Here is a 111,997-nt window from a genome sequence, read left to right as displayed (position 1 = left end):
CTGCACGAACTGCTCTGGTACCTGAACGAGGCACTGACCCTGCCGGCCGCCCGCCCGGTCCACGGGGACCTGCGCCGCCTGCGCGCCGAGACCGAGCGGCTCACCCGGCAGACCCCGCAGGAACTGCGGCGGCTGGACGTGGGCGCGCACCGGCAGCAGGTCAACGTGCTGCTGCTGCGCACGAGCGACCTGGTGCGGGCGGGCGTCGGCCGCGGCAAGGGCAGGAACCGGCGCGGCGCCGACCTCATGGGCGCCCGCCTGAGGGGAGCCGACCTGCGCGGCGCCTGTCTGCGCGGCGCCTACCTCATCGCCGCCGACCTCACCGGCGCCGACCTGCGCGGAGCTGACCTGATCGGCGCCGACCTGCGTGACGCCGACCTCACGGACGCCGATCTGACCGGCGCGTTCTTCCTGACCCAGCCCCAGCTCAACGCGGCCCGCGGCAGCGCCGGCACGAAGCTGCCGGAGTCAGTCACCCGCCCCGGACACTGGGCGGCGCACGGCTGAGGGCACCGGCGCGGCGGCGGCCCGGCGGTCCAGGCGCAGCCGCAGTCCCTCCGGCATCAGCGTCAGCCGTTCGGCGACCCGCAGCCGGTACCCCGGCTCGGGCAGCAGCTCGTAGCGGCGCAGCAGCAGCCCCAGTACCAGCGTCGCCTCGTGCAGGGCGAACTGGCGGCCGATGCAGGCCCGTACCCCGGTGCCGAACGGCTTGAAGGTGTGCGCGGGGCGGGCGCGTACGGCCTTCGCGTCGAAGCGGCCGGGGTCGAAGCGGCCGGCGTCGGTGCCCCAGACCTCCGGGTCACGGTGCAGCATCGCCGTCAGGACCAGCGCCCACGCGCCCTGCCGCATCGGGTGGACGCCGCCGAGCACCGTGTCCTGCCGGGCCTCCCGGGCGAAGGCGGGCGCCGTCGGCCACAGCCGCAGCGCCTCGTCGAGGACCCGGCGCACGTGACGGAGTTTGGCCACCTGGTCGTAGCCGGGCCGGGCGGTGTCGCCCCAGACGCGGTCCACCTCCGCCCTGGCGCGGGCGGCGACGTCCGGGTGCCGCGACAGGTAGTGCAGGGCGAAGGAGAGCGCTCCCGAGGTCGTCTCGTGGCCCGCGATCAGGAAAGTGATCACCTGGCGGCGGATGTTCTCCGGTGTCAGCCGTTCGCCGGTGCGCGGGTGGGCCGTCTCCAGCATCCGGTCCAGCAGGTCCCCGTCGCCGCTCGCGGTGCGGCGGGCCGCCACGACCGCGTCCACCGTGCGGTTCAGGCAGTCCATGTCCGCCTCGTTGCGGCGGCTCGCGCGGCGTAGCAGTACGGGAGCCAGCGGCGCGGGTACGACGTTGCGCCGTTGTGCGTGGGTGAGTGCGCCGACCATTGCGTCCACGAAGGGGTGCGGGCGGGAGCGCTCGAAGGAGCCGAAGTCGTGGCCGAATCCGGTGCGGGCGATCGTCTCCAGGGTCAGCTTGGTCATGTCGCCCGGCACGTCCACGGCGTGCCCGGCCGCCGCCTCCCGGTCCCAGCGGTCCGTCAGCCGCTCGGTCACGGCGAGCATCATGGGGTGGTAGCCCTCCATGGCCTCACGGCTGAAGCCCGGGGCCAGCACGTCGTGCGCGAGCTGCCAGTTGGGCTCGTGGTTGTACGCCGTGAACAGCCCGTCGCCCGCCACCGGGCGGAGGTTGGCGACGCCGAGCCCCACGTGCTTGGCGAACCGCGACTCGTCAGCCAGCTCGGCGGCCAGCCGCGCACCGCCGACGAAGACGATCTCGTTGCCGAACGCCTTGCGGCGGAAGATCGGCCCGAGCCGCTGCCCGAAGCGCAGCGAGTCCTGCACGGGGGTACGGACGTCCGCGCCGACCACGTCGCCGATCAGCGGGATCCGGAGCGGCGGACGCGGTATGCGGTGAAGCTCGGGCCAGCCCGTCTCCGCGCTGCGGAACCCTTTGGGGAGTGCGGCCCCTGCCGTCTGCGCCATCACGCCGTCTCCCTCGCGTCCGCGCCAAGTCGAGTCCGTCATCGCGCTGTTGTACTTCAGTTCAACAGCGCGGTCAGTGTGGTCCCCTTGTTGAACCGGCGTCAAGTAAGGTGCGGGCATGGCCGGGAAGCAGGGGGACCGGACGGAGCGCACCCGCCGTCGGCTCAGCACCGAGGAACGCCGGGAGCAGCTGCTGTCGGTGGGGGCGCGACTGTTCTCGGAGAGCCCGTACGACGAGGTGTGGATCGAGCAGGTCGCCGAGATCGCCGGGGTCTCGCGTGGGCTGCTCTACCACTACTTCCCGACGAAGCGGGACTTCTTCGCGGCCGTCGTGGAGCGCGAGAGCGGGCGCATGCTGCGGATGACGGCCGCGGTCCCCGGGGTCCCGCTGCGCGAACAGCTCGCGGCCGGCCTGGACACCTTCCTCGGCTATGTCGAGGAGCACGCGCACGGCTTCCGGGCCTTCCACCGCGCCGACGCGGCGGGCGACCGGGCGGTGCGGAAGGTCTACCAGCGGGCGCTCGCCGCGCAGGAGCAGCAGATCCTCGGGGCACTCGCCGCCGACCCCGACCTCGGCTGGGACCCCGAGAGCCGTCCGGAGCTGCGGATCGCGGTCCGCGGGTGGCTGGCGTTCACCACGGCGGTCTGTCTGGAGTGGCTCAGGGATGCCCGGCTCTCCCGCGCGCAGGTGCGTGATCTGTGCGCACGGGCGCTGCTGGGCGCGATCGCCGCCTGAAAGGCGCGTCCACGATGTGCGGGGCGTGGTTGGCGCCCGCCCGGAACTCCGATAGGTTAGGCAAGGCTTACCTAAGGAGGTTTGGGATGGGTGACCGTCACACCTGGGCGGCAGCGCCTTCCGCGGCCGAACGCGCCCGCTCGGTGCTCGCCGCCGCATGGTCCTGCGCGGTGACCGCGGAGGGCGGCCGGGAGGAACTCGTCGGCGCGCACACCGTCGGCGCGGACGGCCGGGTGCTCCTGCACGTGCCCGAGGACAGCACGCTGGTCACCGCGGCGATCTGCGCGCCGCGCGGGGAGCCGTCCGCCGTGCTGGAGTTCGCCGACGTGGCGCCCGTCCCGGTACGGAGCCGGATCCGCGCGAGGCTCTGGCTCGCCGGCTGGTTCGCGCCCGAGGAGGGACACCTGGCCTTCCAGCCCTCGCGTGCCGTCCTGCGGGAGGCGTCCGGAGCGGTCGTCGTCGACCTCGGCGACCTGTCCGCAGCCCGGCCCGATCCGCTCGCGACGGCGGAGGCGAAACTGCTCACCCACCTCGCGGACGCCCACCCGGACGCGGTCGAGCGGCTGACCCGGCTCGTCGGGCCCGACAGCCTGCACGGCGCCGTCCGCGTCCAGCCGCTCGCCGTCGACCGGCACGGACTGACCCTGCGCATCGAGCGGGCGCGCGGCAACGGCGACGTACGGCTGCCCTTCCACGCACCCGCCGACGACGTCGCCCAGCTCACGGAGCGCATGCACGTCCTGCTCGCCCAGGCGAGCGCGGCGGCCTGCCCCCGCTCCCTACAGCGGCAGCGCACAGACGGCGACCGGTGAGGCGAACGGCTCCCCGCTGAGCCGCAGTTCCCCGCTGCCGCGGTCCACCCGGAAGACGCTGACCGTGCCCGACTTCTGGTTCGCCGCGAACAGCAGCCGCTCGTCCGGGGAGAACGCGATCTGGCGCGGGAAGTCGCCGCCGACCGGCACGGTGTCCAGGAGCCGCAGTCGGGCACCGTCCGCCTCGACCGCGTACCGGGTCAGGCTGTTGTGGCCCCGGTTGGCGAGATACGCGTACGCCCCGTCCGAGGTGACCAGCATCTGCGCCGGATAGCTCGTCCCCGCTCCCGTCCCGGTCGGCTGGGGGTCCCCCGGCGTCAGCCGTCCGGTGGCAGGATCGTAGGCGCAGACCACGACCGTGTTGTCGACCTCGTTCGCCAGATAGGCGAAACGGCCCTCCGGGTGGAAGGTCAGATGGCGCGGACCCGCGCCCGGACGGGTGTGCGCCTGGGAGACCTCGGCCAGCGTGCCCTCAGCCACGTCCAGCCGGTACGTGTACACGGTGTCGGTGCCCAGGTCGACGGCGAGGACATGACCCCCGTCGGGGCCGGTGACGAACTGGTGGGCGTGCGGGCCCTGCTGGCCGGGTCCCGGGCCGGGGCGGGAGTGCGTGACGAGGTCGGTGCGCTCGCCGAGCGCGCCGGAGGCGTCGATCGGATGCACGGCCACGCTTCCCGAGCCGTAGTTGGCGCTGAGCAGCCAGCGCCCGCCCGGGTGCACGGACAGGTGGCAGGGCCCTGAGCCGCCGGTACCGCGCGTGCCCAGGACCTTGTTCCGCTTCGCGAGCCGCACGGCCGTCACCCCGCCTTCCGGGCGCTCGTCGACGGCGTACAGCATGCGGCCGTCCGGGTGCACGGCCAGATACGAAGGGTCGGCGACGCCGGTGATCGTCCCCGCCGCCGTGATCCGTCCCGTCGCGGCGTCGTACGTCGCGAGGCCGATGCCCCGGCCGCCGCCCTCCACCGACGTGTAGGTGCCAAGGAAGAGCGGGCGGGGGCCGGACGGGCGGGCGGGCGGAGAGACGGAGTCCGGCGCCGGCTCGGACGGCGCGGAGGGGGCCGCCGCGTCCGGAGGCGGAGGGGTCCGCGGCGAGACCGGCGCCGGAATCGCCGCCACGGCGGCGGCGGCCGTGACGGTCCCGACGAACCGGCGCCTGCTCCACCCGCCGCCGCCCGGGCTCCGCTCCGCTGCTCCACCACTGCTCATGCCTGCACCTCAGGGGTCGGTCGCCTCGGCTGTGACAGCCACCTTGACGTGGCGCGCCCGTCCCGTGCAAGAAAGGCGACACCTCTCGCGACTCTCACCACGGTCCCTCGCGCTCACCAGTCGCCGTCCCCGACCGGCTCGCCCGGCGCGCCCCCGAGCGGTTTCACCTGGTGGGGCGAGGGCTGCTGCCAGGGATCGAGGTCGTCGCCGAGCCACTCGCCGACCGGCTTCACCCCGCCGAGGGTGTCCGTGGGGGCGACGTCCGCGGCGTCCTGGTCGTAGTAGTCGAACCAGGGCAGACCCGCGCGGGTGTACGCCGCCCGGTCGACCGGCGACGGCGGCGGTGCCTCGCCGGTGATGCGACGCCACTCCGGAGGCGTCACCAGGTGCACGAACACGCGTCCGGCGGGCTCCTCGGCCCAGCTGCCACGGGGCCGGTCGTCCCGGTAGACCTCCTGACGCATCGAACCGCCCACCCCGAGCCCCATCGCCGCCGCCCGCCGGGGAGCCCCGCCCGCCGGCGCGCCGCCGGGAGCGGGCGGCGCCGCGGAGGCGAACGGCGCGGGCATCGCGCCGAAGCCCGCGGGAGACTGCGCCGCCCGGACCCGCTCGGCCCGGACGCGCTGCTCCTCGCGCCACTCGGCGAGCCGGCGCGCGTTCAGCGGGAAGGACTGCAACTGGATGCCGCCCCACACCTCCTCGCCGGTCACCTGCCCCTCGACGGTGGCGCCGAGGCCGAGGGGCACCGCCACGAACTGGCGGACCGTCCCCCTCCCGGAGTTGATGCCGTCCAGCCACGGCTGACGGGGGAGTACGACGTAGTTCTGCGGGTCCCGGCTCAGCCGGGTACTCCACGGTGTGCCCGAGATCGCGCACACCTTGCCCACCCCGACCTGCAGGGCGGCCGGCTCCTGGGAACCCCCGAAACTCAGCCACATGGCCTCGCGCAGACAGACCGGCAGCATCACCCCGCCGCGGGCCCGCCACGCCTCGGGCACCGAGTCCGCGTAGTCCTCGACCCGCCGTACCGGGAACTCGCCGAGGCCGGGCGGCAGCGCGTGCGTGCCCGTCTCGGGCAGCCGCAGCGTCCGCATGAACCGGACGCGCACTCCTCCGGGCAGCAGCAGGGTATTACCGTCGATCCGCACGGTGCCTTCGGGCATTCGGACGCTCCCCTCGTCGCGTCGGCGCCACGCTCCGGCGCGGCGCCTCGTCAGCTGGAACGCTTCGCGGGGGTGCGGCGGTTCCGCCACGGCAGGCCGAGGTGCCGCCGCCCGCGGCGCAGCCGGCGCGCGTGCTGCTGCAGGCGGGCGAGCCGCGGCCAGCGTTCCCGCTGCTCACGGGTGCAGCGGTCCAGCTCCTCCAGCAGACGCCGTGACCGGTGCTCCATGTCGAGCTCGTCCAGGATGCGGTTGACCTCCGTGAGCACGGCGCCGTGCAGGTGCCACAGCCGTGCGTCGCGCTGTACACCGTCCAGGAACAACTGGGCCAGCTTGTCGCGCGTGGCGGCCGCCGTGGCGAGTTCCGCGCTGAGGCGGGCCTCCGCGGACTCCGCGCTGCGGCTCACGTCGGTGGTCACCAGGACCGCGAAGCTGACGACGGCGTCGCCCACCTGGGACAGCAGCTCCTCCAGCGCGGCGCCCACCTGGGCATCGAACACCGGCTCGGGCTCGTGTTCCTTGGCGAGATCCGTGAAGCTGCGCGCCAGCACCCGCAGGACGACGGTGCAGATCTCCAGTGTGTCGAGGCCGGTGCGCAGCACCACCCGGTGCAGCAGACCCTCGCGGACGCGCGGATTGAGCTTCAGGCTGTCCTCCGCCTGGCGCAGCGCACCGTCCACCTCGGCGATGTCGTGGTCGAGCCGCCGTGCCTCGTGCAGTCGCGCCGCCGCTTGTGCAAACGGCGTGCGTCCCGCGGCCTCCTCGCCGAGCCGCAGCATCAACTGCCGCATCCGGCGTGCCAGGTCCTCGAGGGACTCCCCGGCGGCGTCCACCCACACCGGGGGAGCGAACAGCAGGTTGCAGGCGAGGCCCACCACCGCGCCGATCACCGTCTCCAGCACGCGGGCCCACGCGTAGTCGCCCACCTTCGTCACGCCGAGGACCAGCATGGCGCTGATCGCCACCTCGGGCACGAACTCGCTGACCCGCACGAGGTGCCCGACGGCCAGCGAGGCGATGATGAGCAGCGCCAGACTCCACCAGGTCAGACCCACCAGCACGCTGAAACCGATGGCGACAAGGACACCGGCGACGACCGAGTTCACCCGGCGCATGCTCGTCGTGATCGTGCCGTACAGGGTGACCTGCACGACCAGCAGAGCGGTCAGCGGAGCGGTGAGCGGGGCCGCCTCGGGGCTGAGCCGTACGGCGACCACGTACGCGATCGTCGCCGCCAGTGTCGATCTCAGCGCCTGCACGACCGCGGGTTCCCGGCGTCGCTTCAGGAACCGTACGACGGACGTCCTCCACTCATCACGTGCCTTGTGCATCCTTGCGCTGTTCCCCTTTCACAGGTGCAACGAACGTTTTCTTCCGTACTTATTCAGGACGGTAACTGTCCGCAAGTGTGCCCAAGTTGTTCTCGACAGGTCAGGCGGGGGAAGGGGACCGGGATGGTCGGCGCGGCGGGGATGGAGTTGCTGTCGCGGGCGCACACCTGTCTGCGTGAGGTGGTCGCGGCCGTACCGGAGCGGGCCTGGGGGCCCGGACGCCCTGCGGTGAGTGGACCGTACGCCAGGTAGTCAATCACGCGCGTCTCGATCAGCAGGCGTACGGCGCCGTCGTCACCGGACACGGGATGCCGGACTCGGACCCGCCCGACCCCGGCCGACGACCCGCGGTGACCGGTCCGCCGGGGCGGCACCCGGGTCACGGCCGGCGCGGCACCCGGGTCACGGCCGTCAGACGGACAGTTTCGCCAGGAAGGCGGACAGGTTGCCCACGGTCCGCGCGATCTGCTCCTCCAGGGTGAGCGTCTCCTCGAAACGACCCCCGTGCTCCGGCACCTTCCTGCCCCGCACGTAGAGCGAGCACGCGAGGTCGGTGCACATGTAGATCCCGACCGAGTTGCCCTCGCGCCCGGCGGCGCCCGCCTTGCGGGCCGTCATCAGGGAGACGCCGCTGCCCGGATGCGTCGTCAGGCAGAGCGAGCACATGCTGCGGTGCAGCATCCCGCGCCGGGACGAGGGGAACCGCAGCGTCACGCCGACGAGCCGGTCCCCGTACTCGGTGACGAGATAGCTGCGGTCGGGCGCTCCCGGATCCCGCCACCCGAGGAAGTCCAGGTGCTCCCAGGGCCGCTCGTCCAGGTCCCGCGGAACCGCGAGACGCTTCGCCTCGCCCTTCGAGCAGTTGACGAACGAGTTGCGGATGTCGGTCTCGGTGAGCGGTCTCACGGGGCGGCTCCTGGGGTGTTTGTACGTCTGCGGTCAAAACCTAGGGCCACTAGGTTTCGGCCTAAGCTACATAGCGGCACCGGGGAGGAGCCACCGGATTTCGGCGCGGCCGAGGAGCGCGGCGGGAGCGATGCGGCGGAGGCGTTGCGCAGCACCACCCGGCTCGCGTCCGTCAGCCACAGGCGCCGCCGTCGGACTCTCGCTGCGCGCTCCCGCCGTGGGGGACCTGCTGTGCGGTCCGGTCCCGCCGGTCGACGTCCTGCCGCGCACGGGCGGCAGGGTCCGCGCACACCTTGTCGGCCGGGGCCGGACCCGGCCACACTGGCCGCATGGACGCCGAAGGCACCGCGCCCGCGGACCCGGGGCTCTTCACCCCCGCGTCCGTGACCTGGCAGATGCACGGAGACCCCATGATGTGGATCGCCGGGATCCGCGCGCTGTATCTCCAGGCGCTCCATCCGCGCGCGGTGCGCGGGGTCATGCAGAACTCCGACTTCCGGCGCGACGCGTGGGGCAGGCTGATGCGCACGGCGGACTTCGTGGGGACGACGACGTACGGCACCACGGAGGCGGCCGAGCGGGCGGGCGCCCGGGTGCGCGGCATCCACACCAGGCTCCGGGCGACGGACCCGGACACGGGGGAGCGTTACCGCGTCGACGAACCCGGGCTGCTGCTGTGGGTGCACTGTGCCGAGATCGACTCCTATCTGCATGTCCTGCGCCGCTCGGGCTTCCGGCTGACGGACGCGCAGGCCGACCGCTACGTCGGCGAACACCGTGTCGGCGCCCGCCTGGTGGGCCTGGACCCCGCCGCCGTGCCCGGCGACCGGGCCCAGCTGGCCGCGTACTTCGAGAGGGTGCGCCCGGAGCTGGCCGCGGGAGCCGAGGCGCGGGAGGTGGACGCCTTCCTGCGCCGCCCGCCGACAAGTCCGCTGCTCGTCCCGGCTCGCGCACTGCTGTGGCGGCACGTGGCCCGGCTGGCCTACGCCTCCCTGCCGCCCTACGCCCACGAGTTGTACGGCAGACCGGCCCCGCCGGCCGCCACGGCGACCCGGCGCCTGCGTGTCACCGGCACCCTGCTGCGCGGTGTCCCCGCACGTGTGCGCTGGCAGCTGCCGCCCGGACACATTCCCCGCGCCATGGCACGGCTCGGGCCCGGCTCCCGTCCGGCACCGGGCAGGGTCGGCGGACAGGCCCCGGCCGGACCGGGCGGACGGGCCGGCCGTCGGTGCCCTGACCGCGCCGGTGAGCCACCGCGCGGTCGCCGCCGCCCTCGGTCGCTACCGCGCTGGTGAGCCGCCGCCCAAGGTCGCCGCCACCCTCGGTCGCCGCGGGCCTCGGTTGCTGCTTTCCCCCGGGGTGTCCGCGCGCCGCCGCGGCCCGCGAACGTCCGCGCCGGTCCCCGCGGCGAGGCCCGCTGCCTGGACAGACCGGGGCCGCCGACCCGTACCGCGGGGCCGCTGGTCACGGCGGGGGCGGCGCCCTTCGGCCCGCCCCCGCAACCACCGCGCCCACCGTCAAACGCCGGCCGCGCGCTGTGCGGTCCGGGGCGTCCGCCGTCCGGCGGCTCGTCCGCACGCCTCTGGTCCGCCCCGATCATCGCGTGCTACCAAGAACCATGCCTGCACACGAGGGATATGACGTCGTCGTCGTCGGCGGCGGTCACAACGGTCTGGTCGCCGCCGCCTACCTGGCCCGCGCCGGGCAGTCCGTGCTCGTCCTCGAACGCCTCGGGACCACCGGCGGCGCCGCCGTGTCGAGCCGGCCGTTCAAGGGCGTCGACGCACGCCTGTCCCGGTACTCGTACCTCGTCAGCCTGCTGCCCCGGACGATCGTGCGGGATCTCGGCCTCGACTTCCGGGTCCGCGGACGCACCGTCTCCTCGTACACGCCCGTGGAGCGCGACGGACGGCCCACCGGACTGCTCGTCGGCGGCGGCGAGCGGCGCACCCGGGAGGCCTTCGCGCGGCTGACCGGCTCCGACCGCGAGTACGCGGCCTGGCAGCGCTTCTACGGCATGACCGGCCGCGTCGCCCAGCGCGTCTTCCCCACCCTCACCGAGCCGCTGCCCACGCGCGAGGAGCTGCGCCTGCGTGTCGACGACGAGGACGCGTGGCGGATGCTGTTCGAGGAGCCCGTCGGCACCGCCATCGAGGAGTACTTCGCCGACGACCTGGTGCGGGGTGTCGTCCTCACCGACGGCCTCATCGGCACGTTCGCGGACGCCCACGATCCCTCGCTGCGGCAGAACCGGTGCTTCCTCTACCACGTGATCGGCGGCGGCACCGGCGCCTGGGACGTGCCCGTGGGCGGTATGGGCGCGCTCACGGACGCGATCGCCGCGACGGCACGCGCCGCGGGCGCCGTCCTCGCCACCGGCCGGGAGGTGGTGCGGATCGAGACGGACGGGCGGGCCGCCGAGGTCACGTACCGCGGTACGGACGGCGAGGAAGGCACCGTCGCGGCCCGGCACGTCCTGGTCAACGCGTCGCCGCGGGAACTGGCCGCGCTGGTGGGCGACACGCCGCCGGCCCCCGCCGAAGGCGCCCAGCTCAAGGTGAACATGCTGCTCAAGCGGCTGCCGCGGCTGCGCGACACCTCCGTGGACCCGCGCGAGGCGTTCGCCGGGACCTTCCACATCGCCGAGGGGTACGAGCAGCTGGCGACGGCACACGCCCAGGCCGCGGCGGGTTCGCTGCCCGCCGCGCCGCCCTCAGAGATCTACTGCCACTCGCTGACCGATCCCACGATCCTGGCCCCCGCCCTGGCCGAAGAGGGTTACCAGACCCTCACGCTGTTCGGGCTGCACACGCCCGCCGGGCTCTTCGCCCGGGACAACGACGCCGCACGTGCCGAGCTGCTGAAGTCCACGCTCGCGGAGCTGGACGCGCACCTCGCGGAACCGCTCGCGGACTGTCTGGCGACCGATGCCGAGGGCCGCCCGTGCATCGAGGCCAGGACCCCGCTCGACCTGGAGCGCGACCTGCGGCTGCCCGGCGGCAACATCTTCCACGGCGACCTGGCCTTCCCCCACGCCCAGGAAGGCACGGGCCGCTGGGGCGTGGAGACCCGGCACGCCAACGTCGTGCTGTGCGGGGCCGGGGCCGTCCGCGGCGGCGGGGTGAGCGGGGTGCCCGGGCACAACGCGGCGATGGCCGTGCTCGAGGCCGGGACGCGGTAGCCGTCGCCCCGCCGGGACCGCCGGGACCGCCGGGACCGTCGGGCTCACCTGGTTGCGGGGCCGGAAGGGCGCGGCCTCAGTCCGCGGACGGTGACCAGCCCGACGCCTCGATCCGGGCGGCGTCCGCCGGCCGCGCCTCGTCGAAGACGGTCCGGCCGCCCGCGTCGACCCGCAGCGCGTCGACGTACAGCCCGCGGCCGACGTACGAGCGGTCGGTGGTGTACCGCCAGCGCAGCGTGAGCTGTCGTTCTGCGGGCAGGTCCGCGTCGAGCCGGTGCCAGACGCGGCCCGACCAGCCGGTGACCGAGCCGGCCGGGTGCTCTCGGGGGTCCTCGCCGCGCCGCACCGTCGTGAAGGGTACCGGCGTCCAGGTCGTGCCGCTGTCCGGGGAGGCCTCGAGGAAGAGGGCGTCGGATCCGGGTTCGGTGTCCCACCACACGGCGCAGCGCAGCCGCGGGTGCGCGGTCGTGGTGTCGAGCGCGGGCAGCGTCAGCGTCGCCGACGTCGCGTTCGCCATGCCGGAGAACCAGGACGTGCGGCCGCGGGCCGGGCGGACCGGCACGGCACGCGCCAGCCGGTCGGCGGCGGCCACCCGGGGAGCCGAGCCGGACCGCCAACTGCGCACCGGATGAACCGAGTTGCCCAGCAGGACGAGGAAGGAGTCCGTCGTCGGGTCGAGGACGAGCGAGGTGCCCGTGAAGCCGGTGTGTCCCGCGGTACGGGGTGTGGCCATCGCGCCCATGTACCAGTGCTGGTAGAGCTCGAAGCCGAGGCCGTGCTCGTCGCCGGGGAAGGCGGTGTTGAAGTCGGTGAACATCAGCTCCACCGACTCCGGCTCCAGGATGCGCGCGGTGCCGTACGCGCCGCCGTTGAGCAGCGTGCGGCCGAGTACCGCGAGGTCCCATGCGCACGAGAAGACCCCGGCGTGCCCGGCGACCCCGCCCAGGGAGTACGCGTTCTCGTCGTGCACCTCGCCCCAGACCAGGCCGCGGTCGAGGCCGGACCAGGGCGGGCGCGCGTCCTCGGTGGCGGCGATCCGCGGCTTCCAGGCGGCGGGCGGGTTGTAGCGGGTGCGGTGCATGCCGAGGGGGGCGGTGATCTCGTCGCGCAGGAGCGTGTCCAGCGTGCGGCCGGTGAGCCTCTCCAGGACGAGCTGGAGCGAGATCAGGTTGAGGTCGGAGTAGAGGTACTTGGTGCCCGGCGCGTTGAGCGGTGCCTCGTCCCAGATGAGCTGGAGCCTGCCCTCGCGGGTGGGCGCCTTGTAGAGCGGGATCCAGGCACGGAAACCGGACGTGTGGGTGAGCAGTTGACGGATCGTGATGTCCTGCTTGCCCCCGCCCGCGAAGTCCGGGAGGTACGAGGCGACCTCGGCCTCGAGTGCGAGTGTGCCGCGTTCGATCTGCTGCACGGCGAGGATCGAGGTGAACAGTTTCGAGACGGAGGCGAGGTCGAAGACGGTGTCCTCGGCCATCGGGATCTGCCGGTCGGCCGGGAACTCGACCCCGGTGTCCGTCTTCTCGTCGTACGCCGAGTAGCGCACCGCCTGACCGATCGGCCGGTGCAGGGCCACCGTGCCGCCGCGGCCGGCGAGGAGCACGGCCCCCGCGTACCAGGGGTGCTTGGGGGAGGGGCCGAGGAACGCCTCGGCGTCGGTGACGAGTTGGCGCAGATGCCCCGCGAGCAGGCCCGCCCGCTCGGCGGAGCCGTGGTGCAGGGTCGGCTGCCGCCCGCTCGCACCGGCCGCGGCGGGTCCGGCGGGAAAGGGGGCGATGGCCAGGGCGCCGCCCAGGGCCATCGCACGCCGGCCGAGTTGACGACGGGTCAGCCCGCCGTGCCCGTCGCCGTCTGCGTCTTCGGTCACCGAGAAGCCTCCTGCCGCGCCGCCTGAAAGAATCTTTCCGGTCTCGCCCCGCGCGGTGAAACTTTCCTGTCGGTCGTGGGGTGTGTCAACCCTGCCGGGGGGTGTCGGAGGTACGTCCGAAAAACTGACGGAGCATCAGAAGAGGCCTTCCCCTGTCCACGCGGCTGCGGCATCCTGCGGCCATGCAGACGGAGCTGAGCAACACACTGGGAGTCGAGCACGCCATCTTCGGCTTCACGCCGTTCCCCGCCGTCGCCGCCGCGATCAGCAGAGCGGGCGGCTTCGGTGTGCTCGGCGCGGTCCGCTACACCGCCCCCGACGACCTCGAACGAGACCTCGACTGGCTCGACGCCCATGTCGACGGGAAGCCCTACGGCCTCGACGTCGTCATGCCCGCCGAGAAGGTCGAGGGCGTCACCGAGGCCGAGGTCGAGGCGATGATCCCCGAGGGGCACCGGCAGTACGTCAACGACACCCTCACCAAGTACGGAGTGCCGGAACTCGCCCGGGGGGAGGCGTCCGGCTGGCGCATCACCGGGTGGATGGAGCAGGTGGCCCGCGACCAGCTCGACGTCGCCTTCCGCCACCCGATCAAACTGCTCGCCAACGCCCTCGGCTCACCGCCCGCCGACGTCGTCGAGCGCGCCCACGACCGGGGCGTACTCGTCGCCGCCCTCGCGGGCAGCGCCCGGCACGCGCGCAAGCACGCCGAGCGGGGCATCGACATCGTCGTCGCGCAGGGCTACGAGGCGGGCGGCCACACCGGCGAGATCGCCTCGATGGTGCTCACCCCCGAAGTCGTCGACGCCGTCGACCCGTTGCCCGTCCTCGCCGCGGGCGGCATCGGCAGCGGGCAGCAGGTGGCGGCCGCGTTCGCGCTCGGCGCCCAGGGAGCCTGGCTGGGCTCCCTCTGGCTGACCACCACGGAGGCCGACCTGCACTCCCGTGCGGTGACGCGCAAGCTGCTCGCCGCCGGGTCCGGTGACACCGTCCGCTCCCGCGCCCTGACCGGCAAGCCCGCACGGCAGTTGCGAACCGAGTGGACGGACGCCTGGGACGACCCGAACGGTCCTGGCACCCTCCCCATGCCCCTCCAGGGCCTGCTGGTCGCCGAGGCGCTCTCCCGGATCCAGAAGTACGAGGTGGAACCGCTCCTCGGCACCCCCGTCGGACAGATCGTCGGGCGGATGAACAGCGAACGCAGCGTCCAGGCCGTCTTCGACGACCTCACCCGCGGCTTCGAGCAGGCCGTCGACCGCGTCAACCGCATCGCGGGAAGGAGCACCGAGTCGTGAGCGAGACCATGGACCCGCCCCCCAACGGCTTCTGGGCCCAGGCGACCGCAGACCCGCGGCGCACCGTCCTCGTCGCCCCCGACGGCGAGGAGTGGACCGCCGGACGCCTGCACGCCCGCGTCAACCAACTGGTCCACGGACTGCGCGCCGCGGGACTTGAACGCGGCGACTCCTTCGCCGTCGTCCTGCCCAACGGCGCCGAGTTCCTCACCGCGTACCTGGCCGCATCCCAGGCCGGCTTCTACCTCGTCCCCGTCAACCACCACCTCGTCGGGCCGGAGATCGCCTGGATCGTCTCCGACTCCGGCGCCAAGGTGCTCATCGCGCACGAGCGGTTCGCCGACGCCGCGCGTCACGCCGCCGACGAGGCGGCGCTGCCCGCCACCCACCGGTACGCGGTCGGAGACATCCGCGGATTCCGGCCCTACGCCCAACTCCTCGCAGGGCAACCCGAGTCGGTCCCCGAGGGCCGCACCCTCGGCTGGGTCATGAACTACACCTCGGGCACCACGGGCCGCCCCCGCGGCATCCGCCGCCCCCTGCCCGGCAAGCTGCCCGAGGAGACCTACCTCGGCGGCTTCCTCGGCATCTTCGGCATCAAGCCGTTCGACGACAACGTGCACCTGGTCTGCTCGCCGCTCTACCACACGGCGGTGCTCCAGTTCGCGGGCGCCTCGCTGCACATCGGCCACCGCCTGGTGCTGATGGACAAGTGGACACCCGAGGACATGCTCCGCCTCATCGACGCCCGCGGGTGCACGCACACCCACATGGTCCCCACGCAGTTCCACCGGCTGCTGGCCCTGCCCGAGGACGTCCGGGCGCGCTACGACGTCTCGTCGATGCGGCACGCCATCCATGGCGCGGCCCCCTGCCCCGATCACGTGAAACGGGCCATGATCGAGTGGTGGGGCCACAGCGTGGAGGAGTACTACGCGGCCAGCGAGGGAGGGGGTGCGTTCGCCACTGCCGAGGACTGGCTCAAGAAGCCCGGCACGGTCGGCAGGGCGTGGCCCATCAGCGAACTGGCGGTCTTCGACGACGACGGCAACAGGCTGCCCCCGGGTGAACTCGGCACCGTATACATGAAGATGAGCACCGGCGGGTTCTCGTACCACAAGGACGAGACCAAGACGAGGGCCAACCGCATCGGCGACTTCTTCACCGTCGGCGACCTGGGATGTCTCGACGAGGACGGCTACCTCTTCCTCCGGGACCGCAAGATCGACATGATCATCTCGGGGGGCGTCAACATCTACCCCGCCGAGATCGAGTCCGAACTGCTCGCCCATCCCGCCGTCGCGGACGCCGCCGCATTCGGGATCCCGCACGACGACTGGGGCGAGGAGGTCAAGGCCGTGGTCGAGCCCGCCCCCGGCCACGAACCGACCGAGACCCTCGCCGCCGACATCCTGGCGCACTGCGCGCGCCGGCTCGCCGGATACAAGCGTCCCAAGAGCGTCGACTTCATCGCGACGATGCCGCGCGACCCCAACGGGAAGCTGTACAAGCGGCGGCTGCGCGACCCCTACTGGGAAGGGCGCACCCGGGCGGTGTGACCCGGGACGCGGCCGTGGTCCCGTCCCCCTGCGCACAGCCGTCCCAGGCCCGGGTACGGCTCAGTGCCGCGCCGTGCCCGGCGGCGGATTGAGCCCGAACCGCTCGACGATGTCCGGCAGCCATTCCGGACGGCCGAACTCCAGGCCGTAGCTCCCGGCGAGTTGGGCGAGGGCGTCGGGCTCGGGCGGCCCGGAGGACACCAGTTCGGCCAGTTCGCGGAAGAAGTGCTCGAAGCCGGCGGGGGTGATGATCTCGATCATGCGGGCAGGCACCTGTCCGGCGTTCCACATGGTGTGCAGCTCGCCGCGCGGCTTCGTGATGTACCCGCCGGGGCCGAGGACGGCCTCGCGGTCGCCGGAACGAAAACCGATCTCGCCCTCGGTCACGATGGAGTACTCGTCCTCCCGCGTGTGCAGATGGGCCGGCACGAGCGCGCCGACGGGAAACGGGTGTTCCACGACCGACAGCGCGCCGCCGGTGTCGGCACCCCACAGTTTGAAGACCACCCCGATCGGCCCGATGTCGACCTCGGTCCCCTCCCCGGGTCGTACGACGGTGAGCGGAGGTGCTTGAGGCTCGGCCATGGCGATCACCCCTCGGTGCGCACATCTCGCATGTCGAGTCACGCGGCCGTGTTTCCCACCAGTGTCGAACGCCGGGGGCGGGGCCGCAACAACTGAGCGCACACCACCGCTCGCCGGCAGCGCTCCCGGGACGGTTCCGGCCCGCAGACGGCGCCGGATGCTTGACCCCGGTCGCGCGGCCCGACGAGGATCACGGCAGGGCACCGCGGACGAAGGAGCAGGTCATGACGGCGGGACGAAGCGCCACGGTCGACGGGGTGCTGCGGCGCAGCGCCCGCCGCACTCCCGCACGGGTCGCGGTCCACTACCGCGACCGGTCCTGGACCTACGCGGAACTCGACGAGGCCGTCTCCCGCGCCGCGAGTGTCCTGCTCGACGCCGGCCTGGAGCGCGGCGACCGGGTCGGCGCCTACGGCCACAACTCCGACGCGTATCTGATCGGCTTCCTGGCCTGCGCCCGCTCCGGACTCGTGCACGTACCGGTCAACCAGAACCTGACCGGTGACGACCTGGCGTACATCGTCGGCCAGGCCGGCTGCAGCGTCGTGCTGGCCGACCGGGACCTCGCCAAGAACCTGCCCGCCGGCACCCAAATCCTGCCCCTGCGCGACACGGACGACTCGCTGCTCGCCCGGCTCGCCACGGCCGCCCCGTACGACGGTCCCGAGCCGCGCGGCGAGGACCTGACGCAGCTGCTGTACACCTCGGGCACGACCGCGCTGCCCAAGGGCGCGATGATGACCCACCGGGCGCTGGTGCACGAGTACCTGAGCGCGATCACCGCCCTCGACCTGCAGGCCGGGGACCGGCCAGTGCACTCGCTGCCCCTCTACCACTCGGCGCAGATGCATGTGTTCCTGCTGCCGTATCTCGCGGTCGGCGCCGAGAACGTCATCCTCGACGCGCCCGACCCCGGGCAGCTCCTCGACCTGGTCGAGGCGGGCCGCGCGGACAGCCTGTTCGCGCCGCCCACGGTGTGGATCGGCCTGTCGAACCGCCCCGATTTCGCCACCCGTGATCTGAGCGGTCTGCGCAAGGCCTACTACGGCGCGTCGATCATGCCGGTGCCCGTGCTGGAGCGCCTGCGGAAGCGGTTGCCGAAGCTGGCGTTCTACAACTGCTTCGGACAGAGCGAGATCGGGCCGCTCGCCATGGTCCTGGGTCCCGGCGAGCACGTGGGAAGGATGGACTCCTGCGGACGTCCTGTGCTCTTCGTCGAGGCACGCGTCGTCGACGAGTCGGGCAAGGACGCGCCCGACGGTGAACCGGGCGAAGTCGTCTACCGCTCCCCGCAGTTGTGCGAGGGCTACTGGGACAAGCCGGAGGAGACGGCGGACGCCTTCCGGGACGGCTGGTTCCACTCGGGGGACCTCGCGGTGCGGGACGCCGCCGGGTACTTCACCGTCGTCGACCGGGTGAAGGACGTCATCAACTCCGGGGGCGTCCTGATCGCCTCGCGTCAGGTCGAGGACGCGCTGTACACGCACGAGCGGGTCGCGGAGGTGGCGGTGATCGGCCTGCCGGACGAGCGGTGGATCGAGGCCGTCACCGCGGTCGTCGTCCCGCGCGGGGAGGTCGCCGAGGACGAACTGCTCGCCCACGTCCGGGAGCGGCTCGCCCACTTCAAGGCGCCCAAGCGTGTCCTGTTCGTGGACGAGCTGCCGCGCAACGCCAGCGGCAAGATCCTCAAGCGGGAACTGCGCGACCGGTTCTCCGGCGCCTGACCTCAACTCCCGCTCTGGATGCTGCCCTTGCGCTCGTCGTCGGTCACCGGCCGGCCCGTGAACGCGTCAAGCAGGGTCACTCCCGCAGCCCGCGGCGGCACCGGCCGTGACGGTGCACAGGGCGAGCACGAGCAACAGATCGACGGTGCGCCGGGCGTTCTCACGCATGGATCCCCCAGGGGTGACGGTGCGAGCGGAGGCTGACCGGTGAAGGGCGACATCGGGAGCCTCCTCCGTGACGCACCGGTGCCCGCCGACGTTCGGACCCCGCCTCCCGCGGTCGCGTACGTTGCGGCCTCGTGACCGGCGTGAGCGGCGGCACCGGGTCACGCAGCCGACGCCCTCCTGGCGGGCACCCCCTACCTGGGACGCAGGTCGACGATCCGCTTGATCTTCCCCACCGACCGCTCCAGCGACTCCGGTTCGACGATCTCCACGGCCACCGTCACCCCGATGCCGTTCTTCACGGCGGCCGCGATCGCCCCTGCCGCCGCCTCGCGGGTCTCGGGGGAGGCGCCGGACCGGGCCTCGGCCCGCACGGTGAGGGCGTCGAGGCGGCCCTCCCGGGTCAGGCGCAGCTGGAAGTGCGGTGCGACGCCCGGCGTGCGGAGCACGATCTCCTCGATCTGCGTGGGGAAGAGGTTGACGCCGCGCAGGATGACCATGTCGTCGCTGCGGCCGGTGATCTTCTCCATCCGGCGGAACACCCGCGCCGTACCGGGCAGCAGACGCGTCAAGTCCCTTGTCCGGTAACGGATCACGGGCATCGCCTCCTTGGTGAGCGAGGTGAACACCAGCTCGCCCTCCGCGCCGTCCGGCAGCACCTCGCCCGTGACGGGGTCGACGATCTCGGGATAGAAGTGGTCCTCCCAGACGTGCAGGCCGTCCTTGGTCTCCACGCACTCCTGCGCGACCCCGGGACCGATCACCTCCGACAGGCCGTAGATGTCGACCGCGTCGATGGCGAACCGCTCCTCGATCTCGCGCCGCATCTCCTCGGTCCACGGCTCGGCGCCGAAGACGCCCACCCGGAGCGAGGTGCCCCGCGGATCCACTCCCTGCCGTTCGAACTCGTCCAGAAGTGTCAGCATGTACGAGGGGGTCACCATGATGATCCGCGGCTTCAGGTCCTGGATCAGCTGAACCTGACGTGCCGTCATCCCGCCGGACGCGGGGATCACCGTACAGCCGAGCCGCTCGGCGCCGTAGTGCGCGCCGAGGCCACCGGTGAACAGGCCGTACCCGTACGCCACATGCACGACGTCACCGGGACGGGCGCCCGCGGCCCGCAGCGAACGCGCCACCATGTCGGACCACATGGACAGGTCGTTCTCCGTGTACCCGACGACCGTGGGCCGTCCGGTCGTACCGCTCGACGCGTGGAGGCGCCGGACGCGGTCCTGCGGCACGGCGAACATCCCGTACGGGTAGTTCTCGCGCAGGTCCGCCTTCGTGGTGAACGGGAACCCGGCCAGATCGGCGAGGGAGCGGCAGTCGTCGGGACGCAGACCCGCCCGGTCGAAGGACGCACGGTAGAAGGGCACGTTCTCGTACGCGTGCCGCAGCGAGGCCCGCAGCCGCTCCGTCTGCAGGGCCCGCAGCTCCTCCGTGCCGAGCCGCTCACCCGTGTCCAGGTGGTTCGTGTCCGTGCGGACCCTGGAGTCCGTGGAATCCGCCATGGGACTTCTCCCTCGACAACCGCATCATTCCGGGCGACCGATCATTCGGTCGACCTGTTCCGGATCAGTAATCCAGGGGCCCGGGCGGGTCGTCAAGGTGTCTGCGGTGCCTGTCCCCGCGGACTCGCGCGGGCACGCGCGGGGACAGGCGGCCGGGTCAGGGGGCCGAGGCCGCGCCGGCCGCGTCGGGATGCGGCCCGTACGCCGTCATGAACCGGTCGCGGAACTTGTCCATGCCCCACCGCGGTGCGTCCTCGGCGGGCTTCAGCCCCTCCGTCCAGTTCCAGCCGCTTATCTTCTCCAGCACCTTCGGATCGTGCGCGACGACGGTGACGGGCACGTCCTTGCCCGCACCGCTGCCGGTCACCGTCGGGTTGGGCTGGTGGTCGCCGAGGAAGACGAGCACCGTGTTCTCGTCGCCGTACCGCTCCACGTACTCGATGAGGCTGTGCAGCGAGTACTCGATGGCCTTCCGGTACTCGGTGCGCACGTCGTCCGGGTTCTTCCAGACCTCCTTCGGGTCCTTGCCCTCCATCTTGATCTGCTCGAAGAGTGAACCGTCGCCGAGGTCGTCCCAGTCGACCATGCGGGCGACGGGCGCCCAGGGGTTGTGGCTGGAGGCCAGGATGATCTCCGCCATCATCGGCTCGCGGTCCTTCCGGCCGTGCTCCAGCCGCTCGAAGGCCTCCAGGGTGAACTGGTCCGGGACGGGCGTCCAGCTGAAGTACGGGCCTTCGTAGCCGAGGTGTTCGGAGTCGTAGATGTGGTCGAGACCGAAGAACTTGCCCTCCGGCCAGGCGCGGCGGACACCCGGCACGATGCCCACCGTGCGCCAGGCGCCGGTCTTCTGGAAATAGCGGGTCAGGGTCGCACGGTCGCTGGAGGTGAGGCTCCGGTAGCGCTGCTGGTTCTTGATCCACAGGCCGGACAGGAACGTGGAGTGGGCCAGCCAGCTGCCCGCGCCGGCGATCGGCGACTTCAGCCAGCCGCTGCGCGACGAGAACCCGGCCGCCTTCAGTGAGCTGCTGCCGTCCTTCAGCACGGCGTCGACCTGCTCGGCCATCGCCGGGTCCTCGATCGCCGACCGCCCGTAACTCTCGATGAACGTGAACAGGACGTCCTTGCCGCGCAGCCCGGTCAGCAGCTGGTCGGGCGGGGTGTCGGCGAACGCGTCGACGCTCGCCTGCCGGGCGAACACCCGGCCGTCCCTGATACCGGCGCGGACCTGGTGCGCGCGGTTCTCGAGCAGGTTGGCGTCGAGCTTGGCGGCGACCGGCACGTCCGTGACCTGCACGCCGAGCGTCACGCAGGTGATCCAGGCGGTGCCGAGGACGAGGGTGGTCCGGACGGCGGCCTGCCGGTGCCCGGCCAGCAGACTGCTCAGCCGCACGACCGCGAGTGCCACCAGGACGAGCAGGGCCACGACGAGGGCGACGACCGCGATCACGGCGAGCAGCGCGCCGGTCCGCCCGACCGACTCCTTCAGGAACTGTGCGGCGTCGTCGAACAGGATCCAGTCGAGAACCAGGTCGAAGGGCCGGTCGAGCACCGAGTAGAAGCCCATGTCGACGAACTTGAGGACGGTCAGCAGGCCGAGGCCCACGCCCGCGATCACGGCGACGATCCGCCTCGCCCGCGGCGGCAGCACCAGCAGCAGCCCGGCGAGGAGGATTCCCTCGGCCGGGATCCGGAGGAAGGCGCCGGCCGTGAGGCGGTCGAGGTGGTTCGGTACGAGGAGGGCGAAGAGCACGAGCGCGACGGACAGGACCGTGGTGGCCACGGTCACGGCGCGCGCGGCCCGCGGGTGGGCGAGCCGCCAGCCCCACCAGCCGGCACGGACGCGGGCGGCGGGGGGTCCCGGAGCATCACCGTCCGAGGCAGGGCCGCCCCCTTCAACCGCGGTGAGTTCCCCGGCGTCGGGGGCGGTGTCGCCCGGGGCGGGCTCGGAGGTCCGGTCGGCCGCCCTGTCCTGCGGCGGGTGTCCGGCGTCGGGGGCGTCGTTGCCGGTGCCGCGGGCGGCGGAGGGGGCGGCCGTGTCGCTCGTGGCGGGGTCCTCGGTGTCGGGGTCCCCGGTGTCGGGGTCCCCGGCGTCGGGGTCCCCGCCGTCGGGGGTGGTGTCGTCCGGGGCCGCCTCCGCGCGGTCGGGCGTGGGGGGAATTCCGCCGACCGGGGGGTCCTCGGCGTCGTCGCCCGCGGAGGGATCCCGCCCGTCGAACGCGCCCGCCCCTTCCGGGGGTTCCGCCTCCGCCCGTGCACCGCCGTCGGTGCCCTCAGCGGGCTTTTCGGGCGTGCCGGCACCCGCGGCCGTCGGCTCGGGGACGACTGTGCCGGCGTCCGGCCCGGCGGCGGCGCCGTCCGTCGCCCTCGGCCCGGCGGCAGCCGCATCCGGGCCGGGGTCCGGCTGCTGCGGCGAGCGCGTGATGTGCGACACGCGATGGTCCTTCCGTACGAAGCCCGTGATGACGCGGCGGAACCGCCCCGTGGGCAGGGACCGCCACCCTTCGTACGGTCGCCCTTCACCCGCAGTTCAACCATGCACGGTCAACCGCGCGCAAAGATTACGCAGGTTCCCCGTCGGCTGCTTCGCGCGACGTGTCTAGCGGTCCGCCCGCACCGCGACGCCGCGGGCCCACCGGTAGTCGGCCTTGCCGCTCGGCGACCGCTGGATGGTCTCCGCGATCACCAATTGCCGCGGCACCTTGTACCCCGCGAGCCGGGAGCGGCAGTGCGTCTGGATGTCCTCGAGGGACGGCGGCTCCGCGCCCCGGCGCAACTGGACCACGGCGGCCACGTGATTCCCCCACGTCGCGTCGGGCACCCCGGCGACCAGCGCGTCGTAGACGTCCGGGTGGGACTTGAGGGCCTGCTCGACCTCCTCCGGGTAGACCTTCTCGCCGCCGGTGTTGATGCACTGGGAGCCCCGGCCGAGGACGGTGACCACGCCCTCCTCGTCGACGGTCGCCATGTCACCGAGGAGCACCCACCGCTCGCCACCCTTCCGGAAGAAGGTCTCGGCGGTCTTCTCCGGGTCGTTGTAGTAGCCGAGCGGCACGTGGCCGCGCTGCGCGACGCGTCCGGGTTCACCGGCGGCTACCGGTTCGTGCGTGGCCGGATCCACCACCTGCGTACGCGAGTTGACGCGCACACGAAAGCCCTTCTCCGGGCCGGAGTCTGGTGTCGCCGTGCCGTTGAACCCGGACTCCGACGACCCGAAGTTGTTCAGCAGCAGCACGGTCGGGACGAGCGCCTGGAACTGCTCGCGGACCGTCTCCGACATGATCGCGCCGGACGAGGATACGCTGAACAGGGAGGAGCAGTCGGTGCCCTTCATGGGTCCGCCGAGCGCGTCGATCAGCGGACGCAGCATCGCGTCGCCGACCAGCGACACGCTGGTGACCCGTTCCTTCTCGATGGTGCGCAGGACCTCCTCGGGCACGAACTTGCGGTGGATCACGACCCGTTGGCCGAAGTTGAACCCGATGAACGCGGTGAGGGTGGACGTGCCGTGCATCAGCGGGGGAGTGGGGAAGAACGTGATGCCCTCGCCGCCCGCCGCGACCCGCTCGGCGAGTTCCTCCGGTGCCGAGACCGGTTCTCCCGTCGGGGCGCCGCCGCCGAGACCGGAGAAGAACAGGTCCTCCTGCCGCCACATCACCCCCTTGGGCATGCCGGTCGTGCCGCCCGTGTAGATGATGAACTGGTCGTCCGCCGAACGCGGCGGGAATCCGCGCTCCGGGAAGCCTGCGGCCTCCGCATCCGTGAAGTCCACCCCCGGGGGCGGGGCGGCGCCGGGTGCCGTCCCGCCCACCCGGACGAGATGCCGCAGCGCCGGCGTGCGGGGCAGTGCCGCGGCCACCCGGTCGGTGAACTCCGCGTCGTAGACCAGGGCCGCGAGATCCGCGTCCCGGTAGAGGTATGCCAGCTCGTCCTCCACGTAACGGTAGTTGACGTTGACCGGCACGATCCGTGCCTTGAGGCACGCCAGTACGGTCTGGACGTACTCGACCCCGTTGTAGAGGTGGAGTCCGAGGTGTTCTCCCGGGCGGACGCCGCTGTCCATGAGGTGGTGGGCGACGCGGTTCGCGGCGGCGTCCAGCTCCGCGTAGGTCAGACGGCGCTCGGCGCCTGTGCCGGGGTGGTCGATGTACACGAGCGCCTCGCGGCCCGGGACCACGTCGACGACCGACTCGAACAGGTCGGCAAGGTTGTACTCCACCGCTCCTCCTGACCCCGGGCGCGACCGGTATCCGTCGGCTCGACGGTCATCAGAGCAAAGGGGGAACCAACTGGGAAGGGCCGGAACGGAAGAAATCTGACTGACTGTCAGAAAACCCTTGTACTGGCCCGGCGCCTCCTGCAACCTGTTCTCGTTCCCGAGACGGGAGGACGGCAATGGGCGGGACGGAACACCTCACCGTGCGGCGCGAGGGCGCCACGATGGTGCTCACGCTCAACAGACCCGAGGCCAAGAACGCGCTCTCGCTGCCGATGCTGGTCGGCCTGTACGACGGCTGGCTGGAGGCCGACGAGGACGACGCGGTCCGCTCGATCGTCCTCACCGGGGCGGGCGGCGCGTTCTGTGCCGGAATGGACCTCAAGGCACTGGCGGGCAAGGGGATGGACGGGCAGCAGTACCGGGACCGGCTCACGGCTGACCCGGACCTGCACTGGAAGGCGATGCTGCGCCACCACCGCCCCCGCAAACCGGTGATCGCCGCCGTCGAGGGGCACTGCGTCGCGGGCGGCACGGAGATCCTCCAGGGAACCGACATCCGGGTGGCCGGCGAGTCGGCGACGTTCGGGCTGTTCGAGGTCAGGCGCGGCCTGTTCCCGATCGGCGGGTCCACCGTCCGTCTGCCGCGCCAGATCCCGCGCACCCACGCCCTGGAGATGCTGCTCACGGGACGCCCGTACACGGCCCCGGAGGCCGCCGGCATCGGCCTGATCGGCCATGTCGTCCCCGACGGGACCGCGCTCGCGCGGGCCCTGGAGATCGCCGAGCGGATCAACGCCTGCGGTCCGCTGGCCGTCGAGGCCGTGAAGGCGTCCGTGTACGAGTGCGGCGACCTGAGCGAGACCGACGGTCTCGCGGCCGAACTCACCCGCGGCCGTCTGGTCTTCGACACCGCCGACGCCAAGGAGGGCTCCCGGGCCTTCGCCGAGAAGCGCCCGCCCGTCTACCGGCGCGCCTGACCCCCGGCAGGGGAACGCGGCGCGCCCGACCCCCGGAAGGAGCCCTGCGGATGCCCGAAGTCCTCAAAGCCCCCCTGGTCCTCGAATTCCCCTTCACCCGCTCGCTCGGTCCCGTCCAGAGCGCGTTCCTCACCGGCCTGCGCGAGCGTGTCGTGCTCGGTGTGCGGACGGCGGACGGCCGGACCCTCGTCCCGCCCGTCGAGTACGACCCCGTGACGGCCGAGGAGATACGCGACCTCGTGGAGGTCGCCCCCACCGGCACCGTCACCACCTGGGCCTGGAACCACGCGCCACGCCGCGGCCAGCCCCTGGACACCCCGTTCGCCTGGGTGCTGGTCCGGCTCGACGGCGCGGACACCGCCCTCCTGCACGCGCTCGACGCCCCGGGCCCCGACGCCGTGCACACCGGCATGCGCGTCCGCGTCCGCTGGGCCGGGGAACGCTCCGGCGCCATCACGGACATCGCCTGCTTCGAACCGCACGACGGGACGGACGCCGCCGACGGCACCGGCGAACCGTCCGAACTCCGCGCCCACGAGGGCCGCTTCGACGACATGGTGACCGGCATCGTCGCCCCCGCCCGCCTCGACTACGTCTACTCGCCCGGCCGCGCCCAGTCCGCCTACATCAACGCCCTCTCCGGCCGGCGGACGGTCGGCGAGCGCTGCCCCTCCTGCCGCAAGGTGTACGTCCCGCCCAGGGGCGCGTGCCCCACCTGCGGAATCGCGACGTCGGAACAGGTCGAGACGGGCCCCCGCGGCACGCTCACCACGTACTGCGTCGTCAACATCAAGGCGAAGAACCTCGACATCGAAGTCCCGTACGTCTACGGGCACATCGCCCTCGACGGCGCCGACCTCGCGCTGCACGGGCGCATCGGCGGCATCCCCTACGACCAGGTGCGCATGGGGCTGCGGGTCGAACCGGTGTGGACGGAGGGCGGCCGCTACCCCGACCACTACCGGCCCACCGGCGAGCCCGACGCGGACTACGAGGCGTACAAGGAGCTGCTGTGATGCGGGAGATCGCCGTCGTCGCCTTCGGGCAGACCGTCCACCGGCGCACCAACGAGGAGCTCTCCGAGGTCGAGATGCTCATCCCGGTCCTCCACGACGTCCTCGACCGCACCGGACTGAGGACCGGCGACATCGACTTCACCTGTTCCGGCTCCTCGGACTACCTCGCGGGCCGCGCCTTCTCCTTCACCATGGCGCTCGACGGGGTGGGCGCCTGGCCGCCGATCTCCGAGTCGCACGTGGAGATGGACGCCGCGTGGGCGCTGTACGAGGCATGGACCAAGCTGCTGACCGGCGACGCCGACACCGCGCTCGTGTACGGGTTCGGGAAGTCGTCACCCGGCTCCGTACGCGACGTCCTGACCCGGCAGCTCGACCCGTACTACGTGGCACCCCTGTGGCCGGACTCGGTCGCCCTCGCCGCGCTCCAGGCGCGGGCGCTCATCGACGCGGGGGAGACCGACGAAGCCGCGCTCGCCGGTGTCGCGTCCCGCAACCGCGCGTCGGCGAGCGCCAACCCCCACGCGCAGCTCAGGGGTTCCGTGCCGCACGGCGACCACGTCGTACGCCCGCTGCGGACCGGTGACTGCCCGCCTGTCGGTGACGGAGCCGCGGCCGTGATCCTCGCCGCCGGGGAGCGGGCCCGCGAGCTCTGCGAGCGGCCCGCGTGGATCCGCGGCATCGACCACCGCATCGAGGCCCACGCACTCGGGGTGCGCGACCTCACCGACTCGCCGTCTGCGCGGCTCGCCGCGGAGCGGGCCGGAGCCTTCGACCGGCCCGTCGACACCGCCGAGTTGCACGCGCCGTTCACCTCCCAGGAGGTGGTCCTGCGCAAGGCGCTGCGGCTCGGCGAGGACGTCACGGTGAACCCGTCCGGGGGCGCACTCGCCGCCAATCCCGTCATGGCGGCCGGGCTCATCCGCATCGGCGAGGCCGCCGCCCGCGTCCACCGCGGGGAGTCCGACCGGGCGCTCGCCCACGCCACGTCCGGGCCCTGCCTCCAGCAGAACCTGGTCGCCGTCCTCGAAGGGGATCCCCGATGAGCAAGGAGCCCGTGGCCGTCGTAGGCATCGGCCAGACCAAGCACGTGGCCGCCCGGCGGGACGTGTCCCAGGCCGGCCTGGTCCGGGAGGCCGCGCGCCGGGCGCTCGACGACGCCGAGCTGACCTGGGCCGACATCGACGCCGTCGTGATCGGCAAGGCGCCCGACTTCTTCGAGGGCGTGATGATGCCCGAGCTGTACCTCGCCGACGCGCTCGGCGCCGTCGGCAAGCCGATGCTGCGGGTGCACACGGCGGGCTCCGTGGGCGGATCCACAGCGCTCGTCGCCACGAACCTGGTCGCCGGCCGGGTCCACGGCACCGTCCTGACCCTGGCCTACGAGAAGCAGTCCGAGTCGAACGCCATGTGGGGCCTGTCGCTGCCGATCCCCTTCCAGCAGCCGCTGCTGGCGGGGGCGGGCGGCTTCTTCGCCCCGCACATCCGCGCCTACATGCGGCGCACCGGCGCCCCCGACACCGTCGGCTCGCTCGTCGCCTACAAGGACCGCCGCAACGCGCTGAAGAACCCGTACGCGCACCTGCACGAGCACGACATCACCCTGGAGAAGGTCCAGGCCTCGCCCATGCTGTGGGACCCGGTCCGCTACTCGGAGACCTGCCCGTCCTCCGACGGGGCGTGCGCGATGGTCCTCACCGACCGGACCGGCGCGGCCCGTTCGCCCCGGCCGCCGGCCTGGCTGCACGGCGGTGCGATGCGCAGCGAACCGACGCTCTTCGCCGGCAAGGACTTCGTGTCCCCGCAGGCGGGAAAGGACTGCGCCGCCGACGTCTACCGGCAGGCGGGCATCGCCGACCCGCGCCGGGAGATCGACGCCGTCGAGATGTACGTCCCCTTCTCCTGGTACGAGCCGATGTGGCTGGAGAACCTCGGGTTCGCCGCCGAGGGGGAGGGCTGGAAGCTCACCGAGTCCGGCGTGACGGAACTGGACGGCGACCTGCCCGTCAACATGTCGGGCGGGGTGCTCTCCACCAATCCGATCGGCGCCTCCGGGATGATCCGCTTCGCGGAGGCGGCACTCCAGGTGCGCGGGCAGGCGGGAGAGCACCAGGTGGAGGGGGCCCGCCGGGTGCTGGGGCACGCCTACGGAGGCGGATCCCAGTTCTTCTCGATGTGGCTGGTCGGGTCCGCGCCGCCGCACTCCTGACGCCGTCCCTCCGACGTGGCCTGTCCGCCGCCGGAACCGCTCGCTAGGCTGGCGCCGGACGACGAACCGGGAGGAGCACGGACGTGGCCGAAAGCACCATCGAGCAGCACCCGCTCGCGGGCTGGGACAAGCCGGAGCTGGATCTCAGCAAGGCGGAATGGCAGTCCAGCAGCCGAGGACGGGGAGACGTCCAGATCGCCTTCGTCGAAGGCTTCATCGCGATGCGCAACAGCGGCCGCCCGCAGAGCCCTTCACTGATCTTCACGCCCGCGGAGTGGGGCGCCTTCGTCTCCGGAGCCCGTGAAGGGGAGTTCGACCTCACCTGAGCACGGGCCGCCCGCGGGGCCGACGAGCCGCCCCCTCCCCCGCCAGGGAGGGGGCCCCGGCCCGCGGAGGCGCTCCCGAGCACACCCGAGACGGCCGCGGGTCACGCGACGCGGCGGCCGCACGCGGTGACAGGCGGGGCGGCACAGGAAGCCGCCGATCCGGAGGAGCCCTCCGGGACGCCCGGTGCCGGCGCCCGCAGGGCCCGGCACCCGCCCGGGCACGTACCATGGCGGCATGTCCTTCCTCCGCCGCCGCAGCGCCACACCCGCCGGGCCCGACTTCGATGTTCTGGCCATGGACCCGGGCGACTGGCCGGGCAATCTCGGCGCGGGCCTGCTTCCCGCCCCCGACGGCAGCTGCCAGGGCGTCTTCCTGCGCTACGACCTGTTCGGCGGGCGCGGCCCCGCGATGATCATCGGCAATCTGCCGGAGGGCTCGCCGGCCCGTGACATCGCCGAGGACGAGGTCCCCTTCGAGGTCGCCCAGCTCCTCCTCGCACTGGAGAACGAGGAGGAGGTCACGGTCGTCGGGACCGAGGACATGCCGGTGATGCAGGGGGACAACCTGCTGATCGTGCGCCGCCTCAAGCTCTCCGAGAGCCGCATCTCCTGCGTCCAGTTCGACCGCAGCGACAAGGTCCTGGTGACCATCGCCGCCTGGGACCGGCCCATCACCGACGATCTGTACGCGCTGCTGAAGCCGCTCCCCGCGGAACTCTTCCAGCAGGGCTGAACCGCGCGGGGCGGTCTCCCGCCATCGGCATCCGCGAGTGGGGGCGGGGCCGCGCCCCCCCCCCCCCCCCCCCCCCCCCGGGCCGCCCCCCCCCCGGGCCCCCCCCCCCCCCCCCCCCCCCGCCCCCCCGCCCCCCCCCCCCGCCCCCCCCCACCCCCCCCCCCCCCCCCCCCCGCCCCCCCCCCGGGGGGGCCCCCGGGGGGGGGGCCCCCCCCCCCCCCCCCCCCGCGGGGGGGGGCCGGCCCCCCCCCCCCCCCCCCCCCCCCCCCACTCGCGTACGGCGCAGCTACGAGGCCGAGCCCACCACCTCCACGTCCGCCGCCCGGACGAACGCCACCCGGTGGCCGAACTGGATCTCGTAGTACATGTCCTTGCCGATCACGACCCGGTGCGGGGCCGTGTCGAAGGTCGGCGCGTAGAAGTACTCCCCGGCCACCCGGCCGCCGACCGCGTAGCGCTGGCCCGCGAGGAGCTTGTACGGCAGCGGGGAGACGGCCTGGACGGGCACGCCCGCCGGATAGGCCTCCTTCTCCGGGTACGCGCGCCCGTAGACGGGAACCTCCGTGAGCCCGGCCCTGGGCGTGGCCACCCGGCCCGAGGCGGGAACCGCCGTGGGCTGCTTCCTCGGGTTCTTGAACCAGGCCTTCTGCCCCAGGTACCAGATCGCCGTCCAGTCACCGTCACGGCCGGCCACCGCGTACCGCTGGCCGGTGGAGACCCGTGAGCCGATGTCGTTCACGTCGGTCGTCGAGTCGCCCCCACCGGGACGCAGACCGATGTCCTTGATCAGCGGCGAGGTCTCGTCCGGCAGGCTGTGCAGGCGTACCTCGCTGGAGCCGTGGGCCGCGCAGGGCTCGCCCTTCGTGACGCAGCCCGTGTACACCGGCTGGTTCCTGTCGTACTTCGGCAGCACGGTCACCAGCCCGGCGTCGGCCTTGGCCGTGCGGTGGAAGGGCCGGCCCATCAGCGCGAAGTAGTGCTGCCAGTCCCAGTAGGGGCCGGGGTCCGTGTGCATGCCGGGGACGGTCGACGCCGTGGGACCTGGCACGTTGTCGTGCCCGAGGATGTGCTGGCGGTCCAGCGGGACGTCGTACTTCCTGGCGAGATACGTCACCAGCCGCGCCGACGCGCGGTACATCGCCTCCGTGTACCAGGCGTCCGGCGAGGCGAGGAACCCCTCGTGCTCCAGGCCGATCGACTTGGCGTTCACGTACCAGTTGCCCGCGTGCCAGGCGACGTCCTTGGCCTTCACGTGCTGGGCGACGTGACCGTCGGTCGAGCGCAGCGTGTAGTTCCAGGACACGTAGGTGGGGTCCTGGACCATGGTGAGGACGCCGTCCCAGGCGCCCTCCGTGTCGTGGACGACGATGTACTCGATGCGCTGGGACGCCGGCCGGTCCCCCAGATCGTGATTGCCGTAGTCGCCGTCGCCGAACTCCTCGTACGGCGCCGGGATCCACTCGCAGGACACCGTCGGCGGGCATTCCGTGCCGTCCGCGGAGACGGTGCGCAGGCCGACGGCCCGCAACTGTGCGGTGTCGGGCCGCAGCGCCGGGTCGGCGGCCAGCGTCACGCTCTCCCCGGTGTCGGTGGTGCGCCGCGCGCCCTCGTGGATGACGTCATACACGTCGTCGGCGTAGGCCGCGGCCGTCGCGGTGTCGTCCGCGGCCGAGAAGCGGGCCACCGCGCCGTACCAGTCGGCCGGGTCCGCGCTCAGCGGCTCACCCAGCTGCCGCTGGGCGGCGGCGAGCAGCGCGGCGCCGCCCGCCACGTTGGCGGCCGCGTCCGTACGGAGCCGCTCGGCCGGCAGGCCGGTCAGCTCGGACGCCTTGGCCAGCGTCCTGAGGCGGGCGGGCAGTTCGGTGCTCGCGGGCACCCTCGTGTCGGGCAGCAGCGGCGCGCGCGAACTGTCGCCGCGCGCGTCCTCCGTGCCCTCGGAGTGGTGCCGCCGCGCGGTCTCGGCGAGCGCGGTAGGGGCATCCGTGAGGTGCATCGGGCCGTAGCCGCCCGAGACGCTCGGTGCTCCCCCGTGCGTGTCCCAGCGGGACTGGAGGTAGGAGACGCCGAGCAGCACGCTCTGCGGCACCCGGTACTCGGCCGCCGCGGCGGCGAACGCGCTCCGCAGGCTCCCGGAGGACGCCGGTGCCGGGGTGCCGGACGGGGCGGCGCCGATCAGGGGCAGCAGCAGGGCGGCCGAGGCGACCGCGACCGCCGTCCTGCGCGCGCGGCCTGATACGCCAGGGGCGTTGGGATCGGTGGCGGTTCCTCGCAAAGCGGCCTCCTGGGACGGTCGGGCGCGGTGGGTGGGGCGGGCCCGACGTGCGTCAGTGGTACCCGCTCCTCGACGATCCGTCAATCATGCCCAGCCGGACGGAATTTCCCATGTCAGCGGCGGTCGAATGGGGTTTCGTGGCGGCGGCGGGGCGGCCTGCGGGGCGTCAGTGGAATGGACCAATAAAGCGCGCACACGGCCCCGGACATGACGAAGGCCCGCGGTGCGCCGATTTCCCGGGCGCACCGCGGACCGCCGTCCCCGTCAGCGAGTGCCGACCGCCGCTCGAACGGCCCTGCGGGCCATCTGGCAGTCGTCGTGCAGCCGCCTCAGCAGCAGCCGCTGTTCCTCGCCGGACGGCGCAGCACCCGAATGGGCCGGTCCCGGTGCCGCCGGGGTCGTGTCGTGCATCGAACGCTGCACGGCCGTCTCGTAGGTGCGGATCTCTCGGGTCAGCACCAGCATCAGGTTGACCAGGAAGGCGTCGCGCGCCGCGGGCCCCGCCGACTGGGCGAGCTGGCTGATCTGCCGCCGGGCCATGGGAGCGTCACCGAGGACCGCCCACAGCGTCGCCAGGTCGTACCCCGGCAGATACCAGCCCGCGTGCTCCCAGTCCACCACCACCGGACCGGCTGGCGAGAGCAGGATGTTAGACAGGAGAGCGTCGCCGTGGCAGAACTGGCCCATGCCGTGGCGTCCCGTGGAGTGCGCGATGCCGTGCAGGAGCTTCTGCAGGTCCCCCATGTCCCGGTCGGTGAGCAGACCCAGCTCATGGAAACGCGAGATCCGCTCCGCGTAGTCCAGCGGGGCATGGAAGGTGCCCGCCGGCGGCCGCCACGCGTTCAGCCGGCAGATCGCGCTCAGCGCCGCCCGGATGTCCGCGCGGGGCGGGGTCTCGAGCGGGTGCCGCTGGAGCGCGGCGACCCGTCCGGGCATCCGCTCCACGACCAGCGTGCAGTTGTCCGGGTCCGCTGCGATCAGCCGTGGCACCCGGACCGGCGGCCGGTGCCGGACGAACGAGCGGTAGGCAGCTATTTCGTGCTGGAACCGCTCCGTCCAGATCGGGGAGTGGTCCAGTAAGCACTTGGCGACGGCGGTGCTGCGACCGGTCGTACCGACCAGGAGCACGGAACGCCCGCTGCGGCGCAGCACCTGCACCGGCGCGAACTCCGGACAGATCCGGTGCACCGACGCGATCGCCGTGCGCAGCTGCGCGCCCTGGGGGCCGGACAGGTCGAGTCGTCCGCTGAGCGGTTGGGGGCCGAGCCCCGGTGCGCGCCGCGTCCGGCCGGCGCCGAGCACGGGAGCCGCCGCCTGACGCGCCGGATCGAGGTAGGGGCCGCTGCCCGCCGGGCGGGAGTGAAGCGACCGGGGCGGAGCGGACACGGAGGACGATGCTGTGTACATGGGCGAAACAGATCCCTTCGTGTGCCTGCGAATTGCCGCGCTGCCCGCCCGGCGGCCCTGGTGCACCCTGGGGAGTGCCCCAGCGGCAACCGGGTCGGGGTGGCGCGTTCCTACCTGACACCCGGGGGTCACTGGCACACCATCTGGCGCACCCTGGCGAACCCTGGCGAATAGTCGCTCAGCAACTGACAGGCGGTTACTGTCGATTTCAGCCGAGAACCTGGGGGCTTGACGTGAACGGACAACCCAACACCCGCCTGTCGGACCTGTTCGGCCTGGCCGGCTGGTCCAAGGGCGAACTCGCGAGGCTGGTCAACCGGCAGGCGGCGGCCATGGGCCACCCCCAACTGGCGACCGACACCTCACGGGTGCGGCGTTGGATCGACATGGGAGAGATCCCGCGCGATCCGGTACCGCGGGTGCTGGCGGCGCTGTTCACCGAGCGACTCGGCCGTGTCGTGACCATCGAGGACCTTGGCCTGGTCCGGCACGGGCGCGCAGGGAAACGGCAGGGCGACGGGAGCGTGGAAGGTCCCGACGGAGTGCCCTGGGCGCCCGACCGAACGGCCGCGGTCCTCACCGAATTCACGGGAATGGACCTCATGCTCAACCGACGCGGCTTGGTGGGCGCGGGTGCCGCGCTCGCCGCGGGATCCGCACTCAGCAGTGCCATGCATGACTGGCTGCACACCGATCCGGCCCTCTCCGCCGACGCACCGGAACTCGATCACCCCCTGCACGCCGACCCCGCCGGGTACGACCGCTACGAGGCCGCCCCCATCGGGTCCCAGGAGATCGAGGAACTGGAGCGCTCGGTCGAGGTGTTCCGGGCCTGGGACGCGGCCCGCGGCGGCGGGCTGCAACGCAAGGCCGTGGTGGGCCAGCTCAACGAGGTGGGAGGCATGCTCTCCTACCGGCACCCCGACCATCTGCAGCGGCGCCTGTGGGGCGTCGCCGCCAACCTCGCCGTCCTCGCGGGCTGGATGTCGCACGACGTCGGCCTGGAGCCCACGGCGCAGAAGTACTTCATCATCGCCGCCCACGCGGCCCGCGAGGGCGGCGACCGGCCCCGGGCCGGCGAGGCGCTCTCCCGGGCGGCCCGCCAGATGGTGCACCTGGGCCGCCCCGACGACGCACTCGACCTCATGAAGCTCGCCAAGTCCGGGTCGGGCGACGAGGTGCTGCCGCGCACTCAGGCCATGCTCTACACCATCGAGGCCTGGGCGCAGGCATCCATGGGCAAGGGCCAGGCCATGCGGCGCACCCTGGGCGAGGCGGAGGACCTCTTCGTCTCCGACCGCGGGGACGTGCCGCCCCCGAGCTGGATGCAGATGTTCGACGAGGCGGACATGCACGGGATGCAGGCTCTCGCCTACCGCACCCTCGCGGAGCACGAGCCCGCCGCCGCCGCCACCGCGCAGCGGCACGCGAAGGGGGCGCTCGAACTGCGCGGGACGGGCCGCGAGCGCTCGAAGATCTTCGACCACATCTCCCTGGCGTCCGCCTGCTTCATCGCGGACGACCCGGAGCAGGCCGACCGCTACGCTCGGCTGGCTCTGACGTCGATGGGGGCCAACTCCTCCCAGCGCACCTGGGACCGACTGCGCGAGATGTACCGGCTCACCGGGCAGTACTCCAGCTACCCGAAGATCCACGACCTGCGTGAGGAGATCAAACTGTCCATGCCCAAGGGCACGTTGAAGCCGCGGGGAGGCAACAGCTCCCGGGCGTGACCTGCCGGGGTCAGGACACCACTCTGGCGACGAGCACGCAGGCGTCGTCCTCGCGTTCGGCCTCGCCGCACTCCTCGACGACCGCCCGGAGGCAGTCCTGGGCCGTGCGGGCTCCGCACAGGCGCGGGGCAAGGTCGAGCAGTCTTCGCACGGCGGCCGTTCCGCTGTGCCCCGGTACCAGTCCGTCGGTGTGCAGGAGCAGCAGGTCGCCCTCTTCGAGGGTCTCCTCGGCCTGCCCGTAGACGGCGCCCGGGGTCGCACCGAGCAGCACGCCGTCGGCTGCCGGGAGGACGCACCCCGTTCCGTTGCGGAACAGCAGCGGGGCGGGGTGCCCTGCCTGCGCCCACGTCAGGGTGCGGGTCTCGGGCCGGTAGCGGCAGCAGACCGCGCTGCCGAGTGCGGGCTGGACGGTGACATCGAGTAACCGGTTCAGCCAGGAGAGGAGTTGCCCGGGCCGGATGCCGGCCATCGCCATGCCGCGCAGGGCGCCGAGCAGGGTCGCCGTGCCCGAGACCGCGGCCACTCCGTGTCCCGTGAGGTCGCCGACGCTCAACAGGCTCTCGCCGTTGGGCAGTTCCAGCGCGTCGTACCAGTCGCCGCCGATCAGGGTCCCCGTGGCGGACGGCAGATGCCGTGCGGCGAGGTCGAGCGTCTCGGGTCCCTGGTTCGGCAGCCGCAGGCAGCCGCGCCAGGGCGGCAGCACGGCCTCCCGCAGCTCGGCCGCGAGCCGGCGCTCGGTCCGGGCGAAGTGCCGCTGGCGCTCCAGCGAGTCCCGGGTGTCGCTCACCGTGCGCTGGCTTCTGCGCAGCTCGCTGACGTCCCGCAGCACGGCCCACATCGAGGCCGTGCTCCCGTCGGTGTGGAGCACGGGCTCGCCCATCATGTGCACGGTCCGCACAGCACCGTCGGGGCGCCGGATGCGGAACTCCCCGTCGATGGGTTTCGCGTCGATGAGGCAGTCGGTCACCATCGACGTCAGCATCGACCGGTCCTCGTCGTGCACGAGGGCCGGGAGTTCGTCTAGCGTGAGCGGGGGAGCCTCGGGGTCGCGGCCGAGGATCCGGTACAGCTCTCCGGACCAGCTCGCCTCGTCCGTCAGCAGATTCCATTCGGCGCTGCCCACGCGGCTGAGCAGGGAACCGCGCCGCGGCGGGATGGTCACGGCCGGGGTGGTCTGCGGCTCGGCCGGGACGGGGGGCGGCCCGTCGCGCAGCTGCGCCAAGTGCTCGTCGAGATCGTTCAGTTGGTGCATCGCCAGGTCGCACAGGGCGCGCTGCCAGCGGCCCTGGGGATCGGTGCCGTCGACGGGTGCGTCACGCCGGACGGCGTCCATCTCCCCGCGCAGCCGCCGCGTCTGCGAGATGAGCGCGTCGACCGTGCCGCTCGAGGGCGGCTGGGCGGCGGGGCTGTCCGCAGAGAGATGGGGGGGCATGACGCACTCCGATGGGGGGACGGTACGACCAAGGGCGACGGCAGGACCATCACGACTGTCGCACAGCGCGCGACGCCCTGTAAGGGATTTGGCCACACGCGGTGCGGTCGTGCAGCAGGCATATGCCGCCGTCCTCACGGCCGCTGCCCGTGCACCTGGTGCCGTACCTCTCTCTGGACCCAAGTCGTAGGCAGCCTACGCGACTTGACGGTCGCGTGAGGTGGCGAACGCCTCGTTCCCTCGCCTGTTCGAGAGTCATCTGTGCGAAAGCGTCCGGGCGGGGCCCACGCTCCCGGCCGGCGTTCAAGGACCGCCTCGGCACCTGCCCGCTACGGCTGCGCCCGTCAGCCGTAGCGGCGGGGACGCGGGCAGACCGGCGCCCCGATCCTTCGTCGGATCGTCGGCCGTACGTCAGTAGCGCAGCACCCCGGCGATCCGTTCGCTGTCGGCGAGCGCGCCGTCGGTGAGGAAGCGCACCTCGGCGCCGGTCTCCAGACACTGTTCGACGATCTCGTCGACGATGTCCTCGCGGGCGTCGAGATCGCCGCTGTCGGCCGGGACGAGATGATCGCCGTCGTCACGCACCGTGGCGCGGTAGTTCTCCTCGACGGCCAGCATCCGCACCCGGCCCTCGGTCGCGCTGCGCCACAGTTCGTCGAGGCCGGCGGCGTAGTCCTTCCGTCCGCGGGCGTTCTCGAGTTCCGCTGCCACGCCGTCGGCGACCTTCCGGTCGTGGGCGGCGACGAGGGGGCGTATGGCCTGCCACACGGCGTCGGGGGAGGCGTGGGCGAGACCGCCGTGGACGAGGTGTTCGGCGTTCCTGGTGACGGTGCCGATCTCGTCGACGAGGGACAGCGCGGCGGTCTCCCCGGTGACGTACAGCGTGCGCGGATGCTCGCGCAGGAGGGCGCTCACGGCGGTGTCCGCGTCGCGCAGGAAGTGGCGGGTCTGCTCGTCGCGGAAGGTGCTGGGGAGGTCGCCGACCCGCTCCTGCCGTTCCGGGTCGGGGTCGTCCAGGCTGCGGGTCATCGGGAAGCCGCCGGCGTGGCTCTCGACGACGCGTTCGGGTCCGCCGTTCCACAGCGTGATCCGGTCGGCGGAGACCGACAGCACCCAGAACGGCCGCTCGGAGGCCTGGGCGGCCACGAGATTGCGGGTCAGGAAGGTGTCCGAGACCACCACCCGCTCCGGCACCGTCCGGGCCAGCGTCCAGACCTGGTGCTCGCCGGGGGCCGCGAAGATCGCCAGGCCGTCCTCCGCGTGCGCGAGGTCGACCTCGGCGAGGGCCTGGTCGAGCTGTGCGACGACGTCCGTACGACGTTCTCGGGTGACGGCGGGATCGGCCTCCAGCCGCTTCTTCGCCTCGGCGACCACATTGCGCAGCCGGACGGCGTCCTGGGCGTTCTCCGGTTTGCGGCGGTGGGTCGGCGTCAGCACGGACACGGCCGGGTAGGGCCGGGGCCGGCGCAGCTCGGCGAGGGTCGCGGGACTGAGAGCATGCTCCATACCTGCACGATAGGACCGATTCACCGGTCGGGCATTTGGGGCGGAACGGGCCGGGCGGCGGTGCTCGGGTGTCCGCACGGCCGGTTGTGCGGCCTCCCTTGGCGGCGGACGGTGAGAGCGACCTGGTGGGGACGTCCGGGGGAGCGGGCCGGCCGGCCCGCGGCGGCGGCGCCCCGCGAGTGCGGTGAAGAGGCGGCACCCGGGCTCGGGGCCGATGTGGTCGGCCTCGTCGCCGAACCGCGCGCACCGGGTGCCGGCGATCAACAGCAAGACGTCGGCCCGTGTCCGCGGGCGGGATGAGGGCGAGGGTGGGGTGGGCGTCGGCCGGACCGGTCGGCAGCCGCATATGCCCTGCGCCGGGCAGCGGTGCGCAACTTCGGTGAGGCTGATCGGCGGGTGCCGCGAGAGGTGCGCTGCCGGCCCGCGGGGTTCAACCGGCGTCGGTGGTCACGTGCTTTCAACTCGGGCCAAGTGAAGCCGCGTTGCCCCGCGGTGCCGCTGACCGCGCCGGCCGGGGAGGGCGGTCCGCTCGTGGGCGGGCGATCCGCTCGTGGGCGGGCGCCTGACGGGACCGGCCCCGCCTCAGCGCCGGGCGAGCTCGGCGGGCCTGCCGACGAAGCCCAGCTCCAGGGTGTCGTCGGCGTTCAGGATGCGGCGCTGCAGGCTCTGCAGGCGCGGTGCCGGTTCGAGACCTGTGCCGGCCGCCAGGGCGTTGCGTACGTCCTGGTAAGCGGCGAGCGCGTCATTGCGGCGGCCCGACAGGTGAAGCGCCAGCATCAGGTATTCGTGCAGCACCTCGTCGTAGGGGTGGAGCGCCGTCAACGCCCGCAGTTCACCGAGGACTTCGGAGTACCGCCGCAGCTTCAGGTCGAGAGCGAGCCGCTGACTGAGGACCGACTTGCGGTCCTCGGCCAGGCGCAGCACATGGGACTGCAGCACGGCGCCGACCGGGATGTCGGACAGCGGGGCGTCCCGCCACAGGCTCAGGGCGTTGTTGAGCTGGGCCGACGCCTGCGTGAGGTCGCCCTGCTCCTGGGCTTCGGCGGCGGTGGCGACGAGCGCCCGGTAGCAGGAGATGTCGAACTGCTCGCCAGGGACCTCGAGCCGGTACCCGGTGGGCTCTGTGATCAGCGTCTCCTTGGGCAGGGCCCGGTACGGGCCGCGGCCCCCGGCGCAGCCGAGGCTCTTGCGGATCTGCATGATGCAGTTCTGGATGCCGGTGGAGGCGCTCATCGGCGCGTCGTTGCCCCAGAGTTCACGCTCGATGGTGGCGCGCTGGACGACCCGTCCCCGGTTGAGGATCAGTACCGCCAGCAGCTTCCTGGCCTTGAGGGCAGTCGGGACCACCGACGTGCCGTTGAGCGTGACCTGTAGTGGCCCTAGCACCTTGGCGATCATCCCGACTCCTCTTCTCGTGCACGGGTCGTCGTCCTGAGGTTTCTTCCGTGGACCCGGCAACCACATGTATAGCAGTACATTAATGAACTGTGGTCCATTAATACATTCGCGGTCGATCGGGGAGTGGTGGAGGTCACTTGTGCTCTGCGACGGGTGCACCTGCTGTGAGCAGGCGCTATTCGCCACATGATCCACTCTGGATACGATGCGCGCATGCGGTACTGCGAGGCAAAGTTGGCCTCGTATGTAACTTTGTATCGGCATCGAAGCAGAGGGGTCTCATGCAGCAAGGCGGCATACCCGGCGTACCCGACATCGCGATCGTCGGTATGGGGTGCAGGTTTCCGGGGGCGAGTGGCGTCGACGCGTACTGGCGCCTGCTCGAGGAGAACGTCGACGCCGTCACGCCCGTCCCCGCGGACAGGTTCGACCCGCGCCCGCACTACGCACCGCACCCGGGCGAACCGGGCAAGACCGTTTCCCGGCATGGGGGTTTCATCGACGACCTCTACGGCTTCGACGCCGGGTTCTTCGGCATCGCCCCGCGTGAGGCGCTGCACATGGACCCGCAGCAGCGCGTCCTGCTCAAGGTCGTGTGGGAGTCGCTGGAGAGCGCGGGCATCGTCCCCTCCGCACTCGCCGGGAGCCGCTCCGGAGTCTTCGTCGGGCAGGCCACGGCGGAGTATGCGGACGTGGCCGGCGCCGACGCCGTCAAGGACGTCCACGGCATGGTGGGCAGCCGGTTGCGGGCCATGACCTCCGGAAGGATCTCGTACGCCCTCGACCTGCGGGGGCCGAGCCTGACCGTGGACACGGCGTGTTCCTCCTCGCTCGTGGCCGTGCATCTCGCCCGGCAGAGCCTGCTGACGGGGGAGTGCGACCTCGCCGTCGCCGCCGGGGTCAACGCCGTGCTCTCCGTGTCCGACTCCGTCATCTACTCGCAGGGTGCCATGCTTTCGCCCGAGGGCCGGTGCAAGTTCGGCGACAGCTCCGCCGACGGCTTCGTGCGCAGCGAGGGCGTCGGGGCCGTGCTGCTCAAGCGGCTGCCGGACGCGGTCCGGGACGGCGACCCGGTCCTGGCGGTCCTGCGGGGCAGCGCGGTCACCAACGACGGCCGGGGCAGTGGCCTGCTGCTGCAGCCCGCCGTGTCCGGACAGGTCGCCATGGTCCGCTCCGCCTGTCGCAGCGCGGGCATCACGCCGGCGCAGCTGGACTACGTGGAGGCGCACGGCACCGGGACCCGGGTCGGCGACGAGGTCGAACTGCGCGCCCTCGCACAGGCTTTACGGGAGGACGGGCCCGAAGGCGGGGCGGCGGCGCGCAGGCTGCGTGTCGGGACGGTCAAGAGCAACATCGGCCACGCCGAGGCCGCGGCCGGTATCGCCGGGCTGATCAAGGCGGTACTCGTGGCCCGGCACCGGACCGTCCCCGCGTCCCTGCACCACCGCACGCCGCATCCCCTGCTGGCCGACGCGGACTTCCCCGTCGAGTGCGTCTCCAGGAACACCCCGTTGGAGCCCGCCGGCCCGGACGCCCTGATCGGGGTCAGCTCCTTCGGGCTCTCCGGCGTCAACGCTCATGTGATCGTCGGTGAGTACGCTCCCGGCACCGTGCCCGAACCGCCCGCCCCGTGCGCCGGGGACGGCCCCGAGCTGCTGGTGCTCAGCGCCCGCACCGAGCCGGCGCTGCGCCGCCTCGCCACGCGCTACGCGGACCACCTCTCGCCCGCGGGGCCGGGGCGCGCGGTCTCACTGCGGGCCCTGTGCCACGCCGCGGCCACACGCCGGGACCACCACCCCTTCCGTCTGTGGGCGGTGGGCCGTACCCATGACGAACTCGCCGATGCGCTGCGCGTGCTGGCCGAAGGGCAGGAGACCCCGCAAGGCGGCTTCGGCGAGGCCTGCTTCGGCCCCGACCGGCGGATCGCCTTCGTCTTTCCCGGCCAGGGCTCGCAGTGGCTCGGCATGGGACGCGGTCTGCTCGCCGGCGACACTGCGTTCCGCCGCACCATGGCGGAGTGCGACGCGGCCGTCCGGGAGGAACTCGGCTGGTCGGTCCTTGAGCTGCTCGCCACCTCAGACCAGGACCTGCCGGGCGACGTCGCCGTGGTGCAGCCGCTGCTGTGGGCGGTGGAGGTGTCGCTCGCGGCGCATCTCGCGGACAGGGGGATCACGCCCGACCTGTGTCTGGGGCACAGTATGGGCGAGGCGGCCGCCGCATACGTGTGCGGGGCGCTGTCGCTGCGCGAGGCGGCCGCGGTCATCTGCCGGCGCAGCACCCTGATGCAGCGGCTGTCCGGTCAGGGAGCCATGCTCGCCGTCGACCTCTCCGCGGAGGAGGCCGCCGAGGTTGTGGCGGGCCATCACGGCCTGGTGTGCGTCGCGGCGGAGAACGCCCCGCGTGCCACCGTCCTCGCCGGTGACCCCGACGCCCTGCGGCAGATCACCGAGTACCTCGACTCGCAAGGGGTGTTCTGTCGTCCGGTGATGGTCAATGTGGCCTCCCACTCGCCCGTGATGGACAGCCTGCGCGACGATCTGCTCGCGGAGCTGGCCGACCTGGCCCCCGGTCCGGCCACGATCGAGATGTTCTCCACGGCCCGGTGTGCCACCCTGCGGGGAACGGAGTTGGACGCGGCGTACTGGATGGACAACCTGCGCGGGCGGGTGCGCTTCGTCGAGGCCGTTCAGGCCGTCGCCAAGCAGGACACCGTCTTCGTCGAGGTCAGCCCGCACCCCCTGCTCGTCCAGCCGCTGAGTGCCGTACTGACGGAACAGGGTGCCCCTCGGACGGCCGTGGCGACCCTGGTGCGACGGCAGGACGAGCACGAACTCATCCCACGGGCCCTGGGCAAGGTCTTCGCGCTCGGAGGCCGGGTCGAGTGGAGCCGCTGGTTCCAGGGGGTCGCGCCGATGGTTCCGCTGCCGCTGTACGCGTGGGACGAGGAGCAGTTCAGGCGCGAGCCCGCACCGGTCGCTCCCGCGGTGGCGCCGCGCGGGCACAGCCAGGAGATCGCCCTGCGCGACCTGGGCCTCGACGACTTGGGGGCGGGCGTACGGGTGGGAGATGTCTCGCCGGTCCCGCCCGTGGTGTATTTCGAGGCGGTGCGCGCCGCGGCGCACCGCCTGTCGGGGGCGGACGGCATCGCACTTGAGGACGTCGAACTCGGCGGCGCGCCCCTGCCGTTGGACCGGGTGCGCGACGCCGCTCTGACGGTGACGCTCACCGCCTCTCCCGAACCGGGCGTCCTGATGTGCACGGTGACTGCCAAAGGCACCGCGCAGGACCCCTGGGACGGCGCGGTGTGCCTGGCGGGCAGAGCACGGGTGCAGGGCACTGATGAGGGCGACCCGGTGGGGCAGGGCGAGCAGTTCCTCGACGTGGGCCTGACCCGGTGCACGGAGTACGTGCCGAGCGCGGAGTTCTACCGGCGTGCCGCGGCCCGCGGCTACACCGTCGACCCCGCGCTGAGCACCGTCGCCCGTCTGTGGCGCCGGGACGGCGAAGCGGTGGCGCGGATGGCGCCGTCGCCGGGGGCGGGGGCTGCCGCCCTGGAGGCCGGTCTCCTCGCGATGATCGCCGCGTGGCCGCATGCGACGGGCGAGGGCGCGGCGCGTACGTACACACCCGTGTCCTTCGAGCGCGTCCGGGTCGTCGACATGGACGGGCTGCGCCGGGAGCACTGGTGCCTGGCCGCGTTCACGCAGGCCGCGGACGGTGACGGCGCCCGCTGCGACCTGACGCTGCGCTCGGCGGACGGACGCCTCCTCGTGGAGTTCCTTGGCATCCGGCTGCTCCGGTCACCGGACCGCGGTGCGCCCAGGGCTTCGGCGCCCGGCCCGAGGAGCGCCGCCGTGCCGGTGGCGGTCGCTGTCGCGCCCGGGCCCCAGCCCGAACCCGAGAGCGCGGCGCCGGCAGCACTGCCGGCGAAAGCCGACGACGTACTGAAGCAGATGGCCACGGTGCTCGGCACCTCGGTGTCCCGGCTCGACCCGCGCAGGCCGCTGCGCTCGCTCGGGCTCGACTCGCTGCTTGCCGCCGAGCTGCGGGTGCGGCTCCAGCGGAACGTCGGCGTCGACATGACCGTGCAGCGTCTGCTCGGCCCGGAGCCGGCCGGGCGCATCGCTCAGGAGTTGGCCGGGGGCGGCCACTGACGGACGGCGTCTGCGGGTGGGCCGCCCGGCAGTCCCGCGGGCGGCCCACCCGGGCCAAACTTCTACTCCGAACCATAGATGCACTGTGGTATAAAGATTTGGTCACCGGGGGCAGCGCGACGAGGAGTAATGAGGACTCATGAGCACTGAATCGGCCCGCCCCCTCGGACGCCGGGAGCGCAGCAAGCAGCGCGTGAGAGACAGCTTGTACTCGTCGGCCCTGGCCCTCTTCGTGGAACAGGGGTACGACCGTACGACGATCGACCAGATCGCCGAGCGCGCCGACGTGGCCCGCGGGACCTTCTTCAACTACTTCCAGCGCAAGGAAGACCTGGTCACGGCCTGGGCCGAGTCGCGCACACGGCGCCTCGAGGCCTGCATGCAGAAGACGCAGTCCGAACACGACGACGTGACCGTGCACCTGGAGCGCTGCATGGCCACCCTCGCGGAGTTCAACGAGACGGAGCGCGACGTCACGCAGACCATGCTCAAGGCGTGGGTCCGGGCGGGGCGTCCGCTCCTCGAGGAGCCGTACGCGGGAAAGATCTTCGCGGACATCATCGACCGCGGAAGACAGCGCGGCGAGGTTCCCCTCGACATCGACCCGATGCGGGTCGGGAACGTGCTGCGGGACGCCTATCTCGGTCTGCTCTACCGCTGGTCGCGGAACGCCGCGGGGCAGCGGCCGCTGCACATGGAGCTGCGCGAGATCCTCAGGATCGTCCTGACCGGCGTCTTGTCCTATGCGCAGAGCGACGGGCGTGGGACACCGGTACCGGCTTCCACCGCCGAAAGCCGGTAACGGCCGCGCCGGGCTGGGAGCGCGGCTCCCGGCCCGGCGCGGACCGTATAGGCGTGCCGAGACCGGCCCTCGGCCTTCCTGCCCCGGGGCCGGTCCTGAAGGAGTCTGAAGGGGCCCTACGCCGCGGTAAGCACGAGTGCGGCGTTGTGACCGCCGAACCCCAGCGACGTACTGACCGCCGTGTCGATACGGCCGGTGCGGGCCTCGCCGGCGACCACGTCCAGATCGATGGCCGGGTCCGGGTTCTTGAGGTTCGCGGTGGGCGGGACCACGCCGCGTTCGACGGCGAGCACCGCGTAGGCGGCCTCGATGGCGCCGGCGGCCGCCAGAGTGTGCCCGGTGACCCCCTTGGTCGAGGTCACCGCCGGCCGGCCGCCCAGGACCCGGCTCAGCATCCGCCCCTCGATGAGGTCGTTCATCGGGGTCGCCGTGCCATGGGCGTTCACGTGGTCGACCTCGGACGTGCCGACCCCGGCGTCCGCCAGGGCGGCGCGCAGGGCCTGCTCGATGCCCCGGCCCTCCGGGTGCGGAGCCGTGGCGTGATGGGCGTCGGACGACGCCGCGTAGCCGCGCACCAGCGCGCGAACGTGCGCGCCTCTGGCCCGCGCGTCCGCCTCCCGTTCCAGGACGAGGACCCCCGCGGCCTCGGCGGCGACGAACCCGTCGCGTTCGGCGTCGAAGGGGCGGCTGGCGTGCTCGGGTGCCTCCCGGTGCCTGGACAGGGCCCCCATCTTCGCCAGGCCCGCCAGCACCGTCGGGGTGAGCGCGGATTCACTCGCGCCCGCCAGGACGATGTCGCAGACACCCGTCCGCAGCAGGTCGCGTGCCGTGCCGACGGCCGTCGCACCGGAGGCACACGCGGTGGCCGTCACCAGGCTGGGGCCGCGGGCGCCGCAGTCGATCGCCACGTAGCCCGCCGCCATGTTGGGCATGTACTTCGTCACCAGGAGCGGTGACACCTTCGCGGGTCCGCTTTCGCGGAGCGTGTCGTGCTGCTCCTCGAAGGTGGCCGCGCCGCCCAGTGAGTTGCCGAGGACGACTCCGACCCGGGTGCCGTCCCAGGTCAGTGGGTCGAGGCCGGCGTCGGCGACGGCCATGCGGGAGGCGACCAGGGCGAGTTGTACGAACCGCTCCAGCTGCCAGGAGGCGAAGCCGCCGAGCAGTTCTCCCGGGTCGAATCCCGGTACGCGGCAGGAGAAGTCGGTCGGCCTGCCGCTCAGCGTCTCGTCCCGGGTGGCGCAGGAACGTCCCGACAGCACCCGCTGCCAGTTCTCCTCGACGCCGATGCCGGCCGGTGTGACCAGGCCGAGGCCGGTGACGGCCAGGGCGTCCGCACGGCCCGGCGCCATCAGGCCGCCACCCGCTTGGCCTCGAGCAGCTCCACGAGGTCACTGATGGTGTGGTGCTCGGTGAGCTCGCCGTCGGCTATCTCCACGCCGAACTCCTTGTCCAGGACGAGGCCCAGCTCGATCAGGACCAGCGAGTCGAAGGACAGCTTGCCGAGGGTCACCTCCGGTTCGATGCTCTCCGGCTTGACCTTGAACTGGTCCGAAAGCAGCGTGGAAACCCGCTCGGTGATGTTCTGCATGATGTTCTCCTGAAGAGTTGAACCGTGCTGTGTGCACGGTGAGTTGTGCTGTCTGCGAGGCGGTTGCGAAGGCCGGGAGTCGGCGTCCGCGCTGCCCGGAGCGGGCGTCAGTACGCCGTGACGTCCGGCCATATCAGTCCCACCGAACCCCAGGTGAGTCCGCCCCCGAACGCGCCGAGTACGACGCGGTGGCCCGGCCGGAGTTCACCGCTCGCGGTGGCGTCGGCCAGGACGAGGGGGATGGACGCGGCGACGGTGTTGCCGACCCGCTCGATGTTGCTGGGGAAGCGGTCGAGGGGTACGTCCACGCGCTCCGCGATCGCCGCGAGGATCCGTGCGTTGGCCTGGTGCAGGACGACCTTGTCGATGCCGTCGGCCCCCCAGCCCAACTGCTCGGCCGTGGTACGCACCGACGTCGACATGTTCCGTACGGCCTCGGCGAAGACCGCCCGGCCCTCCATCGTGAAGTAGGTGTCCGCCACGTCGGCCGGCAGCCCGGTGGAGCGCTGCCGCGAGCCACCCGCCGGGACTTCGATGAGATCACCGCGGGTGCCGTCGCTTCCCAGGTGCAGCCCGCTCAGGGCGCCCCGCTCCGTCGCCGCGCCGGCGCGCAGGAACACCGCTCCGGCACCGTCCCCGAAGATCGCCCTGGTGGTGCGGTCCGTGGGGTTGAGGATGGTGGAGAAGGTGTCCGCGCCGATGACCAGGGCCGTCTCGGCGGCGCCCGACGCGATGAGCCCGGCGCTCACGCCCAGCGCGTAGACGAAGCCCGTGCACACCGCGGAGACGTCGAACGCCGCGGTGCCGGTGAGCCCGATCCGGCTGGCGACCTCCGGGGCGGTGGCCGGGCAGGGACGGTCGGGGGTGCTGGTGGCGACCACGACCACGTCGGCCGTGTCGCTGCCCGCGGACTTCAGGGCCCTGCGGCCGGCCTCGACCGCGAGGTCACTGGTCGCCTCGCCGGGAGCGATGACATGGCGACGGGCGATGCCCGTCCGACTCCTGATCCACTCGTCCGAGGTGTCGAGGTACTGGGCCAGCTCGTCGTTGGTGACCGCGGTCTGGGGGAGCCAGGACCCCAGGCCCGCCACCACCGCCGCGCGATCGGCTGCGCTCATCCCGTGCTCCCGGGCCGACGCCTTTGCGGGGTGCTTCTCATGCGGTCGTTGGCCGTCACTGCGTCGTTCCTCCTGGGCTGACTGCTCTCATACCGGGTCCGTCCGGTGACCTCGTCGTCCGCCGGGAACCCCGACCCCACGCTGGCACCAGCGGCTTCGATCCGGCTCACGAGCAGCCAACGCGCCGCTCACGTCCACCGTGAGCCCGACATGAGCGGTGTGGGAGTGCGCCCGCCGACGATGGAACCAGCCCCCGGGGGTGTCCCCCGGGCAACGACGGTGTACGAGGAGAGCAGTGCAGCAACGCAAACTGGGCAGCGACGGCCCGACCGTGAGCGGTATCGGCCTGGGCTGCATGGGGATGTCGGAGTTCTACGGGCCGACCGACGAGGCGCAGAGCCTCACGACTCTTCAGGCGGCCATCGACCGCGGTGTCACCTTCCTCGACACCGCCGACATGTACGGCAAGGGCCACAACGAGCAGCTCGTGGGGCGGGCCGTCGCGGGCCGCCGTGACGAGGTGGTCCTCGCGACCAAGTTCGGGATGCGGCGGGACGACAGCGATCCGCGGCAGGGCCGCAAGGTCGACTCCAGCCCCGAGTACTGCAGGCAGGCCATCGACGCCTCCCTGCGGCGCCTGGGCGTCGACCACGTCGACCTCTACTACCTCCACCGCAAGGACCCCGACGTACCCATCGAGGAGACCGTCGGCGCCATGGCCGAGCTGGTCGAGGCCGGGAAGGTGCGACACCTGGGCCTGTCCGAGGTGACGGCGCGGACGCTGCGCAGGGCACACGCCGTGCACCCCATCGCCGCGCTGCAGACCGAGTACTCGCTGTGGACCCGGGACGTGGAGGACGAGATCCTGCCGACCGCCCGAGAGCTCGGCACCGCGCTGGTCGCGTACTCGCCGATCGGGCGGGGTTTCCTCACCGGCACCATCACCCGGCCCGAGGACCTGCACGACACGGACTTCCGGCACTCGCACCCCCGCTTCCAGGCCGAGCACCTGGCCCGGAACCTGGCGATGGTGGAACGGCTGCGCGCACTCGCGTCCCGATTCCACTGCACACCCGTGCAGTTGGCGCTCGCCTGGCTGCTCGCGCAGGGCACGGACATCGTGCCGATCCCCGGCACCCGGCGGGTGAAGTACCTGCACGAGAACGCCGCGGCCGCCGACATCCGGCTCACCGACGAGCAGCTCGCCGCCGTGGCGGCCGCCGTGCCCAGGACCGCCGTCTCCGGGGACCGCTACGACCCGGCGGGCATGGCGACCGTCGGGCACTGAACCGGCCGCACCGCCCCCCTGCACCCCCGTTTCCACGAGCGCGGCACGCGCTCCCGCACCGACCGAGGACTCCCATGGCAGAAAAGCTCAAGCAACTGAAGCTGGCCGCCGTCAACATCGACGGCGTACTGCTCAACGACACCTTCAGCCCGGTCATCCACAACTTCATCGTCAGCCGCGGCGGCACCTACACCGCGGAGGTCGAGCGCAGCATCTTCTCCCAGCCCCAACTGGTCGGCGGCCAGGGCATGGCGAACGCGGCACGCGTGCCGTGGACCGCACAGGAAGCGATCGACGTCTACTTCAAGGAGCGCGCGGAGTACACCGTCGACCACCCCGTCGAACTGCTCGACGGCGCGATCGACCTGTTGCAGCGGCTGCGTGGGCTCGGCCTGCGGACCGTCAGCTACGGCGGCCTCGACAAGAGCCACTTCGACCACTTCCTCGGCGAGCATGCCCACCTCTTCGACGAGCCCGGCTACGTCTGCACCAACGACTTCCGCCCGGGTGTCCGCGAGATCACCACCGAGGTGTTCGGCTACGACTTCGACCAGGTCCTCTTCATCGACGACGTGGCCCGGGTCGCGGAGGTCTCGAAGGCCCTCGGCGTGCCGTTCATCGGTCACCCCAGCTCCTTCGAGCACAGCTTCCAGCCCCAGCTGATGCGTGAGGCGGGTGTGCGGCACCTGGTGGACTCGCTGACCGCCATAGACGAGGACCTGCTGCGCACCGTCGACGCCGAGGCCGCCGCACATACCGTCTGGCGCGACTGAGCCGCGTGGAGGGCCGGCCCCATTCGCCCCCCGCCTGGGGCCGGCCCTCCACGCTTCCCCCATCAACTGCCATGCCTACGCCAGGAGTTACGTCTTGGAACTCGCCGACTCCCCGCAGACGGTGCTGCTCGACTTCGACGGAGTGCTGAGCCTCAACGCGTCGAGTCTGCTGCTGCGCGCCCTGCACGAAGGCATCAACCGCCATGCCCCGCTGCCGTTCGAGGCGACGTCCTCGCAGTTCAAGGCGATCTCCACGTTCCCGCAGCGGGACAGCCTGAGGGTGCTCTTCGCCGGCCTGGGCATCGAACAGCACCTCAGCGACGAGATCGCTGCCCTGCGGGCGCTGACGTCACTGGGCACGGAGCGCATGACCCTCGGCCACGGCGCAGAGGCGTTCTGCGTACAGCAGAGGGCTCTCGGGGTCCGGCTGCGGGTGTTCTCCACCATGGACCGTGCCACCGAACGCCGCTCCCTCCTCGACGGGCTGTTCCGGGACGAGGACTTCGTACCGCTGGCGCACGCCTCGAAGGCCGACCCCGACACGTACATGTCGCTGCTCGCCGCCGACGGGGAGCAGGACCCCTCGCGGTGGCTGCTCGTCGACGACTCCCCGCTGGCACTGCGCGCCGCGAAGATCGCCGGGCTGCGTACGGTCCTGATGCGGGGTGAGGTCTTCACCGAGGAGGACGTCACCCCCTTCACCCGCTTCATCGACGCCCAGGTCACGTGCTTCGCCGAACTCGGCCGCGTACTCACCGCCGTGCGGCCGCCGTCCGACGGGCCCCCCGCACGGCCGCACACCCTCGCGTCCTGACCAGCAACACCCGGATCAGACACACGGATTGAGACGTACGGATGTCCAACTCATCTGCCCAAGAGGATCTGCACGCCTGCGGTGCCGACACCACGGCCCCGCCCTCCGCCGCCGCGGGCGGCCCCTCGGTCGGGCCCACCCGGGTGCTGGTCGCCATCGCCCTGGCAGCGGTGATGCTGCCGATCTCGGTGACCGGCCCCGGGGTGGCACTCGCCGAGATGTCCGGTGACCTCAAGGCGTCCGCGGCGTCCACCCAGTGGGTGCTCAACGCCTACAACGTCGCCTTCACGGCCTTCATGCTCGCCGCCGGTTCCGCCGCGGACCTGTTCGGCCGCCGCCGACTCTTCCTCGGCGGTACGACGGTGTTCGCGCTGGCCTCCCTCGTCGCCGGCACGGCGCCGACCATCCTGCTCGTGGACGTGGCCCGTTTCGCCCAGGGCGTGGGCGCGGCCGCCGTGCTGACCAGCGGGTCGGCGCTGCTCGCCCACACCTTCCACGGCCCCGCCCGCGCCAGGGCTTTCGGCATCTTCGGCGCCGCGATCGGCTTCGGCCTCGCCATGGGGCCCTTCGTCTCCGGGCTGCTCGTGGGAGCGGCGTCCTGGCATGCGGTGTTCCTCGTCAACGTGCTGCTCGGCGCGGTCGTGCTGATTCTGGCCCGGCCGCTGCCCGAGTCGCGCAACCCCGACGCCCGGCGGATCGACCTGCCGGGCGTGCTGACCTTCACGCTCGCCCTGCTGCTCCTGGCCCTCGGATTCGTCGAGGGTCCCTCGCAGGGCTGGTCCGGCGTGGCAACGCTGGGTGCGTTCGCGGGCGCGGCGCTGTTCCTCACCGCGTTCGTGCTGGTGGAACTGCGCAGCCGTGAGCCGATGTTCGATCTGAGCCTGCTGCGCCGCCCCACCTTCGTGGCGATCATCTGGCAGCCGGTGAGCATCGTCTTCGCCTTCGCGGCTCTTCTCGTGTACCTGCCGCCGTACTTCCAGGGCGTGGGCGGCGCCAACTCGACCGTGTCCGGGGCGATGCTGCTGCCGCTCACCCTGCCCGTGTTCGTGCTGCCGCTGTTCTCCGGTGTGCTGGTGCGGTGGCTCTCGGTACGGCTGCTGCTCGCCGTCGGCCCCGCCGTCCTGGCCGTCGCGCTGCTCCTGATGACGTTCACCGACCCGGTGTCCTCGCGCACCGGGATGTACGCCACCCTGCTGCTCGCCGGCGTCGGGATCGGCCTGGCCTTCGGTGTCATGGACAACGCCGCGGTGAGCGTGGTGCCGCCCGAGCGCAGCGGTATGGCGTCCGGCATGTTCAACACGCTCCGGGTCGCCGGGGAGACCATCGGTGTGGCATGTGTGGCAGGGCTGCTGCTCACCTCCACGCGCCGGCAGCTTTCCTCCGCCGGTGTGCGCGACAGCGGCGCGCTGGCCGACGACGTGGTGCAGGGTCGGCTGGATTCCGCACGCTCCGCGGGTGGCGGCGCCCTGGCGGACCGGGCGGTGCAGGGACTGCAGCACGGCTGGGACGTGGTCTATGTGGTGCTCGCCTGCGTGGCGTTCGCCGGAGCGGTGGCCATCTTCACCATGGTCCGCGACCGGGACCTGGACGGCACCGGGGCCGGCCAGGAGGCGTAGGCCCCGACGTGAACCGGCCGCAGAACGGCTGTGGGCCCCTCCGTGGAAACGGGAGGGGCCCACAGCCGTTCCGCGCCGCGGCGGCTACTGCCCCCCGCGCGTGCTCACACCGGTGAACGCGGCCTCCGCGACGGGACGCCCGGCCTGCTCGAACGTCACACGTACGCCGAGGGCCGCGCGGCCCCCGGCACGCGCGACGGTGGTGGGCCGGTGTCCCACGACCGTCAGCGGCGCGTCCAGTTCCGCGTAGGCACCGAAGGACGCCTCGAGGCCGACGAGGCACCAGGAGGACGCCGGATCACCCGTGAACTCCTCGGCGGCGAGCAGGAAGGCCTGGCGGCCGGCCTCCATCAGGACCATGCCGGGAACGTGGTCCTGGGCGTGGTCGAAAAGGCTCGGGTGGTCACCGGCTATGCGCAGGCGAGCGCGTACGGCGTCGGGCTCGGTGCGCGCGTCGAGCAGGATCACGTTCTCGGGCCGGGTCCGGCCCACCCGCGCCGGCGCCACCGGCTCACCGGCCGCCGCCGCACGGAAGTCGTCCGACGTGGGCACCGGGCCGCTCCGGCCGCGGCGGCGCAGTGTGCCGTACACGGCGTCGGGCACGTACTGCACCTGCATCCGCGCCTCGCCCACCTGCCTGGAGTCCACCTCGATCCGCATGCGGTAGGTGAGCGCCCGCAGGGCTCCGCTGCTCCACTGCGCGTCCTGCGTGCCGACGGCGAGCACGAGGGGCGTGGGGCCGTGGCCGGAGGGCAGGTCCGCCGGCTCGGGCAGGTCCAGAGTCCAGGACTTGAGGACGAACTTGGTGTTTCTCGGCGCACCGAAGTGGGCGTGCACCGCGTGCGTCTCGGCCTGCCGGCAGCATTCGAGGAGCAGCAGCGGGTCGACCACCGCCGCGGTCGTGTGGTCCGTGAAGTAGGCATGCGACGGCGGCAGTTGGGCGGCCGCGACGAAGTGCGTCCCGTCGGTGGTCCTGCTGTCGGTCAGGAACACCTCGGACAGGGCCCGGCGGTGCACCAGGCTCCTGCTCACCGTGTGTTCGTAGGTGAGGTCGGCCGGAGCGGATCGCGCGGCATGTGTTTCCGTCAGAACGGACACCCGATTCCCCTTTTTTCTGTGAGCGCATTGGGGTGTTCACGCTGGCAGCCCGTTCTCATGTGCCGGTCATCGCTACATCACGCGGGCTCGCCCGGCCGCACGGGAGGCACGCTCGACACGGCTTCCCCGGGGTGTTCACGCGCCGCGTGAACATCCGTTCAGTCCTGCGCGTCGGAGCCGCAGGAGCTGCCGTCGTCCGGCAGGGAGCCGTACAGCAGGAAATCGTCGACCTTCCGGTGCACGCACTTCGAGGACGCGTACCCCGTGTGCCCCTCGCCCTTGTTGTCGAGGACGACGGCCGAGGACCCGAGCCGCTCGGCGGTCTCCTGGGTCCAGCGGTACGGGGTCGCCGGGTCGCCCCGGGTGCCGACGAGCAGCATCTTCGCGGCGCCGACGTCACGGACCTCGTCACGGATGAAGTCGGTGCCCCGGGGGCGGCCGTAGCACATCAGCACCTGGGTCAGCCGGTAACGGCCGAAGACCGGCGACGCCCTCTCGTACTCGGCGCGGAGTCGGCCCATGTCCCTGGTGACCTGGTCGGCGGTCGGCCGGTCCGGGTCGTCCGCGCAGTTGATCGCTACGAGCGCGGCCGGAAGGTTGTCGAAGGGGACCTCCATCGGGTCGACGAGACCCCCGTCGTGGCCAGGGGCGGCCGCGCGGTCCTCCCGGCGGGTGTCCGGCAGGGCGACGCCGCCCGACAGCTGCATGAGCCCCTGGCTGTCACCGTCCTGCACGAGAGAGGACAGGGCGTGTTCGAGGGTCGGCCACAGCTGCCGGCTGTACAACGCCTGACTGATCGCCCCGACCAGGTCCTGACCGGAGAAGGCCTGCCCGAAGTCCGTCGCCACCGGGTCCTGGTCCAGCGACTCGACGAGCGCGACGACGTCCTCCCGCGCCGAACGCGGGTCCTCTCCGAAGGGGCAGGTCATGTGCGCGGTGCACCAGCCGAGGAAGTCCTCCAGGGCGGTCTGCTGCCCCTCCGCCCCCACCACGCCCTGCTCGGCAAGAGGCTCGGTGAGCGTGTCCACCCCGTCGAGCACCATCCGGCCGACCTTCTTCGGGAACTGCGCCGAGTACACCGCGCCCAGCCGCGTCCCGTACGAGAAACCGAGGTAGTTGAGCTTGTCGTCGCCCAGCGCGTCCCGCATCACGTCCAGGTCGCGCGAGGCGTTCACCGTGCCTATGTGCGCCAGTACGGGCCCGGAGTGCTTCACGCACTCGTCCGCCGTCTTCCGCAGGTCCTCCAGCGTCCTGCGGGGATCGGTCTCCCGCGTGCTGTCCGCCTCGGCCTCGGCCGCGCCCTCGCCGCAGCTGACGGGGGAGGACCGGCCGACGCCGCGGGGGTCGAAGGTCACCACGTCGTAGCCGTTGGTGAGACCCATGAAGTCCTTGCCGCCGGTGGCGAGTTCGCTGACGCCCGACCCGCCGGGACCGCCGAAGTTCAGCAGGACGGAACCGCGCGACGGGCCGGTCGCGCGGTAGCGGGCCACCGCCAGTTCGAGGGTCCCCGCGCCGGGGCGCGCGTAGTCCAGCGGGACGGTGACCTTCCCGCACTGGAGGTCCTCGGGTGCTTCCTCGTCCGCGCAGGCGACCCACTTGATCTTCTGGTCGTAGAAGCGCGTGAGGTCGGGGCCGTCGGCGGCCGTCGCCGCGGACGGCAGCTCCGCCGCCAGCAGGGCCAGTGCCGCTGTCGCGGCTCCGGCGAGGACGCGGCGTTGGTGCACGGACAGCATGCAAGCCTCCTGGGACGCCCGGCTGCGGACCGGGGGCCCCGTGCACCGCGTGCCGGGGCACCCCTCGATCACGATAGGCGGACCCCCGGGGCCACGCCTCCCGGCGAGCGGCACGGGCCGGTGTGCCTTACCCTGGCGCCGCCACTGCGGCGCGCCCGCCGTGGTTGACGGCGTCCGGTCCGCTCCGGCCGGGGACGGCGCTGCGGGCGCGAGGCCGCGGACGGCGCAGGTGCGGGCGAACCCCCGCGGTGCCCCGTGCGGTCAACAGGGCGCGCCCGATGGCTGATTGACGACCCCAACGATCCGGCCCGGCATGGTCCGTACCGCCGGGATCGGCGAGGATGCTGCGGTGCGGCCGACCACCGCACACCAACGACCCCCACGAAGTGGAGCGCACCGATGACCTCTCCGGTCTCCCACGACCTCGTCGTCAGCCAGGCCTCGCAGGACGACTGGACGGTGATCACCGGATGGGCGGCGGCCGAGGGATGGAATCCGGGGCTCTCGGACGCCCCGAGTTTCTTCGCCCAGGATCCCGACGGCTTCTTCGTCGGGAGGATCGACGGGGAGCCCGTCTCGGCCGTCTCGGTCGTCAACTACGGCGCCGACTACTCCTTCCTCGGCTTCTACCTGGTACGCCCCGACCTGCGCGGCCACGGTCACGGGATCACCACCTGGAAGACGGCGCTGGCTCACGCCGGCACCCGGACCGTCGGCCTGGACGGGGTGGTGGCGCAGCAGGACAACTACCGCAGGTCCGGGTTCCACCCCGCCCACCGCACCGTCCGCCACAGCGGTGTCGCGCCGGTGACGGCGGTTCCGCGGGGGGTGCGTCCCGTGCGTCCCGTCGAGGACCTCGGCGCCGTCACCGCGTACGACAGCGCCTGCTTCCCCGCGGACCGGCCGCGCTTCGTGGAGCGCTGGCTCGCCGAGGACGGGCACCGTGCCGTGGCCCGCGTCACCGGCGGGCGGCTCACCGGCTACGGGGTGATCCGCCCGGGCCGGGACGCCTGGCGCGTCGGCCCGCTGTTCGCCGACACCGCAGAGGACGCCCGGGCGCTCTTCGCCGGACTGACCGCCGGGATCGCAGGCAGCGAGGTGGCGCTCGACGTCCCCGAGAACAACGCGCCCGCCGTCGCCCTCGCCGAGGAACTGGGTCTCACCCCCTCCTTCGAGACGGCCCGCATGTACACCGGCCCGGTGCGGCCCTTCGCCGCGGAGCGCGTCTTCGGCGTCACGACACTGGAACTCGGCTGAATCGGGTCTCTTCGGTGGCCTGAGGATGCCCGGACGGACCGCCGTCCGGGCATCCGCACGCCGTGCTCAGGCCGCGGCCGAGGGGAGGGACGCCGGGACGGGCGCCGCCTCGGGCTCCACCGGCACGGAGGGGCGGCCGTCCACACCGACCGGCACGTCGCCGTCGACGGTGACGCGGCGGAGCCGCCGCTCGTGGTCGTCGGAGTCGTCCACGCCGTAGTGCTGGGTCGCCCGGTTGTCCCAGATCGCCACGTCGCCGGGCTGCCACCGCCAGCGCACGGTGTTCTCCGGGCGCTCGATGTGCGACTGGAACAGCTGGAGGAGCGTCCGAGAGTCGGCGGCGGGCAGGCCGACGACGCGCTGCACGAAGCTGCCGAGCAGCAGCGTGCGTTCACCCGTCTCCGGGTGGACGCGCACCACCGGGTGCTCGGTGCGGAACCTCGTCGAGGTGAACACCCGCTGGTATCGCTCGAGTTGCTCCGGCACGGCATCGGGACGCAGCGCCGCGTAGTCGTAGTCGTTGGTGTGCAGCGCACGCAGGGAGTCGGCGAGCGCGCGCAACGGCTCGGGCAGGTTCTCGTACGCCGTCGCGGTGTTGGCCCACAAAGTGTCGCCGCCGTAGGGCGGGACGACGACGGCGCGCAGGACCGAGAACGCGGGGTACGCGGGCACGAACGTCACGTCGGTGTGCCACTGGTTGGCACGGCCCCCGTGATCGGAGTCGATGCCCAGCGCGTACCGCCCGTCCGCGGACGGCACGGTGGGGTGGGCGACCGGGTCCCCGAGCAGCCGTCCGAAAGCCTCGTGGCCCGCCTCGTCGAGGTGGTCCTGGCCGCGGAGGAAGACCACCTTGTGCCGGAGCAGCGCGGCGCGCAGGGCGGCCACGGTGTCGGGTGCGAGGTCGCCGCCGAGGCGGATCCCGGAGATCACGGCGCCGAGCCGGCCGCCGAGCTGCTGGACGGTGAGCCGCCGGCCGGGCGAGACGGCGACAGCGGGTGCGGAGGTCATCGCTGGGTTCCCTTCGGGTGCGGGGCGACGCTTGGGGCGCGGGGAGGACGCCGGGCGGGGGGTGGGGATGGGGTGGCGAGGAGCGTCGCAATTCCGGCGAACGCCCGTCAAGGACGGTCCGCCCGCCCGGCCGCCGCAGGCCAGATGTGTGATCGGTGCCGTGGAAACCCGGGTTCGATGCCGACGCCTACCCGCTGACCTGCGGATTCACGGACGGTATGCGGGCGGGGCGGGGGAGGCACCGGGCGGTGGGGCGAGGTTCAGCGGCGCCGTGCGATGTTCATCCCGCCGCAACGTTGCGGGCGGAGGCCGTGCCCACCAGGCGATGGTGCCGTGGCCAAGGTGTGCGACCACGGTGCCGGGACAAGCGCGAGCACGGCCCGCGGCCCCGCCGCCCGCCGCCCGCGGGGCCGCGGGCGGCGGTGTCCAGGCCTTCGGTGCGTTCCGGGCAGCGGGGGTCGGCGGGGCGGCGGTGTCTGCGCCGGTGGTGCGCTCTGGCGGTGAGGATCGGTGGGCCCGGGGGTGTCCACACCGGCGGATGCCCTCCGGGCGGCGGGGATCGGTGGCCCGGAGGTGCCTACGCCGGTGGTGCGCCGGGTCGTACGGATCCGTGACGCGCGGCCGAACGCCGCTCAGCCCAGCTCCCGCGCCCGTTCCGCGGCAGCCCGCACCGGCCCGTGGTGCACGGGCCCGTGCCCAGGGAGCAGGACGTCCGCCGCGAGGCCCTCGATACGGCGCAGCGCCGCGAGGCTCCGCCCGCGCTCGGCGTCGAACATCGCGGGCAGCAGTTGCGGGCCGCGGACGCGGGACGTGGGGTGCCCGCTGACCAGCGCGTCACCGGAGATGACGACGCCCGCTTCGGGGAGATGGAAGACGCAGTGACCGGCCGTGTGGCCGGGCGTGTGGACCGGGACGGGACGCCCGGGCAGGTCGAGCGCGCCCGGCGCGGGGAACGGCCGGGGCTCCGTCACGCGGACGTCCGCGGTGCCGCCCGCGCGCAGGGCCCGTACCGCCCAGGGCAGCACCCCCGGGCGCCACGCCCGGCGCATGACCTGCCCGACGGACACCTGGTGCAGGAACTCGCGCCGTGCGTGCGGCACCTCGGCCTCGTGCAGATGGACGGGGACGCCGAAGGCGCGGCTGAGGTACTCGGCGGAGCCGAGGTGGTCGTTGTGCGCGTGGGTGATCAGTACGGCGGTCAGCGCCTCCGGCGGGTGGCCGAGCGCCCGCAGCGAGGCGAGGACCCGCTCGCGGTCACCGGGGTAGCCCGTGTCGACCAGGGTGACCGCGTCGCCGTCGGACAGGACGACCCAGTTCGTGTCGCTGCCGTGCACCAGATGAACTCCGGCTGCCACCTGGACGATCGCGTCCTCGCGCATGACTCTCCCGCGGTCGGGGTCTCGCACGGCCGGCCCGGACCGTGTCAGGGCGAAGCTATCGCGCACGCGTGCCGCCCCGGCTGCCGCACGCCGCTCGGCAACGACCGACCGTGCCGCTCCTCCGCACCGGCCGGCCGCGCCCGGGGCGGGACAGCGAGGTAGATGTCAGGTAGCCTGACATTCATCCAGTGAGAGGCCGGAGGTTACGCATGACCATCGAGTACGCCACCCAGTACCGGACCCGCTCCCTCATCCCGCCCGAGCCGGGCAAGCCGTACTTCATCGAGAAGGGCATGGGCGACCGGGCACACCTCTTCGGCGACCTCGTCACGATCTACGCGGGCGGCGAGCAGACGGAGAACACCTTCAACTTCTTCACCTGCGAGGGGCCCAGGGGCGACATCATCCCCGCCCACTCCCACGCCGACACCCACGAGGTCTTCTACGTCACGCAGGGCGCGGTGCGCCTGTTCGTGGAGGACCTGGCGGGGGAGCAGTACGAGAAGCTCCTCACCTCCGGCGACTTCGGCTTCGTACCGAAGAACTGCCCGCACGCCTACCGCATGGAGCGGCACCACACCCAGATCGTCGGCGTGGCCGCGGGACCGGGCGGCACCTTCGAGCGGTTCTTCGAGCGGCTGGGCACCCCGACCGACGAACTCACCCTGCCCGCACAGCCGTTCGTGCCCGAGCCGGCGAAGTTCGCGACCGTGCCCAGGGAGAACGACGTGCGTTTCCTGCCCGGCCACGAGTGGCGCACCGGAAGCTGACCGCCGTGCCCTACCTCAAGGCGCTGCTCGCGGGCGTCCTGGTGGGCGTGCTCTACGTGGTGGTGCGGGTGAAGTCACCCGCACCGCCGCCGTTCGCCCTGTTCGGACTGCTCGGCATGCTGCTCGGCCAGGCGATCCTGGAGGCCCTGTGAGCGCCCCGTCGGAGTCCCGGGCGGCCCGCGCTGCCACGTTCCTGCGGGCGGCAGGCCTCTCCTTCGCCGCCGGCCTGCTGATGGGCGCCGTCTACTGGGCGCTGGGCGTCACCTCGCCCGCGCCTCCCCTCCTCGGACTGACCGGCCTGGCCGGCATCGTCGCCGGGGAACGTGCGGCCTCCGCGGTCCGCTCCCGCCGCGCACGCCGGCCCGCCGCACCGCAGACAGCCCCCGCGGCCCCCTCCCGTCCACCTTCCGCACCAGGCGAGGACACCCCCTCATGAGCGCAACGGCCCACACTCCCGGACTCGTCGACGTCCACGCGCATTTCGTCACCGACTCCTACATCCGGCAGGCCATGGCGGCCGGACACGAACGGCCCGACGGGGTGCCGGCCTGGCCGGGCTGGTCGGCCGGGGCCCACCTGGAGCTGATGGACCGCAGCGGCATCGACACGGCGGTCCTCTCCGTGTCCTCACCGGGAGTCTTCTTCGGCGACCCGGTGGCCGCCCGCGAACTGGCCCGGGAGGTCAACGAGGACGGGGCGCGGATCGTGCGCGAACACCCCGGCCGCTTCGGGCTGTTCGCCTCACTGCCGCTGCCCGACGTCGACGGGGCCCTCGCGGAGATCGCGTACGCCTTCGACACACTGGGAGCGGACGGCGTCGTCCTGGAGACCAACACCCACGGCGTCTACCTCGGCGACGAGCGCCTCGAACCGGTCTTCGCCGAGCTGAACCGCCGCGGAGCCGTCGTCTTCGTGCACCCCACCTCGCCGGTGTGCTGGGAGCAGTCCGCGCTCGGCCGGCCGCGCCCCATGGTCGAGTTCGTCTTCGACACCGCGCGCGCCGTCACCGACCTGCTCTTCGCCGGCACGCTGGAGCGCTGCCCGGACCTGAAGGTCGTCGTCCCGCACTGCGGAGGCGCGCTGCCCGTGCTGGCCGACCGCATCGGCGGCTTCATGAAACTGTTCATGCCGACCGGCACCGCGGCCCCGGACGCCGTCGCCCAACTGCGCGGGCTCTACTACGACCTGGCGGGACCGGCGTTCCCCCGCCAGGTTCCGGCGCTGCTGAGCCTCGCCCGCCCCGAACGGCTGCTGTACGGCAGCGACTACTGCTGGACCCCGGCCGCCGCGGCCCAGGCGCACGCCGCGTCCTTCGACACCGAGCCCGCCCCCGTGGACGGCGCGACCTGGCGGTCCCTGACCACGGCCAACGCCCGTGCCCTGCTCCCGCGTCTCGCCCGCTGAACCGACCGACCGGAGACCTCCATGGCCGTACCAGGACCGTCCTTCCCCCTCGAACTGCTCGCACCGCCGGACCCGGCCCGGCTGCCCCTGCCGCCCGCCGCCCACCCCGAGCCCGGAGTACGGCTGCTGCGCGGCGCCGTCCACACCGTCAGGGAGGGCACCCGGCCGCTGGAGCTGGACCTCTGGCTCCCCGAAGAGGCGACCGGCCCCGTGCCGGTGGTCGTCTTCGTGCACGGGGGTGCCTGGCGCACGGGTCTGCGCGACGACGTCGGGCCCCGCTTCCGGGACTGGGTTCCCGGCCCGTTCGCCCGCCTGGTCCGCGCCGGGTACGCCGTCGCCTGCCCCGACTACCGGCTGAGCGGTGAAGCCGTCCACCCCGCGCAGCTCGACGACATCACCTCGGCCCTGCGGTGGCTGCACCTCAGGTCCGGCGAACTCGGCCTGGACACCGGCCGCACCGTCGTGTGGGGCGAGTCCGCGGGCGGTCACCTCGCCGCCCTCGCCGCCCTCACCGCCGAAGGACACCCCGGCACCGCCACCCTGCGTGGATGCGCCGTCTGGTACGCACCTTCCGACCTCACCCGGCTCGCCGAGGATCATCCAGCCGGCCGCTACGAGGCGACCGATCCCACCACGTTCGAGGCGCTGCTCATCGGCTCGGCCCTCGCCGACGACCCCGCGGCCGCCCGTGCCGCGAGCCCGGCCCGGCGGGTGACGGCGGGTGCGCCGCCGTTCCTCGTCCTGCACGGCACCGCGGACACGATCGTCCCCTTCGCCCAGAGCGAGCGCCTCGTCGCGGCCCTGCGGGAGGCCGGCGTCCAGGCCGACTTCCGGCCGGTCGAGGGCGGCGAGCACCTGTGGGTCGGTCTGTCGCCGGGCGGCGTGGAGCAGTGCTTCACCACGACGCTCGACTTCGTCGCCCGGCATACGGAGCACACCGGCTGACCGCCCCCGGGGCCGTCGAGTGGATAATTCTCCCGTCCACCGACCCCCTGAGGAGCCATGAGCCACCGCGCGGCCAACCTTCCCCAACTGCTCACCGAAGCCAAGCGCTGGTTCGACGACGCCCTGATGGCGAGCATGGAGAGTGCGGGAGAGCAGCCGGTGAGCACGGCGCAGGCCTCCGTCTTCGCGATGCTCGACGCGGAGGGGACCACGGTCTCGGAGCTCGCCCGCCGCATCGGCGTCACCCGCCAGACCGTCCACCAGGCCGTCCACGGCCTGATCGCCATGGGCCTCCTCCAGCAGGTCCCCGACCCCGGCTCGGCGCGCCGACGGCTGATCCGCACCACCGCCGAGGGGCAGCGCGTCCACGAGCGGGCCCAGGCCGCCATCGGCGTCATCGAGTCGGCCCTCGCCGACCGGATCGGCGGGGCCGGCGCGGACGCGCTGCGGCAGGCCCTGACCGCCGACTGGGGCCCGCCGCCTCTCGTCCCGGCACCCTGACCCGACAGCGCACGCCCCGGGCAGGCGGGCACGGGCCGTGCGGCGGCCGACCTTCAGTACGCGGCCGGCGGCGCGGGCTGTACGAGGCCGGACTGGTAGGCCATGACGACCAGTTGGGCGCGGTCGCGGGCGCTGAGCTTGGTCATCGTGCGATGGACGTGGGTGCGTACGGTCAGCGGGCTGACGACGAGCTGATCGGCGATCTCGGCGTTGGAGAGCCCCTCGGCGGCCAGCACCATCACCTCCCGCTCGCGGGCCGTGAGCGCGGCGAGGGCCTCGGGAGGCGCGAGCGGGCTCCCGGGCACCGGCGCGGCGAGGTAACGGGTGATGAGGGCACGGGTGGCCAGCGGCGAGAGCAGGGCGTCGCCCGCGGCCACGGTGCGCAGGGCGCTCACCAGCGCGTCGGCGCCCACGTCCTTGCCGAGGAAACCGCTGGCGCCGGCCCGCAGTGCCTGGGCGACGTACTCGTCGATCTCGAAGGTGGTCAGGATGAGGACACGGGTCGTCGCCAGCTCCGGGTCGGCGCAGATGGCGGTGGTGGCGGTCAGCCCGTCGGTACCGGGCATACGGATGTCCATGAGCACGACGTCGGGGTGGTGGGCGCGGGCGAGATCGACCGCCTCCCTGCCGTCGGTGGCCTCGGCGACCACGTCCATGTCGGGGCAGGACTCGATCAGGATGCGGAAGGTGGCCCGGAGCAGGGCCTGGTCGTCGGCGAGCAGGACGCGGATGGTCATCGGGTTCGCTCTTCTTCCGGTTCCGGGGATCGCGGGTGCGGGTGGGGGTTCCCGACGGGAAGGCAGGCGTACAGCAGCAGGGCTGTCGCCGTGTCGGCGGTGCGCGGGCGGGTCTTGGTGTACCGCTCCAGGGTGGTGGCCATCGGGTCCTCCGGTCTGGGGCTGAGTCCATGGTGGACGAAACCGGCTCCGAACGGCCGCCGAGGGGCGCCCGTGTCGGGCGGTGTCACGGGCGGCCCGGATCGCACATCCGACGGGGCGGCAGCCAGGTGGGACTCCGGAAAGGTCGCCGTCCGCCCGCCACGGGCGACGACCGGATCCGGTCAAGTACCCGCCGGGAAGGCCGCGGCGCCGTCCCGCCGTGCGCGGCACGGAGCGGTGAAGCGGGCGCGGCGGCCGGGGGCGGCTGTCCGGCGGACACGGGTGGACGGGAGTCCGTTCCGGTCGGGGCGGGATGCCCGACCGGGCGGCCGGCCGGGAGTTCTTCTCCGGTCGGGGTGAGACGTGTCTCCTGGATGCTGGCCGCACACCCCACCCGTTCGGGCGCGGGGCGCCCGTCAGGGCCGGGCGCGGGACGCCGTTTCCGGGCGGGCACTTCGACCGGGGCGCCCGCGCCGGACGGTCAGGACGAGGCCGGATTCCGGCCCGCCGGAAAACGGCCGCGTAATCCCATTGCAGGGACTCCCGCCGGATGCTGGAGTGAGCTCATGGATCACGTAGGGGTACTGGCCCTGTTCGACCGGGACATGCGGGAGGGCGCGCGGCCCGACGGCCCCGGAGCCCGGGTGGAGCGCGTCGGCAAGGTGGTGCGCCAGGTCGGTGCCGACCAGGGCTGGAGCGGAGTGGTCTGGTCGGATCTGGACGAGGCGGGTGCCGACGCGGCGATAGCCGGGCAGATCCGGTACTTCGCCGGTCTGGGGCGCGAGTTCGAGTGGAAGCTGTACGGCCACGACCGGCCGGACGACCTCGGACGGCGGCTCCGGGCGGCCGGGTTCGCCCCCGAGCCGGAGGAGACGCTGATGGTCGCCGAGCTGGGCGACCTGGCTCTCGACGCCGAGCCCCCGGACGGTGTCCGGCTGCTGCCCGTCACCGACAGTGCCGGGGTCGACCTCGTGGCGGACGTCCACCGGCAGGCCTTCGGCACGGACAGCTCACGCCTGCGCCACCAGCTGCTCGCCCAGCTCACCGGAGACGCGGACAACGTCGTCGCCGTGGTGGCCCTCGCCGGTGACCTGCCGGTCAGCGCGGCCCGGATGGAACTCGTACCAGGGGCCAGATTCGCGGGGCTGTGGGGCGGCGGCACCGTCGAGGGCTGGCGGGGCCGGGGCATCTACCGCGCCCTCGTCGCCCACCGTGCCCGGGTCGCCGCCGACCGCGGCTACCGCTACGTCCAGGTGGACGCCTCCAGCCAGAGCCGCCCCATCCTCGCCCGCCTCGGCTTCGTACCGCTGACCACGACGACGCCGTACGTCTACGAGCTCGGCGGGGGTGCGTCTTCGTAGACCTGCCGTAGGGGTCATGCCGGGGTCCAGGGCGCCCCTCTGGACGCCGTGCGGGCCGTCGGTGCGCGCCTGGTCGTCCTGGACGCGTCCAGCCGTACGGCGAGACCGGGGGAGCGGTGATGGCCCGGGCTCGTGCTCCTCGTTCGCTGTCAAGCCCGTGACGTGCTCTTCGCCGCGGTGACGATGCAGATCATGCCCATCACCACCGCCAGTGCTCCGATGATGATGCTGTTGAGCACGACCCCGGTGTCCGGGCTCGAACCGACGATCCACGGCGAGATGATCATCCACGTACCCAGCGCGCACAGGGCTCCGCTCAGGCCGTACATCCGCTCCGGCGAGTTGGTGAAGCCGAGAGCCAGCACGCCGATCGCGATGCCCATGATCAGGTTGTGCACCACGAGGGACGGCTGGCTCGACGTGTAGTGGAGGATCCACGGGGAGGCGGCGCAGTACAGGCCGAGCAGGAACATCGGTCCGTCCACGAGCGCCACATCGCGGCCGCCCATCATGCGGTCGTAGCGGGCCCGCATCTCCGGGGCATCGGGGTGGCTGGTGATGTCACCCCGGGTGTGCGAGACGTTGGCCATGACTCGTCTCCTTCGTCCTCTTGTGGCCCGACCGCCTCCGGGAATGTGTGCGGCAAGCGCCACATGAGGTCCAGTTTGCTCTTATTTTTTGCTTATGTGTAGCTGTAGGGGCCTCGGAAATCAGCGTGCGGGGCGGGAAGCGGGGCCGGCCGGGACGCGGCAGCGTCGCCCGCCGGTCGGGGGACCGGCGGGCGACGCTTCGGAGGACCGCCCGGCCCGGAGCCGCCGCTGACGGGCCGGGCGGCCGGGTCTCAGGCGGGCAGCCCCATCAGGGCCACCGGGCGCGAGGTCGGCTCGGCGGATCCGCCGGCCGGTTCGACGGTGATGCCCATGCCGGACGCCCCGTCGACGGAACCGGACATGAGGACCGCCTCCGTGCTCCGGCCGGGATCCATCAGTCCGGCCGAGCGCATCGTCCCGCCGTCGTCGAACCACAGCTGGTAGACCTTGCCGCCGGGCGGCCTGGCCATCCCGGAGGCGATGAACACGGCCGCGTCGCGGCTCCGGGAGACGACGACCGTGCCCCGGGCGCCGTCCGCGAGCGCGGCGGTACGCGTCTTCGCGTCGGGGGCGGCCAGCACCGAGGCGACCGCGTCGGTCCGCCGCTCGGTCTGCCGCGCCTGTTCCCTGGCGTCCTGGGCGCGCTCGTGCTGCCAGGCCGTCGTACCGCCGAGAGCGGCCGCGCCGGCGAGACACGCCGCGAGGGCCCAGCGGGACAGAGAGGTCGCCCGCGCGGCGGACCGCCGGGCGGACCTCCCCGGCGGAGCGGTACGGGGCGCATCCTGGCGAACCGTGGTGATGTGCCGCAGGACCCGGCCCTTGAGCTCGGGGCGCGGACGCGCGGAGACCGCGAGACCGAGCCGCGCCGCCGTCTCGGACAGCTCACGGACCTCGTCCGTGCAGGCCTCGCAGTCCGCGGCATGCCGTTCGAACGCGCCGCGTTCGTCGTCGGAGAGGGCGCGCAGCGCGTAGGCCCCGGTCAGCGTGTGCAGGTCGACGGTGGTCACGCCGTCACCCCCAGGCAGTCGCGGAGCCGGATGAGACCGTCGCGCAGCCTCGTCTTGACCGTGCCGAGCGGCAGGGCCAGCAACTCCGCCACCTCGCGGTAGGTCAGCCCCCGGTAGTACGCCAGCGTCACGGACTGGCGCTGCAGTTCCGTCAGCGTGCGCAGACAGCGCCGGACCTGCTCGCGTTCCATACGGGCCTCCACCTGCTCGGTCACCTCGTCGAACTCGGGCGTGCGGTCCAGGAGGGCCGCCCTGTGGTCACGCGCGGCGGCGGCCTCGACCGACCGCACCCGGTCCACGGCACGCTGGTGGGCGAGGGTGAGCACCCAGTTCATCACCGAGCCGCGCTCGGGCCGGTACCGGGCGGCCGTCCGCCACACCTCGACGAGCACCTCCTGTGTGACCTCCTCGGACTGTGCCTGGTCGCGCAGCACCCTGCGCACGATCCCGAGCACCGGGCTCGCCACGGCGTCGTAGAGGGATGCGAAGGCCTCTTGGTCACCACGGGCGACCTCTCCCATCAGGTCCTGCAGACTCGGTTCCGCGTACGGGCTTCTCCCGATCTCCACGGCTTCTTTCACGGGAAGGTCCTCCAGGACGTGCGACAGGTACGGAAGTGATCCGGAGCCGGTGCCGCGGCGGATTGGCCCCAGGCCGCGGAACCGAAAGTCCCGGGTGGACACGACGGCGCCCGGCGAGGGACGGGGTTGTTGCGACGTTCGTGCATCGACTGCTTGCCAGTCCTGCTCACCGGCCCGTCACCGCCGGGCCGTCACCTCCTGCTGGAGGCAGTGGCGCAGCTGGAGCAGCCCCCGACGGGAGTGGCTCTTGACCGTGCCCAGCGGCCATCCGGTGCGTTGCGCGATCTGCGTCTGGGTCAGGTCCTCGTAGAACGCGAGGTGGAGGACCCGGCGCTGAGGTGCGGGCAGTCGCGCCAGCTCGTGCCGCACCAGGAGCCGGTCGAGCGCCGACTCCGGGTGCTGCGCCGAGTGGTCGGCGACCGCGAGGGCGGAGCCGGCCGCGGTGACCAGGTCGCCGCGCCGGGTCCGGGCCGACAGGGCGTCCGCGACCTTGCGCCGGGTGATGCCCACGAGCCAGCCGGCGAAGACACCGCGCTCGGGGCGGTAGCCGTCGCGGCCCCGCCAGGCGGCCAGGAACACCTGCTGCGTGACGTCCTCGGCCTCCCGTGTGTCGCCCAGGGAACGCCAGGCCAGGGTGTGCACCAGCGCTCCCCAGCGCCGGTACACGCCCGTCAGGGATGCCTCCTCGCCCGCCACGAAGCCCTCGACCAGGTCCGCCTCGACCAGGTCCGCGTCGGCGGGGGCCTCCGCCGCCGGGGCCCTGGGCGGCAATGTCAGTGCGGTCATGACCTCGACTCCTCACGGTGGGGCTCGATCCGCTTTCGGTGACCCCATGCTCAGGAGCGCGCCGATACGACTACAAGTCGCATCGTTTCTGCGTCGTATAGTCGCGGCATGAGCGAGAACGGCCCGTCGGAGCGGCATCTTCCTGTGCCACCGGACCCGGACAGGGGCGCTGCGCAGGCGGTCCCGAACCGGAGCCGGGGACAGTCGGCCCCGGAAGCCGGCTCCGGGCATCCCGCCCTGGAGGCGGGCGTCACCACGGGAGCGCTGGCGCGTCGGCTCGGGGTGTCGCCCACGACCCTGCGCTCCTGGGACCGGCGGTACGGCCTGGGCCCCGCGGTCCGCGCCGACGGACGGCACCGCCGCTGGACGCCCCAGGACGTGGCGATGCTGGAGACGATGTGCCGCCTGACGTCGTCCGGCGTGCCTCCCGCCGAAGCGGCCCGCGCCGCCAAGGAGGCCTCCGGCGCAGTCCCCCCGGCCCCCGGCCCGGCGTCGCCCGGGCCGGGCCCGCGCGGTCGCTCGCGGGCGCCCGGCGCGCTGCCTCTGGGGGACGCCCGTCAGGAGTGCCGCGGCCTCGCCCGCGCCGCCGTCCGGCTCGACGCGCCCGCCGTCGAGCGGCAGCTGGTCTCCCTGGTGGAACTGCACGGCGTGGTCGCCGCCTGGGAGGACGTGATGGTCCCGACCCTGCACGCCGTCGGGCGCAAGTGGGAGTCGTCCGGGGACCGGTACGTCGAGGTGGAGCACCTGCTGTCCTGGCACATCTCCACGGCCCTGCGCCGCGCGACGTGGCCGGCCGGCCACGGAGGGGCGGACACCGGAGCGGGACCCGTGGTCCTCGCCTGCGTCCCCGGCGAGCAGCACACCCTGCCCCTGGAGGCACTCAACGCCGGGCTCGCCGAAGCCGGTCTGCCGACGCGGATGTTCGGCTCGGCCGTCCCCGTCGAGGCCCTGACCGCGGCCGTACGGCGGCTCGGCCCCTCGGCCGTCGTCCTCTGGTCGCAGGCGCGTTCCACGGCGAGCCTTCCGCTCGCGCGGCACGTGGCGGCCACCCGGTGGGGCGTCACGGGGGCGCGCCGCCGGCCCGTCGTCCTGCTCGGGGGCCCGGGCTGGGCCGGACAGCGGGCACCGGGAATGCTCCGGCCGCCGGGCCTGCGGGACGCGCTCGCCGCGCTGGCCGGCACGTACGAGACCGGCGGCCCCGAGGTGCGCTCCTGACCGTTCCGGGGCTGCCGTTCCCGCTGCCCCGGCCGGGAACACTCCGGCATTCATGCATCCGAGGAACCGGGGCAGCGAGAAGAACGGACGGGACGTACGCGACCGCGTGGGCGGCCCCCCGCCGGGCGTCGACGGTGGGTCAGGCGTCCGCCGGGCGCGCCGCCGGAGCACGAGCCACAATGCGAACACCCGCCACGATGCGAAGGTGGTAGTCATGACCGGAACCCGCGGAGCGGTGGACGTGCTGGTGGTCGGGGCGGGCCTCGCCGGCCTCGCCTGCGCGCGGGACCTCGCCGACGCGGGCCTGGACGTCCGGCTCCTGGAGGCGTCCGACGCGGTCGGCGGACGCATGCGCACCGACCGCGTCGACGGGTTCGTCGTCGACCGCGGCTTCCAGGTCTTCAACACCTCCTACCCGCAGGCCCGGCGGCGGCTGCTGCTGCGCGACCTGCGCCTGCGGCCCTTCACCCCGGGCGTCCTGATCCACACCGAGGAGGGCGACCTCCGCTTCAGCGACCCGAGCCGTACCCCGCGCCGGGCGAAGGATCTGCTGCCCGGCCGGCTCGCCGGGACCCGCGACCTGCTCGCCCTGGGCGCGCTGTCGGCCCGGGACATGCTGGCGCCCGTGCGGCTGCTGAAGCGCGGGGAGGACCGCACCACCCGGACCGCGCTGGCGGCCGCCGGGTTCTCCGAGGACTTCGTGGAGCGCTTCTTCCGCCCCTTCCTGTCCGGCGTCTTCCTGGAGGACGAACTCGAGACGTCCAGCCGCGTCTTCCACCTCGTCTGGCGCAGCATGCTGCGCGGCACCCTCTGCCTGCCCGCCGAGGGCATCGGAGCCGTACCCGCGCAGCTCGCGGACGCGCTGCCCTCCGGCACGGTCCGCCTGGAGAGCCCCGTGGACCGGCTCACCGGCGACGGAGTCGCGCTGAGCGCGGGCGGCGAACTCGCCGCGCGGGCCGTGGTGGTCGCCACCGGCCCGGGCCCGGCCGTGGGCCTGCTGCCCGAGCTGGACATGCCGCCGTACCGGACCGTCACGACGTATTACCACGCGGCCGAGCGCGCACCGCTCGCCGAGCCGACGCTGCTCACCGACACCCGGCGCCGGTTCCTCAACACGTGCGTGCTCAGCGAGGTCGTCCCGGGCCACGCGCCACCGGGCTCCTCCCTGGTGGCCACCTCGGTCCTCGGCGAGAACGGCGAGGGCCGGGAGGCGGGCGTACGCGAGGCCCTGGCGGAGGCCTACGGGACGGAGACGGGCGGCTGGCAGCTCCTGACGGTCCGTACCGTGCCCGACGCGCTGCCCGCGATGCCGCCCCCGCAGCCGCTCAGCCGCCGGGCCTTCGTGGCTCCCGGACGGTACGTGTGCGGCGACCACCGGGCCACCGGCTCAGTCCAGGGGGCGCTGGCCTCGGGGGCCAGGGCCGCGCGTGAGGTGCTGCGCGACCTCGGACGGTAGCCCCGTCACCCGGACTGGCCCCGCTCACTCCCGGCCCCGCGCCCGCTTGAACCGGGCGAGCCCCTCGGCCAGCTCGACGACGGGGCCGGGATAGTCGAGAGCGGCGCGTTCGGGACCCCGGAGTTTCCACGGTTCGTGCACGGCGGAGGCGTCCAGTCCCGCGAGTTCGGGCACCCAGCGCCGGACGTACGCCCCGTCCGGGTCGTAGCGCTTTGCCTGGATCACCGGGTTGAGGACCCGGTTGGGCCGGGTGTCCGTGCCGGTGCCCGCCACCCACTGCCAGTTGAGCTGGTTGTTGACGAGGTCGCCGTCCACCAGGAGATCCAGGAAGTGCCGGGCCCCGACCCGCCAGTCCACGTACAGGGTCTTGGTCAGGAAACTCGCGGTCAGCAGGCGGCCGCGGTTGTGCATCCAGCCCTCGTGCCGCAGCTGGCGCATGGCCGCGTCGACCACGGGATAGCCGGTGCGCCCCTCCTTCCAGGCGGTCACGTCCTCGTGCGCCGACGTCGCGGACCGCCACCGGTCGTGCCGGGTGCGGTAGTCGGCGGTGGCCGCGTCCGGCCGGGCGGCCAGCACCTGGTGGTGGAAGTCCCGCCAGGCGAGCTGCCGTACGAACGCCTCGGAGCCGGGGCCGCCCGCCCGGCGGGTGCGGTGGACCAGCTCGACGGGGGAGAGCGTGCCGAAGTGCAGGTGGGGCGAGAGCCGCGACGTCGCGTCGCCGGCCAGGTCGTCGTGGCGCTCCTCGTACGTGGCGAGCCCGTCGCTCAGCCAGGCGGCGAGCCGCTTCCTCGCCTCCGTCTCGCCGCCCGGAGCCAGGCCCTCGGAGATCCCCCGGGTGGCGCCGCGCGCGGGCAGGGGCTCGGAGCGGACGCCGTCCGGCACCCGGATCTGCCGGGGCGGGCCGAGCACCTCCCGCAGGTGCTGCCCGGACCACCGCCGGAAGTAGGGGGTGAAGACGGAGAAGTGGTCGGCGGAGAGCGGGGTGACGGCGCCCGGCGCCACCGCGGTGATGACGGTGTCGTGGACGTGGAGGCGGCAGCCCTCCGCCTCCAGGGCGGTCCGCAGCCGCTCCTCCCTGCGGTGGGCGTAGGCGCTGACCCCGGCCGCCATGTGGACCTCGTCGGCCTCCGCCTCGGCGACCACCTCGCACACCTGGCCGACGACGTCGCCCGAGCGCATGACGAGCCGGCCGCCGCGCTCGCGCAGACCGGCGTCGAGATCCGTCAGGCAGTCGGCGAGGAACGCCAGCCGGTTCGGCGCGGCGAATCCGGCGGCGTCGATGCCCGTGTCGCGCACGAAGAGCGGCACGATCCGGGCCGTGCCGTCGAGCGCCGCCCGCAGCGGCGGATGGTCGTGCAGACGCAGGTCCGAGGTGAACAGGACGACCGAGACGTTCATGGTGCGGCTCCGGTGCGGGCGGCGGGGAGAGGGGGTCACCAACTGGTTCGGGCGCGGCGGTCCCGGCGGATGCGGGCGCGGGGGTGACGGCGGCGGGGGCCCGTCACGGGGCGGGGGAGGCCGAGGGCTCCCGCGCCTGGGCGGGCGCCTCCCTGGCTGCGGCCTTGGCGATGTTGCGGGCCATGCCGCCGAAGACGACGGCGTGGAAGGGCGAGACGCTCCACCAGTAGGCGTGGCCGAGGAACCCGTGCGGGTGGAACAACGCCCGCTGCCGGTAGCGGGTCCGTCCGTCGTCGTCCACGTCGGCGTACATCTCGAGCCAGGCCAGTCCCGGCAGCCGCATCTCGGCCCGCAGGCGCAGCAGACGGCCGGGCTCGATCTCCTCGACCCGCCAGAAGTCCAGCGAGTCACCGACCCGCAGCCGCGCGGCGTCGCGGCGTCCGCGGCGCAGTCCGACCCCGCCCACCAGCCGGTCCAGCCAGCCGCGGACCGCCCAGGCCAGCGGGAAGGAGTACCAGCCGTTGTCGCCGCCGATGCCCTCGATGACCCGCCACAGGGCGGCGGGGGAGGTGGCCACGGTCAGCTCGCGCCGGTCGGTGTAGAGACTGCCGCCCGCCCAGTCCGGGTCCGTGGGCAGCGGGTCGCTGGGGACGCCGGGCACGGACGCCGACGACCACCGCGTCGTCACCTGGGCGTCCCGCACCCGCTGCAGGGCCAGGGACACCGCCTCGTCGAAGCCGATCGGCCGGCCCGGCGGGTTGGCGACGTACCGGGCGATGTCGTGCTCGTGGCACACCACCTCGTGGCGCAGCGACTCGGTGAGCGGGCGGGCGATCGACCGCGGCACCGGTGTGACGAGTCCGACCCAGTGACTGGAGAGCCGGGGGGTCAGGACGGGCACGGGCACGATCAGACGGCGCGGGAGGCCGGCGATCACCGCGTAGCGGCGCATCATCTCCAGGTACGTCAGCACGTCGGGGCCGCCGAGGTCGAAGGCCCGGCTGACGTCGGCGGGCATCCGCGCGCTGCCGACGAGCGTGCGCAGCACGTCCCCCACTCCTATCGGCTGGATCCGGGTGCGCACCCAGCTGGGGGTGACCATGACCGGCAGCCGTTCGGTGAGGTAGCGCAGCATCTCGAACGACGCCGAGCCGGAGCCAATGATCACGGCGGCGCGGAGCACCGTGGTGGGCACGCCCGAGTCGAGCAGGATGCGGCCGACCTCGGTGCGGGACCTCAGGTGCGGTGACAGTTCCTCCTCGGGCACGCCGGCCGGGACGAGACCGCCCAGATAGACGATGCGCCGGATGCCGGCGGCGCGGGCCTGCTCCCCGAACACCCGGGCCGCCAGGCGGTCGGTCTGCTCGAAGCCCTTGCCCGTGCCCAGCGCGTGGACCAGGTAGTAGGCGACGTCCATGCCGCGCATCGCCTCGGCGAGCGAGTCGGCGTCCGTGACGTCGCCGCGCACCACCTCCGCGTCGCCCGCCCAGGGGTAGTCGCGCAGTTTGGCGGGGGAGCGGGCCAGGCAGCGGACCCGGTGGCCCGCGGCCAGCAGCTCAGGGACGAGCCGCCCGCCGATGTAGCCGGTGGCTCCGGTCACCAGACAGTTCAGACCCGGGCCGGTCTCGTCACCGCTCATCGTTTCTCCGCTCACCGTGTCGTCCGTTCCGTCGGCCCCCTTCCCGATCTCTTCCACGCGGAGCGGCGCTACGGATGCGCGTGTACTCCGTCCGGGGCTCGGGCCGTCGTGTCCGGGCGGGGACGCGGGTTCCCCTAAGGGCTGTCCCGCAATTCCCGGTGGATCAGCGCGCGGCGTCAGATGCGGTGCATCGCAAGGCGGAGGATCGTCCTCATACCGGGTGTATTCGGGCGATCCGGCAACGCGGCGAGGTGCCGTAGCTGTCGCCGTGCGCCCGGCGGGAATTGCGGGACAGCCCTTAGGCTGATCGCGTGGCTGGAAGAGACGACGATGAGGACCCCGCGGGCGACCGCGAGCGTGACGGTGGCGCGGCGCTGAGCCACTCGGTGCCGCCGGACCTCCAGGCCTTCGCGGTGCAGCTGCGCCGGATGAACGGTGAGATCAACCGGCTGGTGCACGGGTTCGCCGGTGAGCACGGCCTGCACGCCACCGACATCCAGGCCCTGGCCGCCGTCCTGGACTCCGAGGAGCCGCTCACGCCGGGACGGCTGCGCGACCATCTCGGCCTGACGTCCGGGGCGGTCACGGCCTGCCTCGACCGGCTGGAGCGGGCCGGCCACATCCGCCGGGTCCGGGAAAGCACCGACCGCCGCGTCGTCCACGTCCACTACGTGCCCGACGCGAGGTCCGCCGCCCGGGCGCATTTCCGGCCCCTCGCGCAGGCGACCGACACCGTGCGCTCCCGCTTCAGCGAAGAGGAGCTGTCGGTGGCTCTGCGCTTCCTCACGGCGCTCAACGAGGAGCTTTCCACCGTCCGCGCGCCGGGCCGCTGACTTTCCCGCCCGGCGCATCCGGGCGGGCGCCCCGGCCCGAAGAGGGGGGTGTGGGCTACGATCCGGCGCACTATCTCTCAATGATTAAGATTGTTTTCCATTGAGAGATGTGTCCTGTCACTCCCCGTCCTTCCTCCCGTCCTTCCTGGAGAGCGATGTCCCTCACCGCCCGGCGAGCCCGCCGGCTGCTGCCCCTGGTCCTGCTCGTCGCCTGGCTAGGCATCGGCGGCGCCCTCGGGCCCTATGCCGGGAAGCTCGGCGAGGTCGCCACCAACGACCAGGCCGCCTTCCTGCCCCGCAACGCCGAATCCACCCGGGTCATCGAGGAACAGCGCGCGTTCCGCCGGGACGAGACCCTGCCGGCGATCGTCGTCTGGACCGCCGACGGCGCAGAGGTGACGACGGGACAGCGCGCCGCCGCCACCCGCGCCCTGGCGACCCTCAACGGTGAACCGGGCGTCGTCGGCACGCCGTCGCCCGCGCTCCCCGCCAAGGACGGAAAGGCCCTGCAGGGCGTCGTCCAGCTCCGGCCCGGCCTCGGCGACGAACTGCCCGGCGCACTCGACCGGATCCGCGAGGCGGCGGAGCGGGTCCCCGGCACGACCGCCCAGATCGCCGGCCCCGCCGCCGGCCAGGCGGACCTGTCCGACGCGTTCGCCGGGATCGACGGCCTGCTGCTCGGCGTGGCCCTGCTGACCGTGCTGGTGATCCTGCTGCTCGTCTACCGCAGCCTCCTGCTGCCCCTCGTCATCATGGCCGGCGCCGTCTTCGCCCTCGGCCTGGCCTGCGCCGTCGTCTACGTCCTCGCCGACCACGACGTCGTGCGGGTCGACGGCCAGGTGCAGGGCATCCTGTCCATCCTGGTGATCGGTGCGGCCACCGACTACGCCCTGCTGCTGACCGCGCGCTACCGGGAGGAACTCGCCGCGCACGACGACCGGTTCGCGGCCGCCCGGGCAGCACTCCGCCGGTCCTGCGGCGCGATCGTCGCGAGCGCCGGCACGGTGGCGCTCAGCCTGCTCGCCCTGCTGCTCAGCGACCTCACGAACAACCGTGCCCTCGGTCCCGTCGGCGCCATCGGCATCGGCTGCGCCGTACTGAGCACGCTGACCTTCCTGCCGGCCGTGCTGGTCCTGCTCGGCCCCGCCGCCTACTGGCCGGCCAGGCCGCGGACCGCCGAGGCCGGAGGAGGCGGCCACGGCGTCTGGCGCCGGGTCGCCGCTCTGGTGGACCGGGCACCGCGCAGGGTGTGGGCGTCCGCTCTGGCCGCGCTGCTCGTGTGCGCCGCGTTCGCCCCGGCGCTCACCTCGAAGGGCGTCCCGCTCGACGAGACCTTCGTCGACGACGCGCCCTCCGTCGCCGCCCAGGAGACACTCGGCCGGCACTACCCGGGCGGTTCGGGCAACCCCGTCGTGATCATGACCGACGCGGACCGGCTCCCCCGGGTCACGGCCGCGGCACGGGCCACCACGGGTGTCGCCTCGGCCGTTGCCGTGACGGGCCGAGGACGCCCCGGTACGGGAGACCCGCAGGTCGTCGACGGCAGGGCGCGTCTCGACGTCACCCTGCGGGCCGCCGCGGACAGCGACGCGGCCAAGGACACCGTCGCGCGTCTGCGCACGGCCGTCCACGCCGTGCCCGGAGCGGGCGCACTCGTCGGCGGCTACACGGCGCAGCAGTACGACACACGGAACACCGCCGAGCGCGACCGCACGCTCATCGTCCCGGTCGTCCTCGCCGTCATCCTGGTCATCCTGACCGGCCTGCTCCGCTCGCTGCTGATGCCGGTACTGCTGGTGGCCACCGTCGCCCTCAACTTCCTCGCCACCCTGGGCGTCTCCGCGCTCGTCTTCCGGCACGGCTTCGGCTTCACGGGCACCGACGCGTCCGTCCCCCTGTACGGCTTCGTGTTCCTGGTGGCCCTAGGCGTGGACTACAACATTTTCCTCATGTCCCGCGTCCGGGAGGAGTCGCTGCGTCACGGTGCGCGGGAGGGCGTACGGCGCGGCCTGGTCGCGACGGGCGGCGTGATCACCTCGGCGGGTGTGGTGCTGGCCGCCACCTTCGCCGCCCTCGGTGTCATCCCACTGGCCTTCCTCGTGCAGATCGCCTTCATCGTCGCCTTCGGCGTGCTGCTCGACACGCTGGTGGTCCGGTCGCTGCTGGTTCCGGCGCTGGTCCGGGATCTGGGCCCCGTCGCCTGGTGGCCCGGCACGCTCGGCCGCGGCGGCGAAAGCGGTTCACGAACATGACATGCACCGGCAGAAGGCGGGCATTCGCTCTGACACGGAGGTACCAGTCGGAGTCGATGGTGGAGGTGTCTGCCGGTATGGGTGCGAAGGTGTTGGAGCGGTTTCCAGCGGGGTCTCCGCGCGGATCGTGGCCGGCGGAGGAGTACGCCGCCCGACGCCGTGCCGAAGGCGAGCCCGCCACAGTGGTGATGGACCTCAAGTCGGACGCCTTCCTCGTGGTGGTTCCGGCGCGGGAGGACGACTGATCCAGTGTCCCCGGGGGGCGTTGCACGCCTCCCGCCGGGACTCGGCGCCCGGTGCGGGCACCCGCCGACGTGATGCGGACGGCACCCCCCGGCCGGGCGCCCGCGGTGGCGCGCTCGTCAGCCGAGGCGCATCGCGAAGCTGACGGTCGTGCCCGGGGTGCCGGGCACGACGGAGAGCCGGTCGGCGACGAGCCGGGTGAGCCACAGTCCGCCGCGTCCGGGAGCCCCGCCCGGGCGGGGCGTGAGGTCGGTGAGCACGGCTCCGGTGCAGCCGGGGCCCCGGTCGCTGATGCGGCACTCCAGTTCCCCGCCCCGGTGCAGCAGGACCAGCGTTCCGTCCCCGCCGCCGTGCTGCACGGCGTTGGTGGCCACGGCGTCCATGGCGGTCACGAAGTCACCGCGCCGCGGTTCGAGGAGGCCGGCCAGGGCCGCGTGGCCCGCCACGAGCACCCGCAGGCGCGGGAGATCGGCGCCGTCGAAGCCGCGGTGCAGCAGAACGTCATGAGCGAGGTGCGAAGCCCCATCACCCGGGCCGAGGGCCATGGGCGGATCACCCGGACTCTTCGATGTCGGCCGGTCGGGCCCCCAGCCGGCTCAGCAGCGTGGCGTGCCGGGCGGAGCAGCGGATCCGGACCGGTCGCCCGCCGTCGGACCGGCTGACCAGGAGGACCAGATCCTGCGCACACCGCACGCTCAGGAATTCCACGCGGCGCAGATCCACCGTGACGCCGCCGCGCCCGAGCGCGTCCCACAGCGCACGCACGAACCGGGTACGGGTGGTGAGGTCGGCCTCTCCGACCAGATGGAGCGTGCTCCCCAAGCGCAGGCACCTCAACTGCCCGATGCGGGCGAGGAGATCGCGCGGATGGGCGCGCCGCATGGCGCGCAGCACCCGCTCGTCGAAGCGGTCCTCGTCGTAGGCGCAGATCTCGCTGTAGAAACCGTCGGAGAACAGGTGCCCGGCGCGCTGCTCCCGTTCCATCATCGTGTCGACGTCGGCGCCGAGGTCGGCCACCCAGCCCATGTCGATGTAGGTGCGCAGCCCGGTGAAACCCTCCTCGCGCGCGGTCCGGGTCTCCTCGCCGATCCGCTCCCACTGTCTGTCCGCCGTGAACACCCCGGCAGGCATGATCAGTTGACGCATGCTGCTCAACGTCAGCCGCCCCGTGCGCCGGGCCATCGCCAGCAGAGGTCCCGGCGCTTCCTCGAAGGCGGACCAGATCTGACCCTCCGTCAGATGCGGCCGGCCGAAGACGATCACTTTCTCGCCGCGGGCGAGGCCCGCCCACACGAAGGCGGACATCACGTCCCGGCCGTGCGTGTCGCCCTCGTAGCCGAAGAACGCGTGGTCGCCCGGGCGCATCTGCTGGACGGGAATCGTCCCGGGATGATGCTCGTGCTCCTCGTGCTCGCTCATGAGCAGGCCTGTTCACCTCCCGACTGCTGCCGTGGTGCCGCCCAGGTTAGTGGCGGCGGCGGCCGGGAAAGCGAGGTTTGCCGAGTTCGTGAGACTCGGCGGTCCGGGATTCGAGACCGGGCCGCCGTTCCTTGACGTCCTCGACGAGCGGCTGCGACGATCGACGACATGAAGACACGACTGGACCTCACGCGGCGACGCCATGTCGACCTCGCGCGTGTCTCCAGCTCCTTCTGTTGCCGCGAAGTCTGACGATCTCCCGCCGGTAGGGTCCCCTTCGCACCGGCCGTCCGCCACCTTCCCACCGGCGGCCGCCCCGGCGCGTTCCCCGAACAGTGCGCAGTCCCGTACTCATCCGCGCGCTGTTCCCCGAGGCCACCCGCCGCTCGCACCGCACCCGTTCCGCAGTGCCGTCGCGGCCCTTCCCCCTGAAATGGCCGGGCCCCTTTCGTCAGGACCCCTTCCTCCTCGGCTTCCTGCACCACCACGAGGAGGTCGAGTACTTCGGCCACCGGGTGCTGCCCCCTCGTACGCGAGCCGGAGGCGCGGCACCCCGAGCACGAGGCCGGGTCCGTCCCCTCGCCCGCTGAACCCACCGACCTCCGCTCACGAAAGAGGGCCCCATGGCCACCGTCCTTTCCGTCTCCGGCAGCCCCTCCGCCTCCTCCCGCACCGCGAAACTGCTGCGCCACCTCGATGCCCGGCTGGCCGCCCAGGGACACGAGGTGATCCCGCTCGACGTCCGCACCATCCCCGCCGAGGCACTGCTCGGCGCGGACTTCCGGCACCCGGCCATAGTCGAGGCGACCGCACTCTTCGCACGCGCCGAGGGCGTCGTCGTCGGCACCCCCGTCTACAAGGCGGCGTACTCCGGCGTGCTCAAGGCCCTGCTCGACCTGCTGCCGCAGTACGCGCTCGCCGGCAAGACCGTCCTGCCGCTCGCCACCGGCGGCAGCACCGCACACGTACTGGCCCTCGACTACGCACTGCGCCCGGTGCTCAGCTCCATGGGCGCCGCGCACATCGTCCAGGGCTGGTTCACCCTCGACAAGGACATCGTCGCGGGCGAGGACGGCGGCATCTCCGTGGCGCCCGCCGCCGCGGAGTCCCTCTCCCAGGTGGTGGACCAGTTCGCGGCGGCGCTCGGCCGTACGCCCCTGCTGGCCGCGGCGGGCTGACGCCGTGTCCGTCCCCGTGCTCGCCGACGACGCCGAGGCCCTGGCGGTGGCCGCCGCGCTCGCCGATGAGTGCCGCACCGGTGCCTCGGCGCGGGACTCCGAACGACGGCTGCCCCGCCGGGAGTTGGACCGGCTCTCCGCGCCGGGACCGCTCGCCGTGAGCGTGCCCGCGGAACACGGTGGGGCGGACGTCGGCCGCTACGTGCTGAACGGAACCCCGCCCCCGCGCCACGGACTCCGCTGAGTCCGCCAAGATCGGAGATCCTCCCGTGTCCCTCGTCTTCCACTGGTTCCTGCCCACCAACGGCGACAGCCGGCATGTCGTGGGCGGCGGCCACGGAACCCCCGCCACCGCCTCCGGCCGGGACCGGCCGCCGACGGTCGCCTACCTGAGCCAGATCGCCCGCGCCGCCGAGGATCTGGGGTTCGTCGGCGCACTCACCCCGACCGGTGCCTGGTGCGAGGACGCCTGGCTGACCACCGCGATGGTCAGCCAGCACACGGAACGGCTCAAGTTCCTGGTCGCCTTCCGGCCGGGGTTCGTCTCCCCGACCCTCGCCGCGCAGATGGCGTCCACCTTCCAGCGGCAGACCGGCGGGCGTGTCCTGCTCAACGTCGTGACCGGCGGCGAGAGCCACGAGCAGCGGGCGTACGGCGACTTCCTCGACAAGGACGCCCGCTACCGCCGTACCGGCGAGTTCCTGCAGATCGTGCGGGACTTGTGGGACGGCAGGACCGTCGACCTGTCCGGCGAGCACCTCCAGGTCGAGGACGCCCGCCTCGCCCGGGTGCCGGATCCCGTGCCCGAGATCTATTTCGGGGGCTCCTCGCCCGTGGCGGGCGAGGTCGCGGCGCGGCACGTGGACGTCTATCTCACCTGGGGCGAGCCGCCGGCCCAGGTCGCCGAGAAGATCGAGTGGGTCCGCGGCCTGGCCGAGAAGGAGGGGCGCCGCGTCCGGTTCGGCATCCGGCTGCACGTGATCACCCGCGACACCTCCGAGCAGGCGTGGGCGGAGGCCCACAAGCTGCTCGACGGGTTCGATCCGGAGACGGTGGAGTCCGTGCAGGCCGGGCTCGCCCGGAGCGAGTCCGAGGGACAGCGGCGGATGCTCGCCCTGCACGGCGGCAGCCGGGACGGCCTGGAGATCCACCCCAACCTGTGGGCCGGGATCGGCCTGGTCAGGGGCGGGGCGGGCACCGCCCTCGTCGGCAGCCACGACGAGGTCGCCGAGCGCATCGCCGAGTACCACCGCCTCGGCATCGACGAGTTCGTCCTGTCGGGCTACCCGCACCTGGAAGAGGCGTACTGGTTCGGCGAGGGTGTCCTGCCCCGGCTGGCCGCCCGGGGCCTGTGGCAGCACCCCTTCGCCCCGACGCCGTCGCCGTCGGCACAGGTCCCGTTCGCGAGCTAGGCGCACCGAAGCGGCTCAGCGCCCGGAAGCCCGCCGGCCGACGCGACACTTTCGACCGGCGTGCCCGGGCGTGGTGCGGGGGCGGGCGCCTGCCCTGCCGGAAGGCTCCCCCGCGGCACAGGCGACGTCGGGAAGCTCTGACCGGAGCACGCGCGACGTCGGAAGCCCTGACCGGAGCACGGGCGACGTCGAGGAGCGTGCCGGCGGTGCGGCGACCCTCGCCGGCCCGGTCCTGACCGGTCGGTCGCCTAGCGAGCCGTGAGCGCAGCGAGGTGTGCCCCGCGCACCTCGGCCGTCTGCCCCTGCACCAGCAGGAACATCCCCTCACGGGCCAACCGCTGGGCCGGACTGCCCAGGTCCATGGCCCGCCCGCCGCCGGCCACGACCGCCGCGGTCGTGGCCGCGCGCATCAGGTCGTACGCCTGTGTCTTGCAGGCCAGCCGTTCGTCGAGGTGCTCGTGCGGTACGGGATGGTCGGCCAGCGCGTACGCCTGTCTCCGCACCCGGCCGAGCCGGGCACGCAGGCCGCGCGCCGTCTCCTCGGCGGCCGGGTCGCCGGTCAGGAGCCCGAGTGCCGCCTCGGTGATCCCGAAGACGGCGGGGGACGCGTTGGTGTTCTTCGGCCGGTCACCGGCCGCCCAGGTCTCGTACGGGACGCGCAGCGCCACGGCGTCCTCCGAAAGCCACAGCCCGTCCAGTTCCAGCGAGACCGTACGGGAGGCACCGAGCGCGGCGAGGCGCAGCGGCGGAGACGGGCGCAGGCCGGGCTGCTCGCGTGCCTCGGTGAACGCGAACAGCGCCTCGCCGGCGTCGGTCACCCCGGCCAGCAGCATCACGTCATTGAGCCCCCAGCCCGTGTAGTAGGGGACGTGGCCGTCGAAGCGCCAACCCCGGCGCTCCCGGGTGACCCGGACCGGAACACGCGGGTGGGCACGCAGTTGCGCGTACGCGACCCCCGACAGGAGCTCCCCCCTCGCCAGCGGCCCCAGCAACCGCTCCCGGACCGAAGGTTCGCCCTTCACCAGCGTCTGTACGGGCGTGTGGTGCTGGGTCTGCACGAACCACGTCGAGCAGCACGCCCCGGCGAGGATCTCGGCGATCTCCCGCGCCACCGCGGGCGGCGCGGCCGATCCGCCGTACTCGACCGGGGCACTCACCCCGAGCAGCCCCGCGCGCCTGATCGCGTCGAGGCTGCTCGGCGGTACGCCCTCCTGGTCCACCCGCTGCGCACGGGGTGCCAGCACCTCGTCCGCGAGCCGCCGCGCTCGGGCGACGAGGGGGTGCGGTGCGGTGGTCATCGAAAGAATCTCCCGGTGTCGTGGGGTCCGGTGCCGATCCGGCGGCCTCCCGTGCGTGCCGCCGCCGGTGGGCGAGCCTTCCGTGCCGGAGTCCTGAGGGAGATCATGCACAGTCCCGGCGTCCTTCACGCCGAGCCGCGGGCGGACGGGGCCCCGGCGCCGTGCCGGGCGGTCCCCGGAGCCACGGATTCCACGCTCCTCGCGAGACGATGCCGGTCCGGCCACGAGACCCGTTCCCGAAGCCAGGAATTTATGAGGGCACCCGGATGGTTGGCATATACATCCAGCTGTTGACCAGCTCACGAGCACCCCGCGCGGCCCCCGGTCGCGCCCGACCAGCGAGGCACCGTGAACCACACCCCCACGCCCGAGCAGCCCGCCGACGTCGTCTCCCGGCTGCGCGCCACCTTCCGCTCCGGCCGGACCAAGCCCGTCGAGTGGCGCACGGGCCAGCTGAACCGCCTGCGCGAACTGCTCACCACGCACGGTGAGGACCTCGCCACCGCTCTCCACGAGGATCTCGGCAAGAGTTCCACCGAGGCCTTCCGCACCGAGATCGACTTCACCGTGCGCGAGATCGACCACACCCTGGACCACCTCGAAGGCTGGCTGCGCCCCGAGCCCGCGCCCGTCCCCGCCCACCTCGGTGCCGACGCCACGGCCTGGACGCAGTACGACCCGCTCGGCGTCGTCCTGGTCATCGCGCCGTGGAACTATCCGCTCCAGCTGCTGCTCACGCCGTTGCTCGGCGCGCTGGCCGCGGGCAACGCGGTGGTCGCCAAGCCCAGCGAGCTGGCCCCCGCCACCTCCGCCGCGCTGGCGCGGCTGCTGCCGCAGTACCTCGACACCGACGCCGTAGCCGTCGTCGAGGGCGGCGTCCCGGAGACCACGGCGCTGCTCGCGGAGCGCTTCGACCACATCTTCTACACCGGCAACGGCACGGTCGGCCGCATCGTGATGCGGGCCGCCGCGGAGCACCTCACGCCCGTGGTCCTCGAACTGGGCGGCAAATCCCCGGCGTTCGTCGACGGCGACGCCGATCCGGCCGTCGTCGCGGACCGTCTCGTGCGCGGCAAGTTCCTGAACGCGGGGCAGACCTGTGTCGCGCCGGACTACGTCCTGACGGACCCCGCCACCGCCCGCGCCCTCGAACCCGAGCTGGCCCGCGCCGTCGAGCGGCTCTTCGGCGCCGACCCGCGAACGTCCCCGGAGTACGGGCGCATCGTCAACGAGCGGCACTTCGACCGGCTCGGCGCGCTGCTCGACTCCGGGCGGCCGGTCACCGGCGGCGGCGCCGACCGAGCCGCCAAGTACATCGCGCCGACCGTCCTCGCCGACGTCGCTCCCGAGGCGCCCGTCATGCAGGAGGAGATCTTCGGCCCGATCCTGCCGATCGTCACGGTGGCGGACCTCGACGAGGCCATCGGCTTCATCAACGACCGCGACAAGCCGCTGGCACTGTACGTCTTCACCGAGTCGGACGACACGCGCCGCAGGCTGGCCGCGGAGACGTCCTCCGGAGGCCTCGGGTTCGGCCTGCCGCTGGCCCATCTGACCGTCTCCGACCTGCCGTTCGGCGGGGTCGGCGAGAGCGGTATGGGCAGCTATCACGGCCGCTACTCGATCGAGACGTTCAGCCACCGCAAGGCGGTACTGGAGAAGCCGCTCGGCTGAGTGAACCGACGCTGTGGCCCGGGTCCGCGCGGACGGCCCGGGCCATCGGCATGCCCGGCCGGGGGTGGCCGCCGACGCACCCGTGCACGAACGGGGTTTTCCGGCGGGGGAGTTGACGGCTCCGCCAACGTTGTCGGATTCGACTGGTCTACACCCTTGACTGGTACAGACCAACGCGGTTGAGTGTGCCTCCACAACCCCCCACCGCGGCCGCCCCCGACGCCGTGCCGGTGCTTGCCGCCGCGCGCGTGCAGGCCCAGCTCCGCCCCGCGCCGGGCGCGGCCGTGTTCGCAAAGGAGTCGATCCTGTGTCGAGGCGCCGAATCTCCGCCGTCATGGCCGCCCTCATCGTCGGCACGGCCGCACCGGTACTCCTGCCGGCCGCGGGCGCGTCCGCCGCGTCCTGTTCGAGCTACCCGAGCTGGGTCGCCGGAAAGTCCTACGTCACCGGCAACATCGTGCGGTACACCGACGGCAGGGCCTATGTCGCCGAACACGACAACCCGGGCTACGACCCGACCATCAGCACCTGGTACTGGGAGCCGTACGCCTGCGACGGCTCCACCACGCCGTCCGACGGCTTCGTCGTGAGCGAGGCCCAGTTCAACCAGATGTTCCCGAACCGGAACTCCTTCTACACCTACAACGGCCTGAAGGCGGCTCTCAGTTCCTACCCGGGTTTCGCCAAGACGGGCAGTGACACGGTGAAGAAGCAGGAGGCCGCCGCCTTCCTCGCCAACGTCAACCACGAGACCGGTGGCCTGGTGCACGTGGTGGAGCAGAACACCGCCAACTACCCCCACTACTGCGACTGGAGCCAGCCGTACGGCTGCCCGGCGGGCCAGTCCGCGTACTACGGCCGCGGCCCGATCCAGCTCAGCTGGAACTTCAACTACAAGGCCGCGGGCGACGCGCTCGGCATCGACCTCCTCCGCAATCCCAACCTGGTGCAGACCGACGCGTCCGTGGCCTGGAAGACCGGGCTCTGGTACTGGAACACCCAGAGCGGACCCGGCACGATGACACCGCACAACGCTATGGTCAACAGCGCGGGATTCGGCCAGACGATCCGCAGCATCAACGGTTCGCTGGAATGCGACGGCAGGAACCCTGCCCAGGTGCAGAGCAGGGTGGACGCCTACCAGCGGTTCGTGCAGATCCTCGGCACGTCCGCGGGCGGCAACCTCTACTGCTGAGGAGGTCCTGCCGGTTCTGCACTGTCAGGTGCATGGCATGGTGCGGCATCCTGTGTCCGCGTTCGCTCCGCCCGTCCTCGTCTCCGGCACGGAAGGACACCGTCACAGTGATGCCGCCTCCTCGCGCCCTGTTCGCCGTCACCGCCGCGGCGCTCACCTCGGTCCTCCTCGCGCCCGCCCCGGTGAGCGCCGCGGACGTGCCCGGCCCCGGCTCCTACTACGTCCAGAGTGCGACCACGGGACTCAACGCGGCCGACAGCGGGGGAGCGGTCGTCCAGCACCGTCCCCGGGGCAACGAGGACCATCAGCAGTGGATCCTGCGGTCGCGCGGATCCTCGTACGTGCTGGAGAGCGCGGACGCGGCCGGCCGTTGCCTCGGCCGTTCCGGGGACCAGGCCAGAACGGCCGCGTGCGACGGCGGTGACGCCGCGTGGGAGGTGACGCCGGCCGGGGCCGACCGGTACACCCTCCGGGCCCCCGGCACGGACCGGTATCTGACCGTGGGCGCCAGACCCGCCGGCGCCAACCACCCGGAGCAGTTGGCGGTCGGCGCCGCGGGAGAGCTCGCCGCCTGGTACCTCACCCCCGTCGACCCGCGGACCGGCCCGATGCCGCCCCAGGACCGCCGCACCCTGGACCAGGTCACCTTCCTCACCACGCACAACGCCTACGCCAACGGAGTCGACGGCGGCTTCGCACCGCCCTTCGTCAACATGTTCCCGAACCAGACAAGCGGCATCGACCGCCAACTGTCCGACGGTGTACGCGGGTTCATGCTCGACGTGCACCAGACTCCCGACGGCGCCATCCTCTGCCACAACAGCTGCACCCTCGTCAGCAGGCCGGTCGCCCTGTGGGTCGACCTCCAGCGCATGGTGAACTTCCTGAAGCAGCACCCCGACCAGTTCGTCACCGTCTTCCTCGAGGACTACGTCGACCCGGGCGTCCTGCGCGGCGAACTCGCCCGCGTCGACGGCCTGTCCGACGTCCTCTACCGGCCCGACCGCACCGGTGTCCGTGAGCACGGCTGGCCCCGGCTGGCGGACCTGCTGGCCGCGGACGACCGCCTGCTGATCTTCACCGACCACAGCCGCTCCTCCGACGAGGCCGCCGGGCTGACCCGCGACAGCTTCGGCGTCATGTACCAGCGCGAGTGGACGGTGGAGAACCACTGGTCCATGGGACCCGGAATCGGCTCCTCCGACTGGTCCTGCTACAGCCGCTGGTACGACGCCACCACCAACATCCCGCTCACCCGCACCGAGGGGGCTTTCCGCCCGCTGTTCGTCATGAACCACTTCCGCGATGCCACGGTCGCCTCCACCGCCTCGGCGGACAACGGCAAACTCGCCGACCGCGCCCAGCGGTTCTGCCGTCCCGCCGCCCGCAAGAAGCCCAACTTCCTCGCGGTGGACCGCTACGACCTGGGCAGCCCCACGGCCGCGGTCGACACCCTGAACACGTATGTGTATCCGTGAGGCCCTAAGTCCCTCGGGCAGCTGATCCCCGCGATGTCGGTCGCGACCCCTGCCGGGCTCGTCGACGATGCGGCTGACGGGCAGCGCCGCCTTCCACCAGGGCACACCGAGCGACCGGAACCGCTCGATCGCCGTGCTGCGGCGCGCGGTCGAACCGGGCGTCAACCACATCGACACGGCCGCCTTCCACTTCTCGTCCCTGCGCTCGGCGAACGAACTGATCAACAGCGCGCTGGCCCCGTACGCGGACGACCTGGTCGTCGCGGTCAAGGTCGGGCCGTACCGCGACCAGTCGGGGGAGTGGGCCACCTCGGCACGGCCCGAGGACCTGCGCGGCCACGTCGAGGAGAACCTGCGCCAGCTCGGCCGCGACCATCTCGACCTGGTGTACCTCAGGCGCATGCGGCAGGAGTCGATCCCGGAGCACTTCGGCGCGCTGGCCGAGCTGCGCCGGGCGGACTGATCCGTCACCTCGGCGTCTCCGCGGTCGAACCCCGGCATCTCGCGGAGGCCCAGGCCATCGCGCCGGTGGTGAGCGTGCAGAACCAGTTCGGCCTCGGCTCCCCGGACCCCGGGACCGACGCCGTGCTCCGGATGTGCGAGGAACAGGGCATCGCCTTCGTCCCGTTCTTCGCGATCGCGGGCAAGGGTGGCTCCCGGGGCCCGAGCGGCGCCGGCGGCGACGCCGTGAACGCCGTCGCGCGTGCGCACGGTGCGACGCCCCCCCAGGTCCGCCTGGCGTGGACGCTGCGCCAGGGCCCGCAGGTGCCGGCGATCCCCCACCGGCAACCCCGGGCACCTCGCCGAGGACGTGGCCGCGGGCGCGCTCCGCCTCACCGACGAGGAGACGGCCCGCCTCGACACGTTCCACCGGCACGGTGAGTGACGCGGGCCCGCGGGGAGGCGCCCTCGCCGGCACGCCCCGCACCGCCGCCGACCCGACGGCGGCGCACGCGACGGGTCGTGGCCCGACTGGTGGATACGGCTACGGTCGGCGGCGTCAGCCCAGCTGGTCGTGCAGGAAGGCCACCGTGCTCTGCCAGGCCTGCGCGGAGGCCTTCGGGTCGTGGACCTCGGGCCGGCCGTCGTTGAAGAAGGCGTGCTGGGCCGGATAGACGCGGAGGTCCGGGGTGATGCCGGACTGCTGCTGCACGGCGGCCCGCAGCTCGTCCAGCTTCTCGAGCGGGATGCTCGTGTCCAGCTCGCCGTAGTGACCCTGGACCTGCGCCGCCAGGGCGGAGAAGTCGGGGAGGTCCCCCTGGATGACCCCGTAGAACGGCACCGCCGCACCGATGCGCCGGTCCGCCGCGGCCAGGTAGATCACGAAGCCGCCGCCCATGCAGAAGCCGACCGCGCCGACCGTGTCCGAGGTGACCTCGGGCAGGCCGAGCAGATGGTCGACCGCTCCGGAGAGCAGTTCGACACCCCGGGCGACCGGCAGATCCTGCATCATCCGCAGAGCCTCATCGCTCTCGTGGGCCACGTTGCCGCCGTACAGGTCGGGGGCGAGCGCCACGAAACCCTCCTGCGCGAGCCGGTCCGCGACGTCGGCGATGTGGTTGGTCAGACCCCACCACTCCTGGATAACGATCACGCCGGGCCCCTGCCCGGACGGCGGCAGCGCCAGATAGCCGTGCGCGGTGGACCCGGCACTGGGGAAGGTGACGTTCTGGCGGGCGGGGGCTCCGGTCGCCTTCGGCTTCTCGGTCATGCTCTCAACTCCTGTGGGGGACAGCGCTGGGCGGGGGACTGGGTCCCGAGTCGATCTCCACGATGTCATGAACGAATCCGTCGCCGGGCACCGGCCCGCGGGGCGGACCAGGGCGGCCGAAGGCGGCCCAGGAAGGCCCGGGACGGCAACCAGGACGGCCCGGGACGGCAACCAGGAAGGCCCGGGACGGCGACCGGGACGGCCCGGGACGGTCGGGCGAGCCGTCCCTCCGTCCGCTCCGTCCGCGTCCGCTCCATCCGCTCCGTCCGAGCGCTCACCCGGTCGCCGCAGGTGAGGGCGGCCCCGTCCGGATGCGCCCCGCGCCGCCGCCCCCAAGCCGCCCGCGCCGCCGCCCCCGAGCCGCCCGCGCCCCCGCCTCGCCGCGAGGGCCGACGGCCGCGCCACCGGGGCCGCCAGGACGAACCGCTCGGGGGATGCCGTACCCTACCGTGTTACGTATAACTTCCGGAGAGGTCCTGATGAGACGCATCGCCCTGGTCACCCTCGTCGTCGACGACTACGACGAGGCGATCCGCTTCTACACCGACGCCCTCGGGTTCCGCCTCGCCGAGGACGCCCCGCGGCCCGACGGCTCCCGCTGGGTCGTCGTCGAGCCGGGCGCGGAGGGCGCGGGTACGGGGCTGCTGCTGGCCCGCGCCAAGGACGAGCCGCAGCGGGGCCGGGTCGGCGACCAGACCGGCGGACGCGTGGGCTTCTTCCTGCACACCGACGACTTCACCCGGGACCACGCCCGGATGCGCGCCGCCGGGGTGACCTTCCTGGAGGAGCCGCGCCACGAGCCCTACGGCACGGTCGCCGTCTTCCAGGACCTGTACGGAAACCGCTGGGACCTGCTCCAGCCCGCCACCGGCGCCTGACCCCCGTACGAGCCGCGCACCACGCGTCCGCGGAACCCATCGCCCACTACCGCACCACCTGCCGAGGAAAAGAACGCATGACCGCGCACCGCATCGACATCGACACCGTCCGCCGCCTGCCGAAGGCGGTGCTGCACGACCACCTCGACGGCGGACTGCGCCCCGCCACCCTGGTGGAACTCGCCGCCGCGATCGGCCACACGCTGCCCACCACCGACCCGACGGAGCTCGCCGCCTGGTACTACGAGGCCGCCAACTCCGGTGACCTCGTGCGGTACATAGCCACTTTCGAGCACACCCTCGCCGTCATGCAGACCCGTGAGGGCCTGCTGCGCACCGCCGAGGAGTACGTCCTCGACCTGGCCGCCGACGGAGTGGTCTACGGCGAGGTGCGCTACGCCCCCGAGCTGATGCTGAACGGCGGGCTGACCCTGCCCGAGGTCGTCCGGACCGTGCAGGAGGGCCTGGCGGCCGGTATGGCCAAGGCGTCGGCCGCGGGCACCCCGGTCCGCGTGGGCACCCTGCTGTGCGGCATGCGCATGTTCGACAGGACCCGGGAGATCGCGGACCTGGCGGTGGCGTTCCGGGACGCCGGTGTCGTCGGATTCGACATCGCCGGCGCCGAGGACGGCTTCCCGCCGGCGGACCACCTCGCGGCCTTCGAGCACCTGCGCCGCGAGAGCGTGCCCTTCACCATCCACGCCGGTGAGGCGCACGGTCTGCCCAGCATCCACCAGGCACTCCAGGTCTGCGGTGCCCAGCGCATCGGTCACGGTGTGCGCATCACGGACGACATCGTGGACGGCAAGCTCGGCCGTCTCGCGGGCTGGGTGCGCGACCGCCGCATCGCCCTGGAGATGTGCCCGACGTCCAACCTGCAGACGGGTGCGGCCACCTCGATCGCAGAGCACCCCATCACGGCCCTGCGCGACCTCGGCTTCCGCGTCACCCTGAACACCGACAACCGCCTGGTGTCCGGTACGACGATGACCCGCGAGATGTCGCTGCTGGTCGAGGAGGCCGGCTGGACCGTCGAGGACCTGCGCACGGTCACCGTCAACGCCCTCAAGAGCGCGTTCCTCCCGTTCGACGAGCGGACCGCGCTCATCCGGGACGTCGTGCTGCCCGGTTACGCGGCCGCCGGGGCGTCCGGCCGCACGGCGGTCTGACTGCTCAGCGCAGCAGCCCCCGGGCGTACGCCGCCTGGCCGACGTGCTGGAGATCGTCGGCCAGGACACTGACCAGGCGCACGCCCAGGGTGACCGGCGGGTCCCACTGTTCGTCCACGACGCGCTCCAGGTCCTTGTCGGCCAGTCCGCGGACGAAGCCGAGGGTCCGCTCGTGCACGGCGTCGTAGTAGCCGGTCAGGAGGTCGCCCGAGTCCACCCGGACCCGGGCGACCTTCTTCGCGGTGTGGCCGTACCCGGTGTCGCGCTCGGGCAGCCCCAGCGCGAAGCGGCCGGCCCAGCCCGCGGACAGCCAGACCTGTTCGTGGCCGGCCACGTCCGCGACGTGGTCGTCCTGCACACGTGCCAGATGCCAGATCAGCCAGGCGATCGAGTTGGACCCGATCCGGGGCGGGGCGTTCAGCTCCTCGGCGGAGAGTCCGTCGACGGCCGCGTGCACCTCCTCCTTGATCCGTCCGTACGCTTCGGCGAGAACGTCCTTGGCATGCATGACGCCCACTCTCTCCCGGCAGCGACCGATTCGCGATCGGGACCCGGCCGTCCCGGGGAACGGAAAGCACGCGAGGGACAGTTGCGGGTGTCTTCGGGTGTCTTCCCGCCGGACGCCGACAAGGCTGCTCCCGAAGGAACGGGCGGATGTCCGTGGTCCCGGCAGGACACCTGCCGGAACCTCGGCCGTCAGGCGGTGGTGCAGGGCGTCCCGTTGAGCGTGAACGACGCCGGTTTTCCGGTGTTGCCCGTGTGGCTCGCCTGGAAGCCGATCTGCGTACTGGCTCCGGCCGCGAGCGTGGAGTTGTACGAGAGGCCCTTGGCGGTCAGCGAGCCGCTGCCCGGGCTGTAGGTCGCCCCCCAGCCGGAGACGATGCTCTGTCCCGCGGGCAGGGTGAAGGCGAGCGTCCAGGCGGTGATGGGGGCCGTACCGGTGTTGGTGAGGGTGATCGTGGCGGTCAGTCCGCTGTTCCAGGCGCTGACCGAGTAGCCCACCCGGCAGGTGCCCGGGACGGGCTCGGGGCCGGGGCCGGGGTCGGCCGCGTCCAGACCGAAGAACGCGATCGCCCGCGCCGCCATGCCGGCCGCCGGCAGGGTGTGGCCGGCGCCCTGCACGCTGATGGCTTCCACCGGCGGCTGTGTGCCGGTGCCGCCGTAGCGGGTGCGGGTCCAGTCGGACTGCGGGTGATCGGTGAAGGCGGCCGTCCGGCTCACCCCGTGCACGTTCGTCCACTGGTCGATCTGCTCGCCGAAGTTGGGATAGCGCAGCGTGGCGTCCTCGGTGCCGTGCCAGATCTGCATCCTCGGGCGAGCGCCGCCGTAGCCGGGGTGGGCGGACCGGACCAGGTCGCCCCACTGCTGCGGTGTCCTGTCGACCGTCCCGTTCGCGCAGGCGCTGTTCCAGCCCGAGCCGTCGGTCGTGGCGAAGCACGAGTGCGGTACGCCCATGAAGGCGGCGCCGGCCTTGAACACGTCGGGGTAGTTGCCCAGCAGGACGTTGGTCATCATCGCGCCGGAGGAGGCCCCGGTGACGTAGACGCGGCCGGGGTCGGCGTTCAGGTGCTCCTCGGCGTAACGGACCATCGACCTGATGCCGACCGGGTCGCTGCCGCCGTCCCGCTTGAGGGCCTGCGGGGAGGAGACGTCGAAGCAGTTGCCGCTCCGGGTCGCCGACGGATAGACGACGACGAAGCCGTACCGGTCGGCGAGCGAGGCGAACTCCGTGCCCGCGTGGAAGGCGGGACCCGAACCGGTGCAGTAGTGCACCGCCACCAGCACGGCGGGCCTGGCACGGACGCTGTCCGGCACGTACAGGTGCATCCGCAGACCGCTCGGGTTGCTGCCGAAGCCGGTCACCTCCGTCAGCGTGGCAGCCGACGCCGGAGGCGCGGCGACGACCAGGAGGAGCGTCGACAGCAGGGGCAGGATCCCTGCCAGGAGAGCCGTCAGCCGTGCTCTCACCGTGAGCCGTGCTCTCGCCGGGCGCCGGGCGGCGGCCGTTCCCCGTGGGGACGTCTCGGTCATGTGCGCGTCCTTCCTGTACTGACTGCTGTACCTGGGAGAGCCGCTCGGGCACCGCCCGCGGAGGTGCGTGCCTGTCCGCGCGGCGGGCCCGAGCGGCCCGGGGCGGAGGTGGTCAGGACGCGGTGCAGTTCCCGATCGCCGGTGCCGAGGTGTTGCCGTTCGTCATGACGGTGAAGCCGAAGCTCGTCGACGCGCCCGCGGCCAGGTTGCCGTTGCCGTTGGGCCGCATCGTCATCACGTTGCCGCTGCTGTCCCAGGTGGGTGAGCCGTTCCAGGTGGCGGAGACCTTCTGCGGCGGCGTCACCGTGACCGCCACGGTCCAGCCGCTGATCGCGGTGCTGCCCGCGGTCACGGTCACCTGGCCGTTGAAGCCGCCGTTCCACGACGCGGTCCTGCTGTAGGAGACGGAGCAGGTGGCATTGCCGCCGCCTCCGCCCCCGGTGCCGCCGAACGCCGAGATCACGGCGTCGTACGCCGGCTTGGCGGCGTAGTTGCCGTCGAAGAGCAGGGGGGTGCCGCTGCTGCGCCAGGAGTACTTGTCGGTGACACCCCAGACGGTGATGCCGGTGCAGCGCGAGACGCCGAGGCACGCCTTGACGACGTTGCCGTAACTCGTGGCCTGGGACGCGCCGGAGCCCTCGATGTCCAGCTCGGTGATCTGCACGTCGACGCCGAGGTCGGCGAAGCGCTGCAGGTTGGCCCGGTAGTCGGCGGGTACCGGCGAGGCGCTGTTGAAGTGGGACTGGAAGCCGACACAGTCGATCGGCACGCCGCGGGACTTGAAGTCCTTCACCATGTTGTACACGGCGGTGCTCTTCGCGTTGACGCCGTCGGTGTTGTAGTCGTTGTAGCAGAGCTTGGCGGCCGGATCGGCGGCGCGGGCGGTGCGGAACGCCTCCTCGATGAAGCCGCTGCCGAGCTTGTCCTGGAACGGCGAGCTGCGTCGTGCCCCGCTGTTGCCGTCCTGGAAGGCCTCGTTGACGACGTCCCAGGAGTGGATCTTCCCCTTGTAGTGCTGCATGACCTGGGTGATGTGGTTGTTCATCGCCGTCCTGAGGTCGGCGGTGCCCAGACCGGCCACCCAGCCGGGCAGCTGGGAGTGCCACACCAGTGTGTGGCCGCGGACCTTCATGCCCTTGCTCTGGGCGTGGCTGACGATCTGGTCGGCCGACCCGAAGCTGAACGAGTTCCTGGACGGCTCGACGGCGTCCCACTTCATCTCGTTCTCGGGGGTCACCGAGCTGAACTCCCGGTCGAGCGTGGACACGTACGCCGATTCGCCGAGGTGGTTCGCCGCGACGGCGGTGCCGAAGTAGCGGCCCTGGGCGGCCGCCGCGGAGCCGAGGGTGGTGGCGGCGTGGGCCGTGTCCGAAAGAGCTCCGACGCCCCCGGCGGCCAGGAGGCCCGCCGTGGCCAGGACGAGTGCCCTGCGGGCGAGGAAACGCCGCCGGGGTGGTGGCGCGGGGCCGCGGTCGACCGACGTGAAGATCATGTGCATGTCATCCCCTTCTACGGGTGCCGGAGCGGTCCGGCGGTGTGCGGGAGGGCGGGGCGGATGAGAGTGCGCGGTGCTGCATTCGAAAGTTGCGAGCATGTTTCCGAATGGCTGCGCAGAACTTATGGGCAAGGGTCCGGTCGGTCAACCATTCGCGCGCAACTCCCCCCACTCTGGCCGAGAGTGTGCAGGCGCGAAGGCGGGGCGATCTCCTCGATAACGGTTTGATCGCACGCTTGCACCCCCGTTGACCCCCGGAGAGGCCTCCCTTACGGTCCAGGAATCGCAGTGACTTTCGGCAATGCCGCCGAAACTTTCGAAAGGTGCACCATGAAGACACGTGCGCGGTTCCCCAGGACGCTCGCCGGAGGCGTGACGATGGCCCTGGCCCTGAGCCTCGCGGCCTGTGGGGACGGGGACAGCACGTCGTCCTCCGACGGGGGGAAGATCCACGTCCTCGTCTACGGGGACGCCACCAACAAGGTCGAGAAGCAGCTCGTCGCCGAGTTCAACAAGACGTCCGAGGTCAAGGCGGTGCTGGACACGATCCCCGGCGCCGACTACCAGCAGAAGCTGCAGACGATCATCAGCACGCCGCAGGCCCCGGACGTCTTCTTCAACTGGGGCGGCGGCAGCATCCAGCCGTTCGTGAAGGCGGATCTGCTCCTGCCGCTGGACGACATGATCAAGGACAACCCCTCTCTGGTGGCCCGGTTCCTGCCCTCGGTCTTCGACACCGCCAGGATCGACGGCAAGCCGTACGGCATCCCGATGCGCGGCACCCAGCCCGTCCTGCTGTTCAGCAACAAGAAGGTGCTCGCCGACGCGGGCGTCGAACAGCCCAGGACCTGGGACGAGTTGCTCGCGGCGGTCAAGAAGCTCAAGGCGGCCGACGTCACGCCGATCGCCCTCGGCGGCGGCGACCAGTGGCCGACGCTGATGTGGTTCGAGTACCTCTACGACCGTGTCGCGGGCCCCGGCCTCTTCCAGAAGGCGCTCGACGGGGACAAGGACGCCTGGGCGAGCGCGGACAGCAAGAAGGCGCTGAGCATGCTCAAGGAACTGATCGACGCCGGCGCCTTCGGCACCAACTTCGACTCGGTGAAGTTCACCGACGGCGGGTCGCCCGCTCTGCTGGCCGCCGGCAAGGCCGGCTTCGAGCTGATGGGTTCATGGGAGTACTCCACCCAGCAGGACGCCAACAAGAAGTTCGCCGAGAAGAACCTCGGCTACAGCGCCTTCCCCAGTGTCGAGGGCGCCAAGGGCGATCCCGGCAACCTGGTCGGCAACACCAACAACTTCTACTCCGTGCTGAAGAAGACCGAGCACCCCGAGGCCGTGGCGGAGTTCCTGAAACTCATGTACTCCGACAGCTTCGTGAAGAAGCAGCTGTCCATCGGCAACCTGCCGACCACGACGAACACCGAGAAGTTCCTCGACACCTCGGCCAGCCCCGAGTACTCGCGCTACCAGTTCGACCTGGTGAAGAAGGCCCCGTCCTTCCAGCTGTCGTGGGACCAGGCCTACCCGCCCGCGGCCATCACCCCGATCCACCAGGCCGTCCAGCAGTTCTTCAACGGCCAGCTCGACGCGGACGGCTTCATCAAGGCCATGCAGGCCCTTCCCACCGCCTGAGTCCGCGATGACCACTCAGATGACGCGAGTCCGTCCGCCCACCCGGGCGGACGAACCGGCCGGCCGCCGCCGGAACAGGAGCGCCGGTGTCTCCGGCGTGGGACACCCGGGATTCGCCTGGGCACTCCCGGCCACGGTGTTCTTCGGCCTCTTCGCGATCGCCCCACTGATCATGGTGGGAGTCCTGTCCTTCACCAGCTGGAACGGGCTCGGATCACCGGAGTTCGTCGGCATGGACAACTGGAGCCGGGTCTTCGCCGACCCGGTCATGGTCGAGAGCATCTGGCTGAGCCTGCTGATCACCGCCCTCGGCGTGGCCCTCCAGACGCCGCTGAGCATCCTGCTCGGCGTCTGGGCCGCCGGAAGCCAACGCAACCGTGCCGTCCTGTCGGCGGTCTACTTCGTCCCGCTGCTGCTGTCCTCCACCGCCGTCTCCGTGCTGTGGCGGGCCCTGCTCGACCCGAACTTCGGAGTTCCGTCCCAGGCGAAGTGGCTGTTCGGCGACGGCAACCTGTTCGGCAGCCAGTCCACCGCGATCGGTGTCCTCGCCTTCGTCAGCACCTGGCAGTTCACGCCGTTCCACACGCTGATCTACCAGGGAGCCGCCCGCGCCATTCCCCAAGTCCTCTACCAGGCTGCGGAGATCGACGGGGCGGGACGCTACCGGCAGTTCTTCCACATCACCCTGCCGCAGCTGCGCAACTCGATCATCACCTCGATGATCCTCATGGTGGTCGGCGGCCTCACCACCTTCGAGACCGTGCTCATCCTGACCCAGGGCGGACCCGGCACCGACACCACCATCAGCGCCTACTACATGTACCAAAAGGCCTTCAAGGGCTTCGACTTCGGCGCCGCCTCGGCCATCGCACTCGTCCTGGTGATCGCCGCCACGGTCATCTCACTGATCGTGGTGCGCGTCTCGGGCTACGACAAGATGCGCGGCTCCGCGGAGGGTCTGTCATGAAAAGACGCCCCAACTACGTGGCCGGCGCGGCCTCCGTGGGCTGGCTGCTGCTCGTCGGCCTGCCGCTGTACGTCATGCTCGCGGCGACGGTGCAGTCCCGCTCCGCGTACGCGCAGAACGGCCCCCTGTCCTTCCCGGACAGCTTCACCCTCGACAACTACACGGGAGCCTTCTCCAACGGCTTCGGGCGCTACTTCCTCAACACCGTGATCGTCACGGTGTGCGTCGTCGGTCTGGTGCTCCTGCTCGTACCGCCGCTGGCCTACGCCATCGTGCGTGCCCGCGGCAGGGTCACCTCGGGAGTCTTCCGGCTGTTCCTGCTGGGCCTCGCCATCCCGGCCCAGGCCGTGATCGTCCCGATGTTCTACCTGATCAGCAAGGCCGGACTCTACGACAACCTGATCGGCGTCATCCTGCCGACCGCGGCCTTCTGCATGCCCATCACCGCGCTGATCCTCAGCGGCACCATGCGCGACATCTCCCAGGAGCTGTTCGAGGCGATGGCCATGGACGGCGCGTCCACCCGGCGGGTGTTCTTCCAGCTCGTGCTCCCGCTCTCCAGGAGCGGGCTGTCCACGATCGTGGTGTTCTCCGCGCTCCAGGCGTGGAACGGCTTCCTGTTCCCCCTCGTCCTGACCCAGTCCGACTCGACCAAGCTGGTCACGCTGGGCCTGTACAACTTCCAAACCGAGCACGGCATCGACATCCCGGGCCTGCTGGCCGCCGTGGTGCTGTCCATGATGCCCGTCCTGCTCGTCTACCTGTTCGCCCGTCGCGCCCTGGTCCAGGGCCTCATGGGCGTCGGAGGAAAGTGACCGCCAACGTGGCAGTTGAGACAACCCCCGTTTCCGTCCCGCACGTGTGGAACGACCCCGACCAGGACACCGACACCCGGGTCTCCGCCCTGATCGCCGCCATGACCCTCGAGGAGAAGCTCGCGCAGCTCTTCGGCGTATGGGTCGGCGCGTCCGACGAGGGCGGCGAAGTGGCGCCCCACCAGCACGACATGGAGGAGGCAGTCGACATCGAGGCGCTCCTGCCGGCCGGCCTGGGACAGCTGACCCGCCCCTTCGGCACGGCTCCCGTCGACCCGGCGCTCGGCGCGCTCTCCCTCATGCGCACCCAGCAGCGCATCGCCTCGGCGAACCGCTTCGGCATCCCGGCCATAGCCCACGAGGAATGCCTCACCGGCTTCGCCACCTGGGGCGCCACCGCCTACCCCGCCCCCCTGTCCTGGGGAGCCACCTTCGACCCGGGCCTGATCCGGCGCATGGCCGCCGCCATCGGCCGCGACATGCGCTCCGTCGGCGTCCACCAGGGCCTCGCGCCCGTACTCGACGTGGTCCGGGACGCCCGCTGGGGCCGCGTCGAGGAAACCATCGGCGAGGACCCCTACCTCGTCGGCACCATCGGCACCGCCTACGCGCAGGGCCTGGAGTCGGCCGGGGTCGTCGCCACCCTCAAGCACTTCGTCGGTTACTCGGCCTCCCGCGCCGGACGCAACCTCGCCCCCGTCGCCATCGGCCCGCGGGAGCGCGCCGACGTCCTGCTGCCGCCCTTCGAGATGGCGCTGCGCGAAGGCGGGGCCCAGTCGGTGATGCACGCCTACACCGACACCGACGGCCTGCCCTCCGCGGCCGACGAGGAGCTGCTGACCGGGCTGCTGCGCGACACCTGGGGCTTCGGGGGCACGGTGGTCGCCGACTACTTCGGCATCGCCTTCCTCAAGATCCTGCACGGTGTCGCGGACAGCTGGGCCGATGCCGCCGGAGCCGCGCTCCACGCCGGCGTCGACGTCGAACTGCCCACCGTCAAGACCTTCGGCGCGCCTCTGCTGGAGGCTGTCACCTCCGGGCGGGTGCCCGAACCGCTCGTGGACCGCGCCCTGCGCCGGGTGCTCACACAGAAGGCGCGGCTCGGTCTGCTGGACGCCCACTGGAACCCGGTTCCCGCCGCCCTCGCCGGCGCCGACCCGGACAACCCGCAGACCCTGCGCGGCACCGTCGACCTGGACACCCCGGCCAACCGCGAGCTGGCCCGGGAGATCGCCGACCGGGCCGTGGTGCTGCTGCGCAACGACGGGACGCTGCCGCTGGCCCGGCCGCGCCGCATCGCCCTGGTCGGCCCCAACGCCCAGGAGCCGACTGCCGTACTCGGCTGCTACTCCTTCCCGCTGCACGTCGGCGTGCACCATCCGCAGGTCCCGGTGGGCATCGACCTGCCCTCTCTGCGGGACGCCCTGGAACGGGAGTTCCCGGACGCGGAGATCACCGTGGCGCGCGGTACCGGGATCGACGACGGTGACACCTCCGGCATCGCCGGGGCGGCAGAGCTCGCCGGCCGGGCCGACCTCGTCATCGCGGCCCTGGGTGACCGGGCCGGGCTGTTCGGGCGCGGGACGAGCGGTGAGGGCTGCGACGCCGACTCCCTGGCGCTGCCCGGCGCCCAGCAGGAACTGCTCGACGCCGTCCTCGACTCGGGAACGCCGGTCGTCGCGGTCCTGGTCGCCGGGCGACCCTACGCGCTGGGCCGCGCCGCGGACCGGGCCGCCGCGATCGTGCAGTCCTTCTTCCCCGGAGCGGAGGGCACCGCGGCCATCGCGGGCGTCCTCAGCGGCCGTACCAACCCCTCCGGGCGGCTGCCGGTCAGCGTGCCGCGCGGTCCGGGCGCGCAGCCCGCCACCTATCTCGGCGCGCGGCTCGCCCAGGCCAGCGAGGTGTCGAACATCGACCCGACCCCGGCCTTCGGGTTCGGACACGGCCTCTCGTACACCTCGTTCACCTGGAGCGATCTCGCCGTGGGCGACGCGCAGAGTCCCACGGACGGCGCGTTCGCGCTGACCTTCACGGTGCGCAACACCGGGGACCGGGCGGGCACCGAGGTCGTCCAGCTGTACCTGCACGACCCCGTCGCCTCGGTCGTCCAGCCGGTGCAGCGGCTCATCGGGTACACCCGGGTGCCGCTCGGGCCGGGCGAGGCGCGCCGGGTCGGGGTGAGCGTACCGGCCGACCTCGCCGCGTTCACCGGCCGCGACGGGCGGCGCGTGGTGGAGCCGGGCGCACTGGAACTGCGGCTGGCCGCGTCCAGCACCGACCCGCGACTGACGGCGACGGTCACGCTGACCGGGCCCGCGAGGTACGTGGACCACACCCGGCGGCTGCACGCCGACTTCACTCAGTCCGCCGGGTGAGCCGGCCGGGCGCTGCCGCGGACCGTCGTCGCCGGTCCGCGGCAGCGTCCCGGGCCGGCGGCACCCCCGCGGGAATACGCCGGCCCGTCACACGCGAGCGGTGTCCTGCCGGCCTGGCTCCGGGGCCCCCGGCAGGTCGGCGAGGAGAGTCATCAGCGCCCGGGCCGCGGGACTCGTGGCGTCCTCGGGCGGGAGCATCGCGACGGTCTGGTACGACACGTCCTCGGTGCCCGCGAGGGGAAGTGAGGCGAGGGTGACCGCCTCCGGCTTGTGCCCGAAGTGGCGCGGCACGACGGCTATCCCGAGCCCCTGCTGGATCAGTTCGAGGAGGCTGTGCACGTCGTTCACCTCCAGAGCCACCGTCCGCTCGACGCCCGCCGCGGCGAACGCGGCGTCGGTGACCCGCCGCGGCCCCCAGTCGGGGTGGAAGTCGACGAAGGCCTCACCGCCCAGGTCCCCGGGCGCGACCGGGCCCCCGGTGGCCAGACGGTGCGCGGGGTGGCACAGGACGGTCATCGGTTCACCCGTCAGCGGTACGGAACGCAGCTGGTCGGTGTCCGCCCGGGTCCTGACGGCGAACGCCAGGTCCAGGCGCCCGGCGGCGACCTCCTCGGCCAGCGCGCCCGAACCCGCCTGCCGCAGCCGGATCTCCACATCGGGGTGCTGCCGCCGGAACGCGGCCAGCAGGCGTGCCACCCCCACCCCGGCGACGCACTGCTCGGTGCCCAGGGAGAGTGTGCCGCGCAGGACGCCCTGCACCGCCGCCACCGCGTCGTGGGCGGCCCGCACCTGGGCGAGGATCCGTTCCGCCTCGCCCAGCAGGGCACGGCCGGCCTCCGTCAGCGTCACGCGGCGGGTGGTGCGCACGAACAACGGCGCTTGTAGCTCCCGTTCCAGGGCGCGGATGGACGCGGACAGGCCCGACTGCGAGACCAGCAGCCGCTCCGCCGCGCGGGTGAAGTGCTGGTCCTCGGCGACGGCGACGAAATGCTGGAGATGGCGCAGTTCCATGATTGAGAAGCCTAGACGCTGAATCCCATCCGATTCTCCTGTTGGACCACTGGCGGTGGGCGGGCGAGAGTGGAGGACGTCTCATCCGGAACTCTCTCTTCCTGGAGCCCACGTTGTACACGGCGCACACCGACCGTTACGAGGCCATGCCCTACCGCCGCACCGGACGCAGCGGTCTGAAACTCCCGGCGCTGTCGCTCGGCCTGTGGCACAACTTCGGCCCCGACCGTCCCGTGGACACCCAGCGGCAGATCCTGCGCCGCGCCTTCGACCTGGGCGTCACCCACTTCGACCTGGCCAACAACTACGGCCCGCCGCCCGGCGCCGCCGAGTCGGCGCTCGGTGCCGCGCTGAAGGCCGACTTCACCCCCTACCGCGACGAACTGGTCATCTCGACCAAGGCCGGATACCTGATGTGGCCGGGCCCGTACGGCGAGTGGGGATCGCGCAAGTACCTGCTGTCCTCGCTCGACCAGAGCCTGTCCCGGATGGGCCTGGACCACGTGGACATCTTCTACTCGCACCGCCCCGACCCGGAGACTCCCCTGGAGGAGACGATGGGCGCCCTGCACTCGGCGGTCGTCCAGGGCAAGGCGCTGTACGTCGGCGTCTCCAACTACTCGGCGGACCAGACCCGGGAGGCCGCTCGCATCCTGGGCGAACTGGGCACCCCGCTGCTCATCCACCAGCCGCGCTACTCGATGCTCGACCGCCGGCCCGAGGAGGAAGGGCTCCTGGACGCGCTGGACGAACTCCAGGTCGGCTCCATCGCCTACTCGCCCCTGGAGCAGGGCCTGCTCACCAGCCGCTACCTCGACGGGATCCCCGAGGGGTCGCGGGCGGCGAGCGACAGCCCGTTCCTGAGTGCCGACAAGGTCACCGAGGATCTGGTGCGGCAACTGCGCGAGCTCGACGAGGTCGCGCGGTCCCGCGGTCAGTCCCTGGCCCAGCTGGCCCTGGCCTGGGTGCTGCGCGGCGACCGGGTGACCTCCGCCCTGATCGGCGCGAGCAGCCCGCGGCAGCTGGAGGACAGCGTGGCGGCGGTGAACACGCTGGACTTCTCCCCGGAGGAGCTGTCCCGGATCGACCGGATCATCGGCGCGGCCGGTCACTGAGACGGCGGGCGTCCTCCGTCAGCCGCCCGGCGCGTCGAGACGCTCCTCCAAATGGACGGCCACCGTGTCTCCCGCCTCCTTGCCGATCGCCTTGCGGACGTCGGCCCTGACGGGCAGTTTGTGCGTCCCGTCGCCCAGGGCCATGAAGGAGCTGCGGAAGGGGTGGCCGTCGACCGTGCCGCGCACCTTGACCAGTCCGCGCGTCCCGAAGAAGCCGACGGACTCCGGCCACACGAGATAGGTCCAGCCACCTTTCTCCGGGCTCTTCCGCAGCACCGCCGTGAAGTGCTCGTCCAGCGCGTTCGCCGTGTTCATGGGTTCCTCCGCTCCCAGTGGTTCTTCTCCAGTGAAGACCACCGGGAGCGGCAGAACTCATCGCGCGGAGTCAGGCGGCGCCCGCCGGCACCCGGTCCAGGAACCCGGACACGCTCCGGATGCGGTCCTCGCCGTCGAGGGTGATCACGTCGAAACCGGCGACGGGCGCGGAGCCGTCGGCCTCGCTGACCAGCTCCCAGCCGAAACGGGCGAGGTCGTGGTGCCCGTCGACCGGACCCGTGAGCCGGAAGGAGAAACCCGGGAACTGCTCCCGCGCCGCCGTGATCACCGCCGCCACCTGGTCGTGGCCGCGGACCTCGGCCAGGGGGTCGGTGTAAGTCCCGTCGGGCGCCCAGGCGGCGGCCACCGCCTTCGCCCGGCTCTCCGGGTCCGGGGCGTTCCAGGCCTCGAAGTAGCGGGCCACTGCGGATGCGTATCGCTCGTTTCCTGCGGACATGGTCGGTCAGCCTCCATCGAGGTGTACACGCTGGTCAGGGACCGGATTCCGCTCCGCGGTCACCCGCCGGGATCCGGTACCGCAACCATGCCGGGCGGCGGCCGGGGCCGTCGATTACCTCAGGGGTAAGAGGGCCCGAACCCTTTCGGCCACCCGCGGCGCTGAATATGCCAAGAGACTGGCTGGAATGGCATGGTGACAGAGTGTCAGTAGTGGCGATACTCGAATACCAGGGTGATTCAGCCACGCCCGCCGAACACCCTCGCACCGATGAGCGTTTCCGCACCGCGGTGCGCAGCACACGAGCCGCAAGGAAAGAGAGGCCGGACCGGCAGCGAGCGCCGTAATGGGGGAGCGATCGTGCATGACGAATTCCTGTGCCATGTGACCGCGTACGGAATATGCGGCGGTCAGCGCGTCGGGGTCCCGCTGGGCACCTATCGCGCACCCACGCTGGCGCTGGCCCTGTGGTGGATGCGGGACCGCGCCTCCTGGATCGCCGAACGCCTCGATCCGCACCCGGACAACCCGAACTTCCCCCCGAACTCCATCGCGCCGGTCGGCCCCGGTGTCCCCGACGTGCCGGCCGTGCTGCGCGCCTGGTGCGGCGACACCGCCCAACAGGAGCTCGTCGCCGAGGAGTTGGCCGCCGGAAAGCTGGTTCGCATCACGACGAACGACGACACCACCGAGTACGAACTGCTCGCCGAGTCCGTGGACGCGCTGCGGATGCAGCGCTTCGTCCCGGTCCTCGCCACACCCGCGGCCTGACCGCCGCCCACCCCGGCTCCCGACTGCTCCCGACCCGCGGTCCCCGCCCAGGCGTACATCGGGATGAATCGCTAGAATTCAGGCATGGGAGAGCGGCCGGTCGCGCCGACAGCGCCCGAACTCGTCCTCGAAACGGAGGCGGGCTCCACGGTGATCAGTCCCAGCCGCGACTACCACGTCGGGCGGGACCCGCTGAGCGACGTCGTGATGGACGACATCCGGGTCTCGTGGCACCACGCGGTGCTGCGGCCCGAGGACGACCACTGGACGATCGAGGACGAGGACAGCACCAACGGCACCTTCGCCGACGGCCGCCGCGTCCACGAATGGGGGGTGGGGCCCGGCAGCGTGATCCGCTTCGGCAACCCCTCCGACGGCCCCCGGGTCGTCCTCGTCGACCGCCCGCCGCCCGCCCCCGAGCGGCCCTCAGCCGTCCTGACACCCTCCGCGACCGGGACCTTCCGGCAGCCGACCACCGTACGGCCGCTGCCCGCCCGCACCGTGCGCATCGGCCGCGGCGGCGACAACGACCTGGTCATCGACGACCTCGTGGTCTCCCGCCGGCACGCGGAACTGCGCGCCCTGCCGGACGGCAGGTACGAGATCGTCGACCTCGGCAGCCACAACGGCACCTTCCTCAACGGACAGCCCGTCGAGCGGGCCGTCATCACCGCCGGTGACATCGTCGGCATCGGCCACTCCGCGTTCTGCCTCGTCGGCGACCAGCTCCAGGAGTACGTCGACACCGGCGAGGTCTCCCTCGACGTCCAGGACCTCGAGGTCGCCGTCGACCGCGGACGCAAGACCCTCCTCGACCGGGTGTCCTTTCCCGTCGGCGAGAAATGCCTGCTCGCCGTCGTCGGCCCCAGCGGCGCGGGCAAGTCCACCCTGCTGAACGCCCTGACCGGACAGCGACCCGCCGACCGGGGCACCGTCCTGTACGACGGACGCGACCTCTACCGGGACTACGCCGAGCTGCGCCAGCGCATCGGACTCGTCCCGCAGGACGACATCCTGCACGCACAGCTCACCGTGCGCAGGGCCCTCACCTACGCGGCCGAGCTGCGGTTCCCGCAGGACACGGCGAAAGCGGAACGCCGCGCCCGGGTCGACGAGGTGATCCGCGAGCTGGGTCTGGCGGAGCGCGCGGGACAGCCCATCCACAGCCTGTCGGGCGGCCAGCGCAAGCGGGTCAGCGTGGCTCTCGAACTGCTGACCAAACCGTCCCTGCTCTTCCTCGACGAGCCGACCTCCGGCCTTGACCCCGGCATGGACCGCTCCGTGATGCACATGCTGCGCGGACTCGCCGACGACGGCCGTACGGTCATCGTGGTCACCCACAGCGTGCTCAGCCTCGATGTCTGCGACCGCCTGCTGGTCCTCGCCCCCGGAGGCAAGGTCGCGTACTACGGGCCGCCCGATGAGGCCCTCGCGTTCTTCGGTTTCCAGGAGTGGCCCGAGGCGTTCGAGGCCTTCGAGCGCGACCACGACCGGGACTGGGCGGGGGAGTACCGGGACTCGACGCTCAACCGCCGGTACATCGCCCACGCGACCGCGCAGCCCCTCATGCCCCGGGGGGAGACCGCCCGTACCTTCGGCCCGCCCCCCAAGGCGCAGAGCTGGGGCGCCCAGCTCGGCACCCTCGTCAGGCGCTACGCCGCCGCGCTCAGCGCCGACAAGACCTTCCTCGTCATCATGATCGCGCTGCCGTTCGTGATGGGCGCGATGGCCCGGGCGCTGGCGGGCAGCCGGCTCACCCAGGAGACGGCGATGAACGCGCTGCTCATCCTCTGCGTCGGCGGCGTGCTCACCGGAGCGGCCAACGCCGTGCGCGAACTGGTCAAGGAACGCGTCATCTACCAGCGCGAACGCGCCGTCGGCCTGTCCAGATCCGCGTACCTCATGTCCAAGGTCGTCGTCCTCGGGACCATCACGGTCCTCCAGGCGGTCGTCCTCACGCTGGTCGCCCTGCTCGGCGTCGACCTCGACGCGCCCGGCGGCAAGGGCGTCCTCCTGCCACCCCTGGCGGAGATCACGGTGGCCGTGGCCATGCTCGCCTTCACGGCGATGATGCTCGGCCTGCTCGTCTCCGCGGTGGTGCGCAAGGAGGAGGTCACCATGCCGCTGCTCGTGCTGCTGGCGATCGTGCAGGTCGTCTTCTGCGGCGCTCTGCTCAAGCTCAACGGGGTGCCCGGCATCGAGCAGCTGGCCTGGCTGGTGCCGTCCCGGTGGGCGCTGGGCGCGATGGCGGGCACGATCGGTCTCGCCCGCATCGTCCCCGGAGAACTCACGGGGGACCCCCTGTTCAAGCACGCGGCGGGCGTGTGGCTGCTGAACATCGGGATGCTCGTCGTGCTCTCCGTCGTCTTCGGCTGCCTGGTGGCCCGTCTGCTGCGCCGCCACGAGCCCGCGGTCATGCGGAAGTAGGTGCGATGACGGCTCCCGACTTCCGCCCCACCCATGTCGTCCCCCGGGACGGGATGTCCGCCTGGGAGGGCCCCGATCCCTCCCGGCCCACGGTGCCGCTCGACGCACTGCTGCCCGTCCAGCTGGTCGACCGGCGCGGGGACTGGGGCCGCGTCGTCTGCGCCAACGGCTGGTCCGCCTGGGTCGACGGCCGCCTGCTGGTCGCCGTACCGCAGGCGCCGCCCGCCGCCGGCAGCGCCCTCACCCGCACGGCGGACCCGCGCCCGCTCCTCACCCGCGTCCAGGAGTCGCTCGCCCGCTTCCGCAGCGCGACGGAGGACCTGACCGCCGGCCGGCTCGACGGGGAGTCCTTCCGCGGCCGTACGCGGGGACTGCGGGCCGGGGTCGTCGTCGACGGCGAGTCGGTCTGGCTGTACGACGCCGACCACGAGCGGTGGGTGTACACCGACGGCACACGGATGGCCACGTACGCCGTACCCGGGGAGCCGTCGGCCGCGGCGCCGGAGCCCGCACGGCCGCACCGCGAGGCCACCCGGGTCGTACGGGATCCGGAGCCCGGGGCCCATCCGCCCCCCGCCGCCGGGCCGCCGCACGCCGAGGCGCGGGCCCCCCGCGCGGACGGACCGGCGCCGACGCGGCCCGCGGACGAAGCCGGGCCGGTGCGCAGCGCGCACGGGGCGCAGTCCCACGAGCCGACCCGGCTGGTGGCGCGAGCGGACACCGATCCGTCCCGGCAGCCGGGTGCCCGGGAGCCGGGGGAGCCGACCCGGCTCGTACGGGAGCCCGCCCCGGAGGCGGGACACGAACCGACGCGGGTCGTGCCACGCGCCGCGGACGCGCCCGACGGCGCGCGACGGCGTGACACGCGCCGGGACGGCCGCTGATGCGCGGCACGCCCGACGACGCGAGCGTCTACGCGGGACGGCCCTCGGGCCTGGTGGGCAAGCAGATCGCCGGCTATCTGATCGAACGCGAGATCGGCCGCGGTGGCATGGCCGTCGTCTACCGCGCCAAGGACCTCCGCCTCGACCGGACCGTCGCCCTGAAGCTGCTCGCGCCGGAGCTCGCGCGCAACGACACCTTCCGCCGCCGCTTCACCCACGAGTCCCGGGTAGCCGCCGCCATCGACCATCCGCACATCGTGCCGGTCTTCGAGGCGGGCGAGACGGACGGCGTCCTGTACATCGCGATGCGCTACGTCGCCGGGCAGGACCTGCGTCATCTGCTGGACCGCGAGGGGCCGTTGCCCGCCGGGACGGCCGTCCGCATCGCCGCGCAGGTGGCGTCCGCGCTCGACGCCGCGCACGAGCACGGCCTCGTGCACCGGGACGTCAAACCCGGCAACATCCTGGTGGCCCGCGGCACGGACAGCGACCACCCCGAGCACGTGTACCTCACGGACTTCGGCCTGACCAAGAAGTCGCTGTCGCTGACCGGTTTCACGACCGTCGGGCAGTTCGTCGGCACCCTCGACTACGTGGCGCCCGAGCAGATCTCCGGGCGCCCGGTCGACGGGCGCTGCGACGTCTACGGCTTCGCGTGCGTCGTCTACGAGACCCTGGCCGGCAAGCCGCCCTTCCAGCGGGACGACGACATGGCCCTGCTGTGGGCCCATCAGTACGACGAGCCGCCGCCGCTCACCGAGAAGCGGCCGGACCTGACCTCCGGCGCCGACGCCGTCCTGGCGAGGGCGCTGGCGAAGAGCCCCGACGACCGGTACGACTCCTGCCTCGCGTTCACGGCGGCGCTGCGGGCCGCCGTGACGGGACGGGTGGACGGCGGTCGTCCGCCGACGCGGGTGGACCACGTGTCGGCGCCCGGCGATCCCGGCGCGCCGCCGGAGCCGCCGGACTGGGCCCGCCCGGTCTTCCGCCGCTGACCCGCGACCCGGGTCACCCGGGGACGGTCCTCAGCCGCACCCCGGCAGCTCACCGCCCCGCGGCAGTTCGGCCGCCACCCCCCCCGGACGCCGACCCGCCCTCCGGCAGCTCGGCCGCCCCCGTGCATCTCAGCCACCGCCCGGCTCCGCCCGGTGGACCGGCACCTCACCCCGCCGGCGCACCCGCGTCGCCGGCAGGGCACCGAGGAAACCGGCGACGAGGCCCCAGAGCACGGCGAACCCGATCGCCGTCCAGAGCCTGGGCCGCAGCAGGAGCTGCCCGGACAGGCCGCCGCCGAGGTCTCCGATGCCGAGCACCGACAGTCCGAAACGCGCCGAGAGACGGGCGAGGAGACAGACCGTCAGTACCGTCAGCGCCAGCGCGGCCGCCAGGTGCAGCGCGTGCTGCCGGCCCCGCACCCGGGCGGGGGAGCGGGTGGCCATCAGGAACGCGGCGCCCAGCAGCAGCACGGCGTCGACGGCCACCAGCCACCACACCCGGCCGTCGTACTCGGCGAGCGTGCGCAGGTTGAGCGTGGCGATGTCCCGGGTGCGCAGCACCTCGTCGAGAACGTGCGGCATGGGAAGACCGAAGGGTCCGTCGACCCGCCCTTCCCAGGTGGCGCCCAGCCCGATCGTGAAGGCGAGCCACACCAGGTTCGGAAGGCCGAGCAGGATCACGGCGAAGGTCTCCGCGACGTGGCCGCGGGTCGCGGCGACCACCAGCGCGACGAGCACCCCGAGGGCCACGGAGGACAACAGCAGGGCGACCATGGCGAAGGCGGCCGGGCGCACCGACTCCTGGAAGCGCACCAGCCGGGCCGGAAGCGGGGCCCGGGGCGAGACGAGCAGGGCCAGCACCAGGACGCCGGCCAGCCACAGCAGCCCGAACAGCAGGGTGTCGGGCAGATCCGCCTCGAAGCCGACCTTCGGGGAGGCGCCGAGCAGATCGCCGAGCTCGGAGACGGCTCCGTCCCCCAGGGAGATCTCGAAGTCCTGCCGGGCGGCGAGCGCGAGCCCGGTCAGTCCCGCCAGCCAGACGACGCCGATCCGGGCGGCCCAGCCACCCAGCTCCGGCGCACCGGCCACGGCCCGGTGCCGCAGCGGGCGAAGGAAGCCGGCGGCGATCACCAGCGCCCCGGCGAGCGTGACCGACAACGGCATCACGGTGAGGGCCGCCTGCGTGTCGGCGAGGGCTCCGGCGTCCCCGGACAGCTCGATGCCGCCACCGACGGCGGTCACCACGGTCGCCGCGACGACCCGCGGGAACGCGGTGTCCGGCAGGTCGGCCGCACCGGCCGCCCACAGACCGAGGGCGGCGATCACACCCATCACGATCAGCCCGGCCAGGACCGTTGTGACGGCCTGGCCCCAGCCGTGGCGGGCGACGGTCCGGTCGGACGCTGTCTGAGGACTCACGTGGTCACGCTAAGCAGGACGGGGGAGGTCCGCCCGCCGGGAAGGGCCGACCGCGTCCGCTTGCGGGGGGCACGGGACCGGAGCACACAATGGCCTCGTCGTGGAATGAAGCGGCGCAAAAAGGATGAAGTGCCGCGGTGTCCCTACGCAGGGAAGAAGAGCTCGTGAGCGTCGAACCGCCGTCCTCCGGCCGTCCCACAGGGCCCCCCTCGGGCCCGCTGTCCGGCCCCTCGCAGCCGGGTGCGTCCCGGCCGGGCCCCACCCAGCCCACCCCCCGGCCCCCGCAGGGGCCCGCGGGCGGTGACTCGGGCGCGGGGGGCACCGGCGGTCCCGGCGGAGGTGGCGGGCCGGGGGGACCGTCCGGACCGCACCGGCCCGGCGGCGCGAGCCGGGGCGGCGGCCCGGACCGCCCCTGGTGGAAGTCGGCCCCCCGGATGGCGCTGATCGCCACCGCGGTCGTGGCGGCGGTGATCCTGGCCGTCGTCCTCACCCGACCGGACGGCACCTCGGGAGGTTCCGCGGACGGCGACGGCGGCGAGGTCTTCCTTCAGGCCGCCGCGAAGACGGGCCCCGACCCGTTCACCGAGTCGACGGCGAAGGACAGCTCCACCACGCCCGAGACCCCCGCGCCGCCCACCGGCACGCCGGAGCCCGCGAACGTGACGCGGGCCGTGGAGGGTTCGGCGCCCGGTCTCTACGGCGGCACCCGCAAGGTCGCCAGCTGCGACGTGGAGAAGCAGATCTCCGCGCTCCGGGCGGACCCGCAGAAGAACAGGGCGTTCGCCTCCGTGGCGGGGGTCCAGCCCTCGGAGGTCCCGGCGCGTCTGCGCTCGCTCACCCCGGTCCAGCTGCGCATGGACACGCGGGTCACCAACCACGGCTACCGCGACGGTGCCGCCACCAGCTACCAGGCGGTTCTGCAGGCGGGCACGGCCGTGCTGGTGGACGACCGCGGTGTGCCGCAGGTGCGCTGTGCCTGCGGCAACCCGCTGACCCCGCCGGTCCCGCAGAAGACGACACCCAGGACGACGGGTGACTCCTGGCCGTCGTACCGGCCGCAGAACGTCGTGGTCGTCACGCCTGCACCGACGGTCGTCGAGGTCTTCGTCCTCTACGACCCGGAGCGCGACGACTGGTTCCGGCGCGAGAAGGGCGACACCGGCAAGAAGGACAAGAAGACCGAGCCGCCGGCCGAGCGGCCGTCCGCGTCGGTCAGCTCCCCGGGCTCCGGCTCCGCGTCGCCGTGCGTGTCCCCGCACGGTGTGCCCGCCCCGTCGGGATGCGAGACGACGTCACCCGGGTCGTCCTCCTCGTCCCCGTCGACGCCCTCGTCACCGCCGAATTCACCGCCGCCACCCCCGTCACCCCCGTCGCCTCCGCCGTCCTCGGCTCCGGAACCGCCCCCCGACTCCTCGTCGGTCTCCGGCGGGACGACGACGGAGTCGGGCTCCACCACCGGCACCCCGGAGTCGGCTTCCTCGCTCGGCGCGCCGCGGTCCGGCACCGGCCCCCGGGTCCTCTGAGCGGGGACAGGACCGGTACGGGCGAGTGGCAAGTGCGCTGCCGCCGCCCGGTCAGCCGGTCCTGACGACCAGCGCGTAGTCCCCGAGGCCGAGCAGCCGGTCGCCGGGAATCTCACCCAGCGCCGAGTAGATCTTCTCGACGCGTCCCGTGGCGGGGTCGAAGGAGATGTCCTTCACGGTGCCCCGCTCGTCGCCGTCCTCGGTCAGCACCCTGGCCCGCAGGGCGTCGTGCGGGGCCGGGGGCGCCGGCACGGCGGAGTCGACGGCGGAGTCGAGGGCGGAGTCCGAGCGGACGAGCACGGCATCCGGACCGAACGCGTGGAAGGCGCTCCAGGGGATCGCCGTTTCCTTGCGGCCCCGCGCGCCGGAGATCCGCGCGTGGCTGACCGTCCCTGATCCGGCGTCCAGGACCAGCGACTCGACGACGCCGATCTCGTTCGCCTCACCGAGCGTCACGACCGGCAGCCCGCGGGCCTGGGAGAACATCATCACGCCGTCGTCCCCTTCTCGAACCCGTCCTGAACCCCGCTGCGCGCGCCCTGTCCGAACCCGGTCCGTGTCGCGTCGGGTGTGCCCGCGTCGATCCCGGTCCGTGTCGCGTCCGATGTGCCCGCGTCGATCCCGGTCCGTGTCGCGTCGGGTGTGCCCGCGTCGAACCCGGTCCGTGTCCCGCCGTGCGCGCTGCCCTCGGTCTCCGGCCGCCTGGCCGCGGCGCTGCGGAGCTGGAACGCCTCGACCTGGCTGACGAAACCGGCGAGGTCGTCGGCGACGAAGCGGGTGGCGTCGGCGGGGATGACCAGGGCCTGTCCCGAGACGGCGAGCGTCTCGCCCCGCGGGACGAAGACCTTGTGCCGACGCCGTTTCGAGCCCGGCTCCAGCGCCTCCCGCGCGGCGATCCGGAAACCGACCACGCGCCCGCTGGTGCCGCCCTCGACCACGATGTCCAGCACCGTGCCGACCTCCGCGCCCGTGTCCGTCAGCACCTTGGCACCCAGCACCTGGCCGTGTGCCGCCTCGTCCCTCGCCACCACCGCCGCCGGCTCGGCCAGTGCGTCGAGACCGCGGATCATGACGGCGTGCCGGCCGAGCGAGTGCACCGCGTTCCAGGGAAGGCTCTGCTTCAGCGGACCCGCGAGCAGCCCCCGGCCACTGAGCGTGAAGCCCGTGACCCGGCCGGCCGGGCCGTCGAAGACGGTGTCCTTGACCTGCGCGACCACATCACCGCCCAGGGTGACCACAGGACGTTTGGTGAGACCGCGGGCGGCCATCAACTCGCTCACCGCGTCCCCCTCCTGCCGCTCTTCCCGAACCCGCGTCCGCGCTGCACCGCGATGACGGTCCCCGACCGCCTGCTCGTCTGCACCCACACGGCTGCCACGGCGATCAGCGCCAGCGCAGCGACAACGACGACGAGCCATACCCACCAGGCCACCGTCCACCTCCGGTCATCGAGGCCTACCGGCCGCAGTCGGCCGGATCCGGCTCTGTCCGTCTGCCCCGGGCGGACCGGAGGATGCGCCCCTGTCCCCGGGGACGGCAACCGGCCGGAACGGCGCGGGATTTCAGCCGTGAGAGGTGTACCGGATCGTTACGGCAAGCAATTGTTGCCTGACGTCAACGACCGGCTACGGTGGGGCGAGACACCGCTCCACGACGGCGCCGTACGGGCGCCGTCCCCCTGCGACCACCCCCATGCCCCCGCAGGCGTCCCTGTCCCCGAAATAGAAGGATCGCCGTGCATTCAGGTCGGAGTCCAGGCCAGGCGGCCATGTCACTGTCCGTGCGCGAGGCCGGCCGGTCGACCGTGATCGCCGTCCGCGGAGAGGTGGACCTGGACAACGCGGGGCAGCTCGACGAGGCGATCACTTCGGCGGCCCCCGCCCGTCCGGGCCCGGTGGTCCTCGACCTGGCCGAGGTCGCCTTCGCGGACTCGACCACGATCAACGTCATCCTCCGGGCCTACGGCGCACTCGGCGCCCGCCTGCGGCTGGCGGCTCTCTCGCCGTACATGGACCGGCTCCTGGGCATCACCGGCGTCTCGGACGCGCTGCCCGTGTACGGCACGGTTTCCCAGGCGCTGGAGGCTGACGCTCCGCAGGGCTGAGCCCCACGGAGCCGCCCCGTCCCTCAGGACGGCCCCCGTCCCGGCTCCGCAGACGCGCGGGCCAGGGACGGGCCGAGCGACCACAGTCCCGTCAGCAGTGCCCTCAGGTCGGCGTCCGGCATGTGCAGCAGCGCGTCCCTGATCCAGGCGGCGCGCTGCCGGCGCACGGAGTCCAGGACGCTGTGGCCGCGCTGCGTCAGGTCCAGGGCGATGCCCCTGCGGTCCTCGGAGACCGGGGAGCGGGTCAGCAGTCCCGCCCGCTCCAGGCTGTCGCACACACGGCTCGCCCGGGAACGGCTGATCCGCGCGTGGTCGGCGAACGCCGCGAGGCTCAGGCCGGGGGAGGTGCCGACCAGGGTCAGGGCGCGCAACAGCGACGGGGACAGCCTGCTGTCGACCGCCACCGCCGTCCGGGCCGACACGGCCACCAGGATCTCCGCCGCGGACGACAACTGCTCGGCGGCACGAAGCAGCACTTCCTCCCGCACCGGGGGGTTCTGGCCTTCCATCTGTCCGCAACCTCTGTACTCGCACCGCACC

98 protein-coding genes and 3 pseudogenes (1 of these 101 running past the window's edge) are annotated in these 111,997 nt (G+C 72.7%); 57 read left to right on the top strand and 44 right to left on the bottom strand.

Annotation, left to right across the window (positions count from 1 at the left end):
* Window positions 1–507, top strand: partial view of a pentapeptide repeat-containing protein gene (locus ACFYP4_RS10800; RefSeq protein WP_358852075.1) — the 3' portion only. The gene continues 339 nt to the left of window position 1, outside the view; only the last 507 of its 846 coding nucleotides appear in the window; the start codon falls outside the window, past its left edge; its stop codon occupies window positions 505–507.
* Here ACFYP4_RS10800 and ACFYP4_RS10795 read toward each other — a convergent pair.
* Complete coding sequence (locus tag ACFYP4_RS10795) at window positions 469–1,959, bottom strand: cytochrome P450 (RefSeq protein ID WP_388785062.1); 1,491 nt, start codon at window positions 1,957–1,959, stop codon at window positions 469–471. The genes ACFYP4_RS10800 and ACFYP4_RS10795 overlap by 39 nt on opposite strands.
* 118 nt (window positions 1,960–2,077) lie before the next feature.
* Here ACFYP4_RS10795 and ACFYP4_RS10790 point away from each other — a divergent pair, with 118 nt between their 5' ends.
* Window positions 2,078–2,695, top strand: a complete 618-nt coding sequence (locus ACFYP4_RS10790; protein WP_358852074.1) for a TetR/AcrR family transcriptional regulator — start codon at window positions 2,078–2,080, stop codon at window positions 2,693–2,695.
* An 86-nt stretch (window positions 2,696–2,781) separates the two neighbouring features.
* Complete coding sequence (locus ACFYP4_RS10785; protein ID WP_388784671.1) at window positions 2,782–3,507, top strand: DUF2470 domain-containing protein; 726 nt, start codon at window positions 2,782–2,784, stop codon at window positions 3,505–3,507.
* Here the strand turns inward: ACFYP4_RS10785 and ACFYP4_RS10780 are convergent.
* From ACFYP4_RS10780 to ACFYP4_RS10770, 3 genes are all read right to left on the bottom strand, one after another.
* Window positions 3,475–4,713 (bottom strand): lactonase family protein, encoded by a 1,239-nt coding sequence (locus ACFYP4_RS10780; RefSeq protein ID WP_388784668.1) that lies wholly within the window; start codon window positions 4,711–4,713, stop codon window positions 3,475–3,477. The two genes, ACFYP4_RS10785 and ACFYP4_RS10780, sit on opposite strands and share 33 nt — an antisense overlap.
* A gap of 113 nt (window positions 4,714–4,826) precedes the next feature.
* Window positions 4,827–5,876, bottom strand: a complete 1,050-nt coding sequence (locus ACFYP4_RS10775; RefSeq protein ID WP_388784665.1) for a hypothetical protein — start codon at window positions 5,874–5,876, stop codon at window positions 4,827–4,829.
* Window positions 5,877–5,926: 50 nt separating this feature from the next.
* A complete protein-coding gene (locus ACFYP4_RS10770; RefSeq protein WP_358852070.1) occupies window positions 5,927–7,204 on the bottom strand; it encodes an aromatic acid exporter family protein in 1,278 nt (425 codons plus the stop codon).
* Between the two features lie 206 nt (window positions 7,205–7,410).
* On the opposite strand from ACFYP4_RS10770, the gene ACFYP4_RS10765 reads away from it, so the two are divergent.
* The gene (locus tag ACFYP4_RS10765; RefSeq protein WP_388785060.1) at window positions 7,411–7,686 is read left to right on the top strand and encodes a hypothetical protein; all 276 of its coding nucleotides are present in this window, start codon (window positions 7,411–7,413) and stop codon (window positions 7,684–7,686) included.
* Here the strand turns inward: ACFYP4_RS10765 and ACFYP4_RS10760 are convergent.
* Window positions 7,616–8,110: an FBP domain-containing protein gene (locus tag ACFYP4_RS10760; RefSeq protein ID WP_358852069.1), complete on the bottom strand. Its 495-nt coding sequence runs from the start codon at window positions 8,108–8,110 to the stop codon at window positions 7,616–7,618. The genes ACFYP4_RS10765 and ACFYP4_RS10760 overlap by 71 nt on opposite strands.
* Window positions 8,111–8,439: 329 nt before the next feature.
* Here ACFYP4_RS10760 and ACFYP4_RS10755 point away from each other — a divergent pair, with 329 nt between their 5' ends.
* A complete protein-coding gene (locus ACFYP4_RS10755) occupies window positions 8,440–9,405 on the top strand; it encodes an oxygenase MpaB family protein (protein ID WP_358855096.1) in 966 nt (321 codons plus the stop codon).
* Between the two features lie 323 nt (window positions 9,406–9,728).
* Window positions 9,729–11,291: a phytoene desaturase family protein gene (locus tag ACFYP4_RS10750; RefSeq protein ID WP_388784660.1), complete on the top strand. Its 1,563-nt coding sequence runs from the start codon at window positions 9,729–9,731 to the stop codon at window positions 11,289–11,291.
* Window positions 11,292–11,367: 76 nt separating this feature from the next.
* Here ACFYP4_RS10750 and ACFYP4_RS10745 read toward each other — a convergent pair whose 3' ends face one another.
* Window positions 11,368–13,086 carry a serine hydrolase gene (locus ACFYP4_RS10745; protein WP_388785058.1) on the bottom strand — a complete coding sequence of 573 codons (1,719 nt, stop codon included), beginning with the start codon at window positions 13,084–13,086 and terminating at the stop codon, window positions 11,368–11,370.
* Between the two features lie 248 nt (window positions 13,087–13,334).
* Here ACFYP4_RS10745 and ACFYP4_RS10740 point away from each other — a divergent pair, with 248 nt between their 5' ends.
* Both ACFYP4_RS10740 and ACFYP4_RS10735 read left to right on the top strand, forming a co-directional pair.
* Window positions 13,335–14,447 carry a nitronate monooxygenase gene (locus ACFYP4_RS10740; RefSeq protein WP_358855094.1) on the top strand — a complete coding sequence of 371 codons (1,113 nt, stop codon included), beginning with the start codon at window positions 13,335–13,337 and terminating at the stop codon, window positions 14,445–14,447.
* Between the two features lie 8 nt (window positions 14,448–14,455).
* Window positions 14,456–16,006 carry an acyl-CoA synthetase gene (locus ACFYP4_RS10735; RefSeq protein WP_388785056.1) on the top strand — a complete coding sequence of 517 codons (1,551 nt, stop codon included), beginning with the start codon at window positions 14,456–14,458 and terminating at the stop codon, window positions 16,004–16,006.
* Window positions 16,007–16,066: 60 nt separating this feature from the next.
* Here the strand turns inward: ACFYP4_RS10735 and ACFYP4_RS10730 are convergent, their stop codons facing one another.
* The gene (locus ACFYP4_RS10730) at window positions 16,067–16,591 is read right to left on the bottom strand and encodes a cupin domain-containing protein (protein ID WP_358855093.1); all 525 of its coding nucleotides are present in this window, start codon (window positions 16,589–16,591) and stop codon (window positions 16,067–16,069) included.
* Window positions 16,592–16,815: 224 nt separating this feature from the next.
* Here ACFYP4_RS10730 and ACFYP4_RS10725 point away from each other — a divergent pair, with 224 nt between their 5' ends.
* A complete protein-coding gene (locus ACFYP4_RS10725; RefSeq protein WP_388784656.1) occupies window positions 16,816–18,315 on the top strand; it encodes an acyl-CoA synthetase in 1,500 nt (499 codons plus the stop codon).
* Window positions 18,316–18,674: 359 nt separating this feature from the next.
* Here ACFYP4_RS10725 and paaK read toward each other — a convergent pair whose 3' ends face one another.
* The 3 genes from paaK to ACFYP4_RS10710 all read right to left on the bottom strand — a co-directional run bounded on the left by paaK (window position 18,675) and on the right by ACFYP4_RS10710 (window position 24,210).
* Window positions 18,675–19,994 carry a phenylacetate--CoA ligase PaaK gene (gene paaK / locus ACFYP4_RS10720; protein ID WP_388784653.1) on the bottom strand — a complete coding sequence of 440 codons (1,320 nt, stop codon included), beginning with the start codon at window positions 19,992–19,994 and terminating at the stop codon, window positions 18,675–18,677.
* Window positions 19,995–20,151: 157 nt separating this feature from the next.
* Window positions 20,152–22,425 carry a sulfatase gene (locus ACFYP4_RS10715; RefSeq protein WP_388784650.1) on the bottom strand — a complete coding sequence of 758 codons (2,274 nt, stop codon included), beginning with the start codon at window positions 22,423–22,425 and terminating at the stop codon, window positions 20,152–20,154.
* Between the two features lie 165 nt (window positions 22,426–22,590).
* Window positions 22,591–24,210, bottom strand: coding sequence for an acyl-CoA synthetase (locus ACFYP4_RS10710; protein ID WP_388784647.1), 1,620 nt, complete (start codon window positions 24,208–24,210; stop codon window positions 22,591–22,593).
* 176 nt (window positions 24,211–24,386) lie between these two features.
* Between ACFYP4_RS10710 and ACFYP4_RS10705 the strand changes: the two genes are divergently transcribed.
* The 6 genes from ACFYP4_RS10705 (at window position 24,387) to ACFYP4_RS10680 (ending at window position 29,471) form a co-directional block, all read left to right on the top strand.
* Window positions 24,387–25,187, top strand: coding sequence for a crotonase/enoyl-CoA hydratase family protein (locus ACFYP4_RS10705; RefSeq protein ID WP_388784644.1), 801 nt, complete (start codon window positions 24,387–24,389; stop codon window positions 25,185–25,187).
* Between the two features lie 50 nt (window positions 25,188–25,237).
* Window positions 25,238–26,203 (top strand): OB-fold domain-containing protein, encoded by a 966-nt coding sequence (locus ACFYP4_RS10700; RefSeq protein WP_358855088.1) that lies wholly within the window; start codon window positions 25,238–25,240, stop codon window positions 26,201–26,203.
* Window positions 26,203–27,249, top strand: coding sequence for a thiolase domain-containing protein (locus ACFYP4_RS10695; RefSeq protein ID WP_388784640.1), 1,047 nt, complete (start codon window positions 26,203–26,205; stop codon window positions 27,247–27,249). Before ACFYP4_RS10700 ends, ACFYP4_RS10695 begins: the two co-directional genes overlap by 1 nt.
* Window positions 27,246–28,412 carry a thiolase domain-containing protein gene (locus ACFYP4_RS10690; protein ID WP_358855086.1) on the top strand — a complete coding sequence of 389 codons (1,167 nt, stop codon included), beginning with the start codon at window positions 27,246–27,248 and terminating at the stop codon, window positions 28,410–28,412. Before ACFYP4_RS10695 ends, ACFYP4_RS10690 begins: the two co-directional genes overlap by 4 nt.
* Before the next feature lie 83 nt (window positions 28,413–28,495).
* Complete coding sequence (locus tag ACFYP4_RS10685) at window positions 28,496–28,738, top strand: DUF397 domain-containing protein (protein ID WP_081222806.1); 243 nt, start codon at window positions 28,496–28,498, stop codon at window positions 28,736–28,738.
* A gap of 235 nt (window positions 28,739–28,973) precedes the next feature.
* Complete coding sequence (locus ACFYP4_RS10680; RefSeq protein ID WP_358855085.1) at window positions 28,974–29,471, top strand: hypothetical protein; 498 nt, start codon at window positions 28,974–28,976, stop codon at window positions 29,469–29,471.
* A 286-nt stretch (window positions 29,472–29,757) separates the two neighbouring features.
* On the opposite strand, the gene ACFYP4_RS10675 is transcribed toward ACFYP4_RS10680, so the two are convergent.
* Window positions 29,758–31,743, bottom strand: coding sequence for an N-acetylmuramoyl-L-alanine amidase (locus ACFYP4_RS10675; RefSeq protein ID WP_388784636.1), 1,986 nt, complete (start codon window positions 31,741–31,743; stop codon window positions 29,758–29,760).
* A gap of 264 nt (window positions 31,744–32,007) precedes the next feature.
* Window positions 32,008–33,150, bottom strand: coding sequence for an aminoglycoside phosphotransferase family protein (locus ACFYP4_RS10670; protein ID WP_388784633.1), 1,143 nt, complete (start codon window positions 33,148–33,150; stop codon window positions 32,008–32,010).
* A 233-nt stretch (window positions 33,151–33,383) separates the two neighbouring features.
* Here ACFYP4_RS10670 and ACFYP4_RS10665 point away from each other — a divergent pair, with 233 nt between their 5' ends.
* Window positions 33,384–34,883: a hypothetical protein gene (locus tag ACFYP4_RS10665; protein WP_388784630.1), complete on the top strand. Its 1,500-nt coding sequence runs from the start codon at window positions 33,384–33,386 to the stop codon at window positions 34,881–34,883.
* Window positions 34,884–34,893: 10 nt separating this feature from the next.
* Here ACFYP4_RS10665 and ACFYP4_RS10660 read toward each other — a convergent pair whose 3' ends face one another.
* The 3 genes from ACFYP4_RS10660 to ACFYP4_RS10650 form a co-directional block, all read right to left on the bottom strand.
* On the bottom strand, window positions 34,894–36,315 hold the full coding sequence (locus ACFYP4_RS10660; protein ID WP_388784627.1) for a PP2C family protein-serine/threonine phosphatase: 1,422 nt from the start codon (window positions 36,313–36,315) through the stop codon (window positions 34,894–34,896).
* A gap of 411 nt (window positions 36,316–36,726) precedes the next feature.
* The gene (locus ACFYP4_RS10655; RefSeq protein ID WP_388784624.1) at window positions 36,727–37,821 is read right to left on the bottom strand and encodes a chemotaxis protein; all 1,095 of its coding nucleotides are present in this window, start codon (window positions 37,819–37,821) and stop codon (window positions 36,727–36,729) included.
* Window positions 37,822–38,403: 582 nt separating this feature from the next.
* Window positions 38,404–39,219: an AfsR/SARP family transcriptional regulator gene (locus ACFYP4_RS10650; protein WP_358855719.1), complete on the bottom strand. Its 816-nt coding sequence runs from the start codon at window positions 39,217–39,219 to the stop codon at window positions 38,404–38,406.
* Window positions 39,220–39,500: 281 nt separating this feature from the next.
* Between ACFYP4_RS10650 and ACFYP4_RS10645 the strand changes: the two genes are divergently transcribed.
* Together ACFYP4_RS10645 and ACFYP4_RS10640 are read left to right on the top strand one after the other, a co-directional pair.
* The gene (locus tag ACFYP4_RS10645) at window positions 39,501–43,373 is read left to right on the top strand and encodes a type I polyketide synthase (protein ID WP_388784621.1); all 3,873 of its coding nucleotides are present in this window, start codon (window positions 39,501–39,503) and stop codon (window positions 43,371–43,373) included.
* Between the two features lie 139 nt (window positions 43,374–43,512).
* Complete coding sequence (locus ACFYP4_RS10640; RefSeq protein WP_358855721.1) at window positions 43,513–44,175, top strand: TetR/AcrR family transcriptional regulator; 663 nt, start codon at window positions 43,513–43,515, stop codon at window positions 44,173–44,175.
* Window positions 44,176–44,291: 116 nt separating this feature from the next.
* On the opposite strand, the gene ACFYP4_RS10635 is transcribed toward ACFYP4_RS10640, so the two are convergent.
* From ACFYP4_RS10635 to ACFYP4_RS10625, 3 genes are all read right to left on the bottom strand, one after another.
* Entirely contained in the window at window positions 44,292–45,524 is a 1,233-nt protein-coding gene (locus ACFYP4_RS10635; RefSeq protein WP_388784618.1) for a beta-ketoacyl-[acyl-carrier-protein] synthase family protein, read from the bottom strand.
* Window positions 45,524–45,763, bottom strand: coding sequence for an acyl carrier protein (locus tag ACFYP4_RS10630; protein WP_358855519.1), 240 nt, complete (start codon window positions 45,761–45,763; stop codon window positions 45,524–45,526). The genes ACFYP4_RS10635 and ACFYP4_RS10630 overlap by 1 nt, the downstream gene beginning before the upstream one ends.
* Window positions 45,764–45,870: 107 nt before the next feature.
* Entirely contained in the window at window positions 45,871–46,881 is a 1,011-nt protein-coding gene (locus ACFYP4_RS10625; RefSeq protein WP_358855518.1) for a beta-ketoacyl-ACP synthase III, read from the bottom strand.
* Between the two features lie 295 nt (window positions 46,882–47,176).
* Between ACFYP4_RS10625 and ACFYP4_RS10620 the strand changes: the two genes are divergently transcribed.
* From ACFYP4_RS10620 to ACFYP4_RS10605, 4 genes are all read left to right on the top strand, one after another.
* Window positions 47,177–48,169, top strand: a complete 993-nt coding sequence (locus ACFYP4_RS10620) for an aldo/keto reductase (RefSeq protein WP_358855517.1) — start codon at window positions 47,177–47,179, stop codon at window positions 48,167–48,169.
* Between the two features lie 74 nt (window positions 48,170–48,243).
* Window positions 48,244–48,942 (top strand): HAD family phosphatase, encoded by a 699-nt coding sequence (locus tag ACFYP4_RS10615; RefSeq protein ID WP_358855516.1) that lies wholly within the window; start codon window positions 48,244–48,246, stop codon window positions 48,940–48,942.
* A 94-nt stretch (window positions 48,943–49,036) separates the two neighbouring features.
* Window positions 49,037–49,756: an HAD family hydrolase gene (locus ACFYP4_RS10610; protein WP_358855515.1), complete on the top strand. Its 720-nt coding sequence runs from the start codon at window positions 49,037–49,039 to the stop codon at window positions 49,754–49,756.
* A 41-nt stretch (window positions 49,757–49,797) separates the two neighbouring features.
* Complete coding sequence (locus tag ACFYP4_RS10605) at window positions 49,798–51,372, top strand: MFS transporter (protein WP_358855514.1); 1,575 nt, start codon at window positions 49,798–49,800, stop codon at window positions 51,370–51,372.
* Between the two features lie 84 nt (window positions 51,373–51,456).
* Here the strand turns inward: ACFYP4_RS10605 and ACFYP4_RS10600 are convergent, their stop codons facing one another.
* Together ACFYP4_RS10600 and ACFYP4_RS10595 are read right to left on the bottom strand one after the other, a co-directional pair.
* Window positions 51,457–52,404 (bottom strand): ScbA/BarX family gamma-butyrolactone biosynthesis protein, encoded by a 948-nt coding sequence (locus tag ACFYP4_RS10600; protein ID WP_388784611.1) that lies wholly within the window; start codon window positions 52,402–52,404, stop codon window positions 51,457–51,459.
* A gap of 224 nt (window positions 52,405–52,628) precedes the next feature.
* Entirely contained in the window at window positions 52,629–54,203 is a 1,575-nt protein-coding gene (locus ACFYP4_RS10595; RefSeq protein WP_358855512.1) for an alpha/beta hydrolase, read from the bottom strand.
* Window positions 54,204–54,602: 399 nt separating this feature from the next.
* Here ACFYP4_RS10595 and ACFYP4_RS10590 point away from each other — a divergent pair, with 399 nt between their 5' ends.
* The gene (locus tag ACFYP4_RS10590) at window positions 54,603–55,460 is read left to right on the top strand and encodes a GNAT family N-acetyltransferase (RefSeq protein ID WP_388784607.1); all 858 of its coding nucleotides are present in this window, start codon (window positions 54,603–54,605) and stop codon (window positions 55,458–55,460) included.
* A gap of 66 nt (window positions 55,461–55,526) precedes the next feature.
* Here the strand turns inward: ACFYP4_RS10590 and ACFYP4_RS10585 are convergent, their stop codons facing one another.
* A complete protein-coding gene (locus ACFYP4_RS10585) occupies window positions 55,527–56,468 on the bottom strand; it encodes a TauD/TfdA family dioxygenase (protein ID WP_358855510.1) in 942 nt (313 codons plus the stop codon).
* 632 nt (window positions 56,469–57,100) lie between these two features.
* Entirely contained in the window at window positions 57,101–57,847 is a 747-nt protein-coding gene (locus ACFYP4_RS10580; protein WP_388784603.1) for an MBL fold metallo-hydrolase, read from the bottom strand.
* A gap of 209 nt (window positions 57,848–58,056) precedes the next feature.
* Here ACFYP4_RS10580 and ACFYP4_RS10575 point away from each other — a divergent pair, with 209 nt between their 5' ends.
* Genes ACFYP4_RS10575 through ACFYP4_RS10550 form a run of 6 tightly spaced genes read left to right on the top strand, consistent with a single transcriptional unit; the run spans window position 58,057 to window position 61,467 of the window.
* A complete protein-coding gene (locus ACFYP4_RS10575; protein ID WP_358855508.1) occupies window positions 58,057–58,617 on the top strand; it encodes a quercetin 2,3-dioxygenase in 561 nt (186 codons plus the stop codon).
* 5 nt (window positions 58,618–58,622) lie between these two features.
* The gene (locus tag ACFYP4_RS10570; RefSeq protein WP_358855507.1) at window positions 58,623–58,769 is read left to right on the top strand and encodes a DUF1427 family protein; all 147 of its coding nucleotides are present in this window, start codon (window positions 58,623–58,625) and stop codon (window positions 58,767–58,769) included.
* Window positions 58,766–59,053, top strand: coding sequence for a DUF1427 family protein (locus ACFYP4_RS10565; protein WP_358855506.1), 288 nt, complete (start codon window positions 58,766–58,768; stop codon window positions 59,051–59,053). The genes ACFYP4_RS10570 and ACFYP4_RS10565 overlap by 4 nt, the downstream gene beginning before the upstream one ends.
* Entirely contained in the window at window positions 59,050–60,021 is a 972-nt protein-coding gene (locus ACFYP4_RS10560; RefSeq protein ID WP_388784599.1) for an amidohydrolase family protein, read from the top strand. Before ACFYP4_RS10565 ends, ACFYP4_RS10560 begins: the two co-directional genes overlap by 4 nt.
* Window positions 60,022–60,042: 21 nt before the next feature.
* Window positions 60,043–60,966 carry an alpha/beta hydrolase gene (locus ACFYP4_RS10555; RefSeq protein WP_358855504.1) on the top strand — a complete coding sequence of 308 codons (924 nt, stop codon included), beginning with the start codon at window positions 60,043–60,045 and terminating at the stop codon, window positions 60,964–60,966.
* Window positions 60,967–61,023: 57 nt separating this feature from the next.
* On the top strand, window positions 61,024–61,467 hold the full coding sequence (locus ACFYP4_RS10550; protein ID WP_358855503.1) for a MarR family transcriptional regulator: 444 nt from the start codon (window positions 61,024–61,026) through the stop codon (window positions 61,465–61,467).
* A 53-nt stretch (window positions 61,468–61,520) separates the two neighbouring features.
* Here ACFYP4_RS10550 and ACFYP4_RS10545 read toward each other — a convergent pair whose 3' ends face one another.
* Together ACFYP4_RS10545 and ACFYP4_RS10540 are read right to left on the bottom strand one after the other, a co-directional pair.
* Window positions 61,521–62,204, bottom strand: coding sequence for a response regulator (locus ACFYP4_RS10545; RefSeq protein ID WP_388784596.1), 684 nt, complete (start codon window positions 62,202–62,204; stop codon window positions 61,521–61,523).
* The gene (locus ACFYP4_RS10540; protein WP_388784593.1) at window positions 62,201–62,347 is read right to left on the bottom strand and encodes a hypothetical protein; all 147 of its coding nucleotides are present in this window, start codon (window positions 62,345–62,347) and stop codon (window positions 62,201–62,203) included. Before ACFYP4_RS10540 ends, ACFYP4_RS10545 begins: the two co-directional genes overlap by 4 nt.
* 564 nt (window positions 62,348–62,911) lie before the next feature.
* Here ACFYP4_RS10540 and ACFYP4_RS10535 point away from each other — a divergent pair.
* Window positions 62,912–63,706, top strand: coding sequence for a GNAT family N-acetyltransferase (locus tag ACFYP4_RS10535; protein WP_358855501.1), 795 nt, complete (start codon window positions 62,912–62,914; stop codon window positions 63,704–63,706).
* 149 nt (window positions 63,707–63,855) lie between these two features.
* Here ACFYP4_RS10535 and ACFYP4_RS10530 read toward each other — a convergent pair whose 3' ends face one another.
* The 4 genes from ACFYP4_RS10530 to ACFYP4_RS10515 form a co-directional block, all read right to left on the bottom strand.
* Window positions 63,856–64,296, bottom strand: a complete 441-nt coding sequence (locus tag ACFYP4_RS10530) for an SPW repeat protein (protein ID WP_388784590.1) — start codon at window positions 64,294–64,296, stop codon at window positions 63,856–63,858.
* 251 nt (window positions 64,297–64,547) lie between these two features.
* Entirely contained in the window at window positions 64,548–65,303 is a 756-nt protein-coding gene (locus ACFYP4_RS10525) for an anti-sigma factor domain-containing protein (protein ID WP_388784587.1), read from the bottom strand.
* Entirely contained in the window at window positions 65,300–65,884 is a 585-nt protein-coding gene (locus tag ACFYP4_RS10520; RefSeq protein WP_358855149.1) for a sigma-70 family RNA polymerase sigma factor, read from the bottom strand. The genes ACFYP4_RS10525 and ACFYP4_RS10520 overlap by 4 nt, the downstream gene beginning before the upstream one ends.
* A gap of 177 nt (window positions 65,885–66,061) precedes the next feature.
* Window positions 66,062–66,670, bottom strand: a complete 609-nt coding sequence (locus ACFYP4_RS10515) for a sigma-70 family RNA polymerase sigma factor (RefSeq protein ID WP_358855150.1) — start codon at window positions 66,668–66,670, stop codon at window positions 66,062–66,064.
* A 108-nt stretch (window positions 66,671–66,778) separates the two neighbouring features.
* Here ACFYP4_RS10515 and ACFYP4_RS10510 point away from each other — a divergent pair, with 108 nt between their 5' ends.
* Both ACFYP4_RS10510 and ACFYP4_RS10505 read left to right on the top strand, forming a co-directional pair.
* Window positions 66,779–67,885, top strand: a complete 1,107-nt coding sequence (locus ACFYP4_RS10510) for a MerR family transcriptional regulator (RefSeq protein WP_388784582.1) — start codon at window positions 66,779–66,781, stop codon at window positions 67,883–67,885.
* Window positions 67,886–68,099: 214 nt separating this feature from the next.
* A complete protein-coding gene (locus ACFYP4_RS10505) occupies window positions 68,100–69,341 on the top strand; it encodes an NAD(P)/FAD-dependent oxidoreductase (protein ID WP_388784579.1) in 1,242 nt (413 codons plus the stop codon).
* 24 nt (window positions 69,342–69,365) lie between these two features.
* On the opposite strand, the gene ACFYP4_RS10500 is transcribed toward ACFYP4_RS10505, so the two are convergent.
* Both ACFYP4_RS10500 and ACFYP4_RS10495 read right to left on the bottom strand, forming a co-directional pair.
* The gene (locus ACFYP4_RS10500) at window positions 69,366–70,739 is read right to left on the bottom strand and encodes a deoxyribodipyrimidine photo-lyase (protein WP_358855153.1); all 1,374 of its coding nucleotides are present in this window, start codon (window positions 70,737–70,739) and stop codon (window positions 69,366–69,368) included.
* Between the two features lie 103 nt (window positions 70,740–70,842).
* The gene (locus ACFYP4_RS10495; protein ID WP_358855154.1) at window positions 70,843–72,378 is read right to left on the bottom strand and encodes an SDR family oxidoreductase; all 1,536 of its coding nucleotides are present in this window, start codon (window positions 72,376–72,378) and stop codon (window positions 70,843–70,845) included.
* 374 nt (window positions 72,379–72,752) lie between these two features.
* On the opposite strand from ACFYP4_RS10495, the gene ACFYP4_RS10490 reads away from it, so the two are divergent.
* The 3 genes from ACFYP4_RS10490 to ACFYP4_RS10480 all read left to right on the top strand — a co-directional run bounded on the left by ACFYP4_RS10490 (window position 72,753) and on the right by ACFYP4_RS10480 (window position 75,708).
* Entirely contained in the window at window positions 72,753–73,211 is a 459-nt protein-coding gene (locus tag ACFYP4_RS10490) for a MarR family transcriptional regulator (RefSeq protein ID WP_358855170.1), read from the top strand.
* Window positions 73,212–73,366: 155 nt separating this feature from the next.
* Window positions 73,367–75,463 (top strand): MMPL family transporter, encoded by a 2,097-nt coding sequence (locus ACFYP4_RS10485; RefSeq protein WP_358855155.1) that lies wholly within the window; start codon window positions 73,367–73,369, stop codon window positions 75,461–75,463.
* 56 nt (window positions 75,464–75,519) lie between these two features.
* Complete coding sequence (locus ACFYP4_RS10480) at window positions 75,520–75,708, top strand: hypothetical protein (RefSeq protein ID WP_358855156.1); 189 nt, start codon at window positions 75,520–75,522, stop codon at window positions 75,706–75,708.
* Window positions 75,709–75,825: 117 nt separating this feature from the next.
* On the opposite strand, the gene ACFYP4_RS10475 is transcribed toward ACFYP4_RS10480, so the two are convergent.
* Together ACFYP4_RS10475 and ACFYP4_RS10470 are read right to left on the bottom strand one after the other, a co-directional pair.
* Complete coding sequence (locus ACFYP4_RS10475) at window positions 75,826–76,251, bottom strand: ATP-binding protein (RefSeq protein ID WP_388784574.1); 426 nt, start codon at window positions 76,249–76,251, stop codon at window positions 75,826–75,828.
* 7 nt (window positions 76,252–76,258) lie between these two features.
* Entirely contained in the window at window positions 76,259–77,125 is an 867-nt protein-coding gene (locus tag ACFYP4_RS10470) for an MEDS domain-containing protein (protein WP_388784571.1), read from the bottom strand.
* A 168-nt stretch (window positions 77,126–77,293) separates the two neighbouring features.
* Here ACFYP4_RS10470 and ACFYP4_RS10465 point away from each other — a divergent pair, with 168 nt between their 5' ends.
* The 5 genes and pseudogenes from ACFYP4_RS10465 to ACFYP4_RS10445 all read left to right on the top strand — a co-directional run bounded on the left by ACFYP4_RS10465 (window position 77,294) and on the right by ACFYP4_RS10445 (window position 79,715).
* Window positions 77,294–77,377 (top strand): putative leader peptide, encoded by an 84-nt coding sequence (locus tag ACFYP4_RS10465; protein WP_358855171.1) that lies wholly within the window; start codon window positions 77,294–77,296, stop codon window positions 77,375–77,377.
* Window positions 77,378–77,580: 203 nt separating this feature from the next.
* Window positions 77,581–77,707, top strand: a pseudogene (locus tag ACFYP4_RS10460) (dimethyl sulfone monooxygenase SfnG); the annotation flags it as partial.
* A gap of 41 nt (window positions 77,708–77,748) precedes the next feature.
* Window positions 77,749–78,303, top strand: coding sequence for an NADPH-dependent FMN reductase (ssuE, locus tag ACFYP4_RS10455; protein WP_388784568.1), 555 nt, complete (start codon window positions 77,749–77,751; stop codon window positions 78,301–78,303).
* 4 nt (window positions 78,304–78,307) lie between these two features.
* Window positions 78,308–78,511, top strand: a pseudogene (locus ACFYP4_RS10450) (SfnB family sulfur acquisition oxidoreductase); the annotation flags it as partial.
* Window positions 78,512–78,572: 61 nt separating this feature from the next.
* The gene (locus tag ACFYP4_RS10445; RefSeq protein ID WP_388784565.1) at window positions 78,573–79,715 is read left to right on the top strand and encodes an LLM class flavin-dependent oxidoreductase; all 1,143 of its coding nucleotides are present in this window, start codon (window positions 78,573–78,575) and stop codon (window positions 79,713–79,715) included.
* A 248-nt stretch (window positions 79,716–79,963) separates the two neighbouring features.
* Here the strand turns inward: ACFYP4_RS10445 and ACFYP4_RS10440 are convergent, their stop codons facing one another.
* Complete coding sequence (locus ACFYP4_RS10440) at window positions 79,964–81,013, bottom strand: acyl-CoA dehydrogenase family protein (RefSeq protein WP_358855161.1); 1,050 nt, start codon at window positions 81,011–81,013, stop codon at window positions 79,964–79,966.
* Window positions 81,014–81,361: 348 nt separating this feature from the next.
* On the opposite strand from ACFYP4_RS10440, the gene ACFYP4_RS10435 reads away from it, so the two are divergent.
* The 4 genes and pseudogenes from ACFYP4_RS10435 to ACFYP4_RS10420 form a co-directional block, all read left to right on the top strand.
* Window positions 81,362–82,687, top strand: a complete 1,326-nt coding sequence (locus ACFYP4_RS10435; protein ID WP_358855162.1) for an aldehyde dehydrogenase family protein — start codon at window positions 81,362–81,364, stop codon at window positions 82,685–82,687.
* Window positions 82,688–82,994: 307 nt separating this feature from the next.
* Window positions 82,995–83,882 carry a glycoside hydrolase family 19 protein gene (locus tag ACFYP4_RS10430; RefSeq protein WP_358855163.1) on the top strand — a complete coding sequence of 296 codons (888 nt, stop codon included), beginning with the start codon at window positions 82,995–82,997 and terminating at the stop codon, window positions 83,880–83,882.
* Between the two features lie 110 nt (window positions 83,883–83,992).
* The gene (locus ACFYP4_RS10425) at window positions 83,993–85,360 is read left to right on the top strand and encodes a phospholipase (RefSeq protein WP_388784561.1); all 1,368 of its coding nucleotides are present in this window, start codon (window positions 83,993–83,995) and stop codon (window positions 85,358–85,360) included.
* 55 nt (window positions 85,361–85,415) lie between these two features.
* Window positions 85,416–86,246: pseudogene (locus ACFYP4_RS10420) on the top strand (aldo/keto reductase); the annotation flags it as partial.
* Window positions 86,247–86,360: 114 nt separating this feature from the next.
* On the opposite strand, the gene ACFYP4_RS10415 reads toward ACFYP4_RS10420, so the two are convergent.
* Window positions 86,361–87,071, bottom strand: a complete 711-nt coding sequence (locus ACFYP4_RS10415; RefSeq protein ID WP_358855165.1) for a dienelactone hydrolase family protein — start codon at window positions 87,069–87,071, stop codon at window positions 86,361–86,363.
* Window positions 87,072–87,550: 479 nt separating this feature from the next.
* On the opposite strand from ACFYP4_RS10415, the gene ACFYP4_RS10410 reads away from it, so the two are divergent.
* Both ACFYP4_RS10410 and ACFYP4_RS10405 read left to right on the top strand, forming a co-directional pair.
* Window positions 87,551–87,949: a VOC family protein gene (locus ACFYP4_RS10410; protein WP_358855166.1), complete on the top strand. Its 399-nt coding sequence runs from the start codon at window positions 87,551–87,553 to the stop codon at window positions 87,947–87,949.
* Window positions 87,950–88,026: 77 nt separating this feature from the next.
* Window positions 88,027–89,118: an adenosine deaminase gene (locus ACFYP4_RS10405; RefSeq protein WP_388784558.1), complete on the top strand. Its 1,092-nt coding sequence runs from the start codon at window positions 88,027–88,029 to the stop codon at window positions 89,116–89,118.
* A gap of 4 nt (window positions 89,119–89,122) precedes the next feature.
* Here ACFYP4_RS10405 and ACFYP4_RS10400 read toward each other — a convergent pair whose 3' ends face one another.
* The 3 genes from ACFYP4_RS10400 to ACFYP4_RS10390 all read right to left on the bottom strand — a co-directional run bounded on the left by ACFYP4_RS10400 (window position 89,123) and on the right by ACFYP4_RS10390 (window position 92,641).
* The gene (locus ACFYP4_RS10400; RefSeq protein ID WP_358855168.1) at window positions 89,123–89,626 is read right to left on the bottom strand and encodes a DinB family protein; all 504 of its coding nucleotides are present in this window, start codon (window positions 89,624–89,626) and stop codon (window positions 89,123–89,125) included.
* A 188-nt stretch (window positions 89,627–89,814) separates the two neighbouring features.
* Window positions 89,815–91,149 (bottom strand): PHB depolymerase family esterase, encoded by a 1,335-nt coding sequence (locus ACFYP4_RS10395; protein ID WP_358855169.1) that lies wholly within the window; start codon window positions 91,147–91,149, stop codon window positions 89,815–89,817.
* 112 nt (window positions 91,150–91,261) lie between these two features.
* The gene (locus ACFYP4_RS10390; protein WP_388785053.1) at window positions 91,262–92,641 is read right to left on the bottom strand and encodes an endo-1,4-beta-xylanase; all 1,380 of its coding nucleotides are present in this window, start codon (window positions 92,639–92,641) and stop codon (window positions 91,262–91,264) included.
* A gap of 333 nt (window positions 92,642–92,974) precedes the next feature.
* Between ACFYP4_RS10390 and ACFYP4_RS10385 the strand changes: the two genes are divergently transcribed.
* From ACFYP4_RS10385 to ACFYP4_RS10370, 4 genes are read left to right on the top strand one after another with little or no spacing between them, the layout of a single operon-like run.
* The gene (locus ACFYP4_RS10385) at window positions 92,975–94,279 is read left to right on the top strand and encodes an extracellular solute-binding protein (RefSeq protein WP_358855172.1); all 1,305 of its coding nucleotides are present in this window, start codon (window positions 92,975–92,977) and stop codon (window positions 94,277–94,279) included.
* Between the two features lie 7 nt (window positions 94,280–94,286).
* Complete coding sequence (locus ACFYP4_RS10380; RefSeq protein ID WP_358855173.1) at window positions 94,287–95,246, top strand: sugar ABC transporter permease; 960 nt, start codon at window positions 94,287–94,289, stop codon at window positions 95,244–95,246.
* Complete coding sequence (locus tag ACFYP4_RS10375; RefSeq protein WP_358855174.1) at window positions 95,243–96,061, top strand: carbohydrate ABC transporter permease; 819 nt, start codon at window positions 95,243–95,245, stop codon at window positions 96,059–96,061. Before ACFYP4_RS10380 ends, ACFYP4_RS10375 begins: the two co-directional genes overlap by 4 nt.
* Window positions 96,058–98,436: a beta-glucosidase gene (locus ACFYP4_RS10370; protein ID WP_388784551.1), complete on the top strand. Its 2,379-nt coding sequence runs from the start codon at window positions 96,058–96,060 to the stop codon at window positions 98,434–98,436. Before ACFYP4_RS10375 ends, ACFYP4_RS10370 begins: the two co-directional genes overlap by 4 nt.
* Window positions 98,437–98,523: 87 nt before the next feature.
* On the opposite strand, the gene ACFYP4_RS10365 is transcribed toward ACFYP4_RS10370, so the two are convergent.
* Window positions 98,524–99,447 (bottom strand): LysR family transcriptional regulator, encoded by a 924-nt coding sequence (locus ACFYP4_RS10365; protein WP_358855176.1) that lies wholly within the window; start codon window positions 99,445–99,447, stop codon window positions 98,524–98,526.
* A 113-nt stretch (window positions 99,448–99,560) separates the two neighbouring features.
* On the opposite strand from ACFYP4_RS10365, the gene mgrA reads away from it, so the two are divergent.
* Window positions 99,561–100,562, top strand: coding sequence for an L-glyceraldehyde 3-phosphate reductase (gene mgrA / locus ACFYP4_RS10360; protein WP_388784548.1), 1,002 nt, complete (start codon window positions 99,561–99,563; stop codon window positions 100,560–100,562).
* Window positions 100,563–100,580: 18 nt separating this feature from the next.
* On the opposite strand, the gene ACFYP4_RS10355 is transcribed toward mgrA, so the two are convergent.
* Together ACFYP4_RS10355 and ACFYP4_RS10350 are read right to left on the bottom strand one after the other, a co-directional pair.
* Entirely contained in the window at window positions 100,581–100,877 is a 297-nt protein-coding gene (locus ACFYP4_RS10355) for a DUF1905 domain-containing protein (protein ID WP_358855178.1), read from the bottom strand.
* 70 nt (window positions 100,878–100,947) lie between these two features.
* Entirely contained in the window at window positions 100,948–101,334 is a 387-nt protein-coding gene (locus ACFYP4_RS10350) for a nuclear transport factor 2 family protein (RefSeq protein ID WP_358855179.1), read from the bottom strand.
* A 360-nt stretch (window positions 101,335–101,694) separates the two neighbouring features.
* Here ACFYP4_RS10350 and ACFYP4_RS10345 point away from each other — a divergent pair, with 360 nt between their 5' ends.
* The 4 genes from ACFYP4_RS10345 (at window position 101,695) to ACFYP4_RS10330 (ending at window position 106,411) form a co-directional block, all read left to right on the top strand.
* On the top strand, window positions 101,695–102,105 hold the full coding sequence (locus ACFYP4_RS10345; RefSeq protein WP_358855180.1) for a hypothetical protein: 411 nt from the start codon (window positions 101,695–101,697) through the stop codon (window positions 102,103–102,105).
* An 84-nt stretch (window positions 102,106–102,189) separates the two neighbouring features.
* Window positions 102,190–104,532 (top strand): FHA domain-containing protein, encoded by a 2,343-nt coding sequence (locus ACFYP4_RS10340; protein WP_358855181.1) that lies wholly within the window; start codon window positions 102,190–102,192, stop codon window positions 104,530–104,532.
* Between the two features lie 5 nt (window positions 104,533–104,537).
* Window positions 104,538–105,416 (top strand): hypothetical protein, encoded by an 879-nt coding sequence (locus tag ACFYP4_RS10335; protein ID WP_358855182.1) that lies wholly within the window; start codon window positions 104,538–104,540, stop codon window positions 105,414–105,416.
* On the top strand, window positions 105,416–106,411 hold the full coding sequence (locus tag ACFYP4_RS10330; protein ID WP_358855183.1) for a serine/threonine-protein kinase: 996 nt from the start codon (window positions 105,416–105,418) through the stop codon (window positions 106,409–106,411). Before ACFYP4_RS10335 ends, ACFYP4_RS10330 begins: the two co-directional genes overlap by 1 nt.
* 129 nt (window positions 106,412–106,540) lie before the next feature.
* Here ACFYP4_RS10330 and ACFYP4_RS10325 read toward each other — a convergent pair whose 3' ends face one another.
* On the bottom strand, window positions 106,541–107,830 hold the full coding sequence (locus ACFYP4_RS10325) for a streptophobe family protein (protein WP_358855184.1): 1,290 nt from the start codon (window positions 107,828–107,830) through the stop codon (window positions 106,541–106,543).
* Window positions 107,831–107,994: 164 nt separating this feature from the next.
* Between ACFYP4_RS10325 and ACFYP4_RS10320 the strand changes: the two genes are divergently transcribed.
* Window positions 107,995–109,353 carry a DUF6777 domain-containing protein gene (locus ACFYP4_RS10320; RefSeq protein ID WP_388784541.1) on the top strand — a complete coding sequence of 453 codons (1,359 nt, stop codon included), beginning with the start codon at window positions 107,995–107,997 and terminating at the stop codon, window positions 109,351–109,353.
* 51 nt (window positions 109,354–109,404) lie between these two features.
* Here the strand turns inward: ACFYP4_RS10320 and ACFYP4_RS10315 are convergent, their stop codons facing one another.
* Window positions 109,405–109,842: a PRC-barrel domain-containing protein gene (locus ACFYP4_RS10315; RefSeq protein WP_358855194.1), complete on the bottom strand. Its 438-nt coding sequence runs from the start codon at window positions 109,840–109,842 to the stop codon at window positions 109,405–109,407.
* Entirely contained in the window at window positions 109,842–110,633 is a 792-nt protein-coding gene (locus ACFYP4_RS10310; RefSeq protein WP_358855186.1) for a PRC-barrel domain-containing protein, read from the bottom strand. The genes ACFYP4_RS10315 and ACFYP4_RS10310 overlap by 1 nt, the downstream gene beginning before the upstream one ends.
* Window positions 110,634–111,121: 488 nt before the next feature.
* On the opposite strand from ACFYP4_RS10310, the gene ACFYP4_RS10305 reads away from it, so the two are divergent.
* Window positions 111,122–111,457 carry an STAS domain-containing protein gene (locus ACFYP4_RS10305; RefSeq protein WP_388784538.1) on the top strand — a complete coding sequence of 112 codons (336 nt, stop codon included), beginning with the start codon at window positions 111,122–111,124 and terminating at the stop codon, window positions 111,455–111,457.
* A 23-nt stretch (window positions 111,458–111,480) separates the two neighbouring features.
* Here ACFYP4_RS10305 and ACFYP4_RS10300 read toward each other — a convergent pair whose 3' ends face one another.
* Complete coding sequence (locus ACFYP4_RS10300) at window positions 111,481–111,966, bottom strand: MarR family winged helix-turn-helix transcriptional regulator (RefSeq protein ID WP_388784535.1); 486 nt, start codon at window positions 111,964–111,966, stop codon at window positions 111,481–111,483.
* Window positions 111,967–111,997: the final 31 nt, after the last annotated feature.

It is taken from the genome of Streptomyces sp. NPDC005551, assembly GCF_042871785.1.
Lineage (GTDB): Bacteria > Actinomycetota > Actinomycetes > Streptomycetales > Streptomycetaceae > Streptomyces.
The sequence above is the reverse complement of the archived record's forward strand: the minus strand, read 5'-3'. Positions and strand labels throughout refer to the sequence as shown.

Coding starts and splice junctions, on each gene's coding strand:
- ACFYP4_RS10545 (WP_388784596.1), bottom strand. CDS start 62,204: ATGACCATCCGCGTCCTGCTCGCCGACGACCAGGCCCTGCTCCGGGCC.
- ACFYP4_RS10375 (WP_358855174.1), top strand. CDS start 95,243: ATGAAAAGACGCCCCAACTACGTGGCCGGCGCGGCCTCCGTGGGCTGG.
- ACFYP4_RS10635 (WP_388784618.1), bottom strand. CDS start 45,524: ATGGCGCCGGGCCGTGCGGACGCCCTGGCCGTCACCGGCCTCGGCCTG.
- ACFYP4_RS10695 (WP_388784640.1), top strand. CDS start 26,203: ATGCGGGAGATCGCCGTCGTCGCCTTCGGGCAGACCGTCCACCGGCGC.
- ACFYP4_RS10410 (WP_358855166.1), top strand. CDS start 87,551: ATGAGACGCATCGCCCTGGTCACCCTCGTCGTCGACGACTACGACGAG.
- ACFYP4_RS10660 (WP_388784627.1), bottom strand. CDS start 36,315: ATGCCCCCCCATCTCTCTGCGGACAGCCCCGCCGCCCAGCCGCCCTCG.
- ACFYP4_RS10480 (WP_358855156.1), top strand. CDS start 75,520: ATGGTGGAGGTGTCTGCCGGTATGGGTGCGAAGGTGTTGGAGCGGTTT.
- ACFYP4_RS10330 (WP_358855183.1), top strand. CDS start 105,416: ATGCGCGGCACGCCCGACGACGCGAGCGTCTACGCGGGACGGCCCTCG.
- ACFYP4_RS10640 (WP_358855721.1), top strand. CDS start 43,513: ATGAGCACTGAATCGGCCCGCCCCCTCGGACGCCGGGAGCGCAGCAAG.
- ACFYP4_RS10530 (WP_388784590.1), bottom strand. CDS start 64,296: ATGGCCAACGTCTCGCACACCCGGGGTGACATCACCAGCCACCCCGAT.
- ACFYP4_RS10515 (WP_358855150.1), bottom strand. CDS start 66,670: ATGACCGCACTGACATTGCCGCCCAGGGCCCCGGCGGCGGAGGCCCCC.
- ACFYP4_RS10555 (WP_358855504.1), top strand. CDS start 60,043: ATGGCCGTACCAGGACCGTCCTTCCCCCTCGAACTGCTCGCACCGCCG.
- ACFYP4_RS10470 (WP_388784571.1), bottom strand. CDS start 77,125: ATGAGCGAGCACGAGGAGCACGAGCATCATCCCGGGACGATTCCCGTC.
- ACFYP4_RS10645 (WP_388784621.1), top strand. CDS start 39,501: ATGCAGCAAGGCGGCATACCCGGCGTACCCGACATCGCGATCGTCGGT.
- ACFYP4_RS10735 (WP_388785056.1), top strand. CDS start 14,456: ATGGACCCGCCCCCCAACGGCTTCTGGGCCCAGGCGACCGCAGACCCG.
- ACFYP4_RS10505 (WP_388784579.1), top strand. CDS start 68,100: ATGACCGGAACCCGCGGAGCGGTGGACGTGCTGGTGGTCGGGGCGGGC.
- ACFYP4_RS10340 (WP_358855181.1), top strand. CDS start 102,190: ATGGGAGAGCGGCCGGTCGCGCCGACAGCGCCCGAACTCGTCCTCGAA.
- ACFYP4_RS10705 (WP_388784644.1), top strand. CDS start 24,387: ATGGGCGGGACGGAACACCTCACCGTGCGGCGCGAGGGCGCCACGATG.
- ACFYP4_RS10500 (WP_358855153.1), bottom strand. CDS start 70,739: ATGAACGTCTCGGTCGTCCTGTTCACCTCGGACCTGCGTCTGCACGAC.
- ACFYP4_RS10585 (WP_358855510.1), bottom strand. CDS start 56,468: ATGACCTCCGCACCCGCTGTCGCCGTCTCGCCCGGCCGGCGGCTCACC.
- ACFYP4_RS10350 (WP_358855179.1), bottom strand. CDS start 101,334: ATGTCCGCAGGAAACGAGCGATACGCATCCGCAGTGGCCCGCTACTTC.
- ACFYP4_RS10395 (WP_358855169.1), bottom strand. CDS start 91,149: ATGACCGAGACGTCCCCACGGGGAACGGCCGCCGCCCGGCGCCCGGCG.
- ACFYP4_RS10690 (WP_358855086.1), top strand. CDS start 27,246: ATGAGCAAGGAGCCCGTGGCCGTCGTAGGCATCGGCCAGACCAAGCAC.
- ACFYP4_RS10560 (WP_388784599.1), top strand. CDS start 59,050: ATGAGCGCAACGGCCCACACTCCCGGACTCGTCGACGTCCACGCGCAT.
- ACFYP4_RS10550 (WP_358855503.1), top strand. CDS start 61,024: ATGAGCCACCGCGCGGCCAACCTTCCCCAACTGCTCACCGAAGCCAAG.
- ACFYP4_RS10780 (WP_388784668.1), bottom strand. CDS start 4,713: ATGAGCAGTGGTGGAGCAGCGGAGCGGAGCCCGGGCGGCGGCGGGTGG.
- ACFYP4_RS10495 (WP_358855154.1), bottom strand. CDS start 72,378: ATGAGCGGTGACGAGACCGGCCCGGGTCTGAACTGTCTGGTGACCGGA.
- ACFYP4_RS10770 (WP_358852070.1), bottom strand. CDS start 7,204: ATGCACAAGGCACGTGATGAGTGGAGGACGTCCGTCGTACGGTTCCTG.
- ACFYP4_RS10650 (WP_358855719.1), bottom strand. CDS start 39,219: ATGATCGCCAAGGTGCTAGGGCCACTACAGGTCACGCTCAACGGCACG.
- ACFYP4_RS10400 (WP_358855168.1), bottom strand. CDS start 89,626: ATGCATGCCAAGGACGTTCTCGCCGAAGCGTACGGACGGATCAAGGAG.
- ACFYP4_RS10795 (WP_388785062.1), bottom strand. CDS start 1,959: ATGGCGCAGACGGCAGGGGCCGCACTCCCCAAAGGGTTCCGCAGCGCG.
- ACFYP4_RS10305 (WP_388784538.1), top strand. CDS start 111,122: ATGTCACTGTCCGTGCGCGAGGCCGGCCGGTCGACCGTGATCGCCGTC.
- ACFYP4_RS10755 (WP_358855096.1), top strand. CDS start 8,440: ATGGACGCCGAAGGCACCGCGCCCGCGGACCCGGGGCTCTTCACCCCC.
- ACFYP4_RS10680 (WP_358855085.1), top strand. CDS start 28,974: ATGTCCTTCCTCCGCCGCCGCAGCGCCACACCCGCCGGGCCCGACTTC.
- ACFYP4_RS10380 (WP_358855173.1), top strand. CDS start 94,287: ATGACCACTCAGATGACGCGAGTCCGTCCGCCCACCCGGGCGGACGAA.
- ACFYP4_RS10575 (WP_358855508.1), top strand. CDS start 58,057: ATGACCATCGAGTACGCCACCCAGTACCGGACCCGCTCCCTCATCCCG.
- ACFYP4_RS10335 (WP_358855182.1), top strand. CDS start 104,538: ATGACGGCTCCCGACTTCCGCCCCACCCATGTCGTCCCCCGGGACGGG.
- ACFYP4_RS10425 (WP_388784561.1), top strand. CDS start 83,993: ATGCCGCCTCCTCGCGCCCTGTTCGCCGTCACCGCCGCGGCGCTCACC.
- ACFYP4_RS10750 (WP_388784660.1), top strand. CDS start 9,729: ATGCCTGCACACGAGGGATATGACGTCGTCGTCGTCGGCGGCGGTCAC.
- ACFYP4_RS10355 (WP_358855178.1), bottom strand. CDS start 100,877: ATGAACACGGCGAACGCGCTGGACGAGCACTTCACGGCGGTGCTGCGG.
- ACFYP4_RS10605 (WP_358855514.1), top strand. CDS start 49,798: ATGTCCAACTCATCTGCCCAAGAGGATCTGCACGCCTGCGGTGCCGAC.
- ACFYP4_RS10590 (WP_388784607.1), top strand. CDS start 54,603: ATGACCTCTCCGGTCTCCCACGACCTCGTCGTCAGCCAGGCCTCGCAG.
- ACFYP4_RS10625 (WP_358855518.1), bottom strand. CDS start 46,881: ATGAGCGCAGCCGATCGCGCGGCGGTGGTGGCGGGCCTGGGGTCCTGG.
- ACFYP4_RS10535 (WP_358855501.1), top strand. CDS start 62,912: ATGGATCACGTAGGGGTACTGGCCCTGTTCGACCGGGACATGCGGGAG.
- ACFYP4_RS10405 (WP_388784558.1), top strand. CDS start 88,027: ATGACCGCGCACCGCATCGACATCGACACCGTCCGCCGCCTGCCGAAG.
- ACFYP4_RS10740 (WP_358855094.1), top strand. CDS start 13,335: ATGCAGACGGAGCTGAGCAACACACTGGGAGTCGAGCACGCCATCTTC.
- ACFYP4_RS10745 (WP_388785058.1), bottom strand. CDS start 13,086: ATGGCCCTGGGCGGCGCCCTGGCCATCGCCCCCTTTCCCGCCGGACCC.
- ACFYP4_RS10655 (WP_388784624.1), bottom strand. CDS start 37,821: ATGGAGCATGCTCTCAGTCCCGCGACCCTCGCCGAGCTGCGCCGGCCC.
- ACFYP4_RS10315 (WP_358855194.1), bottom strand. CDS start 109,842: ATGATGTTCTCCCAGGCCCGCGGGCTGCCGGTCGTGACGCTCGGTGAG.
- ACFYP4_RS10440 (WP_358855161.1), bottom strand. CDS start 81,013: ATGACCACCGCACCGCACCCCCTCGTCGCCCGAGCGCGGCGGCTCGCG.
- ACFYP4_RS10540 (WP_388784593.1), bottom strand. CDS start 62,347: ATGGCCACCACCCTGGAGCGGTACACCAAGACCCGCCCGCGCACCGCC.
- ACFYP4_RS10475 (WP_388784574.1), bottom strand. CDS start 76,251: ATGGCCCTCGGCCCGGGTGATGGGGCTTCGCACCTCGCTCATGACGTT.
- ACFYP4_RS10630 (WP_358855519.1), bottom strand. CDS start 45,763: ATGCAGAACATCACCGAGCGGGTTTCCACGCTGCTTTCGGACCAGTTC.
- ACFYP4_RS10385 (WP_358855172.1), top strand. CDS start 92,975: ATGAAGACACGTGCGCGGTTCCCCAGGACGCTCGCCGGAGGCGTGACG.
- ACFYP4_RS10615 (WP_358855516.1), top strand. CDS start 48,244: ATGGCAGAAAAGCTCAAGCAACTGAAGCTGGCCGCCGTCAACATCGAC.
- ACFYP4_RS10595 (WP_358855512.1), bottom strand. CDS start 54,203: ATGCTGTCCGTGCACCAACGCCGCGTCCTCGCCGGAGCCGCGACAGCG.
- ACFYP4_RS10670 (WP_388784633.1), bottom strand. CDS start 33,150: ATGTACACAGCATCGTCCTCCGTGTCCGCTCCGCCCCGGTCGCTTCAC.
- paaK (WP_388784653.1), bottom strand. CDS start 19,994: ATGGCGGATTCCACGGACTCCAGGGTCCGCACGGACACGAACCACCTG.
- ACFYP4_RS10365 (WP_358855176.1), bottom strand. CDS start 99,447: ATGGAACTGCGCCATCTCCAGCATTTCGTCGCCGTCGCCGAGGACCAG.
- ACFYP4_RS10485 (WP_358855155.1), top strand. CDS start 73,367: ATGTCCCTCACCGCCCGGCGAGCCCGCCGGCTGCTGCCCCTGGTCCTG.
- ACFYP4_RS10725 (WP_388784656.1), top strand. CDS start 16,816: ATGACGGCGGGACGAAGCGCCACGGTCGACGGGGTGCTGCGGCGCAGC.
- ACFYP4_RS10390 (WP_388785053.1), bottom strand. CDS start 92,641: ATGATCTTCACGTCGGTCGACCGCGGCCCCGCGCCACCACCCCGGCGG.
- ACFYP4_RS10790 (WP_358852074.1), top strand. CDS start 2,078: ATGGCCGGGAAGCAGGGGGACCGGACGGAGCGCACCCGCCGTCGGCTC.
- ssuE (WP_388784568.1), top strand. CDS start 77,749: ATGGCCACCGTCCTTTCCGTCTCCGGCAGCCCCTCCGCCTCCTCCCGC.
- ACFYP4_RS10700 (WP_358855088.1), top strand. CDS start 25,238: ATGCCCGAAGTCCTCAAAGCCCCCCTGGTCCTCGAATTCCCCTTCACC.
- ACFYP4_RS10415 (WP_358855165.1), bottom strand. CDS start 87,071: ATGACCGAGAAGCCGAAGGCGACCGGAGCCCCCGCCCGCCAGAACGTC.
- ACFYP4_RS10300 (WP_388784535.1), bottom strand. CDS start 111,966: ATGGAAGGCCAGAACCCCCCGGTGCGGGAGGAAGTGCTGCTTCGTGCC.
- ACFYP4_RS10580 (WP_388784603.1), bottom strand. CDS start 57,847: ATGCGCGAGGACGCGATCGTCCAGGTGGCAGCCGGAGTTCATCTGGTG.
- ACFYP4_RS10775 (WP_388784665.1), bottom strand. CDS start 5,876: ATGCCCGAAGGCACCGTGCGGATCGACGGTAATACCCTGCTGCTGCCC.
- ACFYP4_RS10510 (WP_388784582.1), top strand. CDS start 66,779: ATGAGCGAGAACGGCCCGTCGGAGCGGCATCTTCCTGTGCCACCGGAC.
- ACFYP4_RS10730 (WP_358855093.1), bottom strand. CDS start 16,591: ATGGCCGAGCCTCAAGCACCTCCGCTCACCGTCGTACGACCCGGGGAG.
- ACFYP4_RS10785 (WP_388784671.1), top strand. CDS start 2,782: ATGGGTGACCGTCACACCTGGGCGGCAGCGCCTTCCGCGGCCGAACGC.
- ACFYP4_RS10465 (WP_358855171.1), top strand. CDS start 77,294: ATGAAGACACGACTGGACCTCACGCGGCGACGCCATGTCGACCTCGCG.